General features: G+C 64.8%; 86 protein-coding genes, 3 tRNA genes and 7 pseudogenes (2 of these 96 cut by a window edge). 61 read left to right on the top strand and 35 right to left on the bottom strand.

Annotation, left to right across the window (positions count from 1 at the left end):
* The 4 genes from gyrA to ACZY1I_RS24275 form a co-directional block, all read left to right on the top strand.
* Window positions 1–1,188: the end of an intein-containing DNA gyrase subunit A gene (gene gyrA / locus ACZY1I_RS24290; RefSeq protein WP_463758323.1), read on the top strand. It extends 2,568 nt beyond the left edge of the window; the window shows 1,188 of its 3,756 coding nt (coding positions 2,569–3,756); the start codon falls outside the window, past its left edge; it ends in the stop codon at window positions 1,186–1,188.
* 95 nt (window positions 1,189–1,283) lie between these two features.
* Window positions 1,284–2,147, top strand: a complete 864-nt coding sequence (locus tag ACZY1I_RS24285) for a DUF3566 domain-containing protein (protein WP_463758321.1) — start codon at window positions 1,284–1,286, stop codon at window positions 2,145–2,147.
* Between the two features lie 69 nt (window positions 2,148–2,216).
* Window positions 2,217–2,290, top strand: a tRNA-Ile gene (locus tag ACZY1I_RS24280).
* A 180-nt stretch (window positions 2,291–2,470) separates the two neighbouring features.
* Window positions 2,471–2,543, top strand: a tRNA-Ala gene (locus ACZY1I_RS24275).
* Window positions 2,544–2,775: 232 nt separating this feature from the next.
* On the opposite strand, the pseudogene ACZY1I_RS24270 reads toward ACZY1I_RS24275, so the two are convergent.
* A pseudogene (locus ACZY1I_RS24270) lies at window positions 2,776–3,792 on the bottom strand (IS3 family transposase); the annotation flags it as partial.
* Window positions 3,793–4,035: 243 nt separating this feature from the next.
* A complete protein-coding gene (locus ACZY1I_RS24265; protein ID WP_463758319.1) occupies window positions 4,036–5,628 on the bottom strand; it encodes a SulP family inorganic anion transporter in 1,593 nt (530 codons plus the stop codon).
* An 836-nt stretch (window positions 5,629–6,464) separates the two neighbouring features.
* Between ACZY1I_RS24265 and ACZY1I_RS24260 the strand changes: the two are divergent.
* Window positions 6,465–6,632 (top strand): annotated as a pseudogene (locus ACZY1I_RS24260) (IS110 family RNA-guided transposase); the annotation flags it as partial.
* 347 nt (window positions 6,633–6,979) lie between these two features.
* Here the strand turns inward: ACZY1I_RS24260 and cwsA are convergent.
* Window positions 6,980–7,405: a cell wall synthesis protein CwsA gene (cwsA, locus tag ACZY1I_RS24255; RefSeq protein WP_463758315.1), complete on the bottom strand. Its 426-nt coding sequence runs from the start codon at window positions 7,403–7,405 to the stop codon at window positions 6,980–6,982.
* A 161-nt stretch (window positions 7,406–7,566) separates the two neighbouring features.
* Between cwsA and ACZY1I_RS24250 the strand changes: the two genes are divergently transcribed.
* Window positions 7,567–8,115: a peptidylprolyl isomerase gene (locus tag ACZY1I_RS24250; RefSeq protein WP_463758312.1), complete on the top strand. Its 549-nt coding sequence runs from the start codon at window positions 7,567–7,569 to the stop codon at window positions 8,113–8,115.
* A 33-nt stretch (window positions 8,116–8,148) separates the two neighbouring features.
* Here the strand turns inward: ACZY1I_RS24250 and ACZY1I_RS24245 are convergent, their stop codons facing one another.
* Both ACZY1I_RS24245 and crgA read right to left on the bottom strand, forming a co-directional pair.
* Window positions 8,149–8,580, bottom strand: a complete 432-nt coding sequence (locus ACZY1I_RS24245) for a PH domain-containing protein (RefSeq protein ID WP_463758308.1) — start codon at window positions 8,578–8,580, stop codon at window positions 8,149–8,151.
* A gap of 155 nt (window positions 8,581–8,735) precedes the next feature.
* On the bottom strand, window positions 8,736–9,017 hold the full coding sequence (gene crgA / locus ACZY1I_RS24240) for a cell division protein CrgA (protein ID WP_463758306.1): 282 nt from the start codon (window positions 9,015–9,017) through the stop codon (window positions 8,736–8,738).
* 111 nt (window positions 9,018–9,128) lie between these two features.
* On the opposite strand from crgA, the gene ACZY1I_RS24235 reads away from it, so the two are divergent.
* Both ACZY1I_RS24235 and ACZY1I_RS24230 read left to right on the top strand, forming a co-directional pair.
* Window positions 9,129–9,872 (top strand): DUF881 domain-containing protein, encoded by a 744-nt coding sequence (locus ACZY1I_RS24235; RefSeq protein ID WP_463758304.1) that lies wholly within the window; start codon window positions 9,129–9,131, stop codon window positions 9,870–9,872.
* A gap of 35 nt (window positions 9,873–9,907) precedes the next feature.
* Window positions 9,908–10,606 carry an aminodeoxychorismate/anthranilate synthase component II gene (locus ACZY1I_RS24230; RefSeq protein ID WP_463758302.1) on the top strand — a complete coding sequence of 233 codons (699 nt, stop codon included), beginning with the start codon at window positions 9,908–9,910 and terminating at the stop codon, window positions 10,604–10,606.
* Here the strand turns inward: ACZY1I_RS24230 and pknB are convergent.
* The 7 genes from pknB to ACZY1I_RS24195 all read right to left on the bottom strand — a co-directional run bounded on the left by pknB (window position 10,584) and on the right by ACZY1I_RS24195 (window position 20,462).
* A complete protein-coding gene (gene pknB, locus ACZY1I_RS24225) occupies window positions 10,584–12,458 on the bottom strand; it encodes a Stk1 family PASTA domain-containing Ser/Thr kinase (RefSeq protein WP_463758298.1) in 1,875 nt (624 codons plus the stop codon). The genes ACZY1I_RS24230 and pknB overlap by 23 nt on opposite strands.
* On the bottom strand, window positions 12,455–13,717 hold the full coding sequence (locus tag ACZY1I_RS24220) for a serine/threonine-protein kinase (RefSeq protein ID WP_463758296.1): 1,263 nt from the start codon (window positions 13,715–13,717) through the stop codon (window positions 12,455–12,457). The genes pknB and ACZY1I_RS24220 overlap by 4 nt, the downstream gene beginning before the upstream one ends.
* On the bottom strand, window positions 13,714–15,192 hold the full coding sequence (gene pbpA / locus ACZY1I_RS24215) for a D,D-transpeptidase PbpA (protein ID WP_463758293.1): 1,479 nt from the start codon (window positions 15,190–15,192) through the stop codon (window positions 13,714–13,716). The genes ACZY1I_RS24220 and pbpA overlap by 4 nt, the downstream gene beginning before the upstream one ends.
* Window positions 15,189–16,601 (bottom strand): FtsW/RodA/SpoVE family cell cycle protein, encoded by a 1,413-nt coding sequence (locus ACZY1I_RS24210; RefSeq protein WP_463758290.1) that lies wholly within the window; start codon window positions 16,599–16,601, stop codon window positions 15,189–15,191. The genes pbpA and ACZY1I_RS24210 overlap by 4 nt, the downstream gene beginning before the upstream one ends.
* On the bottom strand, window positions 16,598–18,163 hold the full coding sequence (locus ACZY1I_RS24205) for a PP2C family protein-serine/threonine phosphatase (RefSeq protein WP_463758288.1): 1,566 nt from the start codon (window positions 18,161–18,163) through the stop codon (window positions 16,598–16,600). Before ACZY1I_RS24205 ends, ACZY1I_RS24210 begins: the two co-directional genes overlap by 4 nt.
* Complete coding sequence (locus tag ACZY1I_RS24200; protein ID WP_463758285.1) at window positions 18,160–18,627, bottom strand: FHA domain-containing protein FhaB/FipA; 468 nt, start codon at window positions 18,625–18,627, stop codon at window positions 18,160–18,162. Before ACZY1I_RS24200 ends, ACZY1I_RS24205 begins: the two co-directional genes overlap by 4 nt.
* Window positions 18,628–18,752: 125 nt before the next feature.
* Complete coding sequence (locus ACZY1I_RS24195; RefSeq protein WP_463758281.1) at window positions 18,753–20,462, bottom strand: DUF3662 and FHA domain-containing protein; 1,710 nt, start codon at window positions 20,460–20,462, stop codon at window positions 18,753–18,755.
* Between the two features lie 249 nt (window positions 20,463–20,711).
* On the opposite strand from ACZY1I_RS24195, the gene ACZY1I_RS24190 reads away from it, so the two are divergent.
* The 5 genes from ACZY1I_RS24190 (at window position 20,712) to ACZY1I_RS24170 (ending at window position 30,162) form a co-directional block, all read left to right on the top strand.
* A tRNA-Leu gene (locus ACZY1I_RS24190) sits at window positions 20,712–20,794 on the top strand.
* Window positions 20,795–21,234: 440 nt separating this feature from the next.
* Window positions 21,235–23,862 carry a hypothetical protein gene (locus tag ACZY1I_RS24185; RefSeq protein WP_463758278.1) on the top strand — a complete coding sequence of 876 codons (2,628 nt, stop codon included), beginning with the start codon at window positions 21,235–21,237 and terminating at the stop codon, window positions 23,860–23,862.
* 95 nt (window positions 23,863–23,957) lie between these two features.
* Window positions 23,958–25,385: an AAA family ATPase gene (locus ACZY1I_RS24180; RefSeq protein ID WP_463758276.1), complete on the top strand. Its 1,428-nt coding sequence runs from the start codon at window positions 23,958–23,960 to the stop codon at window positions 25,383–25,385.
* A gap of 53 nt (window positions 25,386–25,438) precedes the next feature.
* Window positions 25,439–27,583, top strand: a complete 2,145-nt coding sequence (locus ACZY1I_RS24175; RefSeq protein WP_463758273.1) for a site-specific DNA-methyltransferase — start codon at window positions 25,439–25,441, stop codon at window positions 27,581–27,583.
* The gene (locus ACZY1I_RS24170) at window positions 27,580–30,162 is read left to right on the top strand and encodes a DEAD/DEAH box helicase (RefSeq protein ID WP_463758269.1); all 2,583 of its coding nucleotides are present in this window, start codon (window positions 27,580–27,582) and stop codon (window positions 30,160–30,162) included. Before ACZY1I_RS24175 ends, ACZY1I_RS24170 begins: the two co-directional genes overlap by 4 nt.
* Window positions 30,163–30,195: 33 nt before the next feature.
* Here the strand turns inward: ACZY1I_RS24170 and ACZY1I_RS24165 are convergent, their stop codons facing one another.
* Entirely contained in the window at window positions 30,196–33,033 is a 2,838-nt protein-coding gene (locus tag ACZY1I_RS24165) for an ATP-dependent helicase (protein ID WP_463758267.1), read from the bottom strand.
* Window positions 33,034–33,702: 669 nt separating this feature from the next.
* Here ACZY1I_RS24165 and ACZY1I_RS24160 point away from each other — a divergent pair.
* Together ACZY1I_RS24160 and ACZY1I_RS24155 are read left to right on the top strand one after the other, a co-directional pair.
* Window positions 33,703–34,575: a hypothetical protein gene (locus ACZY1I_RS24160; protein ID WP_463758264.1), complete on the top strand. Its 873-nt coding sequence runs from the start codon at window positions 33,703–33,705 to the stop codon at window positions 34,573–34,575.
* Between the two features lie 430 nt (window positions 34,576–35,005).
* Entirely contained in the window at window positions 35,006–36,139 is a 1,134-nt protein-coding gene (locus tag ACZY1I_RS24155) for a BTAD domain-containing putative transcriptional regulator (protein ID WP_463758261.1), read from the top strand.
* A 256-nt stretch (window positions 36,140–36,395) separates the two neighbouring features.
* Here the strand turns inward: ACZY1I_RS24155 and ACZY1I_RS24150 are convergent, their stop codons facing one another.
* Window positions 36,396–38,279, bottom strand: a complete 1,884-nt coding sequence (locus ACZY1I_RS24150; protein ID WP_463758257.1) for a serine/threonine-protein kinase — start codon at window positions 38,277–38,279, stop codon at window positions 36,396–36,398.
* A gap of 345 nt (window positions 38,280–38,624) precedes the next feature.
* On the opposite strand from ACZY1I_RS24150, the gene ACZY1I_RS24145 reads away from it, so the two are divergent.
* The 9 genes and pseudogenes from ACZY1I_RS24145 to ACZY1I_RS24105 all read left to right on the top strand — a co-directional run bounded on the left by ACZY1I_RS24145 (window position 38,625) and on the right by ACZY1I_RS24105 (window position 48,771).
* A complete protein-coding gene (locus tag ACZY1I_RS24145; protein WP_463758255.1) occupies window positions 38,625–39,563 on the top strand; it encodes an ARPP-1 family domain-containing protein in 939 nt (312 codons plus the stop codon).
* A 102-nt stretch (window positions 39,564–39,665) separates the two neighbouring features.
* Window positions 39,666–41,105, top strand: a complete 1,440-nt coding sequence (locus tag ACZY1I_RS24140; RefSeq protein ID WP_463758252.1) for an ADP-ribosylglycohydrolase family protein — start codon at window positions 39,666–39,668, stop codon at window positions 41,103–41,105.
* Between the two features lie 277 nt (window positions 41,106–41,382).
* Complete coding sequence (locus ACZY1I_RS24135; protein WP_463758249.1) at window positions 41,383–42,048, top strand: hypothetical protein; 666 nt, start codon at window positions 41,383–41,385, stop codon at window positions 42,046–42,048.
* 194 nt (window positions 42,049–42,242) lie between these two features.
* Entirely contained in the window at window positions 42,243–44,513 is a 2,271-nt protein-coding gene (locus tag ACZY1I_RS24130) for an McrB family protein (protein WP_463758247.1), read from the top strand.
* Window positions 44,479–45,696, top strand: a complete 1,218-nt coding sequence (locus ACZY1I_RS24125) for an McrC family protein (RefSeq protein ID WP_463758245.1) — start codon at window positions 44,479–44,481, stop codon at window positions 45,694–45,696. The genes ACZY1I_RS24130 and ACZY1I_RS24125 overlap by 35 nt, the downstream gene beginning before the upstream one ends.
* Window positions 45,697–45,723: 27 nt before the next feature.
* Entirely contained in the window at window positions 45,724–46,401 is a 678-nt protein-coding gene (locus tag ACZY1I_RS24120) for a hypothetical protein (RefSeq protein WP_463758243.1), read from the top strand.
* A 167-nt stretch (window positions 46,402–46,568) separates the two neighbouring features.
* A complete protein-coding gene (locus tag ACZY1I_RS24115; RefSeq protein WP_463758241.1) occupies window positions 46,569–47,312 on the top strand; it encodes a DUF4268 domain-containing protein in 744 nt (247 codons plus the stop codon).
* Window positions 47,313–47,599: 287 nt separating this feature from the next.
* Window positions 47,600–48,142 (top strand): annotated as a pseudogene (locus ACZY1I_RS24110) (recombinase family protein); the annotation flags it as partial.
* Between the two features lie 239 nt (window positions 48,143–48,381).
* Window positions 48,382–48,771: a hypothetical protein gene (locus tag ACZY1I_RS24105; RefSeq protein WP_463758238.1), complete on the top strand. Its 390-nt coding sequence runs from the start codon at window positions 48,382–48,384 to the stop codon at window positions 48,769–48,771.
* 18 nt (window positions 48,772–48,789) lie between these two features.
* On the opposite strand, the gene ACZY1I_RS24100 is transcribed toward ACZY1I_RS24105, so the two are convergent.
* Window positions 48,790–49,884, bottom strand: a complete 1,095-nt coding sequence (locus tag ACZY1I_RS24100; RefSeq protein ID WP_463758235.1) for a 5-methylcytosine restriction system specificity protein McrC — start codon at window positions 49,882–49,884, stop codon at window positions 48,790–48,792.
* A 2-nt stretch (window positions 49,885–49,886) separates the two neighbouring features.
* The gene (locus tag ACZY1I_RS24095) at window positions 49,887–52,100 is read right to left on the bottom strand and encodes an AAA family ATPase (RefSeq protein WP_463758232.1); all 2,214 of its coding nucleotides are present in this window, start codon (window positions 52,098–52,100) and stop codon (window positions 49,887–49,889) included.
* 258 nt (window positions 52,101–52,358) lie between these two features.
* Here ACZY1I_RS24095 and ACZY1I_RS24090 point away from each other — a divergent pair, with 258 nt between their 5' ends.
* Together ACZY1I_RS24090 and ACZY1I_RS24085 are read left to right on the top strand one after the other, a co-directional pair.
* A complete protein-coding gene (locus ACZY1I_RS24090) occupies window positions 52,359–52,919 on the top strand; it encodes a recombinase family protein (RefSeq protein ID WP_463758230.1) in 561 nt (186 codons plus the stop codon).
* A 573-nt stretch (window positions 52,920–53,492) separates the two neighbouring features.
* On the top strand, window positions 53,493–55,010 hold the full coding sequence (locus ACZY1I_RS24085) for an SIR2 family protein (RefSeq protein ID WP_463758227.1): 1,518 nt from the start codon (window positions 53,493–53,495) through the stop codon (window positions 55,008–55,010).
* Window positions 55,011–56,117: 1,107 nt separating this feature from the next.
* Here ACZY1I_RS24085 and ACZY1I_RS24080 read toward each other — a convergent pair.
* Window positions 56,118–56,356 (bottom strand): annotated as a pseudogene (locus ACZY1I_RS24080) (IS21 family transposase); the annotation flags it as partial.
* A gap of 138 nt (window positions 56,357–56,494) precedes the next feature.
* Between ACZY1I_RS24080 and ACZY1I_RS24075 the strand changes: the two are divergent.
* From ACZY1I_RS24075 to ACZY1I_RS24025, 11 genes and pseudogenes are all read left to right on the top strand, one after another.
* On the top strand, window positions 56,495–57,730 hold the full coding sequence (locus ACZY1I_RS24075; protein ID WP_463758225.1) for an IS256 family transposase: 1,236 nt from the start codon (window positions 56,495–56,497) through the stop codon (window positions 57,728–57,730).
* A 138-nt stretch (window positions 57,731–57,868) separates the two neighbouring features.
* Window positions 57,869–57,988 (top strand): annotated as a pseudogene (locus ACZY1I_RS24070) (recombinase family protein); the annotation flags it as partial.
* 148 nt (window positions 57,989–58,136) lie between these two features.
* Window positions 58,137–58,217, top strand: a pseudogene (locus tag ACZY1I_RS24065) (recombinase family protein); the annotation flags it as partial.
* Between the two features lie 113 nt (window positions 58,218–58,330).
* Window positions 58,331–58,456, top strand: a complete 126-nt coding sequence (locus ACZY1I_RS24060) for an ArsR family transcriptional regulator (protein ID WP_463758590.1) — start codon at window positions 58,331–58,333, stop codon at window positions 58,454–58,456.
* A gap of 317 nt (window positions 58,457–58,773) precedes the next feature.
* Entirely contained in the window at window positions 58,774–59,385 is a 612-nt protein-coding gene (locus ACZY1I_RS24055; protein ID WP_463758223.1) for an RNA polymerase sigma factor, read from the top strand.
* Window positions 59,382–60,332, top strand: a complete 951-nt coding sequence (locus tag ACZY1I_RS24050; protein WP_463758221.1) for a hypothetical protein — start codon at window positions 59,382–59,384, stop codon at window positions 60,330–60,332. Before ACZY1I_RS24055 ends, ACZY1I_RS24050 begins: the two co-directional genes overlap by 4 nt.
* Window positions 60,329–62,089, top strand: coding sequence for an AAA family ATPase (locus ACZY1I_RS24045; RefSeq protein ID WP_463758218.1), 1,761 nt, complete (start codon window positions 60,329–60,331; stop codon window positions 62,087–62,089). The genes ACZY1I_RS24050 and ACZY1I_RS24045 overlap by 4 nt, the downstream gene beginning before the upstream one ends.
* Window positions 62,090–62,193: 104 nt before the next feature.
* Window positions 62,194–62,511 (top strand): hypothetical protein, encoded by a 318-nt coding sequence (locus tag ACZY1I_RS24040; RefSeq protein WP_463758216.1) that lies wholly within the window; start codon window positions 62,194–62,196, stop codon window positions 62,509–62,511.
* 7 nt (window positions 62,512–62,518) lie between these two features.
* Window positions 62,519–62,926, top strand: coding sequence for an E2/UBC family protein (locus ACZY1I_RS24035; RefSeq protein WP_463758214.1), 408 nt, complete (start codon window positions 62,519–62,521; stop codon window positions 62,924–62,926).
* A gap of 4 nt (window positions 62,927–62,930) precedes the next feature.
* The gene (locus ACZY1I_RS24030; protein WP_463758211.1) at window positions 62,931–64,313 is read left to right on the top strand and encodes a ThiF family adenylyltransferase; all 1,383 of its coding nucleotides are present in this window, start codon (window positions 62,931–62,933) and stop codon (window positions 64,311–64,313) included.
* A 37-nt stretch (window positions 64,314–64,350) separates the two neighbouring features.
* Window positions 64,351–64,479 (top strand): annotated as a pseudogene (locus ACZY1I_RS24025) (IS110 family transposase); the annotation flags it as partial.
* 180 nt (window positions 64,480–64,659) lie between these two features.
* Here the strand turns inward: ACZY1I_RS24025 and ACZY1I_RS24020 are convergent.
* Window positions 64,660–64,815 carry a hypothetical protein gene (locus ACZY1I_RS24020; RefSeq protein ID WP_463758588.1) on the bottom strand — a complete coding sequence of 52 codons (156 nt, stop codon included), beginning with the start codon at window positions 64,813–64,815 and terminating at the stop codon, window positions 64,660–64,662.
* A 340-nt stretch (window positions 64,816–65,155) separates the two neighbouring features.
* A complete protein-coding gene (locus ACZY1I_RS24015; protein WP_463758209.1) occupies window positions 65,156–71,800 on the bottom strand; it encodes a PE family protein in 6,645 nt (2,214 codons plus the stop codon).
* A 283-nt stretch (window positions 71,801–72,083) separates the two neighbouring features.
* Here ACZY1I_RS24015 and ACZY1I_RS24010 point away from each other — a divergent pair, with 283 nt between their 5' ends.
* Together ACZY1I_RS24010 and ACZY1I_RS24005 are read left to right on the top strand one after the other, a co-directional pair.
* The gene (locus ACZY1I_RS24010) at window positions 72,084–72,536 is read left to right on the top strand and encodes an Imm61 family immunity protein (RefSeq protein ID WP_463758207.1); all 453 of its coding nucleotides are present in this window, start codon (window positions 72,084–72,086) and stop codon (window positions 72,534–72,536) included.
* A 407-nt stretch (window positions 72,537–72,943) separates the two neighbouring features.
* Window positions 72,944–73,972, top strand: coding sequence for a PE family protein (locus tag ACZY1I_RS24005; protein WP_463758205.1), 1,029 nt, complete (start codon window positions 72,944–72,946; stop codon window positions 73,970–73,972).
* A 263-nt stretch (window positions 73,973–74,235) separates the two neighbouring features.
* Here ACZY1I_RS24005 and ACZY1I_RS24000 read toward each other — a convergent pair whose 3' ends face one another.
* Window positions 74,236–74,772 (bottom strand): thermonuclease family protein, encoded by a 537-nt coding sequence (locus tag ACZY1I_RS24000; protein ID WP_463758202.1) that lies wholly within the window; start codon window positions 74,770–74,772, stop codon window positions 74,236–74,238.
* 326 nt (window positions 74,773–75,098) lie between these two features.
* Between ACZY1I_RS24000 and ACZY1I_RS23995 the strand changes: the two genes are divergently transcribed.
* A complete protein-coding gene (locus ACZY1I_RS23995; RefSeq protein WP_463758200.1) occupies window positions 75,099–75,776 on the top strand; it encodes a uracil-DNA glycosylase family protein in 678 nt (225 codons plus the stop codon).
* Window positions 75,777–75,993: 217 nt separating this feature from the next.
* On the opposite strand, the gene ACZY1I_RS23990 is transcribed toward ACZY1I_RS23995, so the two are convergent.
* Complete coding sequence (locus tag ACZY1I_RS23990; protein ID WP_463758198.1) at window positions 75,994–76,227, bottom strand: hypothetical protein; 234 nt, start codon at window positions 76,225–76,227, stop codon at window positions 75,994–75,996.
* Between the two features lie 1,089 nt (window positions 76,228–77,316).
* On the opposite strand from ACZY1I_RS23990, the gene ACZY1I_RS23985 reads away from it, so the two are divergent.
* The 7 genes from ACZY1I_RS23985 (at window position 77,317) to ACZY1I_RS23955 (ending at window position 86,304) form a co-directional block, all read left to right on the top strand.
* Window positions 77,317–77,511: a hypothetical protein gene (locus ACZY1I_RS23985; protein WP_463758195.1), complete on the top strand. Its 195-nt coding sequence runs from the start codon at window positions 77,317–77,319 to the stop codon at window positions 77,509–77,511.
* Window positions 77,512–78,558: 1,047 nt separating this feature from the next.
* Window positions 78,559–79,077 (top strand): hypothetical protein, encoded by a 519-nt coding sequence (locus tag ACZY1I_RS23980; protein ID WP_463758192.1) that lies wholly within the window; start codon window positions 78,559–78,561, stop codon window positions 79,075–79,077.
* Entirely contained in the window at window positions 79,074–80,849 is a 1,776-nt protein-coding gene (locus tag ACZY1I_RS23975; protein WP_463758189.1) for a hypothetical protein, read from the top strand. The genes ACZY1I_RS23980 and ACZY1I_RS23975 overlap by 4 nt, the downstream gene beginning before the upstream one ends.
* 512 nt (window positions 80,850–81,361) lie before the next feature.
* Window positions 81,362–82,663, top strand: a complete 1,302-nt coding sequence (locus ACZY1I_RS23970) for an ammonium transporter (RefSeq protein WP_463758185.1) — start codon at window positions 81,362–81,364, stop codon at window positions 82,661–82,663.
* A 25-nt stretch (window positions 82,664–82,688) separates the two neighbouring features.
* Window positions 82,689–82,952, top strand: a complete 264-nt coding sequence (locus ACZY1I_RS23965; RefSeq protein WP_463758181.1) for a YdeI/OmpD-associated family protein — start codon at window positions 82,689–82,691, stop codon at window positions 82,950–82,952.
* A 212-nt stretch (window positions 82,953–83,164) separates the two neighbouring features.
* Entirely contained in the window at window positions 83,165–84,679 is a 1,515-nt protein-coding gene (locus ACZY1I_RS23960) for a PPE domain-containing protein (protein WP_463758178.1), read from the top strand.
* A 143-nt stretch (window positions 84,680–84,822) separates the two neighbouring features.
* A complete protein-coding gene (locus ACZY1I_RS23955; RefSeq protein ID WP_463758576.1) occupies window positions 84,823–86,304 on the top strand; it encodes a PPE domain-containing protein in 1,482 nt (493 codons plus the stop codon).
* Window positions 86,305–86,310: 6 nt separating this feature from the next.
* Here ACZY1I_RS23955 and ACZY1I_RS23950 read toward each other — a convergent pair whose 3' ends face one another.
* The 4 genes from ACZY1I_RS23950 to ACZY1I_RS23935 form a co-directional block, all read right to left on the bottom strand.
* Window positions 86,311–86,652 carry a GNAT family N-acetyltransferase gene (locus ACZY1I_RS23950; protein ID WP_463758175.1) on the bottom strand — a complete coding sequence of 114 codons (342 nt, stop codon included), beginning with the start codon at window positions 86,650–86,652 and terminating at the stop codon, window positions 86,311–86,313.
* 9 nt (window positions 86,653–86,661) lie between these two features.
* Window positions 86,662–87,642, bottom strand: coding sequence for a pirin family protein (locus ACZY1I_RS23945; protein WP_463758173.1), 981 nt, complete (start codon window positions 87,640–87,642; stop codon window positions 86,662–86,664).
* Between the two features lie 61 nt (window positions 87,643–87,703).
* Complete coding sequence (locus ACZY1I_RS23940) at window positions 87,704–89,086, bottom strand: acyl-CoA dehydrogenase family protein (protein WP_463758169.1); 1,383 nt, start codon at window positions 89,084–89,086, stop codon at window positions 87,704–87,706.
* 93 nt (window positions 89,087–89,179) lie between these two features.
* Window positions 89,180–89,596, bottom strand: coding sequence for a WhiB family transcriptional regulator (locus ACZY1I_RS23935; RefSeq protein WP_463758166.1), 417 nt, complete (start codon window positions 89,594–89,596; stop codon window positions 89,180–89,182).
* Window positions 89,597–89,738: 142 nt separating this feature from the next.
* Here ACZY1I_RS23935 and ACZY1I_RS23930 point away from each other — a divergent pair, with 142 nt between their 5' ends.
* The 6 genes from ACZY1I_RS23930 to ACZY1I_RS23905 all read left to right on the top strand — a co-directional run bounded on the left by ACZY1I_RS23930 (window position 89,739) and on the right by ACZY1I_RS23905 (window position 93,959).
* On the top strand, window positions 89,739–90,527 hold the full coding sequence (locus ACZY1I_RS23930) for a helix-turn-helix domain-containing protein (protein ID WP_463758164.1): 789 nt from the start codon (window positions 89,739–89,741) through the stop codon (window positions 90,525–90,527).
* A complete protein-coding gene (locus tag ACZY1I_RS23925) occupies window positions 90,524–91,354 on the top strand; it encodes a C40 family peptidase (protein WP_463758161.1) in 831 nt (276 codons plus the stop codon). The genes ACZY1I_RS23930 and ACZY1I_RS23925 overlap by 4 nt, the downstream gene beginning before the upstream one ends.
* Window positions 91,351–91,698: a DUF4226 domain-containing protein gene (locus ACZY1I_RS23920; protein ID WP_463758159.1), complete on the top strand. Its 348-nt coding sequence runs from the start codon at window positions 91,351–91,353 to the stop codon at window positions 91,696–91,698. The genes ACZY1I_RS23925 and ACZY1I_RS23920 overlap by 4 nt, the downstream gene beginning before the upstream one ends.
* Before the next feature lie 124 nt (window positions 91,699–91,822).
* A complete protein-coding gene (locus ACZY1I_RS23915) occupies window positions 91,823–93,250 on the top strand; it encodes a DUF4226 domain-containing protein (protein ID WP_463758156.1) in 1,428 nt (475 codons plus the stop codon).
* Window positions 93,251–93,312: 62 nt separating this feature from the next.
* A complete protein-coding gene (locus ACZY1I_RS23910; RefSeq protein ID WP_463758153.1) occupies window positions 93,313–93,657 on the top strand; it encodes an ESX-1 secretion-associated protein in 345 nt (114 codons plus the stop codon).
* Window positions 93,654–93,959 (top strand): DUF2694 family protein, encoded by a 306-nt coding sequence (locus tag ACZY1I_RS23905; RefSeq protein ID WP_463758150.1) that lies wholly within the window; start codon window positions 93,654–93,656, stop codon window positions 93,957–93,959. Before ACZY1I_RS23910 ends, ACZY1I_RS23905 begins: the two co-directional genes overlap by 4 nt.
* Window positions 93,960–93,963: 4 nt before the next feature.
* Here the strand turns inward: ACZY1I_RS23905 and ACZY1I_RS23900 are convergent, their stop codons facing one another.
* Window positions 93,964–94,107 carry a hypothetical protein gene (locus ACZY1I_RS23900; RefSeq protein ID WP_463758147.1) on the bottom strand — a complete coding sequence of 48 codons (144 nt, stop codon included), beginning with the start codon at window positions 94,105–94,107 and terminating at the stop codon, window positions 93,964–93,966.
* A 92-nt stretch (window positions 94,108–94,199) separates the two neighbouring features.
* Between ACZY1I_RS23900 and ACZY1I_RS23895 the strand changes: the two genes are divergently transcribed.
* The 6 genes from ACZY1I_RS23895 (at window position 94,200) to ACZY1I_RS23870 (ending at window position 102,985) form a co-directional block, all read left to right on the top strand.
* Window positions 94,200–95,411 (top strand): DUF5631 domain-containing protein, encoded by a 1,212-nt coding sequence (locus ACZY1I_RS23895; protein WP_463758143.1) that lies wholly within the window; start codon window positions 94,200–94,202, stop codon window positions 95,409–95,411.
* 39 nt (window positions 95,412–95,450) lie between these two features.
* Window positions 95,451–95,786, top strand: a complete 336-nt coding sequence (locus ACZY1I_RS23890; protein WP_463758141.1) for a DUF2710 family protein — start codon at window positions 95,451–95,453, stop codon at window positions 95,784–95,786.
* Between the two features lie 41 nt (window positions 95,787–95,827).
* A complete protein-coding gene (gene eccB, locus ACZY1I_RS23885) occupies window positions 95,828–97,330 on the top strand; it encodes a type VII secretion protein EccB (protein ID WP_463758137.1) in 1,503 nt (500 codons plus the stop codon).
* Window positions 97,331–97,332: 2 nt separating this feature from the next.
* Window positions 97,333–101,412 carry a type VII secretion protein EccCa gene (eccCa, locus tag ACZY1I_RS23880; protein ID WP_463758133.1) on the top strand — a complete coding sequence of 1,360 codons (4,080 nt, stop codon included), beginning with the start codon at window positions 97,333–97,335 and terminating at the stop codon, window positions 101,410–101,412.
* Window positions 101,413–101,494: 82 nt separating this feature from the next.
* Window positions 101,495–101,800: a PE domain-containing protein gene (locus tag ACZY1I_RS23875; protein WP_463758131.1), complete on the top strand. Its 306-nt coding sequence runs from the start codon at window positions 101,495–101,497 to the stop codon at window positions 101,798–101,800.
* A gap of 9 nt (window positions 101,801–101,809) precedes the next feature.
* Window positions 101,810–102,985 carry a PPE domain-containing protein gene (locus ACZY1I_RS23870; protein WP_463758129.1) on the top strand — a complete coding sequence of 392 codons (1,176 nt, stop codon included), beginning with the start codon at window positions 101,810–101,812 and terminating at the stop codon, window positions 102,983–102,985.
* Window positions 102,986–103,064: 79 nt separating this feature from the next.
* Here the strand turns inward: ACZY1I_RS23870 and ACZY1I_RS23865 are convergent, their stop codons facing one another.
* Window positions 103,065–103,838, bottom strand: a complete 774-nt coding sequence (locus ACZY1I_RS23865) for a TIGR03084 family metal-binding protein (protein WP_463758126.1) — start codon at window positions 103,836–103,838, stop codon at window positions 103,065–103,067.
* A gap of 2 nt (window positions 103,839–103,840) precedes the next feature.
* A complete protein-coding gene (locus ACZY1I_RS23860; RefSeq protein ID WP_463758123.1) occupies window positions 103,841–105,175 on the bottom strand; it encodes an MFS transporter in 1,335 nt (444 codons plus the stop codon).
* Between the two features lie 101 nt (window positions 105,176–105,276).
* On the opposite strand from ACZY1I_RS23860, the gene ACZY1I_RS23855 reads away from it, so the two are divergent.
* Complete coding sequence (locus ACZY1I_RS23855) at window positions 105,277–105,885, top strand: YqgE/AlgH family protein (protein WP_463758120.1); 609 nt, start codon at window positions 105,277–105,279, stop codon at window positions 105,883–105,885.
* Between the two features lie 21 nt (window positions 105,886–105,906).
* On the opposite strand, the gene ACZY1I_RS23850 is transcribed toward ACZY1I_RS23855, so the two are convergent.
* Together ACZY1I_RS23850 and ACZY1I_RS23845 are read right to left on the bottom strand one after the other, a co-directional pair.
* Entirely contained in the window at window positions 105,907–106,263 is a 357-nt protein-coding gene (locus tag ACZY1I_RS23850) for a hypothetical protein (protein ID WP_463758118.1), read from the bottom strand.
* Between the two features lie 54 nt (window positions 106,264–106,317).
* The gene (locus ACZY1I_RS23845; protein WP_463758573.1) at window positions 106,318–107,493 is read right to left on the bottom strand and encodes an LpqN/LpqT family lipoprotein; all 1,176 of its coding nucleotides are present in this window, start codon (window positions 107,491–107,493) and stop codon (window positions 106,318–106,320) included.
* A gap of 419 nt (window positions 107,494–107,912) precedes the next feature.
* On the opposite strand from ACZY1I_RS23845, the gene leuS reads away from it, so the two are divergent.
* Window positions 107,913–110,828, top strand: coding sequence for a leucine--tRNA ligase (gene leuS / locus ACZY1I_RS23840; protein ID WP_463758116.1), 2,916 nt, complete (start codon window positions 107,913–107,915; stop codon window positions 110,826–110,828).
* A gap of 29 nt (window positions 110,829–110,857) precedes the next feature.
* Here the strand turns inward: leuS and ACZY1I_RS23835 are convergent, their stop codons facing one another.
* The 5 genes from ACZY1I_RS23835 to ACZY1I_RS23815 all read right to left on the bottom strand — a co-directional run.
* Window positions 110,858–111,523, bottom strand: a complete 666-nt coding sequence (locus tag ACZY1I_RS23835; RefSeq protein WP_463758114.1) for an SDR family oxidoreductase — start codon at window positions 111,521–111,523, stop codon at window positions 110,858–110,860.
* Between the two features lie 39 nt (window positions 111,524–111,562).
* Window positions 111,563–112,069 carry a MarR family winged helix-turn-helix transcriptional regulator gene (locus ACZY1I_RS23830; RefSeq protein WP_463758112.1) on the bottom strand — a complete coding sequence of 169 codons (507 nt, stop codon included), beginning with the start codon at window positions 112,067–112,069 and terminating at the stop codon, window positions 111,563–111,565.
* Window positions 112,070–112,138: 69 nt separating this feature from the next.
* Window positions 112,139–112,894 carry an amino acid ABC transporter ATP-binding protein gene (locus tag ACZY1I_RS23825; protein WP_463758108.1) on the bottom strand — a complete coding sequence of 252 codons (756 nt, stop codon included), beginning with the start codon at window positions 112,892–112,894 and terminating at the stop codon, window positions 112,139–112,141.
* Window positions 112,891–114,708, bottom strand: coding sequence for an ABC transporter substrate-binding protein/permease (locus ACZY1I_RS23820; protein WP_463758106.1), 1,818 nt, complete (start codon window positions 114,706–114,708; stop codon window positions 112,891–112,893). Before ACZY1I_RS23820 ends, ACZY1I_RS23825 begins: the two co-directional genes overlap by 4 nt.
* A gap of 47 nt (window positions 114,709–114,755) precedes the next feature.
* Window positions 114,756–115,343: the 3' portion of a GntR family transcriptional regulator gene (locus ACZY1I_RS23815; protein WP_463758104.1), read on the bottom strand. It continues 126 nt past the right edge of the window; the window shows 588 of its 714 coding nt (coding positions 127–714); the start codon falls outside the window, past its right edge — the gene reads right to left on this strand; the stop codon is at window positions 114,756–114,758.

The following is a 115,343-nucleotide window of genomic DNA, read 5'->3' as shown; positions in this document are numbered from 1 at the left end:
CTGGACATGCAGTTGCGCCGCCTGGCCGCCCTGGAACGCCAGCGCATCGTCGACGATCTGGCCAAGATCGAAGCCGAAATCGCCGACCTCGAAGACATTCTCGCCAAACCCGAACGCCAGCGCGGCATCGTCCGCGACGAACTCGGCGAGATCGTCGAGAAGTATGGCGACGACCGTCGTACCCGGATCATTCCGGCCGATGGCGACGTGAGCGACGAGGACCTGATCGCCCGCGAAGAGGTCGTCGTGACGATCACCGAAACCGGCTACGCCAAGCGCACGAAGACCGATCTGTACCGCAGCCAGAAACGCGGCGGCAAGGGGGTGCAAGGTGCAGGGCTCAAGCAGGACGACATCGTCCGGCACTTCTTCGTCTGTTCAACGCACGACTGGATTCTGTTCTTCACCACGCAGGGCCGGGTGTATCGGGCCAAGGCTTACGAACTGCCCGAAGCGTCTCGCACCGCGCGCGGTCAGCACGTGGCGAACCTGCTGGCCTTCCAGCCCGAGGAGCGCATCGCCCAGGTCATTCAGATCCAGAGCTACGAAGACGCGCCATATCTGGTGCTCGCTACCCGCAACGGCTTGGTGAAGAAGTCAAAGCTGACCGACTTCGACTCGAACCGTTCGGGCGGGATCGTGGCGGTCAACCTGCGTGGCGAAGACGAGTTGGTCGGTGCGGTGCTCTGTTCGGCCGAGGAGGACCTGCTCCTGGTGTCGGCCAACGGTCAGTCCATCAGGTTCTCCGCCACGGACGAGGCGCTGCGTCCGATGGGTCGCGCCACGTCCGGTGTGCAGGGCATGCGGTTCAACGCCGACGACCGGCTGCTATCGCTGAATGTGGTCCGCGAAGGGACCTATCTGCTGGTGGCAACGTCCGGCGGCTACGCCAAGCGCACGAATATCGAGGAATATCCGGTGCAGGGCCGCGGCGGCAAGGGCGTCTTGACGGTGATGTACGACCGCCGGCGCGGCAGGCTGGTCGGGGCGTTGATCGTCGATGAGGACAGCGAGTTGTACGCCATCACCTCGGTGGGCGGAGTCATCCGCACCACGGCGCGCCAAGTCCGCAGAGCGGGACGGCAGACCAAGGGCGTCCGGTTGATGAACCTGGGCGAGGGTGACACGTTGCTGGCCATCGCGCGCAACGCCGAGGAGAGCGCTGAGGCTGAAGAAGGCGAGGAGTAGGTGGGCGTCCCCGGGGTGAGGACACGGGCGGTGGATCGTCGCCCGCCGAACCCGGCATACACTCAGCTACCTGAGCACACATGTAAGGAGCCGGGGTGACTTCACCGAACGACCCGGGCGCGTCTAGTCAGGGCGACAACCCGAATGGCGATGGAGCGGCTGACCGTGCCGGTTCGCACCGAGCGGCGACCGGCCCCGGCCGCCTGCCGGATACCGCAGACTCGCCGCCGTGGCAGCGTGGTGGCGGCCGGCCGTCATCGCAGCCAGGACAGCGGGCTGCTGCGGCCGACCCGCCCACCGACGTTCGACCGCCGAGCGGTTCGGACGCCCGGCTGAACCGCTTCATCACGGGCACGGCAGCACCGCAGGCCCTCCAGGCCGAACCGTCGGCCGGGCGCGCCGAAAACCCGCCCGCCGAGGCGTACGCCAGCGAGTTACCGGACCTGTCGGGTCCGATGCCGCGGGCGACGCTGCGCAAGGCGCCCGAGCGGCCGGCGGAGACACCGGCACCTTCGGGGACAGCCCGCGCAGCCGCCAGTGAATCCCGGGAATCGCGTGAGTCGTCGCGGCCCCAGGTAGCGACCCGCCGTGGCCGTGGCCCGGTCCGGGCCAGCATGCAGATCCGGCGCATCGACCCGTGGAGCACGCTGAAGGTGTCGCTGCTGCTGTCGGTAGCGCTGTTCTTCGTGTGGATGATCGCCGTGGCGTTCCTGTACCTGGTGCTCGGTGGCATGGGCGTGTGGGCCAAGTTGAACAGCAATGTCGGCGACCTGCTGAACAACACCAGTGGCAACAGCGGCGAACTCGTCTCGAGTGGAACGATCTTCGGTGGGGCGGTCCTGATCGGTTTGGTCAACATCGTCTTGATGACGGCGATGGCGACTATCGCCGCATTCGTCTACAACTTGACGACCGATTTGATCGGCGGCATCGAAGTGACCTTGGCCGATCGGGACTAGGTTCTCCACACGTTTTGGGAGTCGGGCAATCTGTGCGGTAATCTCGGCGCTCGGCCGTATCCCAATTACGGGCCTATAGCTCAGGTGGTTAGAGCGCTTCGCTGATAACGAAGAGGTCGGAGGTTCGAGTCCTCCTAGGCCCACGACATGTGCCCGTCAAGACGTCGTGTGAGGTTCGCGTTGCCGCTGGCAGCGGCAGTTGCCGTAGGCGCGGCAACTGCGGCGGTGGCTCGTTCCCGCCGCGGCGTTGAAGTTTGGCACGTGGCGCCCGATCTGACCCTTGGTCGCACTATCGATGGCCAGGATGATCGAGAACACCAAGAGGGGCCTTAGCTCAGTTGGTAGAGCACCGCCTTTGCAAGGCGGGTGTCAGGGGTTCGATTCCCCTAGGCTCCACGGATGTGATGAGTCGCGTCATCGGTTACAGATGAGTCGCGTCATGGGTTACAGATTCCCGGCCATCGGCCGGGGTTTTTCTGTTCGTTGCGCCAGTAGTTTTTGTCGGGGTTGATGGTGGGGCTGCTCAGGACGTGGTAGCCGGTTTTGCTCAGGACTGTGACGGTATTGTCGGCGACCAGGATGAGTACGGGTGTGTGGGCGTGGGCTCGGCATCGGCCGCGCCCACGCCTTGGGGTTGGTGGGTCGTGGTCCACTGTGGGCGAATTCGGTTGGGGTGAGCGTGCGGTGGGCGGAGTGGGGCCGGTTGGCGTTGTAGTCGATTCTCCAGTCTTCGATGATGACCGGGGCTTCTCGTAGGGAGTCGAAGCGCAGGAGTTGAGCGGCTCGTCGCGCAGTCGGCCGGGCAACGACTCGATCCAGGCGTTCTGCCACGGGGATCCGGGATCGATGAGCAGCGAGCCGGTGCCGTTGAATCGGTACCAGTCGTTGACGGCGTGGGCGATGAACTCGGGTCCGTTGTCGAACCGCACGTAGGCCGGTGTGCCATACATCAGGGCCAGGCGGTCCAGGACGTCAACAACGCCGTCGGCGTTGATGGCTCGGTCGATTTCGATCGCCAGGGCTTCGCGGGTGAACTCATCGATCGCGTTGAGCATCTTCAACGTTCGGCCGTGCGCGGTGGTGTCGAACTGGAAGTCCATCGCCCAGATCATGTTCGGCCGGATCGGGCACATCGCCCCGACCGGGGCACCTATGCTGGTCAAGCGTTTCTTCCTGTGGCGCTGCGGAACTCGCCGGCCCTCCTCGCGCCACAGGCGGCGGATGCGTTTGTTGTTGACGTTCCAGCCAGCTCGCCGTGCGATCGCGGCGCGGCGCCATCCCCAGCGGGGCCGCTCGGTGGAGAACGCGCGCAGCCAAGCCCACAACTCGGTCTTCTCATCGCTGATCGGCGGTGGTGCAAACGCATGGTGGAACGGTGGATGCCGACCACCGAACAGATGTTAAGGGCCTGGTTGGTGACCAGCTTTTTGAGCGGGGCGTTCTCGGCCTCGAGTTCCTTGAGGCGCTTGGCGTCGCTGGCCTTCATCCCGCTGTACTGGGCGACCCAGCGATGCCAGGTTGACTCGGTGATCTCGAGGTGGCGACACACTTCGCTGAGTCCCTGCCCGGTTCCGAGGAGTTTGTTGTCCTCGGCGAGCTTGCGGATGATCTGATCCGGCGTGTGCCGCCGGCGCTTGTTTGCCATGTCGTCGTCGATTCTTCCTGCCCGAACACCCGGGAATCAGGGTCGCACAACGACTGGACCACTACGAGGGGCTCACCTCAACGCCCCGACGGTGGATCCGCATCTGCGTCGGGTCCTGGCTGTCCCCGAGGAGGATGTGTGACTTGCCTTCTGCAGGTTGTCGGTCGTAGTAGGGGGAGGCCTCAGACTGACTCAGTACAGTCCGGCCATCCGCGAGGTACGGCTTACCGACCGCCCTTGTGCTTAGCGGGAGGCGATCTCGGCTCCGCTTCGGCTCGCCTGTGCCTCGGTCGCGCTGTCCTGGCCGCGGCGAAGGAGCGCGAACGCTGCCAGGACCGCGGCGAGCATCGCGTAACCCAATGCCACCTCAGGGTTCGCCGCCCAGGCGACCTGGCCGGCGTGGATCAGACCGATCCAACTCAGCACCGCACCAACCGCGGCTGCGACGGCCGACGCGCAGAACCGGTGGCTCAACAGGAACGCAACTATCGAGCCGAGCACCATGCCGGCCAGCACTGCGCCGTCGCCCATCACCTTCAGGCCGTGGTAGACGAGCCCCGCGTTTGTGAGCGCGTCGTCGCCGACTTGCTGTGCGGTGGTGCCGGCGGCCGCCAGCGCGTTGTCCATTAACCCGGTCCCCCAGGATGCCAGATTGGGCAGCATGGCCGCGACGACTGCTGCTGCCTGGATCTTAGGCACTGACTGGAACGCCTGCGCCCCGATCAGCAGCCCGACGTAGAGCAGTATCGGCACAATCGCCGGGGTCGGCAGTAAGGTGGCCAGCACCCCGAACAGGCCGACGAAACACAACACCGCGATCAATACCCCGCTAGCCATCGAGTACATGCTGCGTCCGCCAGCCGCCTTCCACCCTGGGTGCCCGATGTAGACGGCGGGTGGAAAGGGTGATCCGAGACCTGCGCCGACAACCGCGCCCAGACCGTCAGCCAGCAACACGCTGCGCAGGTCAAAGTTGTCCCCGGCGGCTGCGGCACTCTCCACGTTGCTCATTGCCTCGGCGAGGTTGTAGACCCCGAGCGGGATTGCGGTGGCCAGCAGCGGAGCGAGGTCACTCAACCCGTTTAGCAGCATGTTGACGTGACACCCTGGTAGTGCGACGGCGATGTCGCTGACCGCCGCACCGACGTCTGGCACCGACAGATACCCGCCGATCCAGCCGATCGCAGTACCGACTAGCAGCGCGGCCGGCACGATTGGGATCCCGCCGGGCAACCGGATGTTGGTGAAGAAGCCGACGAGAATGATGCCTAGGACTGGCAGGCCAATCCACGCTGCGTCCCAGATTTGACCGGCCGGGCGCATCGATATGAAGGTCAGCGAGATGCCAGCTAGGGTGCCTAGCATCGCTGCGCGGGGTGTGCGGTTACGGATGAGCGGCCCGACGAAGGCCCCGATGACAACAATGATTCCTATCACGAATGCCCACCCCAGGCCCGCCTCCCACGCATGGATCGGGTTACCGGTGGCCAGCAAAATCGGCAGCATGATGACGAAGACCACGATAAACATGTGTGGGACGCTCGGGCCGTAGGGGAGGGCCGTGACGTCCATGCGCTGCTCGCGTCGGGCAATCCGCCGGGCCAGCACTGCGTAGTAAACGTTGCCAACCAGCATGGCCAACCCGAGGGCGGGCAAGATCGTGCCGAGCACATCGGCTGACGGCACATGGACGACGAAGAGCAGAAGAGATGCCAGGGTGAGCACGTTCACCAGGATGTTGAAGGCGAGGCCGAAGAAGGCGTTCATTTCGCCCTTCGTCCACAGCGGCAGGGCCAGGTTGGCTGAGGACGGCTTGTTGAAGCTTGGCAGGTTCATGGCAGGTCCTAACAGGAAGATGACGAGCACGGAGGGACAGGGCGGACGCTGCAGAACGACATGGAGCGCCGAGCGTGCAAAGGTGGGTGAGTCATCAACGGGCCCTCACACGTCCGTTCGAGCGGTGTCCCCGAAATCTCTAGCGGAGTGAGCCCCGCGACGCCATAGCGCCTTGACGACTATCTATGATCCCAGTTATGCATTAAAACTAATCCGCTTATTCGGTACTTTTGTTCAAACCGCTTGTTGCACAGCGTAGTCGCAATGGCTCCGACCCGGGCCGCCACGGATAGCATATTCAGCCATTAATAGCGTTTCAATTATCCGTGAGTCATGGTCGGGAACGCCGCAGCTCGATTCGGCAATGCGCAACGCTTGACAATCCACATCATCCTGTCCCAATCTGCCAATTATGTTAGTCAATTCAACTGCCGTCGCGAAGCGGTCGCAGTTGCTCCATAAATTTATGGATTGATATCACCACATCCTGATTGAGTCGCTTCAGTGGCAGCTGGATCACACCAGCCATCCCACCAAGCCTAAGTCCTTCATGCGGGTCGCAAACGCACCAATAATGCAGATTTCAGTACACCTGAAGCGCGGCTGCGGCATAATCCAGGAAATGTTGACACGGAATTAACAAATCGGAAAAGCTTGGGTAAAGGTCAACGCCAGGCTCAAGTGAGCCACGGCAAGAATGCAGTGACTTACGCGCAGCAATGCCTCAAGGTCCTATGCTGCTGTCGCGAGTACCCGATACTGAGTCCACCAGGTTCGGGAGTCGGATTGTTTTGATCCGTGATCAGTTGATGCTGCAGGCCGCCGGGCGCCGATGAGAGTTGGCGCCCGCCGCTGCGGTGGCTCGTGGGCAGGCCGCTAACCGGCGCCTGCATGAGCGCTGGCGCAGCTTTGAAGAACGCAAGAAACGCACGGTAGTCGCCAATGTTGCCGTCGCGCATGAGCTGGCCGGCTGGTGCTGGTCTGTGGCGGTCCTTCCGGACTGACACCCCGAAAAACGCCCGGATGAGCAACGACGATATCGGCAAGCGTCTTGGAGTGACCCGCACCGCCGCTATGAGCAGTCTTGTTGTCTGACAGCAGATCACGCTCGATCTCTAGACAAGCTGGCCAACTCCGACTCGAAAGTTCCGTACTGCGGTAACCTACCCGCGCATATCAGACTGACACGCGTCGATACGACACGCTCGACACCGTCAATGCTCATCTGGTCAACGAAGCGGCGGCTATGACGACGGTCGTGGCCGCCGCTTCACCCTGCCCCTTGACAAAATTCTCTACATATCAGCCGTCTGTAGACCGCTCATCACGCGGCGATGTACGGCGCAGGAGCCTAGGGGCGGGGCTGCACATCGACGCTGGGAGGCAGCGTCGACGGGTCCTTGCGGGTGGAGCGCCGCACGATACTGAACGTTGCGGCGCCCGTCGCCAGCACCGCGATGCCGGCCCCCGCGATCACCCAGGGCTTCTTGTTGTGGCGCTGACTGCGGCGAGCCTCCTGAAGCAGTTGCGGCAGGTTGGCGACCACTTCCTGGGCGGCAGCTAGTTCGTTGCCGATCGACTCCTGAGCGGCCGCGAGTTCGCGGGCCAGCTGGCCGTCCCGGTAGCGGCGACGAAGCTCCGCTGCGGTGGAACGTGCCGACTGAGCACTGAGTCCGACAACGCCCCGCGTGACATCAACGGGCCCCACCGCCGAATAGGTCAGGCCCCGGGTCAGCCGCTCCCGCGGGGTCAGCCGGGATTCTGCCGTCTTGCTCATCTGCTGCCTTTCGTCCTACGGCCAAGTTCTTACGGAGTCCTATCAGGTACAGAGCCGCTGAGCTAGTGCGGCACTCGCCTGAAGTTCAATAATGCGGCTAACTCGTCGCCAGCCAGCGCCATCGCGCTGGACGGCACCCGCTGCGGGGCGAACCCCGCCTAGTGGCAGACTGTGATTTCGTGACTAACAGCTCCATTCAGACCGCAACTGCCACGCTGCACACCAACCGCGGAGACGTGAAGGTCGCCTTGTTCGGCAACCACGCGCCCAAGACGGTCGCTAATTTCGTCGGACTTGCGCAGGGCACCAAGGAGTACTCCACCCAGAACGCCTCGGGTAGTCCGTCCGGCCCGTTCTACGACGGCGCAGTCTTTCACCGGGTGATCCGGGGCTTCATGATCCAGGGCGGCGACCCGACCGGTACCGGCCGCGGGGGTCCGGGCTATAAGTTCGCCGACGAGTTTCACCCCGAGCTCCAGTTCAACCGGCCCTACCTGCTGGCGATGGCCAACGCCGGCCCGGGAACCAACGGTTCGCAGTTCTTCATCACCGTCGGCCCCACTCCCCACCTGAACCGCAAGCACACCATCTTCGGCGAGGTCATCGACCCGGAGTCGCAGCGCATCGTCGACACCATCGCCACGACGGCCACCGACGGCAGCGACCGTCCACTGGACGCGGTCGCGATCGAGTCGATCACCATCTCCTAAACGCGAGTTGCCCGCTGGCGGTGACAGAAGCCGCTAGCGGGCACCTTTGCGACGGCCGGCGTAGCCCGCTGCCGTCAGCGCGTCGAGCACGTCCAGTGGATCGGTGCCCAGATCCCATCGGGACAGAATGAGCAGTCCGCCGTCCTTGGCCTCGATCTCCAGGAGTCGAACCCGGCGGGTGTGGCGGCGGAACTCCGAGATCCGGATGATTTGGATGGCATCCTTGCGCAGGACACGCGTCTTTAGCCAACCGCCGATAGCCAGGCCGTCGGCCGTGATTGCCAGCTTCGGCCGAGCGCGCAGCGAACCGCCTGCAAACAAGATCAGGCCCACTGCGGCAACCACGGCGATGAACCGCCCCGGCGGGTCTGTGACTAGAGTCACAGCGGCGATAGCCATCAGGACACCGCCGACCCCGCAACCAGCGATTCCCGCTAGCGGTGGCGCCCACTCAGTTTGCTGCATTAGCTACCTGCACCCTCTCACCACGGCGGATAGGGTTATCCCCAACAGCTATCAACAGTGGGGATAAATCACACGCGTGTGATTGGGTGGCCGGAAGGTTGCTAGCGAGCTAACACGGCGGGCGCAGCATGAATCCATTACGCACGCGTAAATTCTCAGTGCCACCGCATCGTGAGCAAAAGACCGGTGATCATGAAGGCGAACGCGATCGCGTAGTTCCACGGACCCAGCTCTGCCATCCAGTGCAGGGCGGCCGGAGCCTGTGGACCGTAGGCCCCCAGTTGGAACACCATCAGCCAGATGAGGCCGATCAGCATCAGCCCGATGAACAACGCCACGAACCACACACTCGACGGCCCGACCTTCACCTTCACCGGTGTGCGGCTCACCGCGGTGACAGTGAAGTCGTTCTTCTTGCGGACCTTGGACTTGGGCATTTGCTACCTCTGATAAGAGCCGGATGGGTGCAACTATTACGGTTGCATGCAGGTAGAGCTTGGCTACGAGACTAGCCCACCTGGGCGCTCGACCAGGAAACAGGAGACACCATGAACGATCAGCGCCGCTCGCCGTGGCGCTTTGGTGTCCCGCTGGTGTGCCTGTTGGCCGGTGTGCTGCTCGCCACGACGCACGGGGTGTCCGGGGGCGCCGAGATCCGACGCAGCGACGCCCCGCGACTGGTCGACCTGGTTCGTGAGACGCGCTCCTCGGTGAGTCACCTGGACGCTCTGCGAGACGCAATGACAAAAAGGATCGACTCCGCGCACGGCCGGTCATCCGACACCGCGCTACAGGCGATGCTGCGGCGGGCCGCCGAGCTCGCCGGTGAGGCCGACATGAACCCGGTACACGGGCCCGGCCTGGTAGTCGTCCTCAACGACGCACAGCGCGACGCCAACGGCCGGTTCCCCCGCGACGCCTCCCCGGACGACCTGGTGGTGCACCAGCAGGACATCGATGGGGTGCTCAACGCGATATGGAGTGCCGGCGCCGAGGCGATCCAGATGCAGGACCAGCGCATCATCGCGACGTCCGTGGTCCGCTGCGTGGGCAACACTTTGCTGCTCAACGGACGCACCTACAGCCCGCCGTACTCGATTACTGCGATCGGCAACGCCGCCGCCATGCAGGAAGCCCTCGCCGCCGCTCCTCTGGTGACGCTCTACAAGCAGTATGTGGTCCGGTTCGGGCTCGGTTACCGCGAAGACGTCAAGCCCGACGTCCGGGTCGCTGGTCACTCCGAACCGGTGCGGCTGCACTTCGCCCAGCCGATGGGCCCGATCGGCTACTGACAGCAGCCAGCTGCGCCGAACGGTAACCTGTCACGATGCGGATTCTGGTCGTCGACAACTACGACAGCTTCGTGTTCAACCTGGTGCAGTATCTGGGCCAGCTGGGCGTCGAGGCCGCAGTGTGGCGCAACGACGACGTCCGTCTCGCCGATGCAAACGCGATCGCCACCGAGTTCGACGGCGTACTACTCAGCCCCGGCCCGGGGACCCCGGAGCGTGCGGGCGCGTCGATCAACCTGGTGCGGGCCTGCGCCGCGGCGAACACTCCGCTACTGGGGGTCTGCCTGGGCCACCAGGCGATCGGCGTGGCGTTCGGTGCCACCGTTGACCGCGCACCCGAACTGCTGCACGGCAAGACGAGCAGCGTGTTCCACACCAATGTTGGTGTACTGCAAGGACTTCCGGACCCATTCACGGCAACCCGATACCATTCGCTGACGATTCTGCCGGAGTCGTTGCCGGCAGAACTGGAAGCCATCGCCCACACTCAGAGTGGCGTGATCATGGCCGTGCGACACACCACGCTGCCCATCCACGGTGTCCAATTCCACCCTGAGTCGATCCTCACCGAGGGTGGGCACCGGATGCTGGCCAACTGGCTCAGCTACTGCGGGTGGGCGCGGGACGACACGCTCGTCCGCCGGTTGGAGAACGAGGTGCTGACCGCGGTCCGCCCGCACATCCCGAATACAGCGACCGCTCCGGCCGGAACTACTGACCGAACTTCAGCGTGATCACACCGTCTCGGTTCACCCCGGAACCGGAAGACGGGCTCTGGTAGACGATCTTGTTGTGCTGGTTGCCGCCAGCGTCGACATCGGCACCCTTGTCCATTACCCCGGTCCAGCCCAGCGCCCGCAGTCGGGGTTCGGCGTCGGTCCAGAACATGCCGGTCACGTCGGGCATCAGGAACTGATTGCCCTTGGACACCTGTATTTCGATGATCGTGTCCACCGGGACGGTGGTGCCTGCCGCAGGGTTAGTGCTGATGACGTCACCGGCCGGCTTCGGGCTGTCCACTGACGACTGACTGAACTTGGTGAAGCCGTAGACGTTCAGGTTCTTCTGGGCCATCTCCACCGGCTGGCCGGCGACGTCGGGAATCTGTTTGGTCTCCGGTCCCGAACCGATGATGATCGTGATCACGTTGGTGATCGCCGAGGTCTGGTTAGCCGGCGGGTTGGTACCGACGACCTTGCCCTGCATCTCCGGACTCGACGGCGAGTTGGATTGCTTGAATTTCGCGAAGCCCGCCGCGGTGAGCTTCTTGACCGCCTCGGAGTAGGTCAGCGACGACACGTCGGGCAGTTCGCGTTGCTCGGGCCCGGTGGAGACGTTGATGGTGATCTCGTCGCCGGCGCCCACCGAGGAGTTGGCGATCGGGTCGGTGCCGATGACGTGGTCGGGCTGGATCGTGGAGTCAGGCTTCTGCTGGGTACGCGTCTTGAAGCCCTTGTTCTGCAGCGAGGCGATCGCGTCGGCGGACGCCTGCCCCCGCACGTCGGGAACCTGAACGCTGCGGGTGTCGCCGCCGAAGGTGTTGATCGCGATGGTGACCACGATCGTCAGCACCGCGAGGACCGCGACCACAGCGACCCACCGGCCTACCGAGCCGACGCTGCGGTCCCGGTCGGAGTCGTCGAAGTTCTGCCGGGGCAACGGGTCGGTACGCGGACCGCCGTGGCCGGAGGACGACATGAACGCCTTGCGCTCGGCGCCGGTGAGAACCTTGGGTGCTTCAGGTGCTTCACCGTTGTGCACCCGAACCAGATCGGCCCGCATCTCCGCGGCCGTCTGATAGCGGTTCTCCGGGTTCTTGGCCAAGGCCTTGAGCACCACCGCATCGAGATCGGCGGAGATGCCTTCGTGTCGTTCCGACGGCGCGATGGGATCCTCGCGCACGTGCTGATAGGCGACCGAGACGGGCGAGTCACCAGTGAAAGGTGGTTCCCCCGTTAGCATTTCGTAAAGAACGCAGCCCAGGGAGTAGACGTCGGAGCGAGCGTCGACGGAGTCGCCGCGGGCCTGCTCGGGCGACAGGTACTGCGCGGTGCCGATCACCGCCGCGGTCTGGGTGACGCTGTTGCCGCTGTCGGCGAGCGCGCGGGCGATGCCGAAGTCCATCACCTTCACCGCATTGGTGGAGCTGATCATGATGTTGGCCGGCTTCACATCGCGGTGGATGATGCCGTTCTGATGGCTGAAGTTCAGCGCCTGGCAGGCATCGGCGATCACCTCGATCGCGCGCTTCGGCGTCATCGGCCCTTCGGTGTGCACGATGTCGCGCAAAGTCACGCCGTCGACGTACTCCATGACGATGTAGGGCAGCGGGCCCGCGGGAGTCTCCGCTTCGCCGGTGTCGTACACGGCGACGATCGCGGGGTGGTTCAGCGCGGCGGCATTCTGTGCTTCGCGCCGGAACCGGAGGTAGAAGCTGGGGTCGCGGGCCAGATCGGCGCGCAGCACCTTGACCGCGACATCGCGACTGAGCCGCGTGTCGCGTGCGAGATGAACTTCAGACATGCCCCCGAAACCGAGGATGTCGCCGAGTTCGTAACGGTCGGACAGGTGCTGAGGGGTGGTCATCGGGGTTTCTCGAATCGGGCCAGCGACGCGGGCATTACAGAAATACCCGCTCCCCCGCGATCCGTCCAGTTGAAATACGTGGCCGGCGCAATCTGCCCCTCGAGCAGCGAGTTGCCGGGCGCGCTACCGGTGTTGTTGACGGTCGGCGGCGTCGACGGCTGCTGACTGTCTTTGGAATTGATCACGATGAGCACCGCGATGATGATTGCCAGCGCACCGAGCACTCCTGCTGCCCAGAGCAGCGCCCGCTGACCCGAGGAGAACGTGCGACGGGCCGGCGGCTGCCGTCGGGTTGCCGGTCGGGCCTGGCGGGGCGAGGTGGTCCTCGTGGTGGGGGTCGGTGCGATCCGCGCCGGCGCAGCCGACGGGATCGCTGCCGGGGCCGCACGGCCCGCCGGGGGTGACTGGCTGGGTCGCGGGGGTCGACGTCCGGCCCGCACTGCGGCCACAGCGTCGGCGAACGGACCGCCGCTGCGGTAGCGCTGACTGGGGTTCTTCACCAGCGTGATCTCGATCAGTTCCCGGACGTTGGGCGGTAGATCGGCGGGCAATGGCGGCGGCGGCTCTTTGATGTGCTTCATCGCCACCGTCAGCGCGCCGTCGCCGGTGAAAGGCCGCTTGCCGCAAACCACTTCGTAGCCAACGACTCCCAGCGCGTACACATCACTGGCCGGGCTTGCGTCGTGACCGAGGGCCTGCTCCGGTGCGATGTACTGGGCGGTGCCCATCACCATTCCGGTCTGGGTCACCGGCGCGGCGTCGACCGCCTTGGCAATACCGAAGTCGGTGATCTTCACCTGTCCGGTCGGAGTGATCAGGATGTTGCCCGGCTTGACGTCGCGGTGCACCAGGCCTGCGGCGTGCGCGATCTGCAGCGCGCGACCGGTCTGCTCGAGCATGTCCAGCGAGTGCCGTAGCGACAGCCGGCCGGTGCGTTTGATCACCGAGTTCAGCGGTTCCCCGTTGACCAGCTCCATCACCAGGTATGCCGTGCGGCCTTCGCCGTCCATTGCGCTTTCGCCGTAGTCGTGCACGGCGGCGATGCCGGGATGGTTGAGCATCGCGGTGGTTCGTGCTTCAGCCCGGAACCGCTCGATGAACTCCGGGTCCTGTGAGAACTCCTGTTTGAGCACCTTCACGGCGACGCGCCGGCCGAGGCGGTTGTCCACCGCCTCCCACACTTGGCCCATGCCACCGGTGGCTATGAGCCGCTGTAGGCGGTATCTGCCTGAGAGCGTCACACCAACTCTCGGACTCATGGTGGTCCCCCTTGCAAAGCAGCTTCGATCACTGCCCGCCCAATCGGCGCTGCCAATGCGCCACCGGTCGCGGACAGTCGATCGGCCCCGTTCTCTACCAGCACCGCCACAGCAATCTTGGGGGCCTGCGCGGGTGCGAAGGCGATGTACCACGCGTGCGGAGGCGTGTGGCGCGGGTCGGTGCCATGTTCAGCGGTACCCGTCTTTGATGCGATCTGCACGCCGGGGATAGCCCCTTTCTGCTGTGCGACTTTCTCGGCGCCGACCATCAGCTCTGCCAGCTTAGCGGCGACCTGCGGTGACACCGCGCGGCGCTGCTGGTAGGGAGCAGTGCTGCTGATGTTGGCCAGGTCCGGCCCTTTAAGGCTTTCTACCAGGTACGGCCGCATCAGCAGTCCCCCGTTGGCGATCGTCGCGGCGATCTCCGCGTTCTGCAACGGTGTCAGTGCCACATCTTTCTGCCCGATGCTGGTCATGCCCAGTGCGGCGCCGTCGGGAATTGCCCCGACGGTCGATTCGGCGACCTGCAGCGGGATCGGGTCAGGTGTGCTGTCCAGGCCGAATGCCTGAGCCATGCTGCGGATTGCGGCGGTCCCGGTGAGCAGGCCGAGCTGCACGAACGCGGTGTTACACGACTTGGCGAAAGCCTCGCTCAGCGGCACGGTCTGGTCGGGGCCGCACGGGGTACCGCCGTAGTTTTCCAGCGTGGCTGTGCTGTTGGGCAGCGGAATCCTGGCCGCCGCGGTCAACGGCGCATTCTCGGAGGTGCCGGCCGCGAGTGCGGCGGCGGTGGTGATCACCTTGAAGGTGGATCCGGGCGGATAAGTCTCGGAGATCGCCCGGTTGATCAACGGATTGTCCGGGTTGTCCCGCAGTCGCTGCCAGGCCTGGGCCTGCACGTCGGGATTGTGAGACGCCAGCAGGTTGGGGTCATAGGACGGTGATGACACCAGCGTCAGAATCTTGCCGGTCGACGGCTCCAGGGCGACGACGGAGCCTTTGCACGGGCCGCCACAACCCTGCTGCATCGCGTCCCACGCGGCCTGCTGGATGCGCGGGTTGATGGTCGTGTCGACGTTGCCGCCGCGTGGGTCGCGACCGGTGAAGAAGTCGGCCAGCCGCCGACCGAACAGCCGCTCGTCGGACCCGTTGAGCAGCAGATCTTCGGCGCGCTCCAGACCGGCGCTGGAATAGCGCAACGAGTAGAAGCCGCTGACCGGTGCGTATACCTCCGGGTTGGGATACACCCGCAGGAACCGGTAGCGGGAGTCGGTGGCCACCGAGTAGGCCAACAGCTGTCCCCCGGCGATGATCTGTCCGCGCTGACGCGAGTATTCGTCGAGCAGCACCCGCTGATTGCGCGGGTCTGCGCGTAATCCATCGGCGGTGAAGACCTGTGTCATGGTGGCGTTGAGCAGGAGTAACACGATCAACGCCATCACGCTCACCGAGATACGTCGAAGCGAGGTGTTCATACGCGCTCGATCACCTCAGTGCTGGCCGCCGCGATCGGCGACTTCTTCTTTGGTCGAGTCCGCAACGGACGCCGGGCGCTGTCGGAGATGCGCGCCAGAATCCCCAGCAACACATAGTTGGCCAGCAGTGACGAGCCGCCGTAAGACATCCATGGCGTAGTCAGGCCGGTCAGCGGAATCAGCTTTGTCACCCCACCCACCACGATGAACAGCTGGATCGCCAGCGTCGACGCCAGACCGGCCGCCAGTAGTTTGCCGAAGCTGTCGCGGGTGGCGATCGCGGTGCGCATGCCCCGCACGATGACGATCGTGTAGAGCATCAGGATGCTGGCCAGGCCGACCAGCCCCAACTCCTCGCCGAACGCGGCGATGATGAAGTCGGTCGACGCCGCGGGCACGGTGTCGGGCTGACCGTTGCCCAAACCCGTGCCAAAGATGCCGCCGGTGGCGAAGCTGAACAGGGCCTGCACCATTTGGTAGCCGCTGCCGTCCGGATCCGCGAAGGGATCGAGCCAGTTCTGCACCCGGACCCGCACGTGTGCGAACAAGTAGTAGGCCACGACGCTGCCGGCGGCGAAGAGTGCCAAGCCGAGCAGGACCCAACTGAACCGCTGCGTGGCCAGGTAGACCACCACCAGGAATGACGCGTACAGCAGCAGCGACGTGCCGAGGTCCTTCTCGAACACCATCACGCCGATCGAGATCACCCAGGCGGCCAGCAGCGGCGCGAGATCGCGGGGGCGTGGCAGCGTCATGCCCATCAGATGTTTGCCCGCACTGGTGAACAGGCTGCGCTTGGCAACGAGTACCGCCGAGAAGAAGATCAGCAGCAGAATCTTGGAAAACTCGGCGGGCTGAATCGAGAAGCCGGGCAACCGGATCCAGATTTTGGCGCCGTTCTGTTCGGACAGGGCGACCGGCAGTAGTGCCGGAATGACCAGGAGCACCAGGCCGGTCAGGCCGCAGATGTACCCGTAGCGCGCCAGCTGGCGGTGGTCTTTGAGGAATGTCACCACGAGTGCGAACGCGGTGACGCCGACCAGCGTCCACAGCATCTGCTGGTTGGCGCTGGGGTGCCCCGAATTGCCCAACCGATTGTCGACCAGGTCGAGGCGGTGGATCATCACCAACCCGAGCCCGTTGAGCAGCGCCACCACCGGGAGCAGCAGCGGGTCGGTATAGGGCGCGAAACGTCGGAGGGCGAGATGCGCAATTCCGAACAGCGTGAGAAAACCCAGCCCGTAGCTGATCAGATCCCAGTGCAGGCCCCGCTCCTGGTTGACCTCCACGATGAATAACGCGGCGATGGTGATGACGGCGGCAAAGCACAACAGGGCCAACTCAGCATTGCGCCGAGTCGGTAGCGGAGGTGTCACCGCAACCGGTGCTGGCAGCTCCGTCGTCGTCATGCCGCCGGCCGGCAGTCGACGCCTGGCCGTGGCGCGGGTTGGGGAGTCTCGTTGTTCGCGGTAGTGGGCGTAGGTGCCGGCGAAGACGAAGCGGGCGACGGCGGCGGGCTGCTCTGTGGAGTCGCAGTGGGGCTGCTGGGTGTCGGAGCGGGGCTCGGCGCTGGGGGTGACGAGGGTGTGGTCGATTGGGTGGCCGACGCGGGTGCCGAAGGAGTGGGGGTTGGTTCGGACGTGCCACTGCTGTTGGTGGACGGCGCTGATGGCTCCGGTGCGGACGTGGCCCGATCGGGTGGGCACACGGGCAGCAGCGAGTCGCGCAAACCGATCAACTGCTTACGGGCGTCATCGAGCGTTCCGGACGGAAGTTGAAGGGACTCAACGGATGTACGCGCGGGGCGGGCCAGGTTGTCCAACTTCAGCAACTGGCAATCCGGATGATTGGACTGGGTGGGGTTGACCTCTGAGACCTGGCCCTTGGCGTCCAGGCAGCCACGCGAGTGGACGTCATGCAACGAGTAGCCGAGCAGGGATCCCTGAATACCCTGCATGATGACTACGCCGCCGCTGTCGGCAGCAACGTAGTAATTGTTCCGGATGACCGTGCGGCTGATGAACAAGCCCAGCAGCAGCACCGCTACCACCAGCCCGATGACGATTGCCAGGCGTTTTCGCGACCACTTGGGCGAAGGCGGCGGCTCCGGTTGCGGCGCAATGCGTTTGGTGACCTCGCCCTTGCGGGGGCCGAGCGCCGACGCCCGGCCTGCCGCGGTGTTTGGCAGGGTCAGCTGATCGTCGTCGCTGTCACCGGAGACCGCCCCGGCCAGAATCGGCTGAGTCTGGCCGTACTCGTAATCGACGACGTCGGCGACCACGACGGTGACATTGTCGGGACCGCCACCTCGCAACGCCAGCTCGATCAGGCGGTAGGCACTCTCGGCGACGTCGGCGATCTGCAGAGCTTCGGCGATGGTGTCGTTGCTGACCGGGTCGGAGAGTCCGTCCGAGCACAACAGGTAGCGGTCACCTGCCCGGGCTTCCCGCATTGTCAACGTCGGTTCGACCTCGTGCCCGGTCAGCGCGCGCATGATCAGCGAACGCTGGGGGTGGCTGTGCGCCTCCTCCGCGGTGATGCGGCCTTCGTCGACCAGCGTCTGGACGAACGTGTCGTCCTTGGTGATCTGCGTCAGCTCGCCGTCGCGGAACAGGTAGCCGCGCGAGTCGCCGATGTGCACCAGCCCGAGCCGGTTACCCGCGAACAGGATGGCGGTGAGCGTGGTGCCCATGCCCTCGAGGTCGGGTTCCATCTCGACCTGTGCGGCGATCGCGGCGTTGCCTGAGCGCACCGCGGTGTCGAGTTTCGCCAGCAGGTCACCGCCGGGTTCGTCGTCGTCGAGGTGCGCCAGCGCGGCGATCACCAGCTGGGAGGCCACCTCGCCGGCCGCGTGACCGCCCATGCCATCGGCCAGGGCCAGCAGCCGGGCACCGGCGTAGACGGAGTCTTCGTTGTTCGCACGTACCAGGCCGCGATCACTGCGGGCGGCATATCGCAGAACCAGGCTCACGGGCGCAACTCTATTGCCGTCTTGCCCACGCGAACCGGCGTACCCATGGGAACTCGTACCGCAGTCGTCACCTTCGCCCTGTCAAGGTATGTGCCGTTGGTCGAACCTAGATCCTCCACATACCATTCCGAGCCGCGCTGAGACAGCCTGGCATGCCGAGTCGAGGCGTAATCGTCAGTCAACACCAAGGTTGAGTCGTCCGCGCGCCCAATCAATACCGGCTGTCCACTAAGCGTTATCCGAGCTCCCTGCAACGCACCCTCCGTCACCACCAGATACCGCGCCGCATCCCGGCGTTGCCGCGAAGACAGCAGGTTGCCACGCAGAGTCAACCCGCGGCGCACCATCACAGCGCCGGTGGGCGCATAGATATCGGTGCGCAGAATCCGTAATACGGACCAGATAAAAACCCACAACAGCATCAGGAACCCGGCCCGCGACAGTTGCAGTACCAACCCCTGCATCTGGCGGTCCTTTCCGTCCGTGCGCTGCCTACCCCGCACCCGTGACATCGAGCACATCAGCAAAGTCACGATACTTGGCAGGGGGTCGATGCGGGGAGATGCTCGACTGCTTTGAGCCGGTGGGTTTAGTGGATACGGACGATGATCTCGGAATGACCCAGGCGGACCACGTCGCCGTCGGCCAATTGCCACTCCTGCACGGGGGCGTTGTTGACGGTGGTGCCGTTGGTGGAGTTCAGGTCCGACAGCAGTGCGACCTGCCCGTCCCAACGGATCTCCAGATGCCGGCGTGAGACGCCGGTGTCGGGCAACCGGAACTGGGCGTCCTGGCCGCGGCCGACGATGTTGGAACCATCGCGGAGTTGGTAGGTGCGGCCACTGCCGTCGTCGAGCTGGAGGGTGACCTGCGCCGCGGGTGATCCATAGCCACCCTGCTGTCCGTAACCGCCGTAGCCGCCGGCGGCCTGGCCGTAGTCCGGCGCGGCCTGCTGGCCGTAATCCTGCTGGCCATAGTCGGGTTGGCCCTGTTGGCCTTGTTGCCCGTAGCCGCCGCCCGCAGGTTCGCCGTACCCGCCACCCTGGGGGGCGTACCCCCCGGCCGATGAGGCATCGGCGTACTGGGTGTAGTCGCCCGCACCCGCGCCGTATTCCTGCTGGCCGTAGCCGCCGCCACCGCCCTGCTGGTAGCCCTGGCCGTAGCCGCCGCCCTGTTCCCCATAGGGCTGCCGCTGCGGCTCGGGGGGAGCCTGCGGTGCACTGGGCGCGCCGTAGCCGCCCTCGTCCGGACGGCCTTGCTCACGCCCGTAGTCGCCGTAACCGCCGTAGCCGGGCTGGCCACCACCCTGGGGTTGGCCTGGCGGCTGACCCTGGGGCTGACCGTAACCGCCGCCCTGCTGGTAACCCTGGTCGTAGCCCTGACCGCTGTAGCCGCCGGCCGGCGGACCGGAGGGTACGGCCGGATGCGCCTCGTAGGTGGGTGCGTAGCCACTCTGCGCCTGGTCGGGGTAACCGCCCTGGTCCTGCTGGTAGCCGCGCTGGTCGCCGTAGCCACCTTGCTCCGGGTAGCCGCCTTGCTCCTGGTAACCGCGCTGGTCGGGGTAGCCACCCTGGTCCTGCTGGTAGCCGCGCTGGTCGCCGTAGCCGCCTTGCTCCTGGTAACCGCGCTGGTCGGGGTAGCCGCCCTGGTCCTGCTGGTAGCCGCGCTGGTCGCCGTAGCCACCCTGACCCTGGGGCGGTGGGTAGCCCTGCTGGGGTGGGTAGCCGCCGGCCGGCTGGCCGCCTTCCGGCGGTCGCTGCTGGTACCGGTCGTCGTAGTACTCGTCGGGCCGACCCTGGCCCTGCCCGCCGCGGTAGCCTGGATTGTCAGTCATCGGTCGTACTCCTGGTTCTGCGCCAATCGCATCATGTGATTGTGGCGGGACGGAATCGGTAACCGTCGGGCGGGGCTCGACGTCTGGGTTAACAGCTCCGCGGGTGCGGAACTGGCCGGTATGCAGGTTCGAGGACCGCTCGAACCGGACGACCACATCACCATACGTTTGCCACCCCTGTTCTTGGATATAGTCCGCCAAGTACCGAGCAAAAGCGCTCGACGTGAGGTCCGGGTCGGCGCCCAACTTTTCAGAGTCGTGCACACTGAGGGTAATGATGTATTCGTTGGGTGCCAAAAGGCGATTTCCCTGCAGCGATCGGACGCCGTCGTCAGCCTCGCGCCGCAGCATGGCCTCGACTTCTTGCGGCACGATCGAGCCACCGAACACCCGGGCAAACGCATCACCTACTGTCGCCTCGAGTTTGCGCTCGATGCGCTGAACCAGCCCCCGTTGGCTACCCATTTTCCAGCTTTCGCCTCACAAATGTTCTGGGAAATCGTCGGCGTCCGACGATCGACTCGTCCACGTGTTCGCGTCAACGAGTAATCGTATCGGGACACCGCGACGACAGGGCACCGTGAGAATGCTGGGAATCACATCGATACTGTTCAGAGACCTTTGGTTGCGGTGACGTGGGTCGGCCGGGTGGGGAGGCCCGCGTAACGGTTGGGGTCGGCGGCCACTAGAGTGATATGGTCCTCCGGTTGTTTCGGGCGAGTGGCGGAATGGCAGACGCGCTGGCTTCAGGTGCCAGTGTCCTTCGGGACGTGGGGGTTCAAGTCCCCCTTCGCCCACTGTGTGCGGTTCTACGAACCGTGGGCATAAAGGTCACGAACCAGAAATGGTTCGTGACCTTTATGTTTGGTTGGGTGGCCGCGCAGGCGTGCGGCGGATCGACTGCTGCGGGGATCGAGTCCTTCAATTCCCCGGCGAGCCCGTCCGAGCATCAGGTTCAGCCATCGCCGACCACCGCCCCTTTGGCGGTGGAATCCGTGCCACGACCGACAGTCCTACTTGCCGGCACGCCATCACTCATCGCCTGACTTCGGCTCAACCGTCGTACGTCCGACCTAAAGTGTCGGAATCGAAGCTGTGAAACTGCACAGCGGGCTAGAAATAAGGCAGGGTTGAGCGTGTGGCGGTAGAACGTGCCGGTGGTGGCTCAAGCGCGGTCGCCGCGTCGTCACACGCCGCATGCGCGCGGTTTCGGGGCACAGACCCCCTGATCACAGGTATGACGCGCCGGAACCTCGCGAAGGCGGCTGGGTTTCCCGACACGTCTGGATCCATTCCGCAGGCGCGCTGGATGCGGGCAATGACGTTCGAGCGGCTGGTTAGGAACGAGGGCTTTGCCGCCCAGATTGCGACGCGCACAGTCGGAGCACTCGGACTCGCTCGGCCCAAAGAAGTAGTAATAGTTGACGCGCACATGAGCGTCGACACGACGGCGAAAGCACTCACGGAAGCGCACGCGCGGGCGATAGACGCTGGCGCCGTATCCCTCGTCTTCCAGCTCGCGGTGCCGTTTGTGGGATTCGAGGACGTTCGCGCAACGGATGTGAAACCGGACTTCGCGGTTGTGGCTCCGTCAGCGGACACTGCGAGTGCGTCGTGGCTTGTGATGGGCGACGCGAAGGACTACGAGCGAGTGCGATCGCGGATTGACGATGCGCGGATGCTGAAGGGTTTCCTTCAGGTCGCAGTCGGCGCCGAGTCCGCGCGTGCTTGGTCGCGGTTGCCTGACCAAATGTCCGTGCACACGTTCGGCGTCCTTGCGGTGCCGCGCAACGCCTTCCTTCAGCCAGAGCCGATAGTCGAGAATTTGCACGACTACGCAGAGGAAGTGACTCTCCGAATTGAGGAGCGTCGGCGTGAGGCCGAAGAGTCGGCGTACATCTCTGGTGGGGACGTGAAGATCCTTATCGAGCATCTTGAAGCTGCCTTCAATCCCTCCGGGTGCACAACGTGCACGCTGTTCTCGTACTGTCGCGACGAGCTGCGGCGCTCGGATACCCCCAGCGACCTGCTCATCGAGATTGGCGTGGCGCGAGAAATGCGTCGCCACGCGCTAGGGCTCGTCGACGGTGTCACAGCGGTAGGCCCTGTTCCCGCGTCGACAGCCGCGAACATCGCGGCGACCCTCAAGGGTGCCCCGCAATTGACCGGCCAGCGACGCGTGGACCAGGCCGGTACGCCAGGCACGCTCAACATCGTTCTCGCAAAATCGGATGCGGCAGCACTAGGCGTGCACGGCATCGGCGTCCAGCGCGTCACAGCGGCGGGTCGAGGTGACTGGGAATTCGTAACATTCGACGATCCACAGGCGCCCGACACCCGGCGTCTCGTGATGCGCCGCGTCGGTTCAGCGCTGACCCGAGCGATGCGTGAGCAAAGAATCGCAGCGGACGGCGGAACACCGGACGCCGTGCACCTGGTAGTCCCCGACAAAACGACCGCGGATGTGCTCGCCTCGATCGCAGACAACCTCGCCGGGGTTGAACTCAGTCGCCTGCGATGGGAGCGAGACAAGGACCAGGGGCGCCCCGCTCTAACGTACGACGGAGAGCCGGCGACCGTGCCCCGCCCGATCGCAGAGGCCGAGCGAACCGCGATTGCTCTCCTGCTGGAAGACGACCGCTCACGTGCCTTCAAACTGCGTTGTCCAGTCGTCGACGTCCGTGAGGTCCTCGCGCGACACCTGGTCGCCGGGGGTCCCGCAGTGAACTCGGGCCGCCTCGACTACCTCGTCGGCTGGGCGGAGGCCGATGACTCTCACCCAGTCGATCACCGGCAGTTCGCCGACGCCATAGAAGCCTCCGAACACACGCCCGGAGCACGCCTCACAAACTCTTCCTCGGACGCCATCCACGAAGCACTCGTCGGAAAGCGCGGCAAGCATGGCGGTTCGGGGGCCGCTGATCCGGAGCTATACAAAGCCCTTGTCGTCAAAGAATTGCACTACAAGGCAGAGATATTGGAGCGCGCGCTCGACGCGCTCGAGGGAATCGGCTCGTCGACCCTTCGCGAAGTTCACCGGGCCATCGAGTCTGACGCGCAGCAGGTGTGGCGTCGGCGGCTGCAGCTGCACGCCTCGGATTTGGTGCGCTTTGGTCGGACATACCGGCCCTGGCGTAACTCACTCGTGCCGATGATCGAGAGTGACGGATCGTGCGCGGCGCAGCTGCTCGCGTTGTCGAATCCACAAGCGGCAGAAGACATGGCGTCCGACGCTGGGAACCGGTCCGTCGCGTTCGCGACGGTCACGTCGGTCATGCCGCTCGAGCTGGAAATCGAATCTCGTCGACTCGGGGATGGTTCGCGCGTCGTGATGCTGATGCAAAACGGAGATGCGTGCGTCGAGGAGCCTGGTGTCTGGGTTGACTCGACGCGGGCCACCGCCTTCAAGATTGGCGGACTGAGCATCGGTCCGCTGAGCACCGGTACTGGAGCGCCACAGCTGCGTTGGCAACCGCAGACGGTTCCAGCGGTGGCGGTCGGCGATCGGCTTGTGGTTGCGGACTTCACGTGGTTTTCGAACCTCGCGAGAAACAGCATCCTGTCGGTGGCGAAACCTAAGCCAGATGATACGTCCGCGCCGAAGGCCGACTGCGAGTTCGGCTCGTACGACGAGGATGCCGAGATGCATCGATGGTGCTGCAGACCTCACGAACGGAGCGAGGCCGAGTTCTCCGACCTCATTGCGAGCCGGCGTGTGCGCGGCGAACTAAACCCCGAGACTTGGCCGCCGGTGCGTGACAGCGATGCGTTCGAAGTGTCGGCGGCTCACGCAGCGGCGGGTGATGCGTTCGTACTCGCGCCAGAGCCGGTGCCTACCGACCAGACTATGGATGATCTGGAATGACGACCGAACAAGCAACAACCAGCCACTTCATAGAACCGCGTGACATCGCGACCGGCGACACCTATCACGAGGATGCTGCGGCGCTCAACGGTGCCGTGGCCGACGAGGCGAGCCGGGAGCTTGCCGAGATGTTGTCGGGTACGTCGCCGGTGGAGCGGATTCTGATGAAGGCGTCGGCTGGTGCGGGAAAGTCGTACGCGCTGAAACGTCTAGTGGTCGAGGCCTCTCAGCACCCTCAGGGCAGACGGGTTGCGATCACGGCGTTCACGAACAAGCAAGTGCGGCCACTGGCTGTCTCGCTCGGGGAGTCGCTCGGTCGAGATGTCGTCGCGCTCCTCGCGAGCCAGGATGCGTTCAGGGAAATGCCGAGCGAGGTGCTCGCAGCAGCGACTGTGGTCACGTCGACCAGCCAACTCCCAACCGACGTGAAAGTTGTGATCGCGACGGCTGCCCGCTTCGGCGCGATTGGCGAAATGGGGCGGCTCCGCAATCACCTCGGTGCCGCGTCGAACGGCACTGCGCCGTTCGACGTCCTGTTCGTCGACGAAGCGTGGCAGATCGCACACCACTTGTTCGACAAGGTGACAAAGGTTGCACCGCTGTGGGTCGGAGTTGGTGACGTCGGTCAACTTCCCCCGCTGGAGATCGGAGAGAACCCGTGGCGGGGAGACCCGGGCTACAACCCGTACCGTGCGTGGCCGACCGACTACGACGACGATCCGCGCACGTGGTCTCGCGAACTTCCTACCGTGTGGCGTCCGTCCGCTGGTCATCTTGCCTTGTGGCGTGCGTTCTACCCGGAATGGGCATCGCTCGACTGTGTGGCGGCGCCGGGTGACCGCGAGGTCGATCTCGGGTCGATGGACGACGGCGTGGCCGAGATCTGGAGGCAGGTCGGTACGGGTGTACCGACGCTGCTTGAGATCGATGGCCTTGCTGAACCGGAGGCGGCCGACATCGACCTGCCGCTGATGGAGTTCGTCGAGTATTTGGTGGATGAGTTCTTCACCGCGGAAGCGTCGCTCGTCTCGGCGGCGTACGACGATGACGTGCCGGGTCGTCCAACTGGGAAGTGGGACAAGGCCAGCCCGCGAGGCGATCAACGGGATCCGCTGATCGCGATACTGGCGACGCGTAATCAGTCGGTCGACGACGCAAAAGAGATCGTCGGGAGGCTGCAGGAGAAGCACGGCCTGACTGATCGGGATGTCGTTGCGTCCACGGTCGATTCTTGGCAAGGGAACACAAACGGGATAACAATCGCGGTGCATCCGCTGAACGGTGCGACCGAACTCGATGCGTTCAACTCGTCGTTCGGCCGGCTCGCGGTCGCGTGTACGCGGGCGACGCATGGCCTGCTGATGTTGACACGGCCCGGATTGAACGAACTGCTGGCCGAGGCGCCTGCCCGCCCCGGCACGCCGTTCGGAGAGCCGGGCACCCGTCAACTTCCGCGTCAGACGCACGCACGGATCGTCGCGACGTTCGCGCGCGGCACGATCGATGTGTCGGACGACGACTGATCGGCGCGCGCTTGAGAAGATCCTCTTCGCACCCTATTTGTTGAAGGAGACTTGTGTCCCGCCTGAACGATCTGTTGAGGAAGCTCGAGGACAGTGACGCCGCACTGGCGAAGGACCTGAAACGTGAGGTTGATGCACTGTCAGGCCGGCGGGCGTTCGGTTTGAATTTCGAGCGTCACGTTCCCGAAGCCGTCGAGTTGCCGGGGCGTCCCGTGCGTCGGGGAGATAAGGTGCGGATCCTCCCGCCGCGAGGTTCCAGAGCGAGCGCGGGCGACGACCGTTTGTGGCGAGTGGTGGCGACTGCGAAAGATGCCTCCGGCACCCGCACAGCGTCGCTCGAGCTGTTGGGGGACGCGGATGAGACCGCAGAGGCCCAGTTTGTCGATCTAGTGGTGGTCGCCGAGTTCCGTGACCCGATTTATCCTGGGCTTGTCTCGACCGGCAAAAAAATTGAACGCGGCGGCGACAAGCCGTTTCACACGGTAATCAACGCCGAGAACTACTATGCGCTCCAAACGCTGCTGTTCACGCACCGCGCGAAGGTCGACGCAATATACATCGACCCCCCGTACAACACCGGAGCAAAAGACTGGAAGTACAACAACGACTATGTCGAGGGTGAGGACCTCTATCGTCACTCGAAGTGGCTCGCGTTCATGGAGCGGCGGCTGAAGCTCGCAAAGGAGCTCTTGAACCCCGATAATTCGGTACTCATCGTCACGATCGACGAGAAGGAGTACCTGCGGCTGGGGCTTCTGCTGGAGCAGACTTTCCCGGAGGCGCGCACTCAAATGGTGAGCAGCATCATCAACCCGAAGGGCGCGACCCGGTCAGCTGCATTCAAGCGTACTGACGAGTACGTCTACTTCGTGATGTTCGGCGATGCTGGTCCTCGTGCGCTACCGCTGGGCGATGACTGGAAAGTGGTACAAGACCCACGTGCCCAGCGGCTGCGGTGGGCGGAACTTCTGCGCTCAGGCACCAATGCCAGGAGGACGGATCGTCCGGGACTCTTCTACCCAGTCTTTGTGCGCATCGCCGAGGACGGGGCCGTCTTCGACTCCATCGGTGACAGTGTTGATGGCGATCCCGCTGATGTCACCCCGCCCGCCGGGTGCGTCGCCGTCTGGCCTATTCGAGCGGACGGAAGCGAGGGGAGATGGCAGATCAGCGGCAGTGCACTAAGGACGCTGATCGACAAGGGCTACGCCAAGCTAGGCGCCCCAGGACGAGACCGGCGGCCCAACATCACCTACCTCGCGCGGGGCGAGCAGCGAAAGGTGGATGAGGGCCTATTCCCAGTCTTAGGCCGCAACGCGGACGGTTCCATTGTCGTTGATTCCTCGTCGTACACGCCCGTGTTCATTCCCGGAACGCAATGGAGGATCACTTTCCACGAAGCGGGCGGACCGGGGGGAAGCGGGCTGCTCCGTACGCTCATGCCCGATCGCAGTTTTCCGTTCCCGAAATCTCTCTACGCCGTCGAGGACGCGCTGAGGTTCTTCGTGACGGACAAACCCGACGCTGTAGTGGTGGACTACTTCGCCGGCTCGGGGACCACTGCGCACGCGGTGATGCGCTTGAACCGACAGGACGGTGGTCGCCGACAGTGCATCTCTGTGACGAACAACGAAGTGTCGGCCGAAGATCAGACCCGTCTCCGCAGGCAGGGACTGCGGCCCGGTGATGCTGATTGGGAGCGGTGGGGAATCTGTGACTACATCACAAAGCCGCGGATCACGTCTGCGATCATTGGCAAGACTCCCAACGACGATCCGATCAAGGGTGACTACCGATTCACCGACGAGTTTCCGATTGCCGACGGCTTCGAGGAGAACGTCGAATTCTTTGAACTGACTTTTGAAGCGCCCCTGCGGGTTTCGTCCAATCGTGAATTCGCCAAGGTCGCTACCATCCTGTGGTTACGTGCTGGTTCCGAAGGGCGCCGTATCGAGGACGTCTCGGCGGGTTGGGATGTGGCTGACACATACGGTGTGCTTGTCGACGTCGACCAATCGGAGGCATTTATCCCGGCGGTTGCCGCGCAGGGCAGAGCCCGAATCGCGTTTATCGTGACCGATGAAGACCGTCTGTTCGAAGCGGTTGTGCGCCAGCTGCCTGAGCGCGTCGAACCGGTGCGTATGTACGAGGCATACCTGCAGAACTTCGAGATCGAGACGGGGCGGGCTGCACTGTGAAGTTCACTCTCAAGGACTATCAGGAAGAGGCCGTTGACGACGTCCTGAACACCCTCGAACGTGCCCGCACGGCCTGGGAGCGCGACGGCGCCGAATCGTCGATCGCCCTCACAGCACCTACTGGAGCGGGCAAGACGGTGATGGCTGCTGCGGTCATCGAGGCGCTGTTCTTCGGGTCCGAGAAGTTCGACGTCGACCCGGACGAAGGCGCCGTCGTGCTGTGGTTTTCGGACGACCCCAATCTGAACGACCAGACGCGAATGAGACTGATGGACGCGAGTGAGAAGTTTACGTCGTCAGACCTTGTTGCGATCGAGCCGCCGTTCGCAAAACCCAAGCTGGATCCTGGGCGCGTTTACTTCCTGAACACGCAGAAGCTTTCGAAGAGCTCGAAACTCACGCGGGGGCACGTCGAGGACGGTAGCCAGCTAACCTTGCCCGGCGCACCGGATCTGCAGGGCTTCACAATTTGGGAGACGATCGCGAACACCATCACTGACGAAGACCGCACGTTGTATCTCGTTCTCGACGAGGCGCACCGCGGTTTCAACACCAAGGCCAGGAGTGACAAGACGACTCTCGTTCGGCGTCTCGTTCAGGGCCACGCTGGGTATCCGCCGATTCCGATCGTGTGGGGTATCTCGGCGACGATCGAGCGTTTCGACACCGCGATGAAAGAGGCCGACGCGTCCAAAGACCGTCGGGCATTCCCGCCCGTGATGGTCGATCCCAATCGAGTGCAGGATTCCGGCCTCGTCAAAGATGTTGTCAGCCTGGATATTCCGAACGAAGCTGGCAACTTTGATACGACACTGGTCAAACTCGGCGCGCAGAAACTTGCGTCGTCGACCGAGCGGTGGGCTGCGTACTCGAAAGACCAGGGACTCACCGAGATGGTTGTCCCGCTGCTTGTCCTGCAGACGCCCAACACGCCGGATTCGGATGAGATCGGTAGGGCGCTCGACACCATTGCCGAGGTGCTGCCGGAGCTCTACGGCGGCAACGTGGCCCACGTGTTTGGCGATCATTCGAGACAGCACTTCGGCCGCTGGGACGTCGGTTGGATCGAGCCGCAACGGGTGCAGGAGACGCGCGACGTGAGAGTCCTGGTCGCGAAGGACGCGATCTCGACGGGTTGGGACTGCCCGCGGGCAGAGGTGATGGTATCGTTTCGACCGGCCAAGGACACCACGCACATTACCCAGCTGTTGGGTCGCATGGTGCGCAGCCCGCTCGCCCGTCGTGTGCCCGGCGACGAGGCCCTCAACGCCGTCGAGTGCATCCTGCCGTTCTTCGACCGCACCACGGCCGGGAAAGTCGTGCGCTACCTCACCGGTCAGCTCGAAGAGATGCCCGGCACTACCGCCACGAAAAAGATCCTGCTGGAGGGCCGCGAGTTGCGGCCCAACCCTTCGATCCCTGACTCCGTGTGGTCAGCGTGGCACAAACTGCCGACCCAGACCTTGCCGAAGCGCGGTGCGCGGCCGGTCAAGAGGCTGGTCGCTCTTGCGCAGGCGCTCTCGATGGACGGCGTGCAGTCGGGCGCCCTTTCTGACGCGGAGCGCGAGATGCATTTGATTCTCGACACATACGCGAAGCGGTACGGCAACTTGTTGGATCAACAGATCGACGAGGTGTGGCGCGTCGACGTTCAGGAGATCTCCGGCACGTCGACGTCTAGCAAGCTGACTTACCGTGAGTTCTCGATGCGTGCGGACGACCGGGCCATCCGGTCTGCTTTCGAGGACGCAAAGAAGGCGCTCGGCGCGGACATCGCACAGTCGTACGTCAACTATCTCGCGGGTGACGATGACGAGGATGACGACGGTCTGCGGGACGCGTACGTGCGCGCCTCCGCGCTTGCGATGATCAAGGAGGTGCGCGAGAAGGTCGACCAAGAGGCAACTCATCTGGTCGACAATTGGTTTGCGCGGCACCGCGTAGCGATCAAGTCGCTTTCAGACGTCCGGCAACAGGACTACGAAGACATCCGCGCAATGACGACCGATCCGCAACGCGGGGAACTCGGACAGCCGCGGACACGAATGGAGGACTACAAGGTCCTCGAGGACAACGACCAGGTTGCCCTTGCACCGCTCGTGCGGGCGCATCTGATGTCGGATGAAGACGGCATGTTTCCGATGTCGTCGCTCAACAAGTGGGAACAGCAGGTTGTCAATGCAGAGCTCGCTCAACCGGGAGCCGTTGGCTGGTACCGCAATCCGCCTCGGCCTGCAGTCGATTCGCTGGGAGTCGCCTACCGCGATGGTCAGGGTAACTGGCGCACTATGCACCCGGATTTCGTCTTTTTCCACGAGGTTAGGGGTGAAGTGAAAGCGTCGATTGTCGACCCGCACGGGACCCACCTCGACGACGCGGTCGCCAAATTGAAGGCGCTCGCGGATTTCGCGCGGAGTTTCGGTGGCGAGTTCCATCGAGTTGAAGCACTCGCGCAGGTCGGGACCACGATGAAGGTGCTCGACATGACGAAGCCTGCTGTGCAGGAAGCCATTCTGCATGAGAGCAAGCCGGCCGTCGAATTCTACGAATCCGACCTCGCGGTCGAGTACAGCGTGTGATGACGACGCACAGCGGCATGCTTGACAGGTCCGTTACTGTCTCGGCGCGGCGGAGCAGACCCGTCGGACGTCGCACTGACGGCACTTCCGTCGCTCAGGTTTCGGCTCAAACTGGCGTCGGCGCAACGTCTCGACTGTGGCGATGATCTGCTTCTCGGCGTCAGAGATCGAGGTCGTGTCGGTCGCGACGTCGTACCGCTTTTCGGCACCGAGATCCTGGATGAAGGCGCCGCCCACGTCAAGGCCTTCGCGCCGGCCGGCCTCTGTGTAGATCTGCAACTGGAGGGGATCGACTTGTCCGCCAGTCGACGTCTTATAGTCGACGATCGCGAGGCGGCCGATCTGGCCGTCGTGGTTGTCGTAGATGACGTCGGCGCGTCCTGAGATCACGGCGCCTTCGAGGTAGAGTTCGAATGGCCGCTCGGTTGCCCACGTGCGCAACAGATCTGACGAGTATTCGGTCACGTATCGCATGACGAGCCTGCGCGCCTTGTCGCGCATCTCCTTATGGCTGGCTTTGTTCGCGTACGGCATGAAGAACTCGGAGTTGAGGAGCTGTTCCACCTGTTGCGCGGTAGGTACGGCACCCGTCGCCTGTGTGCGCTCGGCCAGCACACGCATCGTGTGGTGAACTGCGTTGCCGTAGCCGAGTTCCTGCTGAATCGCCGGCATGAAGCCGAGCTCGTTCTTCAGCAGGTAGCTGCGCGGACAGGTCTCGAACGCGGCCAGTTCGCTGTAAGTGATCGTGAGGTCGGCCCCGGACGACGCCCCTTTGCTCACCGCGGACGTTGGCGTGCCTGCCTTCGTGTAGGCGGTTGCGACCTCGTTGTAGTAAGGCGAAGCTCCGCGGTTCTTCCCGCTGCCCTGCAGCGAGAAGCTCGACAGGAGCACCGCATCCCGGGCACGTGTGATCGCCACATAGAACAGTCGGCGCTCGTCGGCGTCAGTGCCTTCGTAGCGCTGCCGGTCGAACCGGCCGAGCAAGTCGCTGGGGAAGTCCAGTGAGCGACCGGTCCGGCTCGAGGGGAATCGTGTGGTCACAAGCGACGGCAGGAAGACGACGGGCCACTCAAGCCCTTTGGAACCATGGACCGTCCCAAGTGCGACGGCGTCGTCGAGGTGGCCTTCCTCGCCGGCGAAGTCGTCATAGCTGCCCACCGCGTAGTTGGTCAGCAGGATGGCCAGGTTCTTGTAGAACCACGCTCCGCCGCTACGGCCGCCGACCTGCTCGCCGGGGTTGTCCCTGTCCCTGCGGGCTCGCCAGCTGACGCCCTCGTAGTCGGCGAGCACGGTGGTGAAGCGCGCGATAGTCCCTACGCGATTCCGTGTCAGCTCATCGGACAGATCCCACTCGGCGACCCCGAGCAATTCCATGAGGGTGTAGAAGTCACGCACGAGACTTTCGTTGAAGTCGCTCGCGAGAGCCTTCGCCTTCCAGTCCACGAGGTGGTCGGCCAACTTTGAACGCGTTGCGTGCGGGAGGTCGAACGTCGTGCAGTAGTCGTCCAGTAGCTGATCGAGGGTAATTGTCTGTCTCTGGGCGAACTTCGCGGTCGACCAGTCGATGTCGGCGATCCACGCGTATGTTGCCCCGAACACCTGCGGCTCAGGTTGAGCGAACAACCCGGACCGCCCGCCCGCCTGCACGGGTATGGCCGCCTTCGCGAATGCGGCGATGAGTGCCGGGTAGGCCGCCCGCCCGCGCACCAAGATCGCGATGTCGCGGTAGGGGAGACCTTTCGAGTGGAAGTCGAGGATCTGCCGCGCGATCTCATCGGAAGCGTCCGTCTCGGTACCCGCGTCCCGCACGATGGCAACGCTGGGCCCGTCTGCCTCGCGAAATGGCAGCATCTGCTTGTCGATGCGGTCGGGGATCGTTGCTGCGAAGAGGTTTGCAACTTCGATGATTCCGGGCCGAGATCGGCGGTTGGTCAGCAGGGTGAATTGTGCGACCTCGGGGTAGCGATCTGCGAAGGTGACGATGTTCTGCACCGACGAGCCGCGCCACTGATAGATCGCTTGGTCGTCGTCGCCGACCACGACGACGTCGGCATTGCCGCGGGATTTAGCTAGCAGTTGAATCAGCCGCTCTTGCGAAGGGTTGACGTCTTGATACTCGTCGACGACGAGGTGTCGCAGCGGAGAGGTGACCGCGTTGTGGACTTCGGGGTCAGCTAGTGCCTCGACGGCGCGCACGATCTGCGTGCCGAACGACATGAATTGGTGACGGTCGAGCGCAGCGTAGTACGACTCCACTGCGGATTTGAAGTCGCCCGCGGGCAGAGTCTCGACGTCGATTAACTCGTTCTCGATCACGTCGATGCCATGCTGGAACGTCGCGATGCTTTTGAATGTGCCGTCGGTGGGCGTAAGCGCCTTGATGCCGATGAAACTGCTCTGCCGGTAGAGAAAGTTCGTCAGCTGGTTCGCGTCGAGGGGCGTGTATGTCTCGTACCGCGGCACGTACGTCTGTAACAGGCGAAAGCAGTACGCGTGAATAGTGCCGACGAACAACCGGCCGAGCTGATCGGTCGCCTCTGGACCTATACGGGCGGTCACACGTTCGCGAATGCGCTCTTTGAGCTCGGCGGCGGCCTTCTCGGTGAACGTGAACGCAACGATCGACTCCGGGGCCTCGCCGTCGGCCAGCAACGAAGCCACCCGCTGCGAAACCACCTCTGTCTTGCCGGACCCAGCTGCGGCGATGATCTGGATGTGGCTGCCCCGATGTCTGACTGCTTTGGCTGCGTCGCCGTCGAGGGTCGGGATGTCGGCTGCGGTCGCAGCGGGTCCGTGTGTGGCAGGAGCGATCCGCGGACCGGGAACGACGGGCGCCGGAGGGGGGATGATTGCGGGCGGCTTCGCCGGCACGGGCGGCCGTATCTGCGGCGACGAAGACGACCCAACAAATGGCTTCGGGACAGGTCGCTCTACTTGCTGTGCCGGAGCAACCCATTTGAACTTCACGCGACTCCTCCCACCGCCCGCTGACCACCCTAAGCGTTGTGTCTAGCTAGCAACCTGATTCGGCACCACCTGCGTCCGGCTCAGTTCGCTCCGCGAACACTCGAGCCCCAGAAAAACAGCCAGTCGCATGCCTCTCATCGCCATCGCCATCGGCAATTGCGCGGTCTCTAACGGTAACGATCTACACCCTGAGGAAGACACACAGCCTCGAAGGCTCCGTCGGCTTTACCGAGTAGCCTTCGGTAGTGTCGTGTTTGCTCTAGGAAGGGTCGGCCACCAACTCGACACTCCATATCCGAGGGGAGGTGGTGCTCGACGAGGAGACGTTCATGAGTTCGTCGTTGGCAACATGCGGCCGGTCGAGTTCACCCCTGTACGGGTGATGCACTGGAAGATAGGTTCGGACCAACGCAACTCAGCGTCGATTACTCGGCGGGTAACCGGCCGGCTCAGGTTGGATGCGATGGCTATGTCACCTGCGTAGATGGGGAGCATTTCTTGCCCGCGCCTTGCATTAGCGACGAATACGAGGGTGTTAGATGTCGCGTCGGGTTGCCTGGTCACAGGACCTCGATGAGTGATTTCTACGCGGCCAATTCCACAGCTGGGGAGCGGCACAGGGTGAACGCGGTCGCGCGCGGCGACGGCCTAATTGACCTTCGGCGGGGCGGCGATTCATTTGTCGCATGGAACCATGACGTCCACGAACTGGCTTCAGCATTAGATCGTCCCAACGCGGTTGCCGAGTGGATGCCTGAGCGACATCTTTTGATCGTGCGTTGGGACGCCGTTATTGAATTGGGGACAATCGATCCCGAATCTGCAGACGGTACTTCAATGCCGGGACGAGACGAGCAATCCAGCGGCATTTTCGCTGGTACGGCGCAGAAGCATGATCACCTGACTGGAAAGCCCGAGAGGCTTACCGACATATGGACGGTGTTCAGCGTAGAGGTGGTCGACGACGCCTACGTTTCATATTTCCAGCCTGTAGGGCCCAAGCCGATGACCAGTCACTCTTGGGAGGCGACCGACACGCGCTGCAAATCTTGTTGCGATGACCAATACACCAGGGTTCACTTTAGCGACCGCTGGTCGACTACACCTGAGCAGGTAGAGAGTTGCTGCCGCAACTTCCCCGACTGCCCTGATTCGCGCTCAGTGTTAGAACCGTCTTACTGCGCCGCAGAAGACCTCTACAAACCGTATTTAGCGGGCCATCCGATGTGGTTGCGCGTTGACGGCGATACTCACGATCCAAGCACCTGGCACCGGATTCAAACGATTCGGAACACTCCGGTTAAGACCGCTAGCGCTCCCGACGGGTCAAGAATAAACGAAATGACGTTCATTTTTACTTACGAAGATGGTAGTGGCCCGGCAATTATTGAAAAAGCCGCACAGGTCGAGTTCACAATCCCTCGGGTCTATTATCTTCGGTCTTAAGGACGACGTGTGCTGAGGTACGGCAAAACACGCCTGCAGCGTATTCGCGTGAGGAATGTGGCGATAGGTCGCCGACCGTCTTGAAGGATTCGACAAGTGATCTACCCGATACGCCATGGCAGTGCGACGGTCGCGGTGGATTGAATTGGCGCAGTGCGGTGGCGGGCGACGTGCAGCGCCTCGTCGGACGATCAGCGAGACGCCCTCAGCACCGGTTCCGGGTAACTGCAGTGTCGTTTGAAAGGATGTTTGAGCACCTCCCCCCAAATTTCCCGCCGTAGTTGGACGATGAGCACCTACAGCCCTGGCGAGCGAGTGGCATCTGTGCTTGCTGGCCGTCGCCTTACCGGTGAGCGCGTTCCGGAGTCTGGCTGAAGGCGGTCATAATGGGTCTTGACGCCCCAGATGAGTAAGAAGGCTGGTAGCGACGATGGGTGGAACCGGTCTTGAAGTCGGTGTCTTGGGGCCGTTGCTGATGCGCGTGGACGGCAAGCCTGTGCCGCCGGGCGCTCCGAAGCAGCGAGCGGTGCTCGCCAAGTGCGTGCTGAGCCGAAACCGGCCGGTTGCAATCGAGTCATTGATTGATGCCGTGTGGGGTCAATCGCCGGTACCGGCAGCACGGCAAACCATCCAGTCCTATGTCTCGAACCTGCGTCGAAGCCTCGGCAACGCTGGGCTGGACCCGCACGGGGTGCTGCCCACAACCCCTCCGGGCTATCAACTCAATGTGGCTGAGGCCGACTGCGATCTTGGGCGTTTCAACAACGAAAGGACTGTGGGACTGCACGCTGCCGTCGCGGGACAATTCGAACAAGCCAGCCGCCACTTCTCGGCTGCACTGGCTGAATGGCGTGGCCCCGTGCTCCATGATTTGCGCAACTTTGCCTTCGTCGAACCGTGCGCCACTGCGCTGACAAACGAAAAGCTACAAACTCAAACTGGAAGAGCGGAAGCCGAAATCGCATGCGGGCGCGCCGACACCGTTATCGGTGAGCTCGAGAAGCTTGCCTACGAACACCCCGATCGAGAACCGCTGTGGGAGCAGCTGATCACCGCCTACTACGTTGCAAAACGCCAATCCGACGCTCTGAATGCCTATCACCGACTGAAAACTACACTGCAAGACGACCTAGGCATCGACCCCAATCCCACGATCAGTGCCCTGTATCAAAAGATCCTGCGGCAGGAGCCCTTCGACATCAAACGAGCCGCCCGAACCGCCGCGGCACAAACCCTCGCCTACTCCGGACGCCCGACAGTGGCTCGTACCCAGCTCGCAGCGGCTCGGCTCCGCGACACTGCCGGACACGCCTATCCGCTAGAAGCCACAGCCACCCATATTGGGCGACTTTCTGACAACGACATCGTCTTAAACGATGCCGACGTCAGCCGCCAACACGCAACAATCATCGACACCGGAACGAGTTTCATGATTGTGGACCTGCGGTCGGCCAACGGCGTCGAAGTGCAGGGCCAGCGAATCGATATCAGCGCCACACTTGCCGATGGTGACTACATTGGCATCGCTGGTCATGAGTTCACCTTCGAAATCCACCCACGCTAAAGCGACGAGCGGCCACCCCGGCGCGGTGATGAGTCGAAACAAGCAGAATGTCTCATCTCGCGATGGCATCTCTAATGTGGCGACGGCGCTCCACGCCGACCCACGTGTTCGTGACAACCAAGCCGTTCGATCCACCATTCAGAGCCGCCCCACGAGCAGTGGAGATGGCGTGACGCCAAAGCCGGCCAAACGACGGATCTGGGGCCTCAACCTAATTCGCACGCTGGTGACCGCACCGGCTCGATGGAGTCCTCTGTCAACTCCACTCACGTAGAGCCGTCGCATCCTCTTCCGTACGCATGTCCTGCTGGACTTGCGCGATCAAGGGCGGAATGGCGAGGTCTTTCATCAGCCCTACCGCGCGAGGATCGGCTTTCTCGGTCTCTAACACCTCAATGGCCTCACGTCGCTGCATGGCGGACAGTTCACGAGCGAGGTTCCCCAGTGCGAGCAGGCTGTGGAACTGCTCGAACGCACTTGCAGACGTGCTGAAAATCAGTAAAACGTCGCCGAAATCGTCGGTGCTGCGCGCTCCTTGGGCAAGCGCCAGCCCGACGATGCGGTCACCAGCTCGTGCAGATCGTAGGAACCCAGCCGCGTATCGGCGCGCAATAGCCGGTTCGACGGCCGCCCAATTGCGCACCTCGCCGACTAGTGTGTCCATTGCTCTCGTGCGGGCGCCGCCGGCTTGCATGGTGCGACGCATATCTTCGTAGGCCCTAGCTTCCTTATTCAATATGCCTTCGGCGCGTAGCGCTTGCAGTACGCGCTCGATCCAAGACGGAATGGCGGGGTCATTCATCAGCCCGACCGCGCGGGGATCGGCTCGCTCGACTTCTAAAACTTTGATTGCCTCACGCCGTTGGGCGGCGGACACGGCTGGAGCGATGTTGTGCAGTGCACGCAGGCTTTGGAATTGCTCGAACGCACTCGCAGAGGTGCTAAAAATCCTTAAGACATTGCCGAAGTCGTCGGCGGTTGGTTCCGCTTGGGCAAGCGACAGCCCGACGATGCGGTCACCGGCTCGGGCAGATCGTAGGAACCCAGCTGTGTATCGGCGCGGACTTTCCGGTGCTGCGGCCGCCAGGGTGTAAATTTCGCCGACTAGTGCGTCCATCGCCCTGGTGCGGGCGTAGCCGGCGGGCTCGGTGCGACGGAGTTCCTCGTATGCCCTGGCTTTGCGCTGCAGTGCTTCTTGTGAGAGCGCTGTGCCGGCTGAAGTGAAGCCCGCGGATGGTCTTGAGAAGGTTCCCGCCTGGCTTTTGTCCACGATAATTTCGGCGCGGTCTCTGTCGGCTTCAGCTAGCGCGTGGTGCGCCGCGAGAGCCAAATCCTCGGCGCTGGTGTAGCGATCGCTGGGATCTTTGGCCATGCCGCGTTTGACGACTTCATCGAACTTAACCGGAATTTGCGGGTGTTGATGGCTGGGCAGCGGTATCGGTGCGTGCAGGTGCGCCGCTGCCAGCACCGTCTGATCTCCCGAGTATGGTGCCGACCCCGTCAGGCACTCATAGAGCACACAAGCAAGCGCATAGCTATCCGCGGCAGGACCCACCTCTGCATTATTGAAACGCTCGGGTGCCATGTATTTCAACGTGCCGAGGATGCCTTCGGAGCGTGTCAGTGCAGTCTCTCCAGCGGCGGTTTTTGCGGTGGCAATACCGAAATCGACCAGGTAGGCGAAGTCGTTCCCGGTGACGAGAATGTTCGAGGGTTTCACGTCCCGGTGGACGATGTTCTCAGCGTGGGCGGCAACGAGTGCCGCCGCGATCTGACGGATAATGGCAACCGCACGCGTCGGATCCAGGGGTCCGTGTTGTGCCAGCACGGTATGCAAATCAGAGCCTTTAACGAACCGCATATCGATGTAAAGCTGCCCGTCGATCTCCCCGCAACTGTGGATAGGCACTACATGCGGCTCGCCCAGGCATCCGGCAGTGCGTGCCTCACGAAACAGCCGTTCGCGAAATACTGGATTTTGCGAATATTGAGCCGAGATGAACTTCAAGGCCACCACACGGTCCATCGGACCGGTGTCTTTGGCCTTGAACACCATGCCCATGCCGCCCTGGCCAATCAGTTCGAGTAGCCGGTATCGCCCAAATACTCCCTTGTCCGCCGGCATCTCTTTCAACCCCACATTGCGGATGCTAACAACGACCCCCGCCACTGTGCTCAATCGGCGACGCAATCAGCCCCGGCGGAGATCGTCGTTCGCCGGACCTAGCCCGTGGCAGGCCTCAAACCTAAACGGGCAGCAGCGGATCAAAGCCGTGTCCAGTCGCAACATCGTGCAGAGATCTCTTCCGGTCGGGAGCGTCTCATGAACGTTGACTGCAAGGCCGGACTGGCAAACGCAAGGATTCCTCAAAGATTCGTTGAACATTCCTCAAAGCACCTGCGGGAATCTATCGGTGTCAACCAACCGAGCCGCCCTGGACTCCTTCCAACTCCCAGGCGGCACCGCAATCACAAAGGAGCTCAAATGAATCAATACGGAAGTCCCACCCTCCCCTCGCTTCACGTAGGCAAAGGTACCCAGTACGGCGCGCTGACGCTCTTTCCGGTATGGGCCGACGGCGGTGCCGCCGACGGCCTCGAATGGGACCTCGACGCCCTTGATATCGGCGAGCAGCGCGAGGGCGGGCAGGTGAATTCGTTAACCGCCATCAACCTCGGCCCCAAGCCGTTCGTTCTTCTCGAGGGCGATCTCCTGGAGGGCGGCTGGCAGACACGGATGGTCGCCAACTCGACGATCCTCGCCCCGAACGAGACGGCGAACATTGCTGCGCTGTGCGTAGAGCAAGGCCGGTGGGAGCAATCCGGCGGCCGCGCCCACCGCGCTGCTGGCCGCCGCGTGTCCGCCCCACTGCGGGCAGCCCGTGACCGCGCCTACCGAAGAGGGGCGGACCCCCAGCACGCAGTCTGGCACGGAATCGCCACCCGCTACGAAACGAACGCACCAACGGCGACCAACTCGTTCGCCGACCACCTCGACCGCGTCACCCGCAGCAGGGTTCAATGCGGCCGCCGGCAGCTGCCGGCCAAGCCACTGGCGGGCCAGCGTGGCGTGATCATCGGCATCGCCGGCCGAGTGCTCGGCATGGAACTGCTCGCCACACCCAACGCCCTCGCTCAGCGCTGGAACGGGATCCTCGAGGCAGCCCTCTTCGACGCCGAGCGCGCTCCGGAGGTGGCGACTCCGGGTCAGCGGGCCCGCGACTTCGCGTTCAAGGTCGAGCACGCACACCTCAACGTCGACGACGAGTCGTCATGCTTCTTGACCCTCGCGGCCACCCAAGGCTCGGCGCACCTCAGCGGGATAACACTGCCCGCACCGGAACGCTCGATCGACGGCGAATTCTGGCGCATCGTCCACCTCGCCGCCTACAACCAGGGACATCCACTGCTCGCGGGAGTCTGAGCCGCCAGCCGCGGACACTTCGCCACCGCTCCCAATTCCGGCCCACCCCGGCCACCTGAAATTCCATACGCCCGAAACCACTAGACCCATAAGGAGACTCACATGAACGAAACCCTCAAGTCCCACCGCATCGACCGGGCCGTCGGCGCCGTTGTCGGATCTGCCGTCGCCGACGCCCTCGGCTCGCAATACGAGTTCGGCCCCGCCCACCCCGACACCCTCGAGCCCACCTTCGGGCGCTCGGTGTTCGGCCACGGAGTCGGCGAATGGACCGACGACACCCAGATGGCGATGCCGATCCTGGAGGAACTCTCCCGCGGCGCTTCCCTGAACGACCCCGCAGCCCTCGGCCGCATCCTGGCCGTGTGGGAGCGCTGGCAGCGTGACGCCAAGGACGTCGGCAACCAGACCCGGGCCGTGCTCGGCGCCCTGGGCGGCGATCTGACCGAAGCTGCAGGACGAGCCGTTGCGGAGGCGATCCACGAGGGGCGCGGCTACAGCGGCGGCAACGGCTCACTCATGCGCACCGGACCGGTCGCACTTGGCTATTTGGCGGACGGTCGTGAGGCGGACCTCGCCGACGCGGCGGGCCGTATTGCCCAACTCACCCACTGGGAGGACGACAACGCCGACGCCGTCGTGCTGTGGTGCCTGGCGATCCGGCACGCGATCCGCACCGGCGAGTTCGACCTGCGGGCCGGTATCGACTGGGTCACTGTCGGCGCCCGCCGCGACCGCTGGTCGGCCCTCATCGACCAGGCGACCGCGCCCGGTGCGCACCCGCGCGACTTCTGGGAGAACAACGGCAGGGTGGTCGTGGCTTTCCTCGGCGCGGCCTCCGCCATCGCAGGCGCAACCGACTACCGCAGCGCGATCACCCGTGCGATCCGAGGCGGCGGCGACACTGACACCGTCGCCGCGATCGCCGGCTCCCTCGCCGGCGCACTGCACGGCGTGTCCGGTATCCCACTGTCCTGGCAGCGGAAGGTACACGGGTGGCCCGACTACGACATCAACGACCTGAGTCGGCTCGCACTCCTGGCCACGCGCGGCGGCACGCCGACCAGCGACGGATACCCGAGCGCGGCGACGGTGCCGAGCGCGCACTTCGTCCGCACCGCACCGGTGCGGCACCCGGCCGACCCGGGGGTGTGGCTCGGCTCGCAAAACGCCCTCGGCGAGCTTCCCGACTCAGTCACCGCAGTCGTCTCGCTGTGCCGCGTCGGCGCGGCTGAGGTCACGAAAAGCATTGAGTCGATTCAGGTTCGGCTGATCGACCAGCCAGGCCAAAACGCGAACCTCGACTTCGTCCTGGCCGACGCCACGGACATCGTCGCCGAGCTCCGCGCCGAAGGCCACGAGGTGTTCGTGCACTGCGCCGAAGCTCGCTCACGCACCGCCGCAGTCGGAGCGCTCTATGCCGCGCGGCACTGCAATATTCCGGCCGCGCAGGCGTGGGTGCAGGTCGAGTCGGTGCTGCCATACTTCGCCCCATCGGCGGAAAATCGGAACGCGGTCGACCGAATCGCCACCTCAGGCTGATCATGGGGAGTCGACGATGTGCACGGTGCGTGACGCTCGACAGGTGCAAGCCGCCGGAATGACCACGCCGCCCGGGAAGGTGGCCCGAGCCGAAAGGTACTGGCGGCTAATACTTTACGCAGCCCCATCCATCGATCCTGCGCCGACCGGACACGATGACGTCTTGCCTGAGGCTGACGTCGACAGCGTCGTCACAATCTTGGATACCTTGCGGGATAACCCAGCGCCGAGAGGCGGCGCCGCATGATGGAATCGACAGACAGCGAGGAAGTACGACATGGATGAAACGGTCTCGAGCAAATTGCTGCAGACTCTGGACAAGTCAATCGAGGCGGCGGGCAAACTTGCGCGGCAGCGCGTAGATTCGCTGCGTCGCAAGCATCCCGAACTATCCGATGCTGAACTGCTGAAAAAGCTAGACATCGCTTTTACCTCGGCGGTCACGACGACAGGTGCTGCGACAGGAGCGATGGCTGCGGCCCCTGGTGTTGGTACTGCTGTAGGAGTCGTTGCAGCGGCCAGTGATACATCATGGTTCCTCGCGACTGCGGCGGCCTACGTGCTGAGTGTCGCAGAGTTGCGTGGCGTCAAGGTAGAGGACTTCGAGCACCAACGCGCTCTCGTACTTATGGTTTTGGCAGGAGGGGGCGGCTCGACATTCTTCAGCAAGGCGGCGAGTCGCACAGGGCCCCACCTCGGAAAGATCGTGACAAATGCGGTCCCTCTATCAACCATCCGATCGATCAATAGGGTGCTGGGTGCTCACTTCATCACGAAATACGGCACGAGGCGGGGCATCTTCGTCATCGGAAAGGTGGCGCCGTTCGGCGTCGGCTTTGTGATTGGGGCTGGTGGAAACTTGATGATGGCCCGTGGAGTCATCAAGACCGCCAAAGTAATGTTCGATTCGGCGGAGGCACTAAATCGCGCAGAGGGCGGATAACCCGATTGGCCCGTGCGGGAACCGCCACCCCTCGGCGCGCAAAACGCTTGAGCTTTGCCTGGGCCGAATCGGCGTCGCAATTGGCCCGAGATGTCGGCGCAATGTGTAAGGCTGCGTCCACACCTTGTTCAAGGATCAGATTCGACGGGATTCGTTTCTTTCGAGAGCATCCGAGCAATCGGGGAGGGGACTAGATGAAGACGTTCGGTCGAGAATCAGCCGTAAAAGTCGAGGCAGTCGGACGCCACCTGATTGAAACCGGCTTCGGAAGAGACGGTTCGCTTCTGACTCAAGGCGCCGCGGTCTGGACAGTCGAGCATCTTGATGAGCTCACCCGTGACTACGTCGATCGACCCGAAGCCGGCGAGGGCGGCTTCTTCGGCAAACTAAAGCAGCAACTAGCCGACACCTCGCCGGAAGGGGTGCAGCTATTTGGTGAGTTGCTGATACTCAACGTGCTGCCCATCTCCAACATGGGCGGAACACTCAAGATCAAACAGGTCGAAACAGTGCTGAGAATGAGCACTGTGCCAGCTGTCGTCCCGACTGATGTCGCGGAAGCCCTTCTGGCCGGGGGCGTCTTCAACGGCGGTCAAGCCTTCACCACCTTCCGCTGGGCGCAGATTGTGTGGCTCATTCAGCTTGTGCGCCACTTCAAATCCCTTCCAGAACAGCGACAGATCGACGCGCTGGCCGAACCATTAATCTTCCGCGAGGAAGTGAACGCGGTGCCGACAGGCCAAGTCGCGCAACGGCAATCGCTACTCTATCTAGCTTTCCCGCAGTTCTATCTGCCTGTCGTCAACATCGCCCACCGCAAGGCTATGCGTGACGCGTTTGCCGCCGACTACCTTCCCGCGCCTCCGGGAGATGTGGACGCCGACCTGTCCCAGATCTACGAAGCCATCACCGATCAACAAGGCGACCACGTCGATCTCTACGCGCAACCCTGGGTCGATCGCTGGCAGAAACCGCCGACACCGAAGCCTGGTCCCACCGACCAAGTGAAGCATGCCTGGAGAGTGCACGGATCGAACGTCAGAGGCCAAGACATGGTGCCGGTTTGGCGCCGCAAGCAGTCGATCTCGCTTGCGGCGAGCCTACTGCGACCGGTCGACGCTGACACCACCAGAGACGAGCTTAAGGCGTTCGTTGACGAGGACTACCGATCTTCCGGCTACGCGGCCCGGCAGGAGAAGTTCGACGAGTTCCACGCATTCCTCTCACGTATGCACCCTGGCGACCTGGTTGCCACGGTCAGCCAAGACGACGTTCACTTCGGCACGATTACTGGCGGCCCGACATTCGTCAGCAGCAGCGACGGCCGTTCCAATCTTCGCCGCTCAGTGAAGTGGTACGAACATTCCTGCCAGCTTGGTGACCTACCCGACGATGCGGCTGGCCGCCTCAACGCTCAGGGCGAAGTCCTTGACCTCAGCCAGCATCTGCAGACACTCATCGACCTGGCCGAACGTCGACCACCGAAGCCGGGCCCAACTGAGGTTCACCTGCCCGACGCCACCGCTGAGCTGGCCCACCGGCTCCACGTCGGAACCGACTGGCTCCAAGAGTGCATCGAATTACTGAGCGACCGCCGCCAACTCATCTTTTACGGGCCTCCGGGCACCGGAAAGACTTACATCGCGCAGGAACTCGCGCGTCACATCACCGATAAGGCGAACGTCAAACTTGTACAGTTCCACCCCGCGTACTCCTACGAGGACTTCTTCGAGGGCTTCCGTCCGCACGGAGAGGCCAGCGGACACGTCGGCTTTACCTTGAAGCCCGGTCCGCTGCGATCCCTAGTCGATAAGGCAGCCGACAACTCCGACTCGGTATACGTCCTCATCATCGACGAGATCAACCGGGGCAATCTGCCGAAGATCTTCGGCGAGCTGTACTTCCTCTTGGAGTACCGCGACCAGGCGATCGACCTGATGTACTCCTCGGACAGCGCCGAACCATTCACGTTGCCAAAGAACATATTCGTCATTGGCACGATGAATACAGCCGACCGCTCGATCGCCCTCGTTGATGCCGCGCTCCGGCGCCGATTCGCCTTCCTGCCGCTGCACCCGTCGGAACAACCGACCAATGGTATTCTGCGCCGCTGGCTCACCGCCCATGGCCTCTCTATGGAACTCGCCGATCTCCATGACGCACTTAACGCCCGTATCAGCGATACCGATTTCAAGATCGGACCGTCCTACTTCATGCGGGACAAGCTCGCCAATGACACGACCGGCGCCAAACTCAAGTTGATGTGGCGCACCGATATTCTGCCTCTTCTCGAAGAGCACCATTACGGTGATCGTCACGTCGATGTGCGCACCCGCTACGGGCTGGAAGCATTGACCAAGACCTTGGCTACCAACGCAGCCGCCTACCTAATGGGTGAAGATTTAGCGGTTGCTAACGAAGCGAACGACGATGAGCACAACGCCACTGATTCTGACGGAGGGTGAATCCGCGACCCCGGTAGCCCTCACCGCGGTCGAGTACCACGCAGTGCGGAACCTGGGAATCGCCACGGCCACACCCACTCTCAGCGCCGGCGTCTACGACGTCGCGGCGGCACGCAAGGTGGGGGCAGTGGCTATTGGCGACCGGCACCTGATCGTCCGTCCCAAGATCACAGACCTCAACCGGCTGCTCTTCTTGATGGGCTATGCACAAAATCCCCACATCTGGCGCGACGACCCCATCGGACTCGGCTCTGCCGACGAACTGCTCCCCGGCGTCGCCGAGGCATTCGCGCGCCTAGCCACCCGCGCCCTGGAACAGGGACTACTGCAGGGATACAAAACTATCTCCGACACGTTGCCCGTGCTGCGTGGGCGGATCCTTGCCGGCGAGCAGATGAACCGGCTCTATGGACTTCCAGTACCGATCGCCGTCGAATACGACGACTTCACAGTCGACATCGCCGAGAACCAGCTGCTGGCGATGGCGACGTTGCGGCTTCTGACTGTGCCGCGGGTAAGCGAGCCAGCCCGCCTGCTTCTGCGGCGGCTACGCCGCGCACTCGCCGACGTCACCGCCCCGCCTCGGGGCAGCGCGATCCCACGGTGGCACCCCAGCCGCCTCAATGCCCGGTACGACTCGGCTTTAAGGCTTGCCGAAATTGTGTTGGCAGCCGAATCCTTCGAGCACCGCTTCGGCAAGGTCACCGCCACCGGCTACATGTTCGACATGTGGCGGATCTTCGAGGACTTCGTCACAGTCGCGCTGAGGGAATCCATGGAGACTCAAGGCTGGCGAAGTCAGACTCAGGCCGCATTGCACCTCGATGAGCTGCACCAGATCGACATGCGTCCAGACTTGTTGGCGCACAACGATAGCGGACTAACCGCGGTCGTTGATGCAAAATACAAGGCGGAGCGCCCGGACGGCTTTCCTAACGCCGATCTCTACCAAATGCTCGCCTATTGCACGGTTCTCGGGCTTAACAACGGACATCTGGTCTATGCCAAAGGCAACGAACCGGTCGCCACCCACGCTGTCCAGCGTTCCGGAGTGACGATTCACTGCCATGCGCTGGACCTAACGGTGCCGCCGGCGGTGTTGCTGCAGCAAATCGACGAGTTGGCGTTGAGAATCACGGCCCCGGCAATGACGTACTTATTGATAGACGATGAGGAGGATTGATCCGTGGGAGATGGAACGAGTGCCCGCTTGGACACAATCGATACCGCTGACTCCTCAGGGTGGCACGTCAGATCTACACCTGAGGTTGACGTATTCATCAAGGGTGATCGCCGCATCGACGTCCACTACACCGAAGACGACGTCATCGACAGTGCATCAAGGCACGATGACAACGGCCGGAGCGACAGCCTAGACCGGCACACTGAGGCCAAGGTTGAGCACCTGCGCTCATGGTTAACGGGCCGGCCAGTCAGCACAGGCGCGGTTGTGCGGTACCCGGAGGCAGATTTCACCACGGAGCCCGGCGGATGGATGCGTAACGAATTCATCGCCGCTGTAACCGATTCCGGCGATCACGCATTCCTGCTGAAGTTCTTATCGCGGGTCGATGCCAACGCCCAGCTCCGATCGCAGGGATCACACGCCCGGCTGACCTTCGGCAAGCGACCGAGCGGTGCGCTGTTCGTCTATCCCTTCGGGAGACGATTCCCCCCATTCAAGTTCTCGGTAAAGGATGGTCAACTCATGATCGCGGGCTGCTGGAAAGGGAATTGGAAGGTCACCGGACATCCTGGATTCGCTGACATTGCAGCCTTCTTGGGCCAGGACGAGACCGGACCGGCGGGGGCGGTCCCAATCGCTGGCTTGGACCCCGACGAACTCTGGGAAGTCGGCGACAGGGTCTCTCGCGCGGTTAATCAATAACAGTGCACAGGCGTTGGAAGCGGAGGAATCATGATGGCTTGTTGCGGTGGAGCCTTTTTTAGGCATCAGGATTTGGAAGGAGGACAGGTCTTGGGTCCGGGCTGTCAGCCACGGATTGCAGAGTTGTCAGCGCACTCACGTTGCGGCAACCGGAGAGGTACTAACTGATGGCAGAGCGGACTGCAGCCAGGCTCGACACGATAGACATCGCAGATAGCTTCGGGTGGCAGGTGGAATCAACGCACAACGCTGACACCTTCAAAAAGGGCACCGTCGTTATCGAAGCTCGGTATGCAGCAAACGACGACATCGAGAGCGCAGTGAAGAGAATCTCAGGCGGTGAGTCGAGGGCTCCCGGAGAGCTCACCGCCACCACGCACAACGACATGCGAGCATGGCTAACGGGCGACATACAGGGGCCCCAGCAAGGTGGCGACACCCTTCGTCCCGCAGGAGCCACAGACAACCCAGCCCAGCTCTATGACAGATTCTGGCTGCAGTTTCGCAACCGAGTGGCAGCCGAGCACCCGGATTGGAAGGCTAAAGCGGGGACATCACGAACCGCGCCGAACGCAACTCTTCCTGGACCTATTGCCAGGACCCTCTTCGTCTCGGCATTCAAACCCGGCCCCCTGCGACTCGAACTGGCCTTCGTACACCCAAATCCTGCGGTCAACCTGGCCCGCTTCACGTCTCTGCGCGGCAAGCAAGAAGAGCTAGAGCGGACCCTGGGGCATGGCCTGCTATGGGATGAAATAGCAGGGAAAAATGACACACGCGTGTGTATCGAATCGTCCTTCAAGAGCATCGATGAGCGCGAGCAATGGCCGGCGATGATGGATTGGCTGATACAGCAGCACCTCCGCTTCAAGGAAGCACTCCGGGCGGTCGGAGCTGCGGAACTGTGGTAGCCCTTTCACCGAAGGGGACAGAAACAAGATCTACGTCTCATATATCCGCAATCTTGAAGGTCGATTCCTGGCAAGCTCGCCGAACGCAGCGCCGTACCCAGCAGGGTGCTGAGCGGCAGCAAACCCTTTCAAGCACGTCTGAGCCAAAGTGGATGATGTCGATCTAGACCCTAGGCAAAACGGACGGCTTCCAGGTTGGCATCCGTTGTCTAATTAGGATGGTTTCGGTATTTATAGACAGCATCTATCCTCGTTTCAGATGCTAATTGCGCGGTTGGGGGTTCTGAGTGGGTAATGGTCAGGTCGTCGGCTACGTACGGGTGAGCACCCTCGAACAAAACACCGACCGCCAGTTGGATGGGATCGCACTGGACGAGATGTTCACCGACCATGCCAGCGGAAAAGACACCCAACGACCTCAGTTGCAGGCAATGCTTAAGCATGTCCGCAATGGCGACGAGCTGGTGGTGCACAGCATGGACCGGCTGGCTCGATCACTTGTCGACCTCCGCCGTACCGTCGATGACTTGACTGCCAGAGGGGTGCGCGTCCGGTTTGTGAAGGAGGGCCTGACTTTCGGCGACACCAGCGACGCGTGCGCGACGCTGATGCTCTCCGTTATTGGCGCAGTCGCCGAGTTCGAGCGCATCCTCCTCCTCGATCGACAGCGTGAGGGCATCGCCATCGCAAAGACAAAGGGTGTCTACAAGGGCCGCAAGCCCTCGCTGTCCCCTGCGCAGACCGCGGACGTCAAGGGCCGTCTCGCCGTCGGGGAGTCGGCAACGGCGCTAGCTCAGGAGTACGGCGTCAGCCGAGCGACTATCTACAACACCAATCCATGGACCGAAGAGCACGTCATCGCGGTGGACGACCTCTACCGTCGCCACCGTCGCCTGCTGGGTTCCGGTCATCCCGAGCTCATCGCGTTAGCGAAGGAACTACAACGGGTGCCCACGTCGGTGGCCCTTCGGATGCGCGACTTGGCCGCCGCGCACAGCGAGCCCGGCCTCTACCCCGGGTACAAGGGCTCAGTCGCGTTCACCAAGCTCGACCGCGAGGTGGCCGACCGATGACCGAAGGAGGTGTGGACGAATACAGGCGAAGCTGCCCGTTGCATGGCACCGAACCGAATGCCGCCGGAGTGTGCGACGAATGCTCAAAGTCGACCGCTGTTCGTCAGGCCGTGGCCGTGACAGTGTTCGACCACGACGAGGGTGAGTATCAGAGGTGGCTCGACGGACACCGTCGTGGCTACGTGATCAACATCCTCCGCGGCCTCAACCCGAAGAAGGCGAAATTGCACTGTGCTGATTGCGACTCGATCAGCGACCCCATGACGCCCTATGTCACCCGGGATTATGTGAAGGTATGTGGGGATCGACGGGCCGAGCTTGATGAGTGGGCGATCCGCGAGTTGGGCTCAAAGATTGAGACGTGCCAAAACTGCTTCGGCTTCTGAACGTAGTGCCAAATCCGGTCAAGTAGGTGACGTCCTAGGCGCTGCGCTGGCTGCGGTTCTTGGCGACACCGCTGCCAGGAAGTCGTTTACGATCTTCGACCCCGCCGCGGTGAGGTCGACGGTGGCGAACCGGATGCGCCGTCCCTGGATGACGACCTCCTCATCGAAGCGGCGGTCGATCACGGGATGTAACATCAGCCCCTCTGACGGGTTCTCGCCCTCGGTCGCCGCCTGGGACATCAGGTAGGCGTAGATCTGGTAGACGTATTCGCTTTTCAGCGTCGTTGCGCGGTAATAACCGGCCTCCGTGACGGAGGTGAACTTGGTGTCGATGACGATCCGGCGCGATCCTTGGCCGTCAGGGTTGGGATGTTCGAGGACGATGTCGAGCTCCATGTGGGGTAGCACTGCGTCCATACCGGCTGACGCGTCGGAGATGTCCCACTGCTGAGTGGAGCCGTGCTTCACCTTCCATCCCTTGCGCGTCAGGTGGTGCCGGTAGATCCCGTAGGAGGCATGCTCGAAGAGCTTGCGCAGGTAGTGGACGTCGTCCGCTGGCAGCGGCAGGCGACGATCGCCCTCGTCCGTGGTCGGGATGGCGAAAGTAAGCAACAGCTCAGCGGTGGCCAGCATTGTCCGGTCGCCTTGGAGCAGGCGCTGCTGTCGCAGGTGGGGCACCTCCGCCAGTCGGGGACACGGACCCCGCACACCAGCGGTCTCTAACTGACGTGCGAGAGAGCGGTGCCGCGGCTCCCTGGGTAGGAGGACGGCTGCTCGTTCGAGCGCCGCTCGGACGAGCCGGTTGGAGGGGATGTCGGTGACGATCTCGTCGAAAGTGCAGTTGACCTGGCCGCGGCTGAGCAGCTGGTGACGTTCGGTCGCGAGCTGGTTGATCCGCCCACGCACCCGCCGCTCGTTACGGGCCACGGAGCGGAACCCGACGGACAGACCATGATGGAGCCGCTGTGCGACCTCGTCGGCCAGCATCCGCGCCACCAGGTTCGGCAGCTCTTCGGGTGCGTCCTCAGCCGTGACCGGTCCATAGCCCTCGGTGCGGAAAAAATCGGAGGCGAAGAACTGCAGAAGCCACAGGTTGCGGACCGGGATCTGCATACTCAGGCGCCGAGGAGCTTCTTGCAGGCCTCGTCGGCGAGGTCGGGACGGTCGAACCAATACTCCTCGAGCAAGGGTCGGACGTCGGTGTCGATGACGCGTTCCCACCATTGCTTGGTGTCCAAGCCGGTGGTGTCGAGCTCGACAGTAGGGGTGAAGTAGGAGTGGCCGACGCAGTACTGGCGCCCCAGCGCGCTGTCGTTGCTGATCTGCTCGTTGAGGGCATGGACGCGCTGGCCGTAGATCTCCAACAGCTTGGGGTCGTAGCCGAATTGGCCGACGTACTCGACCCAATCCCCTCCTAGCCGGGGTCGGAGCTCGATGAACGCGAACCGGCGGCGCAGCGCCATGTCGACGATCGCCAGCGAGCGGTCTGCGACGTTCATGGTTCCGATGAGGTGCAGGTTGGATGGCACGTGGAACCGCTCATCGGGTGTGCGCGGGTACGCAAGCCGCATGGCCGAGCTCGGGTTCCGCTTGTCGGCCTCGATGAGGGTTAAGAGCTCGCCGAGGACTTGGGCGGGGTTTCCGCGGTTGATCTCTTCGATGACTAGCACGTAGTTGCGGGCGGGGTCGTCGGTTGCCTGCTGGCACGCTTGGAGGAAGGGCCCGTCCTCGAGGGTCAGCGCACCACCGGTGCTGCTGGTCGAAGGGCGCCATCCGCGAACGAAGTCCTCGTAGGCGAGTGAGGGGTGGAACTGGAGGATCTGGACGCGTCTGGTGTCGCGTTCGTTGCACAGCGCCCAGCCGAGTCGGCGGGCGAGCCAGGTCTTGCCGGTGCCGGGAGGGCCCTGGAGGACCAGGTTCTTTTTCGATCGGAGTCGTTCGAGCATCAGCTGGAGCTCGTCCTCGGCGAGGAAGCAGCCATGCTCGCGGATCGAGGTGACGTCGTATGGATCGTCCGGCTCCTCGGCGATCTCGGCGACCTCAGCAAGGGGCGCATCGGTGAGCGGTTGCCCCGCAGTGTGATCGTGCGTGCCGTGAGTGCCCAGGGCGTCGACCCAGGCGGCGTAGGAGAGTTCGCAAATCTTGTTGTACGGCGTGGAGGATGAGGCCAGCCAGCTTTGGAGTGTTTCGGTGTTGGCGAGGAACTGCTCGCCGGTGATCTTCGCGCCGAGTGCGAGCTTGGTGGCTACGTCGGGCAGGTCCTTCTTGATAAAGGTGACGTTGACGTTGTCGTAGGCGGCGAAGGTGGTGGGCCGGATCCAGTACAGGCCCATCGTCAGCAGCCGGGTGTGGCTCATCGGACATTCGTCGAAGGCGCTGACCAGGTCTTCTCGGGTGTTCTCGTCGGCGTTCCTCGCATAAGCGACCGCGGCGGCAGCCAGCCGCCACAGGGTGTCGATGTCGTGTGGTCCGCGGTCGATCTCCCAGCGGATGAACCACGACTTGAGGTTGTTCGCGACCGGGACGCCCGAGAACTGGGTCGGCACCGGCGCGGTGACTCCGAACTCGCCGGCGAACGCTTCGGCGATCGCGGCGCGGGCGTCTTGCTTGATGCCTCGGTTGAAGCTGGCGAGCACAGTAAAGGGGTCGACGTCACGCAGTGGGCCATAGCTGCCGTCGAGGCGGTGGTCGCCCTTGAGGTACTTGAACAGGTGCGGGAAGCCCGAGGCCTCGGCGACTGACCAGACCTTCTGGAGCAGGGCTTCGCGGTCTTTGGCGTAGTCGAGGATCCGGTCGGCCAGTTCGGGATAGAAGGTCGTCCAGGTGAAGTCGGCTGTCATCGTTGTCGGCTTGGCGATGATCTGCTCGACCTCTTCGCGGCCGGTGCTGATCTTGAACAAGGTGATCAGAGAGCTGATCTCGTTCTGTGCCGCCTCGGAGAGTTCGTCACGAGGCACGTCGACGGCCAGCCACTCGACAGGTCGCCAGTGGCGGTGGATGTCAGCTTCCGGCCGGAACTGGTAAGGGCCGTTGACCCTGCCGACGTTGAGCGTGCGCTTGTTGCGGTTTGGGGAGACGATGACGTCGCCGACCTTGATCTCGTGGACGAAGCGGTACAGCGTGCCGGCCGAGCCGGCGATCGACTTCTGCTCGACCGCAGGCATGGTCTCGGCGAGGCGCTGCTTGAACGCGTCTCGCGAAGCTGACAGCTGCGAGAGATCGCCAGTGTCGTCCCAGCCAATGCGGACGGCGCCGTCAGCAACGGGGTTGATGTCGGCCTGGTCGTTGTGGATGCCCCACATCGTGTGATCGGTCGGGCCGGTGCTCATCGGTCACATCCTCCGGATTCAAACATCGTCCCCATGCTCTCAGCAAAATGCGACAAGGTCGCCTCAAATCCGATCATCCCGTGCTTACGGGCACTCAAGTTGAGGTCTCAAATTCGATGGGTTGATGCGACTTGGACAACACCATTGTCGCCCCGTGGCGGCCAGGCCCAACCGGCCGATTTGATGTCTTGAAAACCCGTCTCATTACCCATAATCTCAAAACCAGGACGTTTACGGGATACTGAGACAGGGGCAAGGTTGGCGATCGTCGGGTACGCACGGGTCAGCACGACGGATCAGAACCCGCAGCTTCAGCACGATGCCCTGCGCAACGCCGGTGCTGTCCGGATTTTCACCGACCAAGGAGTGAGTGGCTCGAAGGCCAAGCGCCCACAACTGGCTGCCTGCCTGGATCATCTCCGCGAATATGACGTGCTCACGGTCTGGAAGCTCGACCGTTTGGGGCGCAACACCCAACACGTTCTCGCCGTCGTGGATGAGCTGACGTCCCGACAGGTCGGATTCCGCAGCCTCACCGAGGGCTTGCACACCGAGGGGCCTATGGGTACCGCCATGCTCACTATCATGGCCGCCTTCGCCCAACTCGAACGTGACACCATGATCGAGCGCACCCGCGCTGGGCTTGCCGCTGCTGCTGCCAATGGTCGCAAAGGCGGACGGCCGCGCAAGGTTGACGACGCCGATGCCGCGAAGGCGCGTAGCTTGCGCGCGAAGGGTATCGACGCGGCAGACATCGCCAAGATGTTGGGAGTTTCCCGCGCCACCGTATATCGATATTTCGCGAAGGACGTCGCCTAAATTCGCCGCCCGCATTCCAGCCCCGGCCGGATCGCCCCGGAGGTCGAAGCGTTGGTCTGCGAAATGCGCCGCCATCATCGCCGGTGAGGTGCCCGACGAATCGCTCACGAACTGAAGCTCGAAACCGGCAAACAGGCACCGTCTCGATCCACGACCCACGGCGTTCTGGTGCGCAACGGGCTGGTGAATAGCCAAGAGCAGCAAAATAGCGAGTCTACGAACGGTGGCACGTGTAGCGCCGATGGACCTGCGGCTAATTTCGTGCGCGGCCCATCCTTCGCGAGAACTCGTCGTTTTTGCGACTTATTTCGCGCCGTGACTGACAGGCGGTAGGCAAGGTCGGCTTCTTCGCGACCGAAGTTGCTCGGCCTGTTGACGACGGTTGAAAACCAGGCCAGTCGCGACGGGGCGGGTTCTACTCATCGTCGGAACGTTTGATGGTCCGGTGACGCTAGCAGGATGCTGAGGAGTGCTCTGCGGAGTGGTTGACGACGAATAGTGAGATTGGATCACGGCATCCGCTCAGTCGGCATTTCAGCCCGTACCTGATAGGCCGTGGTTAGAGTCGGATCGGTGGGACACTTATTTGTTGCGCATGGCGACCTGGCGAAACTCGCTTGCGATGGTCTGCTTATTCCTTGCGATTCGGCTGGAAACGTGGGCCGCGGGTGGAAGGCGGTTCTGCCGAGGGGTTTGCCGCGATCAAAGGACCACCCAGATTGGCTCGTACTTGATGGTCAGCCGAACGAAGCTGGCGTCATAGGCCAGCCAAGCCACGGTAACCGCCAGGTGTGGGCTTTCGTCGCCGTGGATATGGATGACGCGGCAACGCCTGGCAAAGTTGCCGAACGGGTTTGGAGGGCATTGGGATATGTGGCTGGCATCCTCACTCCGCGTGACGGCCGCGCGGCGCCCCTGATTGGCATACCGCTCGCCGGTGTCGGCCACGGCGGGTTGGGGATGCAGCGGGCGGAGGTCATCAAAAGACTGCTGAGTCGGTATCGCTCAGAGCCGGTGAATGCCGACGTGGCGCTCATGCTTCGTGATCGCCGAGACTTCGCCGCCGTGCAAGAGCGCAGAAAGAAGCGGGATTGGCCTGAACTGTCCGACGATCTTCGCAAACACGCGGATCGCTTAGGGAAGCTCGCGGCCTCGGGCCAGTTGTCGCTATTTCTCGGAGCCGGAGTGTCGCGGCCGGTCGGACTGCCTGACTGGTGGGATCTGCTGGACCAGCTTGCAGACGATGGAGGCGAACCACGCCCGTCTCGGAACCAGGACCCCTTCAAGGCTGCGAGGCCGATCGTAGCTGCTTTAGGGGACCGCTACCACAAGGCGATTCGTCGTCGACTGAAGTCGCGCAAGCACGGGGTCGCGCATGCGCTGCTGGCAACGCTTGGTGCGAAGCGCATGGTAACTACCAACTTCGACCGTTGCATGGAGGCGGCTCTGGAAACGCCTGCCTCCAAGGATTTTCGTGTGCTCACGCGTCAACTGGCGAGGGGCCATTCGCCCTGGTTGCTAAAGCTCAATGGCGATATCCGCCAGCCGGAGTCGATTGTTCTCACTGACATCGACCTGTGCCGGTATCCGAACCAGAGGCAGGCGATCGAGGGAGTCGTCCAGAGTCTCCTGCTTACGAGTCATTTGTTCTTTGTCGGGTTCAGTCTGACCGATGAAAACTTCCTACGATTGGCGCATGCCGTGTCAGAGGTGCGGGCTACGGCCGAGGATAAAGATCCATCCAAGCCAGGCACAGCTCTTGCTTTGACCCCGGATGCATGTGATCGTGCCGGATTCAACGATCTGCATATGTTGACGATGGATGCTCAGTCTGCGAGTAAGGGCGCTAGGTTATTGGAGATCTTCCTTGACAGACTGGTGTGGGCCGCCGCCTCGCGAGGTGACCTTGCGGGCGAGTACTTACTAGACGCCCGCTACATGAGTGGACTCCCCAAACGCGATGCAGCACTTCGTGAGCTGCTCAGCGACCTTTGCAAGACGGCAAGTGTCGACGCGAAGTCCAGTGCGGGCTGGAAGCGTGTCGAAGCCTGCCTGCGCGACTTGGGAGTTGACGAAGCTCTCCTGAAGTAGCGACGCCGTGCTAAATGGCCGCTGCCGGCAGAATCGACGTTCTCTTCCGAAACACTCGCTATTGTCACGGGACTGCCCCTAAGTTCACTTGAACACGTGCTGCACCTCTCGGGGCGTTCGACGAATTTCGAGCACTATCCGCCACACAAGATTGCCCACACCCTGCACACCGCGAGTTGGTGTCACACTCAAGCCGAATAGATCGGCCTCCGTGCGGTGGCCATCGTCGCCGAACTCTCGGCGGTCCACGCGATCCACCGATTACGTGCCACCCGGGGGATCCTGCGACTACGTGAGTATGGTCACCTGACTTGGCCCCACTTTTGCCGGTGTTCTTCACGAATTCTGGCCCCGTAGGGTTGGTGATCCTTCCGGCTGGGTGGGTGCGGTGTGTCGTCACCAATGTTGGCCCCACCCTGCGTTCAGATCGTTCCTGTCGCCCGTCGTCCGCGTCGGTCGTCAGGGGAGGTCGGTCAGGATGCAGTCACGGGTGGAACTGTTCGAGAAGATCAGGTGGGATCGGCGCATCGATGACGTGTCGAGCCGTGAGTTATCGGACGTCATGGCGTGCACCGTCGGACGGTGCGCCAGGCACTCGATGACGCGGTCCCGCCGCCGCGGAAGGTGTACCCGGTGCGTCCCCGCCCGGCGATCGATGAGTGCGTGACGGTGATCGACGCCTGGCTCATCGCCGACGCGAAGGGTCCGCGCAAGCAACGCCATACCGCCCGGCGGATCTGGGAGCGTTTGGTCGCCGAGCACCAGGCCACGTGCTCGGAGGTGACGGTCTCGCGTTACGTCGCGCGTCGTCGGGTGGAGTTGGGGCTGGTGACTCGCGAGGTGTCGATCCCGCAGACACATCTGGCTGGGCCTGAGGCAGAGGTCGACTTCGGCGAGTTCTACGCCACGATCGCCGGGCTGGTTGTGAAGTGCTGGATGTTCGTGATGCGACTGTCGCACTTGGGCAAAGCCTTTCACGTTGCATTCGCCACCCAGGCACAGGAAGCGTTCCTGGAGAGCCACGTGCTGGCCTTCGAGTACTTCGGTGGTGTGCCGGGCCGGATCCGCACCGAAAATGTTCCGCGGAACATTTTCGGTGAGCAGCTAGGTCGGGGCACCGCCGAGGATGCGGAAGATCCCGTCCAGCCCGGCGAAGAAACTGGGTGCGGTGCGGTCCCGCAACGCATCACCACCCGGTATCGGCTCCACGCCGACCACGCCACCAACAGCACGACCCGGCGGCCGGCCACCATCGGACCGTCAGCGAAGTCGTACTGCAACCACAGTCCGGGCTCGGTGGTCCACGGCCGATGAACCCGTGTATTGCCCAGTCGCCATTGGGATTTGGGTTGCGTCCAGCAGGGTGGTGTACGAGTCGGACCTGATCAGCGGTACCGGCGTGTCGTAGCCGAATGATTGAAGGTCATCGCGTGATTCTTCGAGAGACCGACCAAAGTCACTCGAGCAAAGAAGGAACACACGCGATGACCACTGCCCACGATATCGACTGGCCGGCCGTGCTGGCGGATCGACTCACCACCACCCACCCCGACGTGCTGCGCGAGCTGTTGGCCACGTTCATCCACACCCTGATGGGCGCCGAGGCCGACGCGCTGTGCGGCGCCGGATACGGCGAGCGCAGCACCGAGCGGACGAACTCCCGCAACGGCTACCGGCACCGCCAATTCGACACCCGCACAGGATCAATGGATCTCGCGATCCCCAAGCTGCGGCAGGGCTCCTACTTCCCGGACTGGCTACTGGAACGCCGCAAACGCGCCGAGCGGGCCCTGACCACGGTGGTCGCCACCTGCTACCTGCTCGGGGTCTCCACGCGGCGGATGGACAAGCTCGTCGAGACCCTGGGCATCACCAGCCTGTCGAAGTCTCAAGTCAGCGTGATGGCCAAGGAACTCGACACCGCGGTGGAGGCGTTTCGGACCCGGCCGCTCGACGCCGGCCCCTACACGTTCGTCGCTGCCGACGCCCTGGTGCTCAAAGTCCGCGAACAGGGACGGGTGGTCAACGTGCATGCATTGATCGCGGTCGGAGTCAACGCCGAGGGCTATCGGGAGATCCTGGGTATCGACGTCACCACCGCCGAGGACGGCGCCGGGTGGTTGGCGTTCTGGCGGTCGCTGACGGCCCGGGGCCTGTCTGGGGTACGGCTGGTCACCTCCGACGCGCACGCCGGGCTGGTGGCCGCGCTGGGCGCGACTCTGCCCGGAGCTGCCTGGCAGCGGTGCAGAACTCACTACACGACGAATCTGATGGCGAAGACTCCGAAGAGTTCATGGCCGTGGGTGCGTACTCTGTTGCATTCGGTGTTCGATCAACCCGACGCGGAATCGGTTGCTGCTCAATATGATCGGATTATCAACGCACTATCGGACAAGCTCCCCAAGGTCGCCGATCACCTGGAAGCGGCCCGCCCGGACCTGCTGGCGTTCACCAACTTCCCCAAACAGATCTGGCGCCAAATCTGGTCGAACAACCCCCAGGAACGCCTCAACAAGGAGATCCGCCGACGCACCGACGTCGTCGGCATCTTCCCAGACCGCAACGCACTGATCCGCCTCGTCGGCGCCGTCCTGGCCGAACAACACGACGAATGGGCCGAATCCCGGCGCTACCTCGGCCTCGACGTCCTCAGCAAATCCCGAGCAGACCAGAGCTCACCGAACGAACAGGAGGACACCCCCGCGGCACTGACCGCCTGAACCACGACGTCGAAGAATCACACGACGACGTCGTACACCACGTCCCTGGACTTGACCGTTCCCGCAGGTCGGATACGTAAAGGGTCCCGTGTCCGCAGCAATGTCACGCTGTCGGGGGTTCGCGATACATTCCCGCAGGTGAAGATCGGCTACGGACGAGTGTCCACCCGCGATCAGCACCCCGACTCCCAACACGACGCACTCGCCGCGGCCGGCTGCGGCCACATCTTCATCGACAAAGCCTCCGGCAAGCTCGCCCGCCGCCCGAACTCGACAAAGCACTGCTGTCAGCCAACCGTGGCGGTGATCAACTCGTCGTCACCAAACTCGACCGGCTCGGCCGCTCACTGGAAGCAACCTGATCGAGTTATCCAACACGCTGCAGGCTCGCGGCGTAGACCTGATAGTGCTCGACCAAAGCATCGACACATCAACAGCGCTGGGCCGCATGTTCTTTCAGATCCTCGGATCGATCGCAGAATTCGAACACGCCCTCATGCCCGAGCGAACGATGGACGGACTGGCAGCAGCACGGGCCCGCGGCCGTACCGGCGGGCAGAAACCAAAACTCGGCCGCGCCAAGTCGCGCTCGCTCAGGCGATGCATGACGAACTCGGCGACGACGGAAAACGCAAGTACACCGTCGCCGACATCGCAGCCGAATTCAGCGTCACCAGACCAACCATCTACCGGCACCTCACCAAGACACCACCCACGACTCGCTAGCCAGTGCCGGTACCTTGCGACTCCGAGTTTCATCCGCCAACCAATCGAGTTCTACCGCCACTTCGCCCGACTACTAGGCCAGCCGAAGAAATTCGGCTTGTATCTACCCCTACGAACGAGACGCCCACGCCCTCCACCGCTGGATTCGAGAACACCGCCGACGCTTCCAGCAAGACCGCGACGTCTGGAATCGGAAAATTCGCAGCAGATACCTCAACGCCGAACTCCCACCAATCGACCGTTGAAGGGAGGTGAGGTGAGAAAATTGGCGGCCGAACGGGGGGTGCGGTCGAGGCGATGCGTTCGACGTCTAAGTGATGGCCCCAAACATTGATGCCTCCGAGCGGGATCCCGAAGCCCGTCGGGCAGCGCGCGAACAGCGCACTGCCCTCTACGAGGCTGTTAAAGACCCTATGCACCAGGGGGCCCGTCGGGGAATCCACGCCATCACCGCATGCATACCCAACGAAGACGACGTTGGCGAGGTCGTCTACGACGCGTTCTGCGAATTCGAGAAGAAGAACCGGGACGAGCTGAGTTCGCCGCAGGGCATGGCTTATCAAGTCGCGTTTCAACGGGGTCGCGATCGAGGGCGAAAGATAATTCACCATCGGGAGCAGATCGACCTGGTCTCCAAGGAGCCGACGCTGCGGGGCGAGCTGGAATTCCGCGAGGTGGATGCCCAACTCGCCCAGCGGCGCGAAGAGTTGGCCCGTACGGCGATCGAATGCTTGGCGGCGCTGCCAGCAGATCAGCAATCAGTCGTGACCGCCACGGTGATGGAGTCGATGAGCTTGTCAGATTGGGCCCTGCGCGAAGGCAAGTCACATCAGGCGGCCGGTCGACAACGCGTGCGGGCGCTGCAGTCGCTGCGGCGCTGCGTAGACCGTAAGCGACGGGGCCAATGGGACGGGAAGGAGCAGAAATGAGTGACAACCACGATTTCGACGCCCAGATCGATGACGTCGTCGAACGCTATCTACAGTTCCTGCGGGGCCTGGGTCCCGAACCCGACCTAGGGCACCTGACGTCGCCGCAACGCCGGGTCGTGCGGAATCGTCTGGACATCGTCGATGCACTGGCCGACCGCGGTCCGGCGGTGCCGCCGTTGAACCAGGATCCTGTAGCGATGCGGTTGGGCTTGGTTCCCGATACTCGCCCAAGCTCGGGATCGGGGGGCGCGGATCCCACGAGCAGTCAGGCGCCCGCACCCACGGCTGCGCCCGACCCGATACGCTACGTTCTCGACGAACTGGAAGCCGCTTTCGGCGGCGATGTGTGTGTCGACTGGTCCCCTCGGTGGGCACCCGTGATACCCAGGGCGGCGGTCCCGCTGGCGCAGTGCAGTGCGTTGGGCCAGAACATGGCCTTGTTCCTCACCGATGAGGCCGACTGGGTGAACGAGCCGGTCCAGTTGGCGTCATTTCTCCTCCACAACCCCGCCATGTCGGCGGTGGCGCTGGTGACGCGGGATGCCAGGCGTGCGGCTATCTTCAGCGCCGCTGCGTGCAACCCGTCCATCGATCCCGTGCGTGGTTGGTTGGAGCCGGGCGCATTTGTGGTGACCGACAGCTTCGATCTCATCCTGAGGCACTACTTCGAGCAACGGCTTCCGCGCTGGGATCGCGTGGCAGGCCTGACCGAGCTCCTCGAAAGTGGCGACATCACCGCCGGCGCGCTGGAGTTGGTCACCGAAGAGATCGCCGCCGAACTGCGGACGCGACCGCGACTGGAATATAAGAGACGGGCGCTGGAGGTCTTGGAGATATTGGACCCGGCCGCACTCTCGGCATTGATCGTGGCCGTGCAGGCAGGAACGCTGAGCGACATCGGTCTGGTGGACCAAGTGTCGGCGTTGGCTGAGGCGACACCGTGATCCGCAGCATCGGCCTGCGGCATTGGCGCGCCTATGACCATCTGGATTTGACCCTGACCCACCCGGTGACGTTCGTGGTGGCACCCAACGGCGTCGGAAAGTCCTCCCTGGTCGAGGCAGTCCGTTGGGGATTGCTCGGCACACCACCAGATCGGGGCCGCGGGCGTGCGGTGCGCGGCGGACACGACGAGGCCACAGTGACGCTGGTGGTGTCACTGCCCGACCGTGGGGACGTCGAGGTCACCCGTACTTTGCGGCGCAGCGGGGCTGCCACGTTCGCGGCCAGCATCGGCGGGCGCTCGCTGACCGAAGCCGACTACGACGCCACGTTGAGGGAGTCGTGGACCGCGCAGACGGCCCTGCTCGACGCCGTCATCTTCGGGCCCGCTGCAACCGGAAAGATAACGGGCTTCCCGATCCGCGATCACCTGGCTGCGGTCTTCGGGGTGGAACCACTGCTTCAGTCCGCAGAACGCCTGAAGTCGCGCCGCGTAGTAATCGGTAACGAGATCAAGTCATTGCGCGCAGACCTCAGCGGCACAGCCGACGAGATCGCGGCTGCCGCCCAGCGGGTCGCGGAATTAGAAACCGATGAACGCACTGCCCGGCGGGAACGGGAGGAAGCCGTCGCGAAAGTGGTCGGTCACGATGCCGTCGCGGCCCACGCGCTCGCGTGGAAACAGTATCGCGACCTGGCGCAGGCGTACCGCACGCGCACGCAGCACCTGCTTACCGAGATGAGCGGTGCCCTTACCGACTTGGGGGACGACCCCGTCGCCTCGCTGGACTCGCGCCAACGCCGGGTGGCGGCCGTTGTGGAGGAGAGCGTCGCCGCCGCCAGTGACGCTGAGATCCGACTGGCCCGGTCAGCGAGCGCCGCCGAGCTCCTGGCTGATGATGCTGGACGCTGCCCGACGTGTCTGCGTCCCTTGTCTGAGCATGAGCGCCAGACCGCGTTGGATGCCCACGGCCGCGACGGTGGCGGCGCACGCGAAACGATCACCGCGCTTCGCGAACGGACCACGCGCCTGCGCCGCGAACTCGCCCTCATTGGCCGCTTCAGCGCGGAGTTGTCCCGCCTGGTAGCCCCCGTCGAGCCCATGCACCCCGATCCCGGTCCCGATCCTCTCGATGTGCTCCGCGAGTCCCGCGCACACGCCGACGCCATGGCTCAGGTGCACGGTGGGGCGCTGGCCCGGGTCGATGCCGCGCGTCGTGAGCTCGAGCAGCTCCAGGCCGCCGCCTCCGACCAGGTCAACCTGGTGCGCCTCGCCCGAGAGGACGTGGTGCTCGAAGTGGCTCAACGCAGCGTCACCCGAGTCGCGGACCGATACCTAGTCGAGCGCGTCGCACCACTGGCCACTGAGATCGCCCATCGCTGGAAGCTGCTCTTCGGCGCGGATGGACTACATCTGCGTCCTGACGGGCAGTTGCGAGTAGGTCACGCCGAGATCGATTTGGAGCTGCCTGACCTCAGCGGCGGCGAACGGGCCACCGCACTCCTCGTGGCCCGCCTGGTGCTGGCCGCTTCGGCGACGCGGGCGTCGTGCCTGTGGCTCGACGAGCCACTCGAACACCTCGACCCGGTCCGCCGCGCCGGCGTAGCCGCCACTCTGGTACGCGCTGCGCAGACCAAGTCCGTCGAACAGATCCTCATTACGACCTACGAGGGGGAGTTGGCGCAGCGGCTGGCGGCCAGTGCCCCCGAAACCGTCAAGCTGACCTACGTCCGGTCCGCCGACGGCGATCTGGTCTGACAGACCCGAAAGTCGTTGCGACCCAAGGGGGGTGCGAAGCGGCGGGTCCGTCCGACTAGAAGGTGAAGGGCTCGAAAGGCGGGTCCTCTTCACCAGGAGGCCACATGGCACTGCTGAGCACCACCTCACACGATACGACCGCCGCCGCCCCGCAGGTCCGCCCACCCGACGGGCCGCCCGCCCCTCATCCCCAGGATGTCCCGCACGCGGTGTTTGCCTTTGACCTCGACGAGGTCACCTATGAGTGCGGCCGCCCCACCGTCACCGGCGCGGAGGTGATGGCTGCAGGCGGTATTCCGTTGACCGAAGGCATCATTCGGGTTCTTCCCGACGGCTCCCGTGAGGCCGTCGCCCCCGATACCGTCGTGCCTTTGGGCACGGGGGCACAGTTCAAGCGGCGCCCACGGTTCAAGCGCGGGTGAGCCCACTGTGACGCTTACGCAGAGCTTGCGGGTACGCCTGGAGCAGGAGCAGCCACTCCTGCTCCGGGCCTACCCGACGGCCCGGATCATTTCCGAGACACTCGTGGTGGTTCTTCCCGACTACCCGCTGCCCGCCGGATGGTCGCACGTGGCCACCGACGTATTGTTCGCAATCCCGCCGAATTACCCAGTGGGACAACCGGACAACGTCTGCGCTCGCCCGGATCTGACCTTGCAGGGCGGTGGCGCACCTGGAAACAACCAAGGGCTCCAAGTGCACGACGGGCGGCAATGGCTGCAGTTCTCCTACCACCTTGAGCCCGGTGACTGGCATCCCTGCGCCGACCCCGCGACGGGCAGCAACTTGGCTGAGTACCTGGCCGGCGCCCTCACCCGATTCCACGAGACGAGTTGATCTGATGAGCACATTGAAGTTCACCCACGGCCCGCACTGGGACCGCATCCAGGACCACCTGACCTCCGGCAACGGGGAACGGTTCGCATTCGCCTTCACCCGGCCGCTGCAAGAGAGCATTAGCGGCCCAGTACTCGAGGTCCTCGACGTCGCACTGATCCCCGACCACGATGTTGAATTCGAGGGTTCGGGCTGGTGCCTCGGCGCCAGCGCCCTGGACCGGGTGCACAACCAGGCGCTGAGATGCCACACGGGTCTGGCCGAGTTCCACAATCACCGCTTCGGGCCACCGGGCTTCTCGGTAACCGACGAGGATGCCCTGGCGCCGATGGCCTCCTACGTGGTGGATTTGTTGCCCGGCCGGCCCTACGTCGCGGGAGTCTGGGCGCAGAACCAGTTGCACGCCGAATGGTGGCGCCGCAACGGCGGCGGCGGCCTCACACGGGGGACGCTGGACGCGGTAACGGCCACCGGTGATCAGATGCGGGTGCTGAACGCCGCGCCAGTCGCTGAGGACCGCATCAGCCGTCAGATTCCCCTGCTCGGCCACGCCGGCCAAGGGACTGTCGCGGGCTTGCGCGTCGCGGTCGTTGGCGGGGGAGGGACCGGCTCGCAGGTCCTGCTCAACATGGCATATCTGGGCTTCCGGAGCATCCTCGTCCTCGACGACGACACCGTCGAGACGACCAACCTCAACAGATTGGTGACCGCCGACGCCGACGACGTCGGCCTCGCCAAAACCGAAGTTGCCCGACACCGCCTGCACGCGATCGATCCGCGCATCGCGGTCACTGCGCTGCCAGGACTCACCGTCGATGGCGAGCACCCGGAATTGTCCGAGGTGGACCTGATCATCGGCTGCCTCGACCACGACGGGCCACGGCACCGGCTCAACCAGATCGCAATCGACACCGCAACCCCCTATCTCGACATCGCCACCGGGGTCGACGATCGCACTACACCCCCGGCGGTAGGGGGAAGGGTAATCTTCATGCGCCCCGGAGGCCCGTGCCTAATGTGTCTGGGCGAACTCGACACCGCCGAAGTCAGCCGGTGGGCCAAGCCAACCGTCCAACAGCGCTTGGACCGCGAACACGGATACGGCTCCGGAGCCCCGGCCCCGTCCGTAGTGCACCTCAACGCCCTCACCGCCAGCGCGGCCATCGCGGAGTTGGTGGCCTGGATCTCGGGGAGTCGAGCACCGGCGGACTGGCTGGACATTGATCTGCAGGGAGCAGCTAGCCGACCGGGCACCCAGATCGGACCCCGACGCATTCCTCCGGCCGATGCCAACTGCGTCGCCTGTGGCCAACGCACCCAAGCGCGACCGCCGCGCCACTGGTTTGAGTCGTGTTGCCCCACAGGCAAATCGTGCCCCTCGCCATAGTCATAAGATCCGCCACGATGATGAGACTGCTGGCTTCACCATCGAATCCGCGTCTGACTACTGGCGGATCTGGTACTACCTGCTGGAAGCGGCGGGACTCGACGTGCAACTGGTCAATCCCCGCGACGTGAAGAACGTGCCCGGCAGGCCGAAGTCCGACGTGTTGACCGAACTACTGCAGGCAGTTGGGGCTGGGTGTGTGCCGAGAGGGGTTGGGCTGGTTAGGTTCGCTGCTCATGATGGGCGAGGGCACACGCCCGGTCGCGGCCGGGGCGGACGGATCGTCGAAGTAATCAACACGGCTCACCGATCCATCATCCTCTGCTTCGCGTCGACCTTGCCCGACTCAAATGCGCCCGGCCCACTGTTTGGCGGCCCGCTTCGCGTCTTCGTCGGTCGGATGGCTATCTAGGTACACCAGGTGACCTTGGCCATTATCTTGCAATTCGTTGATGGTCAGCACCGCCATATAACCTGGTTTGCCGACCTTCGGGTCGTCCATAATCTCGAACCTATGGTTTCTCTCGACCATTACGTATCGCACGTAAGGCCGAGCCATATCGTTTGACGCTGTCCAACTTGTAAACTGAGCCGCGGCAGCTAGACCCTGTAGTTTCTGCGACGAGAAGCCTTTATACCCCTCATGGCCGCGTCGCCTGGGGATCGACCGAGGGTGAGTGGTCGAATCTGGATCGGGAGCCTGAGCGAACCGATCGTTTGGCCGAGCAGCGCGCTGTTGATCAGGCGGAGATTGTTGTCCGCGGATCGGTCTCGCTGCCCGCCACACTCAAACTGTGACGACCTTCCAAGCGTGACGGTCGCGGACGTTTCGTATCCCAGCATCACCCGATTGTTCCGGCCTTTCCGGCTTTTCCGGTTTGGCCGAAGCTACCGGCGGCCCCGGCGCTGCCGCCATTTCCGCCGCTTGCGCCGCCGGTGCCGCCACTGCCCCGGGTGCCGCCTGATCGCCCTTCGCCTGCGGTGCCGACGGGGATCCCCTCGCCACTGTCGCCGCCGTTGCCGCCGTTGCCGCCGTTGCCGCCGGTACCGCCTTTAGCGCCGTTGCCGCCGGCGCCAGTCACCGACGTACCGCCGGCGCCGCCGTTGCCTCCCTTGCCGCCGGTACCGGCGAAGCCGCCGTCACCGCCGTCACCGCCGGCGCCGCTCGGGACGCCGTCGCCGCCGTCGGCGCCCTCCCCGCCGGTACCGCCGTTCCCGCCGTTGCCGGCGGCGCCGCCGTTTCCGGCGGTGCCGTTGACGGAGTTACCGCCAGCGCCGCCGTTGCCGCCGACGCCCCCGCTGGCACCCGTAAAGCCGAGGGCGCCGGTGCCGCCTGGATTGCCGTTAGCACCATTCATGGATGTGCCGGTGACGCCGGCATCGCCTCCGGCGCCAGCGGCCCCGCCGGCACCGCCGCGACCTGACCCCATGGCGTCGCCGCCAGCTCCCCCGTAGCCGCCGATCCCGCCGAAGCCGCCGATGTATCCGTACCCGCCGTTGCCGCCAACGCCAGTGTTTCCAGTAACCGCGGAGCCGCCGTTGCCTGCGATCCCGCCGACGCCGCCGGCGGCACCGGATCCGCCATTTCCGCCATTACCTGACCCCATGGCTGCGCCACCGACGCCGCCGATGCCGCCGAAGCCGCCCTTGCCGCCGCGGCCGCCGGTGCCGCCGCCGCCATTAACGGTGTTGCTATTCCCGGTGCCGCCATTTCCCCCGGTACCCCCGGCCCCCGCAGGGCCAGTGGCACCGCCATTTCCCCCATTGCCTGACCCCAGGGCGTTTCCGCCGGCCCCGCCATTGCCTGCGGCCCCGGCGGTGGCGCCGTCGCCGCCGTCGCCGCTGAGGTTGCCGTTACCCCCGGAGCCGCCGGTGCTGCCCTGGCCGCCGGTTCCGCCGTTGCCGCCGTTGCCTGACCCCTGGCCTTCGCCGCCAGCGCCGCCGGTCCCGCCTGCCCCACCGACACCGCCGGCGCCGCCTCGGCCTCCTGAAGAGCCACTTGCGGTGGGGGCGCCGTTGCCGCCGTTGCCCGGTGTGCCTCCGTTGCCTCCGTTGCCACCGATACCGGCTGCGCCGTTGCCGCCCGCAGTTCCCGATCCTTGGGCGGCACCGCCGGCACCGGCGCTGCCGCCGCCCCCGCCGTTACCGCCGTTACCGGCGCTGGTGCCGGCCTTCCCGGCGGCGCCGGGAGTGGTCCCGTTCGCGCCGGTGACGCCGTTCCCTCCGGTGCCGCCGTTCCCGCCGCTGCCGCCGTCGCCGCCGTCGCCGCCGTCGCCTGAGCCCAGGGCCTTACCGCCTGCCCCGCCATTACCTGCGGCGCCGCCGTTGCCGCCGGTGCCGCCGATGGGCACCTGCGCCCCAAAGTTGCCAGGGATGACGCCTGAGTTGCCGCCGGTGCCGCCAGTGCTGCCTACCCCGCCGGTGCCGCCGTTGCCGCCGTCGCCTGACCCCTGACCGTCGCCGCCAGCGCCGCCGTTTCCACCCACACCGCCGTTGCCGCCTGCCCCACCGTCGCCCCCGGTACTAGCAGTTGCTGTGGGGGAAGCGTTGCCGCCGGTCCCTGGCGTACCGCCGTTGCCTCCGGTGCCGCCGGCCCCAGCGGCACCGTTGCCTCCCGAGGTTCCGGACCCCGGGGCCGCGCCGCCTGCACCGGCACTGCCGCCGCCCCCGCCGTTCCCGCCGTTCCCGGCGTTACCGCCAGCCTTCCCTGAAGCCCCGGCAGTGGTCCCGTTCGCGCCGGTGACGCCGTTTCCGCCGTTGCCGCCGGCACCGCCCTTGCCACCGTTTCCGCCGGCCCCTCCGTTGCCTGAGATGGAGCCACCGAGGCCGCCGTTGCCGCCTTGACCGCCCTGACTGCCGGAGCCACCGTCGACGCCGGAACTACCGGCCGCGGCGCCGTTCTGCCCGATCATCCCGGTTGCGCCGTTGCCTCCGTTGCCTCCGTTGCCTCCGTTGCCGTACTGGCCGCCGTTACCGCCGGCCCCACCCAGGCCGCCCTGCTTCCCGTTGAAGAAGGAGTTGAAGCCGGCGCCACCAGCACCGCCGTTGCCGCCGCTGGTAGCCGCGGCGCCCTTACTGCCGCTGGTGCCTGTGGTGCCGCCGGTGCCGCCGGTTCCTTTCGCCCCGCCGGTCCCGCCGCTCCCCGCGGTGCCGGTGTTGCCGCCGTTACCCCCGGCACCACCGTTGGCCACTCCGAAGTCATTGCTGGCGTCGTAGCCGGCGCCACCATTTCCGGCGGCCCCGGCATTACCGCCGATACCGCCGTTGCCGCCGCTGCCGTTGACCCCGACGCTGCCCTTGCCGCCTGCGGCGACCCCACCCGCGTTGCCGCCGGCGCCACCGTTGCCGCCTGGCCCGGCGGTGCCGCCGCTGCCGCCGTCACCGCCGGTCGGGGTGCCCGCAGTGCCTACCGCACCGGTGACACCGGCGCCGCCGTTACCGCCGGTCGCCCCGACACCACCAGCACCGCCGCTGCCGCCGTTACCTGAGACCGAACCACCCAGGCCGCCGCTGCCACCGGCGCCGCCGTTGCCGCCGGCGGTACCGGCGAGGCCGTCGCCGTTGCCGTCCGCGCCCCCGGCGGCGCCGGTGGCACCGCCACCCCCGGCGCCGCCAGCACCGCCGTTGCCGTACTGGCCGCCGTTACCGCCCGCACCGCCCTGCCCGCCTGCGGTGCCGCTGCCGGGGTTGGTGGCGGCGTTGTAGCCGTTGCCGCCGTTACCACCGTTGCCGCCGCTGGTCACCGCCGCACCGTTGCCTCCGGTGGTGCCTGTGGTGCCGCCGGTGCCGCCGGTACCTTTCGCCCCGCCAGTCCCGCCGCTACCGGCGGTGCCGGTGTTACCGCCGTTACCTCCGGCGCCCCCATTGATTACGGTGCCGTCATTGCTGGCGTCGTAGCCGGCGCCTCCATTGCCGGCGGTGCCGGCGTTGCCACCCTGGCCGCCGTTGCCGCCGCTGCCGTTGACCCCGACGGTGCCCTTGCCGCCTGCGGCGACCCCGCCAGCGTTGCCGCCGGCCCCACCGTTGCCGCCCGCACCGGCGGTGCCGCCGTTGCCGCCGTTACCGCCTGTCGGGGTGCCCGCAGTGCCTACCGCACCGGTGGCACCGTTGCCGCCGTTGCCGCCGGTCGCCCCGACACCACCAGCACCACCGCTGCCGCCATTACCCGAGACCGAACCACCCAAGCCGCCACTGCCACCGGCACCGCCGTTGCCGCCGGCGGTACCGGCGAGGCCGTCACCGTTGCCGTCCGTGCCACCGTTTATGCCGGTCGACCCGCTACCGCCGGCACCACCTGCGCCGCCCTTGCCGTACTGCCCGGCGTTACCACCAGTCCCACCGTTGCCGCCCGCAAGTCCGGTGCCGGGAGTGGTGGCGGCGTTGTAGCCGGCCCCACCCGCGCCGCCGTTGCCGCCGGTGATCACCGCGGTGCCCTGGCTGCCGGCGGTGCCGATGGTACCGCCGGTGCCGCCGGTACCTTTCGCCCCGCCAGTCCCGCCGGCTCCGGCGGTGCCGGGGTTACCACCGTTGCCACCGGCGCCACCGTTGATCACGGCTCCGTCGTTGCTGGCGTCATAACCAGCGCCACCATTGCCGGCGGTACCCCCGGCGTTGCCGCCCCGGCCGCCGTTACCGCCGTTGCCGTTGACACCGACGCTGCCTGACCCGCCTGCGGCGACCCCACCCGCGTTGCCGCCGGCCCCACCGTTACCACCCGACCCGGCGGTGCCGCCGCTGCCGCCGTCACCACCTCTCGGGGTCGCTGCTGTGCCTGCCGCACCATTGGCGCCGTTCCCGCCGTTGCCGCCGGTCGCACCGACACCACCAGCACCACCGCTGCCGCCGTTGCCTGTGAACGAACCACCCAGGCCGCCGCTGCCGCCGGCCCCGCCTTGACCGCCGGTGGTACCGGCGACGCCGTCACCGTTGCCGTCGGTGCCCCCATTGGCCCCGCTCGAACCGTTGCCGCCAGTGCCGCCTGCGCCGCCGTTGCCGTACTGGCCGCCGTTACCGCCTGCACCGCCCTGCCCGCCCGCAAGTCCGGTGCCGGGACTAGTGGCGGCGTTGAAGCCAGCCCCACCCGCACCGCCATTACCGCTGCTGGTCACTGACGTGCTCGCGCCCTGGTTCCCGGCGCTGCCGCCGGTGCCGCCGGTGCCTTTCGCGCCGCCGGTCCCGCCGCTTGCTGAGTTGCCGCCGTTGCCGCCGTTGCCGCCGGCGCCACCGTTGATCACGGCGCCGTCGTTGCTGGCGTTGTAGCCTGCGCCACCATTGCCGGCGGTGCCGGCGGTGCCGCTCTGGCCGCCGTTGCCGCCGCTGCCGTTAGCCCCGACGGTGCCTTTGCCGCCTGCGGCGACCCCGCCTGCGTTGCCGCCGGCCCCGCCGTTACCGCCCGCCCCGGCGGCGCCGCCATCACCGCCGTCACCACCTGTCGGGGTGGCTGCAGTGCCTACCGCACCCGCGAGCCCGGCGCCGCCGTTGCCGCCGGTCGCCCCGACACCACCAGCACCGCCGCTGCCGCCGTTACCCGAGACCGAACCACCCAAGCCGCCGCTACCGCCTGCACCGCCCTGGCCGCCCGCGGTCCCGGCGAGCCCGTCGCCGTCGCCATCGGTACCGCCCGCGGTCCCGGTCGATCCGCTACCGCCGGCGCCACCAGATCCGCCGTTGCCGTACTGGCCGCCGTTACCGCCCGCACCGCCCTGGCCGCCCGCAAGTCCGGTGCCGGGACTGGTGGCGGCGTTGTAGCCGGCCCCACCCGCGCCGCCATTACCGCCGCTAGTCACCGCGGTGCCCTGGCTGCCCGCTGTGCCGGTGGCGCCACCAGTACCGCCGGTGCCTTTCGCGCCGCCGGTCCCGCCACTGCCCGCGGTGGCGGTAGTGCCGCCGTTACCCCCGGCACCGCCATTGATTACGGTGCCGTCGTTGCTGGCGTCATAGCCGGCACCGCCGTTGCCGGCACCCCCGGCGACGCCGCCCTGGCCGCCGTTGCCGCCGCTGCCGTTAACCCCGACGCTGCCCTTGCCGCCAGCGGCGACCCCACCCGCGTTGCCGCCGGCCCCGCCGTTGCCACCCGCTCCGGCGGTGCCGCCGTTGCCGCCGTTACCACCGGTCGGGGTGGCCGCAGTGCCTGCCGCACCCGCGAGCCCGGCGCCGCCGTTGCCGCCGGCCGCACCGACACCACCAGCACCACCGCTGCCGCCGTTACCCGAGACCGAACCACCCAAGCCGCCGCTGCCACCGGCACCGCCCTGGCCGCCCGCGGTCCCTGCGAGGCCATCACCATTGCCGTCCGTGCCACCGTTTGCGCCGGTCGAACCGCTACCCCCGGCACCACCCACACCGCCGTTGCCGTACTGCCCGCCGTTACCACCCGCACCGCCCTGGCCGCCTGTAACGCCGGGGATGAGGCCTGTGCTGGCGTCATAGCCCGCCCCGCCGGTCCCACCGTTACCGCCAGTGGTGATGCTGCCCGCTGCTCCGGTCGCACCGTCGACGGCGCCGACGCCGCCGCCGGCACCACCAGCACCACCTGTGCCCACACCGCCCGGGTTCCCGCCGTTACCGCCGACGCCCCCATCCGGATTGGCCAAGGTGCCCGCCGCGCCGACACCGCCGTTGCCGCCCGCACCCGCAATGCCACCCGCACCGCCGGTGCCGCCGTTGCCGTTGGCGCCCGCCGCCCCCAACAAGGAACCCTTACCGCCGACCCCGCCCACACCGCCGCTACCACCCAGGCCACCGCTACCGCCGGTGCTGCCGTCGCCGCCGGCACCGTTGTTGGTGCCGAACACCCCGGCTGCCCCGGCCACGCCCGCCCCACCGATGCCGCCAGCGCCGCCGAACCCGCCGAGGCCTCCCGCGCCGCCATTGCCGAACAGCAGACCGGCGGCCCCGCCAGCCCCGCCGCTGCCACCGATGCCGCCGACACCACCCAGGCCCGCGGTCAGACCCGTCGAGCCGGTGACCCCGGTCCCACCCGTCCCCCCGGCCCCGCCGTTGCCGAACAGGAAGGCATCACCACCGCGGCCACCCGTCTGCCCGGCCGCACCCGAACCCCCAGCACCACCATTGCCGAACAAGATGCCGCCGGCGCCACCGTTCTGCCCGGTACCCGCCGCACCATTGAAACCATCACCGAGCAGCGGCCGACCCAGCAACGCATTCGTCGGGGCGTTGATCAGCCCCAGCAACAGCTGGTCGATGCTGGCTGTCTCCGCCGACCCATACGCGCCAGCACCACTGGTCAAGGTCTGCAGGAACTGCTCATGAAACCCCGCCGCCGCCGAACTGACCTGCTGATACTGCTGCCCATACGTCCCGAACAGTGCTGCGATCGCCGCCGAGACCTCATCGCCAGCAGCCACCGCAAGCTGCGTCGTCAACACTGACGCCTGCTGATTCGCCGCACCGATCGCTGAGCCGATCCCCGCGACATCGGCAGCAGTCGCACTCAACACAGCAGTATTAACAATCACAAACGACACCGAGGGCTCCCACCGTCAACAGGCCACCGGCACCGGCATATTTGACGGACCAGGCAAAACAGTCGCAGCGTAACCCGCCGTCGGAGGAACGAGCCCGGACTCATCGGAGTTTCCTATGGGCAAATTAGGCGAATCGTCTGATACCTGTTTCGCTATCACCGCCCTGCTGCCCGGCGATACCCTGGCGAGGTAGTGGGGCCTGGGAGGCGAAGGAGTGGTGAAGGGCTGATGGCGGCCCGGTGATCGGTCGGGAGTGTCTGGGTTGGGCACGAGCTACCAACTAATGTTTGAGGTCGATGACACTGCGGGTGTGGCCACGCTGCGTTCAGAAGTTGGCGGCCCGACACGGTACTACCTTCGTTGGCGGGCTCGTGATCGGCTTGAGCTCAGTCGGGTTGACGATCTCACGATCGGCGAAGAGAAGCCCCAGCCGATATTTTTCGCGGCGAACCATGGGGTGTTGGAACGTTATCTGGTGGGACTGTTCGGTGACGATATACGCGAAGAAGTCGGCCTTCCCCTCTTGCGATTGCCATGGGACGCAGCTGATGTGGCGGGCAACTGCCAACTCGGAGACTATGCGAGGGGCTATCGGACCTTTGGCCGCCTTGGCCGCCTTGGCCGCTTGACTGGCAAGAAATATGTTTACGACTACGGCCCCGACGTCGAACCAGTAGTCGTGCTTGAAGGAATCCGAACCGACGGTGATCCGGTGGCCAGGGATCGGCGTTCGTAGTCGCGCCGGTCGACAACCCTCTCCCGTTGCACACGCTGGTCAGCGTCGCGCGGTGAGGACGTGAGACTCGCGCGGACTGGCCCGATGTGGCAAATGATACGGAAGACCTCGTATTGGATTGGGAGAGTTAATTTTTCGATCTGCTGAATCATCAGTCTCGACACTGATGATTCAAATGACGAGAACTGTTGTCCAGTGAACTGGACGAATTAGTGTCCCCTACGCAACGTGCCCCGGCCTCGGAAAGGCCCTTTCAGAGCTGAAATCTTATCGCGCATATTTGAGGAGTCATGCAGGGATAACTTCGTCTGCGGCTATCTGTTTGTGGATTTGTCGTTTTCGTGGTTGGTTTAGCGCGAACCTGCTGGGCAGGTGTCTCTTCGCGAACTTCTCGGAAAGGACAGTTGATGTCGGTTGTTGTGGTTCCAGAATTCGTGACGTCTGCGGCATCGAATCTTGCGGGCATCGGGTCCTCGGTCAGCCAAGCGAACGCGGCCGCTTCAACCTCGACCACGCAGGTGTTAGCTGCGGCCGGCGATGAGGTTTCCGGCGCTGTCTCGGCCCTGTTCGGTTCCTACGGGCAAGCCTTCCAAGCAGCCAGCGCACAAGCCAACGCGTTCCACGAGCAGTTCGTGCAACTCATCAACGATGGCGGGGCCCGCTACCAAGCTGCCGAGGCCGCCAACACTAATCCGCTGTACCCCTTGATCGGTGACGGTGCGCATGGCACGACAGTCAATGGCGTCGGCACTGCAGGGCAGGCCGGCGGGATCCTGTTTGGAAGAGGCGGTAACGGCGGCGACAGCACCAACCCCGGCGCGACCGGCGGCGCCGGTGGCGCCGCCGGATTATTCGGCATCGGAGGCAACGGCGGCATGGGCGCCATCGGCACCCTCGGCGGCGCGAAAGGCGGCAACGGCGGCATCGGCGGCGCCGCCGGGCTACTGTTCGGCATCGGAGGCGCCGGGGGGATGTCGGGCGGCCACGGTGGGGTAGGCGGCACCGGCGGCTCAGCCGGGCTGGTCGGCGCTGGTGGGCGCGGCGGTGGATTCAATGCCATTCCTTCGTCACCCGGTGCCGGTACGGGCACAGGTGGAGACGGCGGTACCGGCGGACTGCTGGGCGTCGGTGGCGACGGCGGGCAGGGCGGCGGATTGTCCAACGGCGGGGCCGGCGGCAGCGTCCTATTCGGACTGGGCGGCAGCGGTGGAGTCGGCGGGCGGTTCGCCTTCGGGGGTCCCGGCGGCGCCGTAGTGTTCGGCCTCGGCGGGTTCGGCGGCGACGGCTACCCCGAACCAGTCACCGGCAATATGGGGTTTAGAAGCGGCGGCGGGTACGGCGGCCCCGCCCTTCTACTCTTTCCCGGCTTCGGCGGTACCGGCACGTTCGGGGCTGCCAACGGCCCTGTTGGAAAGTTCTTTTTCGACCTTTTCTAAATAATCACGCCACACACCTTCGACACTGCCCCCGCGCATATCCGAGCTCGGCCACACGAGACCCGAAAACGGCGGCATCGGCCCGTGACCCAAGTCCACCGGATTCATTGCGGCCGCTCTACTTCGCCACGACTCGGGCGTTCCCGGGCCCCAACCTGCACATCCCAAGGCTGACTGCTTTTGTGTGCAATCAGCGCGTAGCCGCCCTGCCGCGGCGATCCGCGCGGTTGCCCACGCCCTGACCGGATATCAATGATGTTGCCTTAGTTGGGGATTGAATCGGTATTGCCGAAACATGGGGCACCCCACAGCCCGCGTTCGGCGGCGATCGCTTCCTGCTCCGCCGCGGCGATGCTCGGATATTCGGTTACTGGTTTCTTGTGGTAGACGTAGGACTTCGCTGCACCGGCCCGCGCCGCCCCGACTGAATAGTTCCAGCCGTCGGCTCTCACGAGACAGGCCAAGGTGCGTCCGTAACGGTCATTCGAATCCTGTGTTGGGTCGGTGATCAAAGCCATGCGTTGCCCGCCCAGATTGGTCTCAGCGAACTGTGTGGCCTCGGGTCCCCAGCAACCCACGGTGTAGCCGGGCTTCTTGGTTTCAGGAGTGTCGAGGCCCAGAATGCGCACTCGAAGCCGCCCGCGGACATCGTCGACGATGTCAACCGTGTCGCCGTCAACGACTCGCAGGACAGTGGCAGTGGTCGGCAACGGGTCAGCGCTTGCCAGCGAGTCGACCGACACTATCGACGACGCGAGTATCACCGCAGACAGCAACGATAACCGAGCGGAAATCTTCATGGCGTCAGTGTTGCCCACAGGGGTGACATTCCGTGGAGCCTCCGCGGCACCAGAACACCTCGCCATCGAGAGCGTGCTGGCCACGGTACTGATCCGGCCGGCACGTTCGAGCAGAAGGCCCAGCTACGGCAGGTTATGCGGGCCGGTGGCCTTGAGTTCACGGACACGGTCTTCGACGCAGGCGTTCTGACGGTGCCGCACTTCCATGTCCGCCGCCGCAGCATCACTATGCCGAGCATTGAAGCTCTGTCGGTCGCCTGCCATACGCTCGACGCGAGCGCTGCGACGGCGGATCGGGCACTCGCACTTGAGGAAGGGGCTACTGGATGGCGGTTAGGGAAGATGGCGATCGCCACCAGCTAAAGGTGTTGCTCGACCACGAGATTCGAGTATGTCAGCGCTGCCAAGACATGAACGAAAAAGGAGTCACGCAGAGTGCCCCCGGCTGGGGCAATCTCGATTCAGCTGTAGCAATAGTTGGCCAAAGCCTCTGCGAGCAGTGCATGAAGCCTCAGGAGCCCTTTTATGAGGGCAGCGGATCCCTGCTCAACACTTGTTTCGAGCGCGCTCGCTGCAAGAAGACCGAGATCTTCATTACCAACGCGGTGCACTGCCACCCACGCGGTAACCGCGCATCGAAGACTCACGAGATAGCGAACTGCTCCTCGTATCTTTACCGAGAGCTTGAAATCGTTCGCCCGCAACTGGTTATCGGTCTTGGGGAGGACGCCGAACGTGTTTTGTCGTTCCTGTATCCGACTGCTCGGACGCTGCTGTGGCCATTCATTGCGCCCAGCAATGTCAGGTCGAAGCGAATCCCGTGTTGTCTTTTCGCACCGCACCCATCCTGGATCAAGCGTCAACACGACCGCGAGCTCGAGGATACCTACGTGGGCAGCATGGCCGCAGCGTTGAAGTGGGCCATCGCGAAAGGGCCGCTGCCGAGCCAACGCCACCCGCTGATGCCGACATGCGCAGGGATGGCCGAGGTGCCTGACGAGTAGAACGTGGTCGGGCGCATCGGCAGACGTCGCTCACCGCGGATCGTGTCGTTGCAGATTCTTCCTTGCCCGAACACGGGGCAACAGAGGCGATAACGACTGGACCATTACGACGGGCTTACCTCAGTGTCCAGGATGCTGTCGTACAAGTGCGGCTCTGGGCCTTTCTCCCAACTGTCGCACTGGGCGTCGCCGACTTCGGAGTAGTCACCCTGAACGCTCACGTTCTGCGGGCTCGTGCGCGACGTACCGTCGGGGCGGCTGCGGCGCGAGTGAGCAGTTCGCGCAGCTCGGGATCCGTGTCGAATTCATGTTGGGCGTTGGTTACGACGCGGGCTGGCTGTAAGAGGATGCTGCCATCGGGGTTCTCGCGCATCACGAAGCGTTGGTTGGGGCGTCCGGGCAGCACTGCGCGGCTACGGCTATCGGTTTCCACGAAGGCGAGTTCAGCCACCACGCCACGGTAGCCGTTTTTCCCGCAACGGGTACTGCGTCTGCGTTGCCTCTGCCGGAAGCAGTGTCCAGGCAGACCGTGCCTGTGCCGGAACTTCAATTCTGGACAGGAAAACCGGACTATCCTCGTTGAGGTCGTCTGCGCTGCAAGCAGATTGGTCTATTGCGTTAGGTTTGCCACGGGATATAAGCCACGCGCGCCGCCCGACCCGTGGTTCGGGCACCCGTCGGTGTAAACAAGTCCGTCGGGCAGTCGCGGTCGATGAGTGCGCGACAACGGGGATGAGAGCGCGGCCACGTGTTGTTGCGGGGTCCCCGCTAGTAACCGCCCAAAACAACCGATATGTATGTGTATGCATGACTCGGCCTACGCGGGAATCGCCGTGATCACGACCGGGATCGACTCAAGTCACCGACACTATCGCCGAGCTTCGATAAGCGCTGAAATATGTTGCGCGCCAGAAGAATTTTCTCTGAAATTCCGGTGCTGGGCCGCAGCGACTTTCAGCTGATCGGCCAAGCGAGCCGCGCTACCAGTGGTGCGCGCGCCGGAGTTAGCCCGACGGCGCCACCAGGTGACCGCGAGCGCGTGAGCAACGCAGGGCCGATGTTCTCACGAGCCTTGCCTGGCCACAGTGCAACTGCGTAGCGACCACGAGGGGTAGTCGGGCGTGCGACACGCCCGTACAGGCAATCCAAATTCTGGTGCATGCGCTGCAGTTGTTGAGCCCCAAGCGTTTACGAAAATAAATGCTTTGCTGGCCGAGCGTTTACAGAATTAAATGAAGTCCTTGCGCCAGTAAGTGCCTCTGTTGCATGCCGAGAACGCAGCGTGAGACGAAAGATGCTGTACAGAAACAATATTCGTAATCCAGCACCCGCCTCTCCAGGGTTACTGGTCCGATGGGTCTGGCTGCTGTGCACCACGCACAGTTGTGGTTCATTCGCGGCTGAAAATGCCTGTCGGGCAGTGCACTCGAACAAGCGGATCGTGGGAGGTTCGGCCTTCAAGCGCATTTGGTCACGATCGAGTTACATTTGCCGGGAGGCTCCGGGCACGTCGGAGGACATCCGGTTAGAGGTGGGCAACATGGCGAGACCATTGATTGGACGGCGCGATCGCATCCGAGTGGAGTTCAGTTTGTCGCCGGAATTGGCGGCAAAGGTGTATCGCTATGCCAGGTCCACCGACTTGACGCTTTCTCAGACGGGCGAGCGGCTTCTCGCCGATGCACTCGCCCAGGGCGTGAGCCCGGCGGATTCCGTTGTGCGGGCTTCCATCTGAAACGTCGATGCCGAACGTCGACAACATAATCCAGCGAAGGGAGAGATCCGAGGACGCCACCTGAACATCGCAAGGGCCGCGCGTTAGGTCCATAAGAAATCAACGGCTAGGCCCCAGATACGCCAAGAGCCGGGTGGCAGCCCGGCTCTAGCGTTTCAAAGCACTTCAAAGAGTTGTCGAGGCTCTTCTTAAACCCCTCTAGGAGGGATACGTGTATTTCATCGTGTCTGCGTCCATGTGTCAAACACCCACGCCGCTATTGCAGCGGCTTGTTTCACTAAGTTGCCGCGTCCCCGCGGTGCCCGTGGCCATGCAAGAGTCGGTCGAAGACTGCTCAGGGCGCCATGAAACGGCATCCAAAAGTTCGGTGCCTCGGCCCAGACAGGCCGCGGCACTGCTGCAACGGCAACCGGTGACAAGTCAGCTGCGAGTCCATGAATGCGCCGCCGGCCATGGCGCCTCACGCGGTTCGTGCCTGCCTTCTGCAGGGCAACGCTGATGGCGCGCCATCGTGCACTGCCGTCGCTACCGGCCACTGACGCGCAACCAACCACAACCAAGGCGCCCGCTCCTACACCGCGCACTGCAGCCGAATCACCAACTCGCCAGGTAACCCCCCCGTTTCACCCCGACATCGATGCCGAGCGTTACGCCAGGCTCGACACACTGACGATTAATACCGCCGACAAGCGTTTCAACGCGGTGGCGGTCGAGTCGGCAAAACGGCTGTGGTGCAGCACAACTGCGCATTCCGCGAAAAGCGACCGCGATCGTGTCGGCAGCCTTGCCCGTTATTTGGCCGTCGAGGCGGCACGCGTGGATAGTTTCAACTACAAAGCTGCTCTGCGCCGAGCCAACGTCGATCGGTATCTGAAGGCCCGATCGATTCAATTGACAACGAAAAGCGTCGGGCATTTGCGGTCGGCCCTCTATGAGGTGGGCAGGATGGTCCATCCCCGCGAGTACCCAGCGCGAAACGCCGTTGAGGTCGCGCGAATCCGGCGCATAGCACCGACCCCACGAGATGAGGTGAGAGGGTGGTACGCGTTGGCGCCCGCACTGCCCAGTCTCTTATCCAGGCGATTGTTTGTACTGCTGGACCTGTGCTTCGGAGCAGGAGCGCGCGCATCGGACCTCAAAGCACTGCGGGGCACCGATATCAGCGAGACAGTGTGGGAAGGCGAGCCAGTCGCGCTGGTCCGGATGTTCAACCTGTCCGGAGGAACGCGCACGGTGCCCGTGGCCGACCCCGAGACGAGTCAACGGTTGATCACGTTATCGGCCGCCAGAAGGTCACGGTTTCTGATCACGGAGGGCGACGAGGAAATTCGCCGCAACTCTGTGAACAAGGTCGGCGAGCATCTCAAGAAAAGGGGCCACGGGAGCATCAATGCCACCGCGCTACGCCACCGTTGGCTAATAAACCTCGCTGACACCGTGCCGGCCGCCTTAATGATGCAACTTGGCGATATCAGCGACATCCGCCTCCTCGCCAGCGAGCGCCACCGACTTCCCACCTACGGTATCGAACACGCTGTGGCCTGGGTTAAGGAGTTACGCGCGTGATCACCGACCACGAGCCGAAATATCGCCTGGCAGACAACATGTTCCGCCAGGCGAAAGTCATCATCGACCGCTCCGGCGCCGCCGAACGCATCAACGCATTCCACGAGGACGCCAAAGGTCAAGGCGGCCGAGCGAGCAACGGCATCACCTACACCCTGACCGCAGTGCTGCTCTGCGCGCTCGGCCTGGTGATGCTCGGCCGCACGCCCACCCTCAAGGCCATCCAAAACGCCATCGCCGAGCTGACGCATCAACAACTCGCCGACGTCGGAATGTCGGGCCAAGACACGGCCCGCATCTTCAGCAGCGAGGACGAACAACGACGTGAACGGCAGCGCTTCACCTCTTGGCTGCACCGGCGCTTGCAACCCCTCGACCCCAGCCCCGACCAACCCGCAAGGCGCATCACCAACGCCGAACACCGCGACATCATCGCCGCACGCACTGCCGAGCAATCCGCTGCCTACGCTGTATCTGCTGAACGGCTCCGCATCGTCGTCAACGACCTGATCAAAGGATCCATTGTTGATCCGCACCCACTGGGCGCAGCCGGCGATCTGGTCGCCGACGAATCGATCTACGATCTCGCCGGACCCTCCGCCGGACTCGGAGCAAAACCGGACAAAAAGCGGGGCGCGTGCTCGTTCGGTAAGTACTACTACCGGGAAAAGCCGAAAGGACCGCTGCGCGACGAATCGCAACACTCCGAAAAGCGCGGCTTCGGCATCGGCATCACCACCATCACCCGCATCGGCACCGGAACCCAGCTACACGCAGTGCCCCTGGTGATACTCGCCGCCGATATCCACGAACCCACCTCCGGCAACGTCGACGCACTGCGCGTCTGCATCGAGCACATGCAGCGCAACGGACTCGACACCCGCGCACCAGGCTCAACGACCCGACCGAGATTCACCGTCGACATGGGCTACTCGACCAAGATAGCCTTCCCTCGGCTCATGCTGGACAAGCAATACACCGGGGTCTTCAGATACCCAGCCAATGCCACACTCAGCGAACCCTCACTGACATCCCCGGGGCCCAACCCCCGTCCCCAGGGCCCCATCCAATTCGCCGGCGCCTTCTACTGCCCTGCCGCCGAATCTTTGCTGCGCGGTTTCACCGTTCCCCGAACCCGCGACCTACTCGCCGCCGACGGCTGGGCCGCCCACGACACCAAACTACGCAGCGTGCTGCCCTTCCTGATGGGAACCAACTCCCGACCATTCCTCGGCCGGCCCCGAGGACGACCCCGCCTCGGAAGCCTCCCGAAGGAAGACGTGAAGGCCGAACTCGTCTGCCCGGCAGTCCAGCTTCGTGTCCAATGCCCCCTCAAGCCGGATTCTCTGCAGCTCGCCGAATTCGGTACACCGCTGGCCTCCCCGACCTGGCAAGCGCATGAACGCCAATGCTGCGCCCAATCCACGCTCACCCTGAACCTCTCACCACCGCAAATGCAAAAGGCTCAGTGGGGTCCGGTGCCCGGGAGCTGGGAACACGCCTTGTACCTCGAGGCCGCCCGGTCGCTGACCGAGCAACGCTTCAGTTTGCTGAAATCCCCCCACGTCACCGGCATCACCGAAATGACCTGGGGACCTCGACGAGAGCCAATGGTCAAGATTCTCCTTGCCCTGGCCATCGCCGCCACCAACCACCAAATCCAAAAGACCCATAACGCACGCCGAGTCCGGGAAGAATCCATCGACATCCGCTGGCGCCAACTCCAGGAACACCTCGGCCACGAACCGGCACGAACACCACCCCGAACCTAACTCCACACCCACCCACGGCGGGCCGACCTCGAAAGGGTCGGCCCGTCGCCGTGCGCCGGCCAAAAACAATTCAGCCCCGCCGAGCCGGCCGGAATCGCCGAACCGGTCTCACAGGCCGTTGACGCCGGCTGGCCCCACACCCAGCCATCCCGCCAAAGCGGCAAAGGATTTCCGTTTCTGGCGCGACCAGGCAGCACGGAGGGCGGTTTCGGCCCTGGTACCGGGCCACGAAAAATCGGCGGGAACCCGGCCAACAATTCTCTGGACGCGCAGTCAATTCATGTGCCGCACGCTGGCGGAATGTACCGCTCACTGTTTGACAGATGATTCCCCGGCCAATTGGCCGGGGTTTTTTCTGTTTGGACCCTCTGCGGCGGACCGTCGCAAGACCGGCATGCGAAAGGCGTTCGCAGCGACGGTTGCCGCTGCGGCAAACGCCACCGTCTACGGTCTATCTGGTTTGGAATTCGCGCCGACGCACTCATCGGCGACTTATCGAGGGAGCCGCAGCGTTGAAAATCGATCCTGCCGCCACCGCTTGGCTGCTGGCCAGCACCGCGCTGGTGCTGCTGATGACCCCCGGGCTGGCGATTTTTTACGGGGGCATGGTGCGTACCACCGGCGTGCTCAACATGATCATGATGAGCTTCATCTCCATACCGCTGGTCACGGTGGCTTGGTTACTGGTCGGCTACAGCCTGGCGTTCTCTGACGGCGGCGGTTTCATAGGCGGCCTGGCACACGCCGGGATGACCGGGATAAACCCGGACACCTTGCACGGACAGGTTCCCGAACTGCTGTTCGCGACCTTCCAGTTGACGTTCGCGATCATCACGGCCGCCCTGATCAGCGGCGCCATCGCCGACCGCGCAAAGTTCGCGGCCTGGATGGTGTTCGTGCTGGTGTGGTCGGTAGCGGTATACGCCGTCATTGCGCACTGGGTGTGGCAGCCCACGGGCTGGTTGGCCAAGATGGGCGTGCTCGACTACGCAGGCGGCCTGGTCGTGGAGATCGTCTCGGGATCCTCGGCGCTGGCGCTCGCGCTGGTGCTCGGCCCGCGAATCGGCTTCAAAGCCGAGGCCATGCGCCCGCACAACCTGCCGTTCGTGCTCCTCGGGGTGGGGCTGCTGTGGTTCGGCTGGTTCGGGTTCAACGCCGGTTCCGCGCTGGCGGCCAACGGACTGGCGTCCGCGATCTTCCTGAACACCCTGATTGCCGGCTGTCTGGGCATGCTGGGGTGGCTCACGGTGGAACAGATCCGCGACGGCAAACCGACCACGTTCGGTGCCGCCTCGGGGGTTGTCGCCGGCCTGGTGGCCATCACGCCGTCGTGCGGCACGGTGAACACCCTCGGTGCCGCTGTTGTGGGACTCGCGGCCGGGGTCGTCTGCTCCTTCGCGATTCTGGTGAAGTTCAAACTCAACTACGACGACTCGCTCGACGTCGTGGGCGTGCACTTCGTCGGAGGCGTGGTCGGGGTGTTCTTGATCGGCCTGTTCGCCACCGCGGTGATGACCGGGGGCCCGAACGGACTTTTGTACGGCGGCGGACTGGGCCAACTCGGCAAGCAGTCGCTGGCTATGGGAGTGGTCGCTCTCTACGCTTTCACGGTCAGCTTTGTGCTGGCCAAGTTCATCGACCGGGTGATGGGCTTCCGCATCAGTGCCGCGGATGAGAAGAGCGGGGTCGACCTCAGCGAACACGCGGAGACGGCCTATCCCGAGGGCGTCTACGGCCACCAGGCCCCGCGCCGTTCAGCGATCGGCGACCGGGATGACGCGCGGCAGCGACTCAACGACGACGAGGACTACTGATCCCGAAACGGGCTAACCTGGCCAGGTGAGTCAGCGAGTCCCGGGTGGTGTGGTGCACGAACTCCCCGCGGACCTGCGCGACGCGCTGCAAGCCAATTCGACGGCGCTGGCCCTGTGGAAGGACATCACCCCGCTAGGCCGCAATGAGTTCATCTGCTGGGTCGAGGACGCCAAGCAGGACAAGACCCGCGAACGCCGCATTCGCCGCACCCAGGAGGAACTGGAAGAAGGCAAGCGGCGCCCCTGTTGCTGGCCGGGATGCAAGCATCGCGAACGCAACGGCAAGTAGTCGATTCGCCAGACAGGCACGCTGCTGCTGCTACTGTGAGGTTAGGCGAACCTAAGCTCGCGGACCTCCCCTCACCGCCGGTTTAACCGACCGCCTACCACGTCGACTGCTCTCGGCAGCGAGACGCGGTCTGGTCGTGACCAGGAACGGGGAGGAAGAAAAGTAGTGGCGTTAGTGGTCATGCCGGGGGGTCTGACGTTGGTGGGATCGCAATGACGGCCCCGATCTGGATCGCGTCCCCGCCCGAGGTGCATTCGGCGTTGCTGTCGAGTGGTCCCGGTCCGGGGGCGCTGCTGGCTGCGGCCGCTGCCTGGCAAGGCTTGAGCGCGGAGTACGCCGACGCGGCCGCCGAACTCTTGACCGTGTTGGCTGCGGCGCAGGGTTCGTGGCAGGGCCCCAGCGCCACGGAATATGTTGCCGCGCACGCCCCTTACCTGGCATGGCTGGCACAGGCGCAGGCCAAGAGCGCAGCTGCGGCTGCGCAACATGAGATCGCCGCGGTGGCCTACTCGACCGCAGTGGCGATGATGCCCACGCTGGCGGAACTGGCGGCCAACCATGTGGTGCACGGGGTGCTGGTGACAACGAACTTTTTCGGGCTCAACACGATTCCGATTGCGCTCAACGAGGCCGACTACATGCGGATGTGGATGCAGGCGGCCACCACGATGGGCTTGTACGAAGCAGCGTCGGGTGCGGCGATGGGTGCCATGCCGGTCACCGAGCCGGCCCCTGCGGTGCTCAAGTCCGATGCCGCGACGGCCGCTGCCGGACCCAGTCAACTGACCTCCGCGGCGCCCGCGGCCGATGCCGGAACCCAGTTCAACCTCGTCGACGAGATCACGCAACTGCTGCAGGCGTACCTGAACTACACCCAAAGTCTGTACGCGCCGATCACAAACTTCTTGCAGGATCCCATCGGCAACACCATCCAGTTGTTCACGCTGCTTTTGACCAATCCGGCGCAGGCGTTCGTCACCTACGGGCCATTCCTGTCCGCCGTTGCCTATCAGGTCTTTTCCTGGATAGGGGCGATCCTGACCTATCCCCAATTGCTGCTTCAGCCGCTGCTGGCAGTAACCCTGGGGGTGGTTGCCGGGTTGGCCGACCAGCTGTCGCAGCTGCCGGAACTCGTCCTGGGCGGCGGCGGAGCCGCGGCGGGGACCGCAATGGCAAGTCATCCGGCGGCGTTGCCCCTGACCACTCTTGCTCCCACCATCGCCAGTCCCGCTGCCGCGCCGGCGGCCTCGGCCGCGGGCAGCGCGGGGGCGGCACCGGCTTCCGCCGCGCCCGCCGCCGCGGCAGCGCCCGCAGTGCCGTATGCGGTGCCGGGAATCGACCCGGACGGGGGCTTCACACCGACGTTGCGGGACCGGACCGCTGCGAAGGCGCCGTCAGTAGGCATCCCAGCGGCAGCCGCGGCGGTATCGGCCCAAGACCGGCGCCGTGCCCGCCGTCGTCGCGCCGCCACCATGCCGGAGCGCCAATACGGCGACGAATTCATGGACATTGAGAACTACGACAGTCCGAGCGCGCCACCCGTGGATGAGCCTCGGGTGGCCGCGTCGAGGAGAGGCGCCGGTGCCATGGGCTTCGGCGGTACCGCGACCAAAGCCGACGTCGACGCGGCCGGATTGGTCACCATGCCGTCGGACAATTTCGGCAACGGCCCAACCACACCGATGCTGCCGACTAGCTGGGATTCCGACGAGCCTCGACAGCCTTAGTTGACGGCAGATTCGCCAGCGCGCAAGCACGCCAGTGCGGGTATGTCGTATGCCGCCCGGGGGTATAGGCCATGCCGGTGAGGGGTATTGCCTGGTAGGCCGCCTGTACACAATGCCAAGGTGGGGACTTCTTGGGGGAAGCGGTGATGGCGCCGCTCTGGATCGCCTCGCCGCCGGAGGTGCATTCAGCGTTGTTGTCCAGCGGGCCTGGTCCAGGGGCGTTGTTGGCCGCCGCCGGTGCCTGGCAGGCGTTGAGTGCGGAGTATGCCGACGCGGTCGCCGAGTTGTCCGGCGTGCTGGGCGCGGCGCAGGGGGTATGGCAGGGTCCTAGCGCAGCGCAATATGTGGCGGCACATGTGCCGTATCTGGCGTGGTTGACGCAGGCGCAGGCGAGAAGTGATGCGAGCGCGGCGCAGCATGAGGCCGTCGCGGCGGCGTACACGGCGGCGCTGGCGATGATGCCGACGCTGCCCGAGTTGGCGGCCAACCATGTCCTGCACGGAGTGCTGGTCGCAACGAATTTCTTTGGCCTGAACACGATTCCGATCGCGGTGAACGAGGCCGACTACACGCGGATGTGGTTGCAGGCGGCCACCGCGATGACGGTCTACGAGGCTGCATCGGATGCGGCGATGGTTTCCGTCCCGGCCACGGAGCCCGCCCCCACGGTGCTCAAGACCGAGACCGCCAGCTCAACCGCGGCACCCGCAGCGGACGCGGGTCAATTCGACGTCGTCGACTTCCTCACCCAAGCGATCCAGGGGTACCTCGAATACGTCCGGCAGCTGTTTGCGCCGATCACCGACTTTTTGCAGAACCCGATCGGCAACACCATCAACTTGTTCAACCTGCTGCTGACCAATCCGTCGCAAGCGTTGATCGTGTACGGGCCGTTCCTGTCCGCCGTCGCCTACCAGGCCTTCTCCTGGGTCGGATCGTCGCTCACCTATCCCCAACTGCTGCTGCAACCACTGCTCGCCACCACTCTCGGCATCGTGGCCGGGGTCGGGCAGCAGCTGCTTGACATGCTGGTGCTTCCACCGCTCGTGCTCAGCCCGCTGGCGCCCCCGGCGGCGGCACTGGCCGGGCATGCGGCGCTCGTCCCGGTCGCGGGTTTTGCACCGACCACGGTGACCTCCGCCGCCGCTCCCGCGGCATCCGCGGCAGGCGGCGCGGGGGCGCCGGCGCCTGCTTCGGCCGCGCCCGCCGCGATGGGTCCGGCGGTGCCCTATGCCGTGCCCGGTTTCGACCCCGACGGTGGGTTTACGCCGACGCTGCGGGATCGGACCGCGGCGAAGGCGCCGTCGGTTGGCATCCCGGCTGCGGCCGCAGCGGTGTCGGCCAAGGAACGGCGCAGTGCCCGGCGCCGGCGCGCTGCCACGATGCCAGAGCGCCAATATGGCGACGAGTTCATGGACTACAACGGCGGCAACGAGCCAGACCCGGTCGAGCCCGCGGTCGCGGCGTCGAGCCGAGGCGCGGGGGCAATGGGCTTCGGCGGGACGGTCACCAAGGGCGACGCCGACGCCGCCGGGCTGATCACGCTGCCGGCCGACGAGTTCGGCGGCGGACCAACCAGTCCGATGCTGCCCACCACCTGGGACACCGAGCGGCCGGACCAGTAGCTCGGCTCAGATGCTGGGCTGAGTGTTGACCCAACCCACGATCTCGGCGGTAACCGGGTCGGTGATGTCGTCGTATTCGGAATGCTTCTTCAGGACTGTGCCCACCATCGAGCACACCGGGACGATGCGCTTGCCTTCGGCGCGGGTCTCCTCCAGCGCCTCCTCCAGCAGCAGTGTCGCCAAGCCGCGTCCGCCGAATTCTGGATCGACCACCGTGTGGTGGAAGACGCGTTGACTGCCGCGGTCGGCGAAATCGGCAAAACCGACTTCCTGCCCGGCAAGGGAGATCGTGTACTTGCCGTCGTGGGCAGCGATGGTGACTTCGGCGCCGGTCTTGTCGGTCGTCATAGGTGCTCCTTAGAGAGGTTCCGGGGAAGGCCTGGGAATCAGCCGGGTGGTAGGCATGGGTGGGGCCGGCAAGCGGGCGACCGAACCTTGGTAACCCTGCACAGCACCGAAACGATCATTGGAGTCCTGCCATTCCCGGCGGTAGGCCACGATGTCGTCATGGCTGCGGCCGACGAAGTTCCACCACATCACCAACTGCTCGCCAAAGGGTGCGCCGCCCAGCAGCAGCACGCGGGCGGGATGGTCCGCCGCATTGCGCAACTGCAGCGTGGAATGGCCCGGCGCCTGGTAGCCCAGATCGCCGACGGTCAGGTCAACTCCGCACATCGCGATGACACCCTGGTCGCACAGCACTCCGTGCTCGAAGGTCGGCTCGATGTCGATTTCGAGTATGGCACCAGCATCAAGATCGATCTGAGCACCGACCAGCGGGCTGAATGTGCCTACCGGCGAACGATTTCCGGCCAGTTCACCGAGAAAGACGCGAAACTGTGCACCGTTGAACGACATCGGTTCGGGCCGATAATGCGCGAAGTCGCGCCCGGTATTGCGGGCCGACTCGGGCAGTGCAACCCACAACTGGGCACCGTGCAGCACGGAGTTCGGGCCGTTGTCGGCGGACACCTCGGAATGGCAGATCCCGGCGCCCGCCGTCATGAGGTTCAGTTCGCCGGGCCGGACTGTGGCGTGCACGCCGGCGCTGTCACGGTGCTCCACTTCCCCGCTGAACAACCAACTCACCGTTTGCAATCCCGTGTGTGGGTGGGGCGGGACGTCCATCTGCGCCGAAACCGGGCCGTAGTGGTCGATGAAGCACCACGCGCCGATCAGGGAGCGCTGGTGTTGCGGAAGGGTGCGTTGCACCCGGATGGCCCGCGGGCCACCCAGCGGTACCTCCCGCGGGCGCAGCACCTCGACGGCCGGCATTCCTGCGACGATTTGCGAAGCACCGCAATCGACTTCGGCCGGTGCGGCTTCCAGATTGCTCATGATCGAACCTTCGTGGGCGTGACTCAGCGGCGACAACGCGACCCTACTCGCCGCTCGGTGGTCACTTCCGAGGCGGCTGAATCACCTTCATGGCGACCCGCATGAGTGGCGCGGGAACCCGATCCTTCAGCGACAGCGCGGTGTCGGCCGCGCGGGAGCGCAGTGGGGTGCCACGGCCGAAGGCACGGTTCAGGGGTCCGCCACTCGGTTCGAGCGTCACGTGCATCGGTGGGGCGTCGACGTTGGATCCCAGCGCATTGGAGATGACCATCCGCTGGATCTCGCTGGTGCCTTCAAAGATGGTGTACAGCTTGGCATCTCGATACCACTTCTCCACCGGATGATCGGTGATGTAGCCCCAGCCGCCCATTGTCTGAATGGCGCGTTCGGTGGCCTTGACCGCGACTTCACTGGCGGCGAGTTTGGACATCGAACCCTCACCACGCTCGAATGGAACGCCGTTGGCCGCCATCCAGGACGCGCGCCACGTCAACAGCCGGGCGGCATCGATCTGAGTCGCTAAGTCCGCCAACGGAAATGCGATGCCCTGGTGGTCGATGATGGGTCCGCCGAATGCCTCGCGCTCGGTGGCGTAGGCGGTGGCGTACTCCAGTGCGGCGCGTGCGATCCCGATCGCCTGGGCTGCCACCATCGGACGGGTTTGCTCGAAGGTGCCCATCGTTGCTGAGCCGGATTTCTTTGCACCGGCGACCACTTCCCGCGCTTTGGCAAATTTGTGTTCCATCTTGTCCTGACCGCCGAGCAGATTGGCTCCGGGCACTCGAACCCCGTTGAACTTCAACTCGGCGGTGTGCGACGCCCGACAGCCCAACTTGTCGAGCTTGCGCACCAACTCCAGGCCGGGTGTACCGCCCGGCACCACGAAAAGCGCCTGGCCGCGGTGGCCGAGTTCCTCGTCGACGACGGCATTGACGACGTGCACGTTGGCGATGCCGCCGTTGCCGATCCACATCTTGTGTCCGTCGATGATCCAGTCGTCACCGTCGCGGCGGGCGCGGGTGCGCAGATTGCGCACGTCGCTGCCACCTTCGGGTTCAGAAATTGCCAGCGCAGCGAGTTTGAGATCGCCGGGAGTACCGAAGCACTCCGGCGCCCACTCCAGCATCTGTTCCGGGGAAGCGGCCTGACCGATCGCCGAGAGCGCCAGCGCCGGCATCACAATCGCCAGGCCGATACCCGCGCAACCCCAGAACAACTCCTCCATAAACATCGGCAACGACAGGCCGGTGGGGTCGCCGATCAAGTCGCGATAGAACAGTGGGCTGTAGAACCCGCGTCTGGCCGCCTCCTCCAACACCGGCCAAGGGAATTCCTGCCGCTGGTCGTATTCCAGCGCGACGGGCCGGATCACTTCTTCGGAGAACTCGTGTGCGCGACGGGCCAGGTCGTGTTGCGCCGCCGTTGGGGTCAGGTCGAACGTCATGATGCGCCCCTTAGGGTCAGTTGCCTCGGCCCGGACGGAGCCACTGTCGAGCGCCGTATACCCCAGGGTTGGCAGCGCAACCGCAGCGTCCTGTCAGGCTGCCGATCGCGGACCAAGCCGGGCCGACGGCAGGTGCAGCACCACAGCGGTCGCCGCGACAGTGTCAGCTTCGCGGCGCTCCAGTAGTGCCGCATTTTCCGGGAGTTGCCGGGCGTTGATCTCCCCCGCGGCGATCCGCCGCAACATAGCGTGCGCGTTGGCGAGCTGTTCCCGCTTGCGGTACTGGCCGCCGGGCAGCTTGATGCCGGCCCAGACTCCCCACTCTTCGCGATGCTTGATCGCACGCCCCGCGCACAGTCGTTGCTGCGCCAACGGGCATCGGCGTAGGCACTGAAGCCGCGCCTCGGTGGCTGCCCGCTCATAGGCTCGCGCTTTTGCCGCGCCGTCGCCGCCGTCGTCGTCGGGGTAGCCGAACCATAATTCCGGATTGGATGCGCAGGGGTTCGCCATGTGCCAGCCTCCTTTGGGTTGAAACGTAGGCAGAATCGTATACATATCCAGACGGGCGACACAAGAGAATGAAGACATAAACAGATACGACTACGACTAGCTTTGTATCTGTGTAGGATTCTCGCCATGGCCGGAGCCAGCCGTGAGCCGTGAATCGGCCGGCGCAGCGATCCGCGCCCTCCGTGAATCGCATGACTGGTCGCTGGCCGATCTCGCCAGGGAGACCAGCGTGAGCATCATGGGCCTGAGCTACCTGGAGCGCGGCACTCGAAAACCACACAAAAGCACAGTTCAGAAGGTCGAAGCTGGATTCGGCCTGCCGCCGGGTACCTACTCGCGGCTCCTGGTGGCGGCGGATCCGGAAGCGGAGCTCGCGAGAATTGTCGCCGAGACACAGGCCAACCTTCCGTACCCTCCAGACCGGCCGCCCACGGTGATCAGGCACCCGACCGACACCGATGTGCTCGAGCAATATGCGGAAGTGCAGTTAGAAAACCTGCGAACGCTCGTGGCTCGACTGCCGACGAAGACATCAAACGAATATGAGACGTATATTCTCGACGTGGTCGCACAGTGCGTAAAGGCGGAGATGCTGGCCGCCAGCTCATGGCGGGTGGCGGTGAACGCCGGTGTCGAATCGACGGACCGCCTCATGGATATCCTGCACGCCATCGAGGCGACCCGCGGCACACTACTGGAACGGATGCCCACCAGCCTGAGCGCGCGCTTCGACCGCGCGTGCCTGCGGTCGTCGCTGCCGGACCCGGTCATTGCCGCACTGATCGGGGTGGGCACCGACGAAGTGTGGGACATCCGCAATCGGGGTGTCATCCCCCCCGGGGCACTCCCCCGCGTGCGCGCCTTCGCCGACGCGGTCGAGCCTGCCGAGCCGACGGACGACGATGGGCCAGCCAAGGAGGCGCAGCAATGACTCAGCTCGAAATCGACGCGCTCAACCGAGCCCATCGATTGTTCCTGGGCAGCACCTACCCGGCGGGAGTAGGTGCCGACCCGGGCACCGGGCATTACCGAGAGTTGCTGCGGCGCAATGGTGAAGCGAATGCGGATGCCGGACAGGGGCATTACGCGAGCGCCGCCAGTCGGACTCAGGCCGTATTGGTGTCGGCGGAAAGGACGGATTCTGCCCTCGCGGCCATCGTCGCGGGCGCGCATCGGGATCGGGCAATCGCAAGCGAACGCACGGGGAGCGTCGTCGATGAAGCCCGCGCCGACGCCGCCGTCGCTCCGTTGACACCCTTGGCCCAGCGCGAGGCGATGCGTCGCCGGGTGGCGCGGTTGCGGGCGCAGCGAGCGCACGTCCTGGCGGCCCGCGGTCGGGCCCGACGGCACCTTGCGGCGCTCCGAGCACTTCGATACCGAACTTCCCACCATCGGGGTGGAACGCGGCTGCCGTCGGCAAGCGGCCGGGCCGGGGCGGCGGTGCGTGCCGCGCTGTCGCGACTCGGGCGGCCCTATGTCTGGGGGGCGACCGGACCCGACCAGTTCGACTGCTCTGGGCTGGTGCAGTGGGCGTACGCACAGGCCGGTGTGCACCTGGATCGGACCACCTATCAACAGATCAACGACGGCGTGCCGGTCCCACGCTCGCACGTCAGACCTGGCGACCTCGTCTTTCCGCACGCCGGCCACGTACAACTGGCGATCGGCAACAACCTGGTGGTCGAAGCGCCGTACTCGGGTGCTTCGGTCCGGGTCAGCCGGTTGGGAAGCAACGTACAAATTCGGCGGCCACTGTGAGTGTCCGCGATCAAGCCGGATCTTCGGTAGCCGCCCTTAAGCAACGTCAGGCGGAGCTGGCCGCCAGGCATAGCGCGGTTGTCGACGCCGACCGGGTGCTGGCCGACGTTGTTGCCAGTGCGCACGACGCCCTGCGAAACAGTGTCCGCCGGCTCGACGCGATCACCGCTGAGATCGAGCGGGGGCGCACACTGGCGGTCGATACACCACTGGGAGCACGGGAGTTTCAACGGTTTCTGCTGGCCAAGCAGCGTGAGATCAGTGGCATCGTGAGCGAGGCCCGAGAGTTCAGTCGCGCGAAAAGTGCGGTGCTGCAACGGTTGCAGGAACAGTATTCAATCTGAGTCGGTCCTCGGTGGTGCGAGCCGAAAGGTGAATTGTCCGAACGAGTTTGCCTGGGTACTGTCGCCCGGCATGGAGGGGTCGCAGTGGGTCGCCACCATATGGACCGGCAGGTCGATCGCGTAGATGTCGACATACCAGGACCTCGTCGAGGCGATGCGCCGCATCCAGGAGCGCACAGGTGACCCGCATGCCTGGCAGACCGGGCTGACGCCGTACGAAGTGACCGCCGTTCTCGCGCCCATGACGCCGTTGCCCCAGCTCGACGCGATCCTGGCCACGATCCGTCGACACCACGCGGAATTGTTCAGCCCGCCAACCCCGCCCGTGCTCCCCCAGCCAACACCGCCAACCCCCCCGGACCGGGGCGACGGCGATGCAGCCAGAGCAATCGCCGATGCGGAAGCAGCTCTGGCACATCAGAATTCGGTGACGTCGCAGCTCGATCTGCAGGTGATCTCAGCCGTCCTCAACGCACATCTCAAAACAGTCGACGGCGGGGATGCGCTGGCGGGCCTGCAACGGGAGATCGAAACGGCGGTAAGAACGCGATCCGACCTGGACACGCCTGCCGGGGCACGCGACTTCCAGCGATACCTGATCGGCAAGCTCCGAGATATCCGCGAGGTCGTCGCCACCGCGAGCCTCGACGACACCTCGAAGGCGGCGCTGATGGCCGCGTGGACATCGCTATACAACGCGTCGAAGAGTGCGCCGGGCACGCCCGCCGACCGCCCGGTGTCACCGGCGGCGCCGCGCGATGGCGGACAACAGCAGGTCTCGGCCCCAGACCCCGGATCTGATCCGCTGCTCGACGCGATGTTGTTCGGCGATCCAGGGTTGCCGGTCGCCGGCACACCGGCGCCGGAAACGGCGGTGCCAGCCGCGGTTTCGACCCCACCGAGCGCCGGCGGCGGCGCAGCGCCGAGCGGTGGCGGCATGCCCGGCCTGACCACGCCGAGCGGGCTGCAGTTTCCCCAGGCCGCCGGTTTCGGACGGGATTCGAAGGCGCTCGGGGACGGGCCGTTCGCCGATGACCTGGCCGAACGCGAGTCAGACGAGGACAAGCACAAGCGCGATCACCGCGACGATGACGACCCGACCGACGAGCACACCGAGCCCAAAGCGGGCGGGCCCGAGGTACCTGCGTCGGGGCCGACGACCGTGACGTTGCCCGATGGTGAGACCGTGACGGCCGCCAGTCCGCAGCTGGCGGCAGCCATCAAGGCGGCGGCCGCCGGCTCACCCATCGCCGATGCGTTCCAGCAGCAGGGCATGACCATCCCGCAGCCGGGAACCGCGGTCGCCAACCCCATCGACCCAGCGCGGGTCGTACCCGGAGACATAGGCATGTTCACCGACCGGCATGCGCTCGCCCTCGGACGTAACAAGGCCCTGCTCGACGGGCAGATTCAACACATCTCGACCGTGAGTGGACCCAGTTTCCTAGGCTGGGAGCATCCGCCGACACCGGCGGCGCAGCCATCGGGGACGGCGCCGGCCCAACCCGAGACACCGACGCCCACCCGTCCGTCGGCAATGGTGAACGGCTAGGCACGGATCGCAATAGCAGAGTCCGTCGACAGCCTGGCGGCGCGAAAAGAGGAGACAAGCAGATGGCAGATCGAGTCCATGTGGTGCCGGCGCACTTACGCGAAGCCGCCGTCCATCATCAGCAGACCTCCGACTACTTGCGCACGATGCCGTCGTCGCATGCCGCAATCCAGGAGAGCTTGGACTCCCTCGGTCCCATCTTCAGTGAACTGCGTGCCGCGGGGCGTGAACTGCTCGAACGCAGGGGGCAGTGCTACCAGCAGCAGGCCGACGATCACGCTGAGATCGCGCGAAACCTGCAGACCTCGGCCATCATGTGGGAGCAACACGAACGAGATGCAGCGGGCAAACTTGGCGGTGCACTCCACCGCCACGTCGACGGACAGGAAGAACCGCGAGATTCATGACAGAGTCCAACCCCGCATTCGACACCGTGCACCCCAGCGGGCACATCCTGGTGCGGTCATGCCGCGGTGGGTATCTGCATAGCCTCGCGCTGGGTGAGGGGGCGATGGAGACCGATGCCGGCACGTTGGCTGAGGGCATCGTGCTGACCGCTGACGTTTCATGCCTGAAGGCGCTGCTGGAAGTCCGTGGCGAGATCATCGCCGCCGGGCACACTCCGTCCGCCGCGGTTCCGACCGCCGCCGACCTAGATGCCGCAATAGAAAAGCTGTTGGCGCATCGGTTGCGCCGTCGCGCCAACTGAGGGATTAAAGCAGCCAGGCTTTGGCGGAGTCGGGGTCCGGCTCGATATCAGTGGGCGGCTCGATGGGGTTGGCGCCGAACAACTCTCGTGCTCGGCCGAGCAACGTGCGCACCTCGTCGAGTTGCTGCTGCAACGCAGAATCAGCCATGCCACCACGCTACTGCGCCCCCCTCGGCCACACAATTCACCATCGGCAGGCGGTGCGCCGGATACCTGAATCGATGCCGGTACGCTTAGCCGGTGGGGATATTCGGTCGGAGAACGGCGCGCCGGCGCCTGCGGAAAGCGACGGAAGAATCCCTCACCGTCCCCACTTTCAGTGCACCGGTCGACTGCACACCCTGGGTGATCGGTGACCTATGGCCCACCGAGTTGTTGCCGACCAATAGTGAAACCACAACGCTCGCAGAGTATCTCAGGGCCGATCTGCAACGGATTGCGCATGCCGCGAACGAGGAGCTGCAGTCCGTCGCGCGGTCGGGAATCGCGTATTCGGCACGGCGCGCAGCCGAAGCCAGGATTATCGAAGAGGCGCGCGCGTTGGCGATGCGCCGAGTCGATTCGACGATGCGTCAGTTGCGCCAGCTGAGGCAACACGCTCCCGTGCAGCGCCCACCTTTGCGCGCAGCCGGTCGGCCCCCCCTGGCCGCAGGTCGCGCGGACATGGACAAGACGCAGATCATGCGTGCCGTCCGCGACGACATGGACAGGACGCAAGTCATACCCGCCGTCCGGGATGTACCGCCGCCAACCGAGCCCGGCGACGCCGCAGCGGACGTCGAGACCACCGAAGCTGCCGAGGACGACCCGCGACTGCCGCGACTGCTGGCCTTTGTGGCACGCCAAGAACCACGCCTGAGCTGGGCCATTGGCGAGCGCCCGGACGGCACGACCGTGCTGGTCACCGATCTCGCGCACGGGTGGGTTCCGCCAGGGATCGCTATCCCCGATGGTGTGCAACTGCTGGAACCTGCAGTGCGCAGCGCGCGGATGTCTGAGCTGCTGGGACCTGTCGTACGTTCCGTTTCCTACGGTCCCGCTGATACGCCGAATTGGCCGACCGACTTTGCCGGCATCACACCGTCGGAACAGGCGCGCGAACTGCCTGCGGTTATGGACTTGGGCTGGGAGCTGGGAGTCGCGACGCACTGGCGCGAGGGTGTCCCCCGCCTGGTGCACACGTTGGCCAAGGCCGCCACTGCCGGTGCCGAGATCGTCGAACAGGAAGTCGATTTATTGCGTGTGCATCTCGACACCGCGCGCTACCAGATTTTGGCCCAATATCCAGATTCCGAACCGGCCCAGGTGCTCAATTGCATGCTGCTGGCAGCCACCGATGGAAGTGTCAGCGGGGACCCAATATCCGCTAACTACCACTACGCCTGGTTCCAAGTACTAAATGCGAAAGCGGTTGACGCGCGGGTCAATTCAGAGCCGGAGAGCACTCCCTGAGCATGAATTGACGCTGGTGGGGGGCGTCGACATACTGTCATGGTGTCGGGCCCGGGTCGAGGCGAATTCGGCGACCTCAGCGCTGAGGGGGACCGCGCTCTCGTCGAAGCGGTTCTGCGTGAACTGAGCGAGGCAGCAGACAAGTGGGAAGCGGTGCTCGCCCAGTCTGAAGCCGTTACATACAGCGTGGACCTGGGAGATGTTTACGCGGTGGGAGATTCGGACGGCCGGTTGCTCAACCTGACGTTGCATCCCGATGTAATGGCCGGTTACGCCCACAGTGACCTGACCGACAGATTGAACCTCGCGATCGCGGCGCTGCGTGATGAGGCCGAAGCCGATAACCAGGCACGGTACGGCGGACATCTGCAGTGAAACGCCGGTAACGACGACCGGCCGCGCGAAGGAGAAAGACTGTGCCACTTAATCTGTCCAACCGGGACCAGAATTCGGGGCACCTGTTCTACAACCGGCGTCTGCGCGCCGCGATCACCCGCTTCTCCGTACGAATGAAGCACGACGACCGTAAACAGCAAGCGGCAGTAGCTCTCTCGATTGTGCTCGTCCTGATCGGCGTCGGCTGGATGGCGTTGCTGAATATCATGAAGCCGGCCGGCCTGATCGCGCAGTCGGCGTTGATCGGAAACCGCGATACCGGCGCGGTTTACGCCAAGATCAACGGGCGCCTATACCCGGCGCTCAACCTCACTTCGGCGCGCCTTGCGGTCGGCAATGCAGCTGCACCCACCTGGGTGACCGCTACCGAGATAGCCAAGTATCCAACCGGCCCGATGATCGGCGTCCCCGGTCTGCCGGACAGCCTGCCGGTGGCGCCCAGCACTGTCTCGGCGTGGGCGGTGTGCGACACCGCGCCAGCCGGAACCGGCAGCAGAGGCAGCACAACGACGCCGACGGTGACGGCGATAGCCGGTTCACTCGGATCACGAAGCCGCGCAACGGCGATGGGTGCCACCCAGGCCATCCTGGCAACGCACAAGACCTCGACCTATGTGATCTGGGGAGGGCAACGGTCCCGGATTGACCCGACCGACCGTTCGGTGACCTTCAATCTCGGTCTCGATCCCGGTCTGACGTACCCGATCGAAATCTCCAACGCTCTGTTCGACGCGTTGCCGTCCACCGAACCCCTTGTCATGCCGCAGATCCCGGAACCCGGGACGCTGTCGCGGTGGTTACCCGGCATGAAGGTGGGCAGCGTGCTGGAATCCCGGGACGCCAGTGGGGCGGTCACCGGCTTCTACGTGCTGTTACCGGGTGGGGTGCAGAAGATCACCAGCTTCGTCGCGGATCTGTTGCGCACCGGCGATTCGCAGGGTGCCGCCAGCCCGACCCTGGTGGCTCCGGACAAGCTGATCCACATTCCGGCAGTCGACGTGCTGGACGTGGACTACTACCCCTCCACGAAGCTGGAATTCGTTGACACCGCGGTGAATCCGGTCAGCTGCGTCGGATGGGAGAAGCAGTCCAGCGACCCACAAGCCCGGATCACCATCTACACCGGGCGGGGTCTGCCGGTCCCAATCGGTATGGATACCCGATTAGTGCATCTGGTCCGGGACGATCGCAACCCCGACTCGGCCGAGGCCCATCAGACATTGATAGTGCCGGGTGCGGCCAACTTCGTCGCCACCACGAGTGGCGTGGCGACGGCCGGTAGCCGGGAAAGTCTGTATTGGCTTTCGCCACAGGGAGTTCGGTACGGCATCCAATCGGATCAGCGGACTCTGCAGGCGCTGGGTCTTGATCCGCGCCAGGCCGTTCAGGCCCCCTGGCCGATGGTGCGGACCTTCGCGTCCGGCCCGGCGATCAGCCGCGACGCGGCACTGGTCGCCCGTGACGCCGTCCCGGCGAGCGGTGTGGTGGCGCCGATTCCTGACTCCAGTGGTCCCGGAGGCTAGCGGTGTCGAAACGAGGTTTTGTCCGCGGAAGGCGTTTGCCGACAACGCATGTGGCTCCGATCCGGGTGGCGGTGGCGGCACCGCTGGCGCTACCCGAACGGGAGCCGCGCAACATCGTGCTGATGATCGCGATGCCGGCGCTGTTGATCGGGATCGTCGGCACTCTGGTGGTGATGTACGCGTCCGGGGTTCGATCATTGCAGTCGGGCTTCTTTCCGATGATCGGCCTGGTCGGCTTCGGCGCGCTGATGTTCGGCGGACGGTTCGGGCGAGGTCGCCGGATCAGTTGGGGAGAGCAGGAAAAGCAGCGCCGCAGCTATTTGCGACAACTCGACGACGATCGCGAGGAAGTCCAGCGCGCCGCGCAGGAGCAGCGGCGAAGCCAGCTTTATCGGCATGCCGACCCACTGCGGCTCGAGGCCGTAATCGGCAGCCCGCGCATGTGGGAACGGCGTCCCGGAGACCCAGACTTCCTCGATGTTCGGCTGGGCATCGGGATTCAGCAGGCCGGCGAATCGGCGGTCTCGCTGCAGTGGCCGGATGTTCCGATCGGCGAGGAACTCGAACCGGTAACCGGTGGCGCACTAAGGGATTTCATCCTCGAACAGAGCAAGATCCGGGGGATCGGCAAGGTGCTGAGTCTGCGGTCCACACCTGGGTTCAGCTTCATCGCGGACGAGCCGACCGAACTGCACAGCCTGACGCGTGCGGTGCTGTGCTCACTCGCGGTCTACCACAGTCCGCACGATCTGAAGCTCATGGTGGTCACCCGCCATCCTGAGGACTGGCAATGGCTGGTGTGGCTGCCGCACAACCAGCATGACGAGATGTTCGACGCATGCGGACTGCGACGACTGGTGTTCGCGTCTCCCACGGATCTAGAGGAGGCGCTCGACGCCGAACTGCATCGCAAAGGCCGCGGGCCGTGGACACCACCAGCAGCGGCCAGTCCGACGTCGATGCCGTCGCCGATGGAGTCCGCTCCGGCGCTGGGTCCGCATTGGGTGATCGTGGACGACAACGTCGGGACGCCCGAGCAATGGGAAGGCGTCACCGGCCAGAAGGGTATGGCCGGCATCACGGTGGTGCGACTGGCGACCCGGGTTGGTGTCGGGGTCGGGTTCGCCGATTCGGATCAGCGGTTCACGCTGCGCGAGGGCAGGCTCAGTCACCGCGGCACGTTCTACGCGGTGGCGGACACGCTCGCCGACAGCACCGCCAGCCGGTATTCGCGTGCCCTCGCGCGGTGGTCACCGATGAGCGCCGACGAACTGTCCGAAACCGACAGTCAGGGCGGCGAATTGCTGCGGGCGTTGGGCATCGACGATCCACGAGACCTCGACGTCGACACGCTATGGGCCGAGAGCCGCGGCCGGGGCGACACCAAGTGGGCGATGGTGCCCGTCGGCGTCCGGCAAGGGGGCGAACTTCAGTACGTAATTCTGCGCGCCAAAGATTTTGGTGGCTACGGGTTCCACTCCGTCGTCGTCGGCACGTCGGGTTCGGGCAAGTCAGAGTATTTCCTTTCGTTGTGCAGTGGTATCGCGCTGACGCATTCCCCGGAATCGTTCATCGTGATCTTCGTCGACATGAAGTTCGAGTCGGCAGCCCAGGATCTGCAGGGGTTCCCACACGTGGCCGGGTCACTGTCCAATCTGGGCAAGGACGATCGCCACCTCGCAGAGCGGATGCGTAAGGCCATCAACGGCGAAATTGCCCGCCGTTACCGGCTTTTCAAGGACGCGGGAGCGCGCGACGCGAACGAGTACGAGGAGATGCGGCTCGCGGGACGGGATCTGGAACCTGTCCCGATCCTGCTGGTCATCATTGATGAATACCTCGAGTTGTTCATCCACCATCCGGAGTGGATCGATCTGGTCATTCACATCGGTCAAGAAGGCCGGGGCTGCAACGTATTCTTCACCCTCGGCGGCCAGCGGTTGGATCTCTCGTCGCTGAGCAAAGCCAAGAGCAACATCGCCTTCCGGGTGGCGCTGCGCGCCGAGACGGCCGAGGATTCTCGCGACGTGATCGGCAGCGATGCCGCGCTGCATCTTCCCTCCCAGGAAAACGGCTACGCACTGCTCAAAGTCGGACCGCGTGACCTGGAACAGTTCCGGTGTTTCTATGTGTCGGCGCCTTTCGTGGTGCCCAAGCGTGCGGCCAACGTCGACAAGACGGTCGCCATGAGCTTCTCGCAGCCGCGCGCCTACACCTCGACGTATCAGCCGCTCAGTGATTCCGACAGTGCAGCCCTCGCCGTCGCCGACGAACCCGAATCGCCCGACGAGTTTCTGTTCCATTCCGACGGCTTCCGGAAGAAGAAGCTCGTCGACGTCATTCGTGAAGCGCTGCTGTCGCACCCGTCCCGGCCGCCGCACCAAATCTGGCTGCCGCCTTTGGAAGTCAGTGAGCCCGTGGACGCGCTGGTGGCCCGATGGCGCGGCCGGCCGTGGAACGTCGCGTACGGGCAGAATCACGGTCTGGTGTTCCCACTCGGAATCGTCGACATTCCCGAGGATCACGACCAGCGCGTGCATGCGATCAATGCCGAGACCGACAACATCATGGTGGTGGCGACCGCCCAGCGCGGCAAGTCCACCACGTTGATGACATTGATGACCTCCGCAGCCTTGATGTATCGACCCGAGCGCGTGACGTTCTTCTGTATCGGTGCGTCGCTGTACCCGGTGCAAGACCTCCCACATGTCGCATCGGTGGTCAGTCCCACTGACAGAGAGGGAGTTTCGCGAACGATCGCGTCGATCGAGGGACTCATGGTGGCGCGTGAGGCATCGTTCAAGCGGTATCAGATCGACATCTCCGAATTCCGCGAGCGGCGGTTCGGGGTCGACCGTGGTACCGAAAACACCGATCCAGAAGACAAATTCGGTGATGTCTTCCTGGTGATCGACAACTTCAGCGATCTGTATGACAAAGATGCCGCGGTGGGGGAGCGGGCCATCGCGATCGCCCGGCAGGGGTTGTCCTACGGAGTGCACATCATGACCACCGCGACAGCGTGGCTGGTCGGCCAAAAGCAGCAACTGGTCAATGTTTCGAACGCTCGCATCCAGCTGCGGTTGAGCAATCCCGATGAGACCCAGATGGGTCAAGGTTTCGAGCGGAAGAAAGCTGCCCGAAATACTTTGGACCGGCCAGGCTTTGGGCTGACCCGAGACGGGTTCGAGTTGCTGATCGGGTTTCCAGAGGTGGTTGGGGCCGATGGACAGCGAGTGGCAACGCGCGAGATCGGTGCGCTAATCGAGGGCGTGACCGGTGCCGGCAGGGTGGAGAGCCTGGCCAGGCTGCCCGGCCGGATCTCGCTGGCCGAGGTGGCGGCCGCGTTCGCAGGCACCGCCGGGGATGCCGACCCGTTGAACATCGCGTTCGGGATCGGCGAAAGCGCTCTGCAACCGGTCGCGCTGCCCACCCGGGTGGCACCGCACATGCTGGTGGTCGGACGTCAGTTGTGTGGTAAGACAACGGCTTTAGCGGCGTTCGGGCAGACCGTCGTCGATCGGTGCAGCCCCGAGCAGGCCCAGATCACCATCATCGATCCCAAGACCTCCCTCATCGGAAAGATCCAAGGTGCCCACGTGCGGGCATACGCCTACACACCCGATGACGTCGACGCGGTGATCGCCGAATTGGCTCAGCTGCTGCGGGAGCGGCTGCCACCGTCCGGGTTGAGTCAAGAGGAACTGTTGAACCGAAGCAGCTGGGACGGTCCGCACCACTTCGTGTTGATTGACGACGAGCAAGAACTGCGACCGAATGGAGTCATCGGCAAAGCGGCGGCTACTGCGCCCCTGTGGGGGTTGATCGAACGTGGCCGGGAAATCGGCCTGCATGTGGTCGCGACAAGGTTGCCCGGAAACTGGGCGGGCGTCTCCGTCACCAATCCCTTCCTGCAGAAGCTGACGGGTTCGCGCGCGCCGACACTGTTCATGGACAACGACCCGGCGGCCGTCAAGGTGTTCGGCAGGACCGGCGCCCAGCAGTTGCCGCCCGGGCGTGGGTTGCTCGTTACCACCGACGGCGTGATCGAAGGAGTCCTGGTAGGAGACCCACAGAGGTGAATCGACAGCTACTGGGAGTCGACCTAAACTCAGCGCAAATTTTTGTCGGGCGCTGCCTGGCGATTCAAATTGGGAGGCAGAAATGACTGGAGCGTTCGGGATGGTGCCGGGTGCGGTCGACTTGTCGGCGGCGGCCGAGGCCGGAATCAGTGAGCAGATGGCTGCGACGACGGCCGCCGGGGCGGCCGCACTCACCGGGGTGATCCCGATGGCGACGGATGCCGACTCAATCGAGTTCGCGGCCGCGCTGAATGCCGCTGGCGCCGCGTATCTTTCGGCCGCCGCTGAGCATGTCGGGCAGCGCGCTGCATACTCGGGTGCGCAAAGCCTGGCGTCCGGCGCGACCGTTGCCGCCGAGGCCGCCAATGCGGCAGCGGCTGCGCTGTAGGACCAGCACATGCCCGATCCTCGCTGGACAGGTCCACCGGAAGTCGTAGCAGCGATCTTCGAAGCGGGTTCGCCTGCGTCGGTGCTCGCCAATAACGTCGTGTGGGTCACCGAGACCGCGAATGACGAACTGGCGGAGGGTCTTTCCACCGCCAACACGCTGGCTACGGCCGCCCAGTGGGAAGGCGTGGGCGCGGTCGCGTCGACGGTGACCGCGACGGGACTTAACGCCGGACTGCAGACTCTGGTGGGCTGGACCGCCGCGAAGATCGGTGTCACGCAGGCGGCCGTCGAGGCCTTCGCGCTCGCGCGGTCCACGGTCATTCCCTCGTTGGTCTCGCAGACCAACCGGGACGAGTGGACCGTGCTCAACGCCACGAACTTTCTGGGGCTGAACACGCCGGCAATCGTGGAGCGCGATACCTCGTATTTTGGTGAGCACTGGCCGCATAACTCAGGCGTGGGTTGGACGTATTCAGGAACCCTGAGCGCCCTGATCGCGGCGCTGGCTGTGCCTCCGCCGATAGCGCCGATGGGAGCCTCACCGGCCGCGCCGGCGGCAGCGGCACAAGCGGTGGCTCAGGCGGTGGCTCAGACCGGTATGCAGAATGCGGTGCAGGCGTCGACCCAGGTCGCGCAGACCGCGGGTCAAGCTGCCCCTGCCGATGCGGGCACCCAAATCAGCTCATTGATGCAACAGCCGATGCAGATGCTGTCCGGTGCGACCGAACCGCTCAAGGAGATGCTGCAGGCGCCAATGCAGGCAATGCAGGGCATAACCGGTCTTCCACAAACCATGATGCAGGGCTTCGGGGGAATGTTCCCGGCCGAGGCGTCGAATGTCGCGGCGGTCTCCGCTGAACCCGTCGTCGCCGCCGGAGGCATCGGCGGCATCGGCGGGGGAGGGGCTGCCGGGGGAGGCCTGGGCGGGGCCGGCGGCTTCCCGGGCGCGGGTTTGACCAGCTACACCCGACCCACCAGCAGCTTCGAGCCGGAACCCGGGGGGCGGGCAACCAGCCTGCGTGCCGGCGTGCTGAACGCGGCCGAAGTCCGCGGGCCCACGGCGTCGACGGGAATGGGCGGCTCGCCGGTTCCGATGTCGCCGGCAGGGATGCTGGCGCGCGGAAATGACACTCAGAAGGGCGACGTGGTGCGCGCCCGGGTGGTCATCGACGGCAAGCGGTAGCCTGCGGGTCGCCGAGCCTGACCAGGCTGCGAATCGTCTCGGCGACTTTCGCAGTGCGGTTGGGCTCGCGAGCGTGCGCTCATCGCCCGGGGCCGGGCGGCCCGGCGAAAGCCTGGGCGATCCCCAGCCATCGCTGCGCGTCTTCCCCCACCGCTTTGATGTCCAGCGCGCTGAGCGCCCGCCGTTGGGTGACCAGCGAGCAGAAGTCCTCTGCCGACCCGGCGACAGTCTGCGCCGCGTCCGAGGGCCCCCAGGACCAGGTGTCGCCGCCGGGTGCGCGTAGCTCGACCAGGAACGCCTCAGCAGGCGGCGTCAAGTTGTTCACGAAGTACGCGTAGTCACGGGTGCGCACCCCGATGTGCGCGATCGACCGCAATCGCTCGGTGGCCGGCCGGGTCACTCCGAGGGCATCGGCGACGTCGAGGCCGTGTGCCCAGGTCTCCATTAACCGTGCGGTGGCCATCGACGTAGCGCTCATCGGCGGCCCGAACCACGGCAGCTTCCGCCCGTCGTCAACCCCGAGCAGAGCCTCGTGCAGGCGACCGCGGGTGGCTCGCCAGTCGGCCAGTAAGTCCGCGGGTGGCAGCGCGGCAAGTTCTTCCGCACCGGCATCGACGAAACCCCCGGGATTGGTGGCCGCGCCGGCCAGCACGTCGGCGAAAGCGCTTTCATCGGTCACCGACAACAGCGACACCCGGTCCGTCCACAGCAGGTGGCCGATCTGGTGTGCGATGGTCCACCCCGGAGAGGGCGTCGGGGTGGCCCACCTTTCTGATGCGAGCGGCGCCACCAGTGCGTCGAGGTCGTCGCTCTCGGCACGGAGGTCGGCGACGAATGGACCCGGACCTGCCATGACTAGCTCCTCACTTGACTGGGTGCGGTCTGGCTTCGCCGGCCGACGAGGCTATGGACCAGCAGACCGATCAAATAGATCAGCGAACCGCACAGTACGAAGACGGGCGCGTGGCCGTCGTCGGGAATGAAGATCGCGGCCACCGTGATCGCGACAATGAACGAGACCCAGAACAGCGCGTCCTGCACCGCGAACACATGGCCGCGCAGCGCGTCGTCGACATCGATCTGCATCGCCGAGTCGGCGCACAGTTTGACTACCTGGCCGGCCACCCCTAGCAGGAACCCACAGACCACGAGCACTACAAGTTGCAACCCGGCGCCGGCCAACTGGATCGCGGCTGCTGCCACCAACGCCGCGTTGGCGGTGGCGTACCGACCCCAGCGCCGGACCAGGACCGGCGTCAGCAGGTTGGAACAGAACGCCCCGAGACCCGCGGCCCCGAAGAACAGCAGAGCGGTGCCGAACCCGTCGGCGTCGGCATCCTTCATGTGGTGCACCAGCAGCAAGAGCAGCAGCGAGTTGATCCCCATGACCATTCGATGCGCGGCCAGCCCGGACAGCGCGGCGGCCACGGTCGGGCGTTGGATCACCGTGCGCACGCCGTGCAACCAGCCGGTGCCCACCGCGTAGAAGGCCGAACCATGGATCGCACGCTTGCTGTCGTCTGGGCCGAGCACCCCGGGTCCGAACCGCAGCGACAGCAGCAGCGCAAGCGTCACCGGAATCATCGCGGTGAAAATCACTGCCGCGGCGCCCTGATCGCCGCCACCGGCCAGCCAGCGCGGCAGCAACATGAAGTTGGCGCCGATGAATGCCGCGATGGCGCCCGACGCGGTGGCCACCGAGTTCATCGTGACCACCTTTTCGCGTGGCACCACGTGCGGCAGGCTCGCCGACAGCCCCGAGGCCACGAACCGCGCCATGCCGTTGGACAGCAACGCTGCACACAGCAACAACACGTCGCCCGCGCCGACCGCCAGAATCGTGCCGATGGCGGCGATGAAGCCGAGTCGCACGATGTTCGCGCCGACCAGCACCAATCGCCGATCCCACCGGTCCATCAAGGCACCGGCGAACGGCCCCAGGATGGAGTACGGCAGAAATAGCACCGCAAAGGCGCGTGCGATCGCCATCGGATCGGCGGCCCGGTCCGGGTTGAACAGCAGCGCCCCAGCTAACCCCGCCTGGAAGAGTCCGTCGCCGAACTGGCTTGCCATGCGAACCTGCATGAGCCGCCAGAAATCGGGCATGGCCCGCACCGAGCGCCATAGATCGACGGGTGCACTTGCCTGCATCCGGGTGCGAATCACTGAACCCACTTCCACAATCGGCACAGGCAAGGCTGTAGCGGCCGTGCGCCGTCTCAATCACAGTACAAATCTTTGTCGACCGAGGGCGTTTGCCCCGGTGACCCGGTGGTTGGTGCGATGATGTTTTGGTGGCGTCGCAGGAAGATCCCGAGGACCATGTCGCACCCGCCGCACAACGGGTCCGAGCGGGTACTTTACTGCTGGCAAATACCGATCTGCTGGAGCCGACGTTTCGGCGCAGTGTGATCTACATCGTCGAACACAACGAGGGCGGCACCTTGGGTGTCGTGCTCAACCGCCCTAGCGAGACCGCGGTGTACAACGTACTGCCGCAATGGGCCAAGCTCGCCGCGAAGCCGAAGACGATGTTCATCGGTGGCCCGGTCAAGCGGGACGCGGCCCTGTGCCTGGCGGCGCTGCGCATCGGCGCCGCACCGGACGGTGTGCCCGGCCTGCGCCACGTGGCCGGCCGGATGGTGATGGTCGACCTGGATGCCGAACCGGATCTAATCGCACCCGTCGTCGAAGGGGTACGGATCTTCGCGGGATATTCCGGGTGGACCATCGGTCAACTCGAAGGTGAAATCGAGCGAGACGACTGGATCGTATTGTCGGGGCTGCCATCTGATGTACTGACGCCGCCGCGGGCCGATCTTTGGGGCCAGGTGTTACGCCGTCAGCCGCTGCCGCTTTCGCTGCTGGCAACGCACCCGATCGACGTCAGCCGCAACTAGGCCCGGAGCGGGTCGCGAGGATCAGGCCGCATGACAGGACAGCGTGCACGCGGCGCAACTGCCCGCGCAGCTGGCGGCTTCGACCTCGACGGCTTCCCGGCGCAAGGCGAATCGCGCGCTCTGCATTGAGCCGGTGGCAAGCGTGCCCAGCGCGCCGACGATGCACACGATCACGACCACCAACGCGGTGCCCGGGGACGCGGCGAGAGCCACCACTCCACCGGCGGTCAGCATCACCGCCGCCGCGAACTGCGTTGGTGCCATGGCACGCAGCGCCAGCTGGGTGGGGTTACCGGTGGGGGTGTGGGCCAGCGTCCAGATCCCGAACGCAGCTGAGGCTACTGCCGCGCACACACACACCACGCCCGCGATAAGCATGCGCCAACAATACGAGCCCGGTGACCCGTCCGCGCGCCGGGCTCTACCGCGGGCCTAGTGCGGCGAGACAGGTGTCAAGGTGACCAGCGGCGGCAGTGCAGCTGCCGGGTTGGGTGCTGCATTGACGGCGGCCGGCGGCGCGATAACGCCCCGGGGCACCGGGCGCAGGGCCTGGACGGGCGCCGGGGGCGGGAGCGCCGGTGCCGCGGGCGGAACGGGTGCCAGGGCGGCGGACGCGGCGGGTACCTGTGCCGCGGGTGCTCCGGCCCGCGCCGGGGTCGGTGCGGGGGCGGTGACCGGAGCGGGCGCCGGGGCCGGAGCCGGAGCGGGCGCCCCGGCTGTGCCCAACCGGAAGCCGCTGATGATGGCGTCCGTGGCGGGTGCGTCACTGACCGCCTGCGACGCGGCGGTGGTCACCGACATTGACACCAGGTACTTGTCAGGTCCTGCGTTGGCGAGGACGTTGCGCCGCGACGTATTGAGCGTCATGTCGTTCTCGCGGTAGGTGCCCTCGATGATGGACGACGGGAAGGTTCCGAAGTTGGCCAGCGACGCATTGGTCGTCTGCCATGCCAGCAACCGCTGGCTGTCGACGAAACCGTGTGAGATCGCCTCCGCGGCGTCGAAGTCACCCTCCAGCTTGTAGACAACCACCTGAGCGTTCGACGTGTACACGCTGTTGCCGCCCACCCGGTCGGCGATCACCACGAAGGCATCGGGCACGTTGGGGTCGGGCACCTGAGTCCAGCGGGTCGGCACCGGCAGCGTGATGTCGAACGCCTTGAACTGCTGCGGTCGTTGCGCCTCGAGCTTGACGCCCTTGCCCTGCAGGAATTCGCGCATCGTTCCCGACGTGACGGGCGCCGCTATCGGCATCGGCGCCGCCGCTGCGGGTGCCGGCGCTGCGGGCGCCGACGCTGCGGCGGGAAGGGTCGCGGGGACGGCGGCTGGAATCGGCGCCGCGACCTGGGCGGGCAGTTGCGCCGGCAATGGGGCCTGGATGGCCGGGGCCTGCGCCGGGGCAAGGCGGTTGCTGTTCACGCCTCCCGGAAACACCGAGGAATTCTGGCCGGGCTGCGTCGCCGGCTGCATGGGGACCGGGCCGGGGATGGCCGGCTGGGGTACCAGGGGCTCTGCCGATGCCGTGCCACCTGCCACCATCACGACGCCGAAGGCGCCGGCTGCCATGCCACCCGCAATCACTCGCCAGGTGCGTGCGAACTGAATCATCTCGGTCGGTCCCTCCGCAATAGCGCTGGCGTCGTTGCCCGCCATCGAGGCTGAATGTAACCACTGCTCAGAGGCGCGACCATGCTCGAAACAGAGCTGGGATAAACCTCTGATCGTGGTGCAACGGAACCGAGACCAACCTGTGGCCGACGGCCGGGCAGGTTGGTCCCCGAGCGATCGCAAGCGCGGCGTGGCCGGGCGCAGCGGGTCGCGACAATCGGGACCCGAGCGATCGCAAGCGCGGCGTGGCCGGGCGCAGCGGGTCGCGACAATCGGGACCCGAGCGATCGCAAGCGCGGCGTGGCCGGGCGCAGCGGGTCGCGACAATCGGGACCCCGAGCGGTCGCAAGCGCGGCGGAGCCCGGGCGCAGCGGGTCGCGACCATTAGGGCAAGCAAGCGCCTCGATACCCTGTTGGGCGTGACCGAATCGTCTATCGCCGCACCTGGCAGCGCGCCGGGTGACCCGACCGGCGTCAAAGACGCAGACAACGACGCGCCGCGGTACCGCTACACCGCAGAGCTCGCGACCAACCTGGAAAAGGATTGGCAGGAGACCTGGGCCCGGCTGGGGACCTTCAACGTGCCCAACCCCGTGGGCTCGCTCGCCCCCGCGGACGGCTCGGCCCTGCCGAAGGACAAGCTGTTCGTGCAGGACATGTTCCCGTATCCGTCGGGGGAGGGGCTGCACGTCGGCCACCCGCTGGGCTACATCGCCACCGACGTCTATGCCCGGTACTTCCGGATGACCGGTCGCAACGTCCTGCACGCATTGGGCTTCGACTCCTTCGGGCTGCCCGCCGAGCAGTACGCGGCGCAGACCGGCACCCACCCGCGCACGAGGACCGAGGCCAACGTCGTTAATTTCCGGCGCCAGTTGGGTCGCCTGGGTCTCGGTCACGACAGCCGACGCAGCTTCTCGACCACCGACGTCGAGTTCTACAAGTGGACGCAGTGGATTTTCTTGCAGATCTACAACGCCTGGTTCGACCCCGCCGCCAACAAGGCCCGTCCGATCTCCGAACTCATCGACGAACTCGGCTCCGGTGCCAGGCCGCTCGAAGACGGCCGACAGTGGGCCGACTTGTCGGCGGGGGAGCGGGCCGACGTGATCGACGGCCACCGGCTGGTCTACCGCGCCGACTCGATGGTGAATTGGTGCCCCGGCCTGGGCACCGTGCTCGCCAACGAGGAGGTCACCGCCGACGGCCGCAGTGACCGCGGCAACTTCCCGGTATTCCGGAAGCGGTTGCGGCAGTGGATGATGCGCATCACCGCCTACTCCGACCGGCTGCTCGACGATCTCGTAGCGCTGGACTGGCCGGACAAGGTCAAGAGCATGCAGCGCAACTGGATCGGGCGCTCGACCGGCGCCACCGCGCTGTTCTCCGCCAGCAAGTCGGACGCCTTGAAAACCGACATCGAGGTATTCACCACCCGGCCCGACACCCTGTTCGGCGCAACATACCTGGTGTTGGCTCCCGAGCATGACCTTGTCGACGAGCTAGTCGCTGCCGCGTGGCCGGACAACGTCGAGCAGAAGTGGACCTACGGCGGCGCCACACCCGTCGAGGCAGTGGCCGCTTACCGCCGCGCGATAGCCGCCAAGTCAGACCTGGAGCGCCAGGAGAGCAGAGAGAAGACCGGCGTCTTCCTGGGCAGTTACGCCACCAACCCGGCCAACGGTGCGGAGGTACCGATCTTCATCGCCGACTACGTGCTGGCCGGTTATGGGACCGGAGCGATCATGGCGGTCCCGGGCCACGACCAACGCGACTGGGACTTCGCCCGGCAGTTCGGCCTGCCGATCGTGGAAGTCATTGCCGGCGGCGATATTTCGGAGTCCGCTTACTCCGGCGACGGAGTTCTGGTGAACTCCGGCTATCTCGACGGCAAGACCGTGGCCGACGCAAAGCAGGCCATCACCGCTCACTTGGAGTCAGCCGGCCGGGGCCAGGCCAGGATCCAATTCAAGCTCAGGGATTGGCTTTTCGCGCGGCAGCGCTATTGGGGCGAGCCGTTCCCGATCGTGTACGACAGCGACGGACGCGCCCATGCACTCGACGAGGCCGCGTTACCTGTTGAGCTGCCCGATGTTCCGGACTACGCACCGGTGTCGTTCGACCCCGACGACGCCGACAGTGAACCATCACCGCCGCTGGGCAAGGCCACCGAGTGGGTGAACGTCGAGCTAGATCTCGGCGATGGCCTGCAGCCCTACACCCGCGACACCAACGTGATGCCGCAGTGGGCCGGCAGTTCCTGGTACGAGCTGCGCTACACAGATCCGCACAACTCGGAACGGTTCTGCGCCAGGGAGAATGAGGCCTACTGGATGGGCCCGCGGCCGGCCGAGCACGGCGCCGACGATCCCGGGGGTGTCGACATGTACGTCGGCGGCGCCGAGCACGCGGTGCTGCATCTGTTGTACTGCCGGTTCTGGCACAAGGTCCTGTACGACTTGGGTCATGTCAGCTCTCGCGAGCCCTACCGCAGGCTGGTCAACCAGGGCTACATCCAGGCCTTCGCGTACACCGACAAGCGCGGCTCCTACGTGCCCGCCGCCGAAGTGGTCGAACGTGATGGCGGATTCTTCCTTCCCGGGCCGGACGGTGAGATCGAAGTCTTCCAAGAGTTCGGCAAAATCGGTAAGAGCCTGAAGAATTCGATATCACCCGATGAGATCTGCGACGAATACGGCGCGGACACCCTGCGGGTGTACGAGATGTCGATGGGCCCCATCGAGGCGTCCCGACCGTGGGCTACCAAGGATGTGGTTGGCGCGCAACGCTTTCTGCAGCGTGTATGGCGCCTGGTGATCGATGAGGGCACCGGAGAAACCCGGGTGACGGACGGTCAACAACTGACCGACGACACGCTGCGCGTACTGCATCGAACTATCGCCGGAGTCGCCGAAGACTATGCCGCCCTGCGCAATAACACCGCAGCCGCCAAGCTGATCGAGTACACCAACCATCTCACCAAGCAGCACCGTGATTCGGTGCCCCGGGAAGCGGTCGAGCCGTTGGTGCTGATGTTGGCGCCGCTGGCCCCGCATCTGGCCGAGGAGTTGTGGCAACGCCTGGGCCACAGCACATTATTGGCGCACGGCCCCTTCCCGGAGGTCGACCCCGCGTACCTTGTCGACGACACAGTCGAATACCCGGTGCAGGTGAACGGGAAGGTTCGTGGCCGGGTGGTGGTGGCCGCCGATGCGGATAAGGACGCGGTGCAAGCCGCGGCACTTGCCGATGAAAAAGTACAGGCGTTCCTGGCGGGCGCCGCACCGCGCAAGGTGATCGTGGTCCCCGGACGGATGGTCAACGTCGTCGTCTGATCCGACGGCGAAAACCCTTGTCGCCGAAGCTAACGCTGTCGGATCACCACTTCGTGAACATGACCGTCCGCAGGGGTGGCGACCACATTGGCCACCACCTCGGCGACGGTTTCGGGCCGCAAGAACTTCGCGGGGTCGTACTCACCGCCCTCGTACGCAACGAGATCGCGCTGCATTTCCGTGTCCACACGGCCCGGATGCACCGACGTCACCAGCAGCGTGGGCTCGTCCTGGCGCAATGAATCGGCAAAGGCCCGCAAAGCGAACTTGCTGGCTGAGTAGGACGCCATTCCCGGCGACACGTTGCGTCCCGACCCGGAGTTGATGAAGATCACCCGACCGTGAGCTTGCCGCAGCGCCGGTAACAGCGTCAAGGTAAGCGCCACTGGCCCAAAGACGTTGACGCCGAAGGTGGCGCGCCATTCATCGACGTGTGATTCGTCGACGTGGCCGGGGATGGACAGTCCCGCGTTGTGCACCAACACATCCAGTTCGTCAATGACCTCGCATGCCGCTTCGATCGACTCTTCGTCGTTGAGGTCCAGTGGAAAAGTGGTGGCGCCCAGGCTTTCCGCGACGGCGTCGAGGCGAGACGACGGCCGACCGGCCAACAGCAGGGTGTGCGTCGGTTCCAACGCCGCCGCGATCGCGGAGCCGATGCCGCCGCTGGCGCCGGTAATGAGAGCAGTGGGCATAACGTCAGTGGTTACCAGATTTGTTGGCGGCAAACACTTTCACGTGCAGTCGGACGCAGATCCCGGTACAGCGGCGGTGCTGGCGGCTTCGCCGTTGGCCAGTCGGTCCAGCGGCGCCAGGGCGTCCGTCAGCGTGTGGAGGTCGGCATCGGGGAGCTGGCTGAGCATGGCGGCCAGCGCGGCGTGCCGGTTGGCCAGCGACTCGTTATGTACCGCACGCCCTTGCGGCGTGATGTCGACCAGTACAGCACGCAGGTCGGATGGGTCGCGCGAGCGCTTGACCAGCCCGACCTTCTCCAATCGTCGGATCGCGACGGTGGTGGTGGGTGTCCGCACGCGTTCGTGGGCTGCCAGGTCCGTCATCCTGATCGGGCCGCGATCGAGCAGCGTGATCAAAATAGATAGTTGCGCTAGCGTCAATTCGCCGGCGACCGCGCCACCGGCAGGGTCGCCACGGCGCAAGATGGTGAAGAGCTTGGACAATGCGCGGTGCATACCCACCGCCAGCTCCGACAACTCCGGGGCTGTAGGTTCGCTGTCCGCCATAATCGGGGAGTCTAACCCGACACCGGCCAGCGTGAAGACCTTGTGATCGTCCGGGCGCGCCCGCGCTGGTCAGAGCACCTGGGATAGGAACCGTTGTAGTCGCTCAGTCTCGGCGGCTTCGAATATGCGCTCCGGGGGCCCGTATTCCACGACTTTGCCGTGATCCATGAACACGACAGCATCCGCGGCCGACCGCGCGAAGCCGATCTCGTGAGTGACCACCACCATCGTCATACCGTCGGCACCGAGGTCGGCGATCAGTCCCAGGATGCCTTTGACCAACTCGGGATCCAGCGCCGAGGTCGCCTCGTCGAAGAACATCACCTGCGGGGACATGGCCAGGGCGCGTGCGATCGCGACCCGCTGCTGTTGACCTCCGGACAGTGTCCCGGGCCGGGCAGCGGCCTTTCCTTTGAGTCCGACTCGGTCAAGCTGCAGCATCGCCAGTTCTCGAGCCGCGTCGGCGGGCAACCGGCGCAGCCTGCGGGGCGCCAGGGCGACGTTGTCCAGCACGCTGCGGTGCGGGAAGAGGTTGAAATGCTGGAACACCATGCCGATGTGCTGACGCAGTTCGTCGGGGTCGTCGCGCAGCACCGATCTGCCGTCCAGCAGGATGTCGCCGCTGTCGGGCTCGTGCAGGCGATTGAGCGTGCGCAACAACGTCGATTTGCCGGAACCGGATGGGCCGATGATCGCCGCTGTGCTGCCGGCCGGCACGTCGAGGCTGACCCCGCGCAGCACCGCGGTGCCGGCCAGAGTCTTGCGGATTTCGTTGGCTGCCAATGAGACTGGCACGGTGGCCGGAGCGACTCTCTGCTCGGTCATGTCATCTCCGAACCGATGGTCGACGTGACGACTTCGGGAGGATCGTCCGGCTCGATCTTGGCGCGACCGTGGCGCAGCCGGTGGTCGATGTAGTTCACCAGGTGTGTCAGCGGGATGGTCAGAAGCAGGTAGAAGATGCCCGCCGCAACCAGAGGTGACAGGTTTCCCGTCTGCGCGTTCAGGTCGCGGCCCACCTGAAACAGCTCACGCTGGTTGGCGATCAGGCCCAGGAAGTACACCAGCGCGGACGCCTTCAACAACGCGATGAACTGATTGACCAGCGCGGGCAGCACCCGTCGCACGCCTTGCGGAACCACCACCAGACGCATTGCCGTCGAGTAGCTGAAGCCGAGCGCGCGGCAGGCCTCGAGCTGGCCGGGGTCGACGCTCTGGATCCCGGAGCGCAGAATTTCGCCGACGTAGGCACCGGTCATCAGTCCCAGCGCGGCGATGCCCAGCGGATACGGATTGTTGTTGGTCATTCCGCCCACCAGCGGCCCGACCCCGAGGCCGATGATCAGGATGATCACCACCTCGGGCAGGCCGCGGAAGATGTCGGTGTACACCCGTGCCGGCCAGCGCAACCAGCGCCTACGGGAGATGCCCGCGATTGCCAGCACCATGCCGATCGCCAGTCCGATGACGCTGGCGCTGCCGGTCAGCATCAGCGTGTTGGGCAGCCCAGTGGTCAGCAGCGTCGGGATCGCCTGCCGGTACAGATCCCAGTCCAGGAACGATTCGCGCAGCTGCGTCAACGTTGATTTGGGTGTGGACGGCGCGACCGGCTTCGTGTGGTGCTCGGCGGCTATCGCGGCAAAATCGGGGAGTTTCGGGGTCGCGGCGGACTTGGAGCCCGGTTTCCAGCCCGACGGCAACGTGCGCGGCTTCCACTTGCTGTACAGCTCCGACCAGGTGCCGTCCGCGATCACGGCGTCCAAAGCCGAGTTCAGAGCGTCGACCAGCGGTTGGTTGTCCTTCGCCACGGCATACGCGACGAAGCCGTCGGTGCCGAAGGTATTCGCGACGACGACGGCGGGGTCGCCGGACCGGATCGCGCTCGCCGCCTGATTGGCGGGCGCGACCCAGGCGTCGATCTGGTGTGTTTTCAAACTGGCGTAGACCGTGGCGAAATCCGGATACTTCACCGGTTGCAGGTGCAGGGTATCGACGACGTAGGTGTCCTCGACGGTGCCCTGGACCACGCCGATTCGCATGCTCGCGGTCAGGTCGGAAAAGCTCGTGACCGTTGAGTCCGGGGGTACCACCAGCGAATAGAAGCCGAAGTCGTAGCCATTGGTGAAAGCGACGGTGTGCCGTCGTGCGTCGGTGGCTTTGATCGACGACGAACCGACGTCGAAGCGCCGCGACGACACCTGGGCGAGCAGTCCCGAGAAGTCCGTCCCGACGAAACGCACGTGCAGGCCCAGCTTGGCGGCCATAGCGCGCAGCAACTCGTTGTCGAAGCCGGTGAAACGACCGGTGGCATTGATGCAGGTGCTCGGCGGAGCGTCCGAGAGAGTGCCTGCCAGTAGCACCCCCGGAGTCCCGAGACCGAGAGCGGCGGTGTTCACCGCGCTCAACGGCACGACGGTCGGGGTGGTGCCGGTGTCGTCGGCGTCGGTCTGATCGGCACCGCGCGGCGAGGTGAGATCTGCGGGGAGGACAGTGGCGGTCTCGACCCCGGGCGGCGCACATTGATTGCGGTCAGCGGCCGCCGGCGCGGCACCCACCAGGCCGGCCACCATCAGAACCGTCGCGAGCACGGCGAACAATGGTGCGCGGCGATTGGCGGACATGCCGACGCGAGAGTTCATCACCGCCACCGTATCGACCGGTCGGCAGCGAGTAGCTCAGAGCCCGTTCACAGCACGATCGACGGCCGGGCCTTCGCCACCGGTTCTGTGCTGTCGATGGGGTCGTCTTGCGGAGTGAAAACTCCTCGCCGACACAATTCGGCGACCATCGTCTTGGCCATCACTTCGGAGCGGGCGATGCATGCGGCCCGAGCGCCCGCCGGGTCGCGCCGGTGCATCGCGGCGTGCTCGTCCTCATAGAACGGCAGCATCTCTTCCCGGCTGTTCTGGTAGGTCATGAAGAACACGCGGGGGATGAGGTTTTGCGAGGCGCGAATTGTGGCGTGTAGCCGAGGGCCCGCGTACTCCTCGTTGACCATGCGCCGGTACTCCCAGGCGATCTCGGCGACATTGCGCGGCTCCTTGGCGGAGCGCAGCGACCGCATCAGCGCGTCGAGTTCGCCCAGAATCCGGGGCGTGGGATTGGCCGCGGCCCGCCCGGCGGCAATGCCATTGAGCAGGCCGTCCAGTTCGTGGTGTTCGAGCACGGTGGATTCGTCGAACCGCTCGACGAACGCGCCGCGGTGATACTGCGTCGAAATGATGCCGTCATGCTCCAGCTGGACCAGCGCCTCCTGGATCGGGACCCGACTGAT

It is taken from the genome of Mycobacterium sp. IDUB_37, assembly GCF_055419245.1.
The sequence above is the reverse complement of the archived record's forward strand: the minus strand, read 5'-3'. Positions and strand labels throughout refer to the sequence as shown.

What these genes read in the sequence shown, in the direction of transcription:
- ACZY1I_RS24265 (WP_463758319.1), bottom strand. Translation starts at nt 5,628, where the DNA reads ATGAACCTGCCAAGCTTCAACAAGCCGTCCTCAGCCAACCTGGCCCTG.
- cwsA (WP_463758315.1), bottom strand. Translation starts at nt 7,405, where the DNA reads ATGAGCAAGACGGCAGAATCCCGGCTGACCCCGCGGGAGCGGCTGACC.
- ACZY1I_RS24245 (WP_463758308.1), bottom strand. Translation starts at nt 8,580, where the DNA reads ATGCAGCAAACTGAGTGGGCGCCACCGCTAGCGGGAATCGCTGGTTGC.
- crgA (WP_463758306.1), bottom strand. Translation starts at nt 9,017, where the DNA reads ATGCCCAAGTCCAAGGTCCGCAAGAAGAACGACTTCACTGTCACCGCG.
- ACZY1I_RS24235 (WP_463758304.1), top strand. Translation starts at nt 9,129, where the DNA reads ATGAACGATCAGCGCCGCTCGCCGTGGCGCTTTGGTGTCCCGCTGGTG.
- ACZY1I_RS24230 (WP_463758302.1), top strand. Translation starts at nt 9,908, where the DNA reads ATGCGGATTCTGGTCGTCGACAACTACGACAGCTTCGTGTTCAACCTG.
- pknB (WP_463758298.1), bottom strand. Translation starts at nt 12,458, where the DNA reads ATGACCACCCCTCAGCACCTGTCCGACCGTTACGAACTCGGCGACATC.
- ACZY1I_RS24220 (WP_463758296.1), bottom strand. Translation starts at nt 13,717, where the DNA reads ATGAGTCCGAGAGTTGGTGTGACGCTCTCAGGCAGATACCGCCTACAG.
- pbpA (WP_463758293.1), bottom strand. Translation starts at nt 15,192, where the DNA reads ATGAACACCTCGCTTCGACGTATCTCGGTGAGCGTGATGGCGTTGATC.
- ACZY1I_RS24210 (WP_463758290.1), bottom strand. Translation starts at nt 16,601, where the DNA reads ATGACGACGACGGAGCTGCCAGCACCGGTTGCGGTGACACCTCCGCTA.
- ACZY1I_RS24200 (WP_463758285.1), bottom strand. Translation starts at nt 18,627, where the DNA reads ATGCAGGGGTTGGTACTGCAACTGTCGCGGGCCGGGTTCCTGATGCTG.
- ACZY1I_RS24195 (WP_463758281.1), bottom strand. Translation starts at nt 20,462, where the DNA reads ATGGGTAGCCAACGGGGGCTGGTTCAGCGCATCGAGCGCAAACTCGAG.
- ACZY1I_RS24185 (WP_463758278.1), top strand. Translation starts at nt 21,235, where the DNA reads ATGACGCGCCGGAACCTCGCGAAGGCGGCTGGGTTTCCCGACACGTCT.
- ACZY1I_RS24160 (WP_463758264.1), top strand. Translation starts at nt 33,703, where the DNA reads ATGAGTGATTTCTACGCGGCCAATTCCACAGCTGGGGAGCGGCACAGG.
- ACZY1I_RS24155 (WP_463758261.1), top strand. Translation starts at nt 35,006, where the DNA reads ATGGGTGGAACCGGTCTTGAAGTCGGTGTCTTGGGGCCGTTGCTGATG.
- ACZY1I_RS24145 (WP_463758255.1), top strand. Translation starts at nt 38,625, where the DNA reads ATGAATCAATACGGAAGTCCCACCCTCCCCTCGCTTCACGTAGGCAAA.
- ACZY1I_RS24140 (WP_463758252.1), top strand. Translation starts at nt 39,666, where the DNA reads ATGAACGAAACCCTCAAGTCCCACCGCATCGACCGGGCCGTCGGCGCC.
- ACZY1I_RS24135 (WP_463758249.1), top strand. Translation starts at nt 41,383, where the DNA reads ATGGATGAAACGGTCTCGAGCAAATTGCTGCAGACTCTGGACAAGTCA.
- ACZY1I_RS24130 (WP_463758247.1), top strand. Translation starts at nt 42,243, where the DNA reads ATGAAGACGTTCGGTCGAGAATCAGCCGTAAAAGTCGAGGCAGTCGGA.
- ACZY1I_RS24125 (WP_463758245.1), top strand. Translation starts at nt 44,479, where the DNA reads ATGAGCACAACGCCACTGATTCTGACGGAGGGTGAATCCGCGACCCCG.
- ACZY1I_RS24115 (WP_463758241.1), top strand. Translation starts at nt 46,569, where the DNA reads ATGGCAGAGCGGACTGCAGCCAGGCTCGACACGATAGACATCGCAGAT.
- ACZY1I_RS24105 (WP_463758238.1), top strand. Translation starts at nt 48,382, where the DNA reads ATGACCGAAGGAGGTGTGGACGAATACAGGCGAAGCTGCCCGTTGCAT.
- ACZY1I_RS24100 (WP_463758235.1), bottom strand. Translation starts at nt 49,884, where the DNA reads ATGCAGATCCCGGTCCGCAACCTGTGGCTTCTGCAGTTCTTCGCCTCC.
- ACZY1I_RS24095 (WP_463758232.1), bottom strand. Translation starts at nt 52,100, where the DNA reads ATGAGCACCGGCCCGACCGATCACACGATGTGGGGCATCCACAACGAC.
- ACZY1I_RS24075 (WP_463758225.1), top strand. Translation starts at nt 56,495, where the DNA reads ATGACCACTGCCCACGATATCGACTGGCCGGCCGTGCTGGCGGATCGA.
- ACZY1I_RS24060 (WP_463758590.1), top strand. Translation starts at nt 58,331, where the DNA reads ATGCATGACGAACTCGGCGACGACGGAAAACGCAAGTACACCGTCGCC.
- ACZY1I_RS24055 (WP_463758223.1), top strand. Translation starts at nt 58,774, where the DNA reads ATGGCCCCAAACATTGATGCCTCCGAGCGGGATCCCGAAGCCCGTCGG.
- ACZY1I_RS24050 (WP_463758221.1), top strand. Translation starts at nt 59,382, where the DNA reads ATGAGTGACAACCACGATTTCGACGCCCAGATCGATGACGTCGTCGAA.
- ACZY1I_RS24040 (WP_463758216.1), top strand. Translation starts at nt 62,194, where the DNA reads ATGGCACTGCTGAGCACCACCTCACACGATACGACCGCCGCCGCCCCG.
- ACZY1I_RS24030 (WP_463758211.1), top strand. Translation starts at nt 62,931, where the DNA reads ATGAGCACATTGAAGTTCACCCACGGCCCGCACTGGGACCGCATCCAG.
- ACZY1I_RS24020 (WP_463758588.1), bottom strand. Translation starts at nt 64,815, where the DNA reads ATGGACGACCCGAAGGTCGGCAAACCAGGTTATATGGCGGTGCTGACC.
- ACZY1I_RS24010 (WP_463758207.1), top strand. Translation starts at nt 72,084, where the DNA reads ATGTTTGAGGTCGATGACACTGCGGGTGTGGCCACGCTGCGTTCAGAA.
- ACZY1I_RS24005 (WP_463758205.1), top strand. Translation starts at nt 72,944, where the DNA reads ATGTCGGTTGTTGTGGTTCCAGAATTCGTGACGTCTGCGGCATCGAAT.
- ACZY1I_RS24000 (WP_463758202.1), bottom strand. Translation starts at nt 74,772, where the DNA reads ATGAAGATTTCCGCTCGGTTATCGTTGCTGTCTGCGGTGATACTCGCG.
- ACZY1I_RS23995 (WP_463758200.1), top strand. Translation starts at nt 75,099, where the DNA reads ATGGCGGTTAGGGAAGATGGCGATCGCCACCAGCTAAAGGTGTTGCTC.
- ACZY1I_RS23985 (WP_463758195.1), top strand. Translation starts at nt 77,317, where the DNA reads ATGGCGAGACCATTGATTGGACGGCGCGATCGCATCCGAGTGGAGTTC.
- ACZY1I_RS23960 (WP_463758178.1), top strand. Translation starts at nt 83,165, where the DNA reads ATGACGGCCCCGATCTGGATCGCGTCCCCGCCCGAGGTGCATTCGGCG.
- ACZY1I_RS23950 (WP_463758175.1), bottom strand. Translation starts at nt 86,652, where the DNA reads ATGACGACCGACAAGACCGGCGCCGAAGTCACCATCGCTGCCCACGAC.
- ACZY1I_RS23945 (WP_463758173.1), bottom strand. Translation starts at nt 87,642, where the DNA reads ATGAGCAATCTGGAAGCCGCACCGGCCGAAGTCGATTGCGGTGCTTCG.
- ACZY1I_RS23940 (WP_463758169.1), bottom strand. Translation starts at nt 89,086, where the DNA reads ATGACGTTCGACCTGACCCCAACGGCGGCGCAACACGACCTGGCCCGT.
- ACZY1I_RS23935 (WP_463758166.1), bottom strand. Translation starts at nt 89,596, where the DNA reads ATGGCGAACCCCTGCGCATCCAATCCGGAATTATGGTTCGGCTACCCC.
- ACZY1I_RS23925 (WP_463758161.1), top strand. Translation starts at nt 90,524, where the DNA reads ATGACTCAGCTCGAAATCGACGCGCTCAACCGAGCCCATCGATTGTTC.
- ACZY1I_RS23915 (WP_463758156.1), top strand. Translation starts at nt 91,823, where the DNA reads ATGTCGACATACCAGGACCTCGTCGAGGCGATGCGCCGCATCCAGGAG.
- ACZY1I_RS23910 (WP_463758153.1), top strand. Translation starts at nt 93,313, where the DNA reads ATGGCAGATCGAGTCCATGTGGTGCCGGCGCACTTACGCGAAGCCGCC.
- ACZY1I_RS23905 (WP_463758150.1), top strand. Translation starts at nt 93,654, where the DNA reads ATGACAGAGTCCAACCCCGCATTCGACACCGTGCACCCCAGCGGGCAC.
- ACZY1I_RS23900 (WP_463758147.1), bottom strand. Translation starts at nt 94,107, where the DNA reads ATGGCTGATTCTGCGTTGCAGCAGCAACTCGACGAGGTGCGCACGTTG.
- ACZY1I_RS23890 (WP_463758141.1), top strand. Translation starts at nt 95,451, where the DNA reads ATGGTGTCGGGCCCGGGTCGAGGCGAATTCGGCGACCTCAGCGCTGAG.
- ACZY1I_RS23875 (WP_463758131.1), top strand. Translation starts at nt 101,495, where the DNA reads ATGACTGGAGCGTTCGGGATGGTGCCGGGTGCGGTCGACTTGTCGGCG.
- ACZY1I_RS23870 (WP_463758129.1), top strand. Translation starts at nt 101,810, where the DNA reads ATGCCCGATCCTCGCTGGACAGGTCCACCGGAAGTCGTAGCAGCGATC.
- ACZY1I_RS23865 (WP_463758126.1), bottom strand. Translation starts at nt 103,838, where the DNA reads ATGGCAGGTCCGGGTCCATTCGTCGCCGACCTCCGTGCCGAGAGCGAC.
- ACZY1I_RS23850 (WP_463758118.1), bottom strand. Translation starts at nt 106,263, where the DNA reads ATGCTTATCGCGGGCGTGGTGTGTGTGTGCGCGGCAGTAGCCTCAGCT.
- ACZY1I_RS23845 (WP_463758573.1), bottom strand. Translation starts at nt 107,493, where the DNA reads ATGATTCAGTTCGCACGCACCTGGCGAGTGATTGCGGGTGGCATGGCA.
- ACZY1I_RS23835 (WP_463758114.1), bottom strand. Translation starts at nt 111,523, where the DNA reads ATGCCCACTGCTCTCATTACCGGCGCCAGCGGCGGCATCGGCTCCGCG.
- ACZY1I_RS23830 (WP_463758112.1), bottom strand. Translation starts at nt 112,069, where the DNA reads ATGGCGGACAGCGAACCTACAGCCCCGGAGTTGTCGGAGCTGGCGGTG.
- ACZY1I_RS23825 (WP_463758108.1), bottom strand. Translation starts at nt 112,894, where the DNA reads ATGACCGAGCAGAGAGTCGCTCCGGCCACCGTGCCAGTCTCATTGGCA.
- ACZY1I_RS23820 (WP_463758106.1), bottom strand. Translation starts at nt 114,708, where the DNA reads ATGAACTCTCGCGTCGGCATGTCCGCCAATCGCCGCGCACCATTGTTC.